Origin of the sequence: Streptomyces sp. KM273126, assembly GCF_004337435.2 — a bacterium.
Classification (GTDB): domain Bacteria; phylum Actinomycetota; class Actinomycetes; order Streptomycetales; family Streptomycetaceae; genus Streptomyces; species Streptomyces acidicola.
The window spans coordinates 5,628,609-5,743,951 of sequence record NZ_SJXB02000001.1 but is presented as its reverse complement, the minus strand read 5'-3'; the positions used below and the strand labels follow the sequence as shown (position 1 = coordinate 5,743,951).

94 protein-coding genes, 4 pseudogenes and 1 riboswitch (2 of these 99 cut by a window edge) are annotated in these 115,343 nt (G+C 70.8%); of the genes and pseudogenes, 39 read left to right on the top strand and 59 right to left on the bottom strand.

The features are described from left to right. The 5 genes from E0500_RS24495 to E0500_RS43135 form a co-directional block, all read right to left on the bottom strand. Positions 1-73: the beginning of a DMT family transporter gene (locus E0500_RS24495; protein WP_131564747.1), read on the bottom strand. It extends 899 nt beyond the left edge of the window; only the first 73 of its 972 coding nucleotides appear in the window; the start codon lies at positions 71-73; the stop codon falls past the left edge of the window. Between the two features lie 102 nt (positions 74-175). Continuing rightward, positions 176-643: a cupin domain-containing protein gene (locus tag E0500_RS24490; RefSeq protein WP_131564749.1), complete on the bottom strand. Its 468-nt coding sequence runs from the start codon at positions 641-643 to the stop codon at positions 176-178. After that, complete coding sequence (locus tag E0500_RS24485; RefSeq protein ID WP_131564751.1) at positions 640-1,617, bottom strand: PLP-dependent cysteine synthase family protein; 978 nt, start codon at positions 1,615-1,617, stop codon at positions 640-642. Before E0500_RS24485 ends, E0500_RS24490 begins: the two co-directional genes overlap by 4 nt. A 53-nt stretch (positions 1,618-1,670) precedes the next feature. Next, positions 1,671-2,252: a serine O-acetyltransferase EpsC gene (epsC, locus tag E0500_RS24480; RefSeq protein WP_131564790.1), complete on the bottom strand. Its 582-nt coding sequence runs from the start codon at positions 2,250-2,252 to the stop codon at positions 1,671-1,673. Positions 2,253-2,362: 110 nt separating this feature from the next. After that, a complete protein-coding gene (locus tag E0500_RS43135) occupies positions 2,363-2,623 on the bottom strand; it encodes a hypothetical protein (RefSeq protein WP_220140596.1) in 261 nt (86 codons plus the stop codon). Between the two features lie 406 nt (positions 2,624-3,029). On the opposite strand from E0500_RS43135, the gene E0500_RS24470 reads away from it, so the two are divergent. Then, positions 3,030-4,226, top strand: a complete 1,197-nt coding sequence (locus E0500_RS24470) for a hypothetical protein (RefSeq protein WP_131564755.1) — start codon at positions 3,030-3,032, stop codon at positions 4,224-4,226. Between the two features lie 208 nt (positions 4,227-4,434). After that, a complete protein-coding gene (locus E0500_RS24465; RefSeq protein ID WP_181587117.1) occupies positions 4,435-4,896 on the top strand; it encodes a hypothetical protein in 462 nt (153 codons plus the stop codon). A 118-nt stretch (positions 4,897-5,014) separates the two neighbouring features. Here E0500_RS24465 and E0500_RS24460 read toward each other — a convergent pair whose 3' ends face one another. After that, entirely contained in the window at positions 5,015-8,038 is a 3,024-nt protein-coding gene (locus tag E0500_RS24460; protein WP_131564759.1) for a BTAD domain-containing putative transcriptional regulator, read from the bottom strand. An 832-nt stretch (positions 8,039-8,870) separates the two neighbouring features. Beyond that, positions 8,871-9,122 carry a 4-oxalocrotonate tautomerase family protein gene (locus E0500_RS45040; RefSeq protein WP_131564761.1) on the bottom strand — a complete coding sequence of 84 codons (252 nt, stop codon included), beginning with the start codon at positions 9,120-9,122 and terminating at the stop codon, positions 8,871-8,873. A gap of 312 nt (positions 9,123-9,434) precedes the next feature. Here E0500_RS45040 and E0500_RS44120 point away from each other — a divergent pair. Beyond that, a pseudogene (locus E0500_RS44120) lies at positions 9,435-9,863 on the top strand (SMI1/KNR4 family protein); the annotation flags it as partial. Between the two features lie 345 nt (positions 9,864-10,208). Here the strand turns inward: E0500_RS44120 and E0500_RS24450 are convergent. Continuing rightward, entirely contained in the window at positions 10,209-10,427 is a 219-nt protein-coding gene (locus tag E0500_RS24450) for a hypothetical protein (protein WP_131564763.1), read from the bottom strand. 27 nt (positions 10,428-10,454) lie between these two features. Continuing rightward, a pseudogene (locus E0500_RS44115) lies at positions 10,455-10,986 on the bottom strand (penicillin acylase family protein); the annotation flags it as partial. Positions 10,987-11,420: 434 nt separating this feature from the next. Between E0500_RS44115 and E0500_RS44110 the strand changes: the two are divergent. Continuing rightward, complete coding sequence (locus tag E0500_RS44110; protein ID WP_258572919.1) at positions 11,421-11,810, top strand: hypothetical protein; 390 nt, start codon at positions 11,421-11,423, stop codon at positions 11,808-11,810. Between the two features lie 176 nt (positions 11,811-11,986). Beyond that, positions 11,987-12,904: an endo-beta-N-acetylglucosaminidase H gene (locus tag E0500_RS24435; RefSeq protein WP_131564767.1), complete on the top strand. Its 918-nt coding sequence runs from the start codon at positions 11,987-11,989 to the stop codon at positions 12,902-12,904. A gap of 927 nt (positions 12,905-13,831) precedes the next feature. Here the strand turns inward: E0500_RS24435 and E0500_RS24430 are convergent. Continuing rightward, positions 13,832-15,028 (bottom strand): MBL fold metallo-hydrolase, encoded by a 1,197-nt coding sequence (locus tag E0500_RS24430; protein ID WP_131564769.1) that lies wholly within the window; start codon positions 15,026-15,028, stop codon positions 13,832-13,834. A 152-nt stretch (positions 15,029-15,180) separates the two neighbouring features. Between E0500_RS24430 and E0500_RS24425 the strand changes: the two genes are divergently transcribed. Both E0500_RS24425 and E0500_RS24420 read left to right on the top strand, forming a co-directional pair. After that, positions 15,181-16,371 carry a glutamate dehydrogenase gene (locus E0500_RS24425; RefSeq protein ID WP_131564771.1) on the top strand — a complete coding sequence of 397 codons (1,191 nt, stop codon included), beginning with the start codon at positions 15,181-15,183 and terminating at the stop codon, positions 16,369-16,371. 74 nt (positions 16,372-16,445) lie between these two features. Further along, positions 16,446-17,066 carry a TetR family transcriptional regulator C-terminal domain-containing protein gene (locus E0500_RS24420; protein ID WP_309505129.1) on the top strand — a complete coding sequence of 207 codons (621 nt, stop codon included), beginning with the start codon at positions 16,446-16,448 and terminating at the stop codon, positions 17,064-17,066. A 111-nt stretch (positions 17,067-17,177) separates the two neighbouring features. Here E0500_RS24420 and E0500_RS24415 read toward each other — a convergent pair whose 3' ends face one another. The 4 genes from E0500_RS24415 to E0500_RS24400 all read right to left on the bottom strand — a co-directional run bounded on the left by E0500_RS24415 (position 17,178) and on the right by E0500_RS24400 (position 22,673). Continuing rightward, entirely contained in the window at positions 17,178-17,963 is a 786-nt protein-coding gene (locus E0500_RS24415; RefSeq protein ID WP_131564794.1) for an SGNH/GDSL hydrolase family protein, read from the bottom strand. Between the two features lie 145 nt (positions 17,964-18,108). Beyond that, complete coding sequence (locus E0500_RS24410) at positions 18,109-18,825, bottom strand: DUF6250 domain-containing protein (protein WP_131564774.1); 717 nt, start codon at positions 18,823-18,825, stop codon at positions 18,109-18,111. 306 nt (positions 18,826-19,131) lie between these two features. Continuing rightward, positions 19,132-20,136 carry a M23 family metallopeptidase gene (locus E0500_RS24405; protein WP_131564776.1) on the bottom strand — a complete coding sequence of 335 codons (1,005 nt, stop codon included), beginning with the start codon at positions 20,134-20,136 and terminating at the stop codon, positions 19,132-19,134. Positions 20,137-20,140: 4 nt separating this feature from the next. After that, positions 20,141-20,333, bottom strand: a riboswitch (cyclic di-AMP (ydaO/yuaA leader). Positions 20,334-20,600: 267 nt separating this feature from the next. Further along, positions 20,601-22,673 carry an alpha-galactosidase gene (locus E0500_RS24400; protein WP_131564778.1) on the bottom strand — a complete coding sequence of 691 codons (2,073 nt, stop codon included), beginning with the start codon at positions 22,671-22,673 and terminating at the stop codon, positions 20,601-20,603. 188 nt (positions 22,674-22,861) lie between these two features. Here E0500_RS24400 and E0500_RS24395 point away from each other — a divergent pair, with 188 nt between their 5' ends. Further along, positions 22,862-23,659 carry a tyrosine-protein phosphatase gene (locus E0500_RS24395; protein ID WP_131564780.1) on the top strand — a complete coding sequence of 266 codons (798 nt, stop codon included), beginning with the start codon at positions 22,862-22,864 and terminating at the stop codon, positions 23,657-23,659. Between the two features lie 30 nt (positions 23,660-23,689). On the opposite strand, the gene E0500_RS24390 is transcribed toward E0500_RS24395, so the two are convergent. The 20 genes from E0500_RS24390 to E0500_RS24300 form a co-directional block, all read right to left on the bottom strand. Further along, positions 23,690-23,812: a DUF6126 family protein gene (locus E0500_RS24390; protein ID WP_131564781.1), complete on the bottom strand. Its 123-nt coding sequence runs from the start codon at positions 23,810-23,812 to the stop codon at positions 23,690-23,692. Then, complete coding sequence (locus E0500_RS24385; RefSeq protein WP_131564783.1) at positions 23,809-24,441, bottom strand: helix-turn-helix domain-containing protein; 633 nt, start codon at positions 24,439-24,441, stop codon at positions 23,809-23,811. The genes E0500_RS24390 and E0500_RS24385 overlap by 4 nt, the downstream gene beginning before the upstream one ends. 74 nt (positions 24,442-24,515) lie before the next feature. Continuing rightward, positions 24,516-25,925 carry an aspartate aminotransferase family protein gene (locus E0500_RS24380; protein WP_131564785.1) on the bottom strand — a complete coding sequence of 470 codons (1,410 nt, stop codon included), beginning with the start codon at positions 25,923-25,925 and terminating at the stop codon, positions 24,516-24,518. Further along, entirely contained in the window at positions 25,922-27,820 is a 1,899-nt protein-coding gene (gene dxs, locus E0500_RS24375; RefSeq protein WP_131564787.1) for a 1-deoxy-D-xylulose-5-phosphate synthase, read from the bottom strand. Before dxs ends, E0500_RS24380 begins: the two co-directional genes overlap by 4 nt. A gap of 28 nt (positions 27,821-27,848) precedes the next feature. After that, on the bottom strand, positions 27,849-29,006 hold the full coding sequence (gene ispG, locus E0500_RS24370; protein ID WP_181587116.1) for a flavodoxin-dependent (E)-4-hydroxy-3-methylbut-2-enyl-diphosphate synthase: 1,158 nt from the start codon (positions 29,004-29,006) through the stop codon (positions 27,849-27,851). Between the two features lie 4 nt (positions 29,007-29,010). Beyond that, positions 29,011-30,033: an adenosyl-hopene transferase HpnH gene (hpnH, locus tag E0500_RS24365; RefSeq protein ID WP_131566704.1), complete on the bottom strand. Its 1,023-nt coding sequence runs from the start codon at positions 30,031-30,033 to the stop codon at positions 29,011-29,013. Positions 30,034-30,038: 5 nt separating this feature from the next. After that, positions 30,039-30,683 (bottom strand): 1-hydroxy-2-methyl-2-butenyl 4-diphosphate reductase, encoded by a 645-nt coding sequence (locus E0500_RS24360; RefSeq protein ID WP_131566701.1) that lies wholly within the window; start codon positions 30,681-30,683, stop codon positions 30,039-30,041. Position 30,684: 1 nt separating this feature from the next. After that, positions 30,685-32,715, bottom strand: coding sequence for a squalene--hopene cyclase (shc, locus tag E0500_RS24355; protein WP_131566698.1), 2,031 nt, complete (start codon positions 32,713-32,715; stop codon positions 30,685-30,687). A gap of 134 nt (positions 32,716-32,849) precedes the next feature. Then, positions 32,850-33,986 carry a polyprenyl synthetase family protein gene (locus E0500_RS24350; RefSeq protein WP_131566694.1) on the bottom strand — a complete coding sequence of 379 codons (1,137 nt, stop codon included), beginning with the start codon at positions 33,984-33,986 and terminating at the stop codon, positions 32,850-32,852. After that, a complete protein-coding gene (hpnE, locus tag E0500_RS24345; RefSeq protein ID WP_131566691.1) occupies positions 33,986-35,461 on the bottom strand; it encodes a hydroxysqualene dehydroxylase HpnE in 1,476 nt (491 codons plus the stop codon). Before hpnE ends, E0500_RS24350 begins: the two co-directional genes overlap by 1 nt. Beyond that, a complete protein-coding gene (locus E0500_RS45495; protein WP_399120252.1) occupies positions 35,458-35,598 on the bottom strand; it encodes a DUF6380 family protein in 141 nt (46 codons plus the stop codon). Before E0500_RS45495 ends, hpnE begins: the two co-directional genes overlap by 4 nt. Before the next feature lie 251 nt (positions 35,599-35,849). After that, a complete protein-coding gene (gene hpnD / locus E0500_RS24340) occupies positions 35,850-36,812 on the bottom strand; it encodes a presqualene diphosphate synthase HpnD (protein WP_131566688.1) in 963 nt (320 codons plus the stop codon). Continuing rightward, positions 36,809-37,711: a squalene synthase HpnC gene (hpnC, locus tag E0500_RS24335; protein ID WP_131566684.1), complete on the bottom strand. Its 903-nt coding sequence runs from the start codon at positions 37,709-37,711 to the stop codon at positions 36,809-36,811. The genes hpnD and hpnC overlap by 4 nt, the downstream gene beginning before the upstream one ends. Before the next feature lie 414 nt (positions 37,712-38,125). After that, positions 38,126-38,902 (bottom strand): ABC transporter ATP-binding protein, encoded by a 777-nt coding sequence (locus E0500_RS24330; RefSeq protein ID WP_165935096.1) that lies wholly within the window; start codon positions 38,900-38,902, stop codon positions 38,126-38,128. Further along, positions 38,895-39,824: an ABC transporter permease gene (locus E0500_RS24325; RefSeq protein WP_131566681.1), complete on the bottom strand. Its 930-nt coding sequence runs from the start codon at positions 39,822-39,824 to the stop codon at positions 38,895-38,897. Before E0500_RS24325 ends, E0500_RS24330 begins: the two co-directional genes overlap by 8 nt. Positions 39,825-39,921: 97 nt before the next feature. Continuing rightward, positions 39,922-40,806 (bottom strand): glycosyltransferase family 2 protein, encoded by an 885-nt coding sequence (locus tag E0500_RS24320; RefSeq protein WP_131566678.1) that lies wholly within the window; start codon positions 40,804-40,806, stop codon positions 39,922-39,924. Continuing rightward, a complete protein-coding gene (locus tag E0500_RS24315; RefSeq protein ID WP_131566675.1) occupies positions 40,803-41,582 on the bottom strand; it encodes a CDP-alcohol phosphatidyltransferase family protein in 780 nt (259 codons plus the stop codon). The genes E0500_RS24320 and E0500_RS24315 overlap by 4 nt, the downstream gene beginning before the upstream one ends. After that, entirely contained in the window at positions 41,560-42,624 is a 1,065-nt protein-coding gene (locus E0500_RS24310) for an iron-containing alcohol dehydrogenase family protein (RefSeq protein WP_131566672.1), read from the bottom strand. The genes E0500_RS24315 and E0500_RS24310 overlap by 23 nt, the downstream gene beginning before the upstream one ends. Next, positions 42,612-43,364, bottom strand: a complete 753-nt coding sequence (locus E0500_RS24305) for a sugar phosphate nucleotidyltransferase (protein ID WP_131566670.1) — start codon at positions 43,362-43,364, stop codon at positions 42,612-42,614. The genes E0500_RS24310 and E0500_RS24305 overlap by 13 nt, the downstream gene beginning before the upstream one ends. After that, positions 43,361-45,184: a DUF5941 domain-containing protein gene (locus E0500_RS24300; RefSeq protein ID WP_131566666.1), complete on the bottom strand. Its 1,824-nt coding sequence runs from the start codon at positions 45,182-45,184 to the stop codon at positions 43,361-43,363. The genes E0500_RS24305 and E0500_RS24300 overlap by 4 nt, the downstream gene beginning before the upstream one ends. Before the next feature lie 289 nt (positions 45,185-45,473). Here E0500_RS24300 and galE point away from each other — a divergent pair, with 289 nt between their 5' ends. The 4 genes from galE (at position 45,474) to idi (ending at position 49,005) form a co-directional block, all read left to right on the top strand. Beyond that, positions 45,474-46,442, top strand: coding sequence for a UDP-glucose 4-epimerase GalE (gene galE / locus E0500_RS24295; protein ID WP_131566662.1), 969 nt, complete (start codon positions 45,474-45,476; stop codon positions 46,440-46,442). A gap of 143 nt (positions 46,443-46,585) precedes the next feature. Next, on the top strand, positions 46,586-47,524 hold the full coding sequence (locus E0500_RS24290) for a cation diffusion facilitator family transporter (RefSeq protein WP_131566659.1): 939 nt from the start codon (positions 46,586-46,588) through the stop codon (positions 47,522-47,524). 212 nt (positions 47,525-47,736) lie between these two features. Beyond that, positions 47,737-48,285, top strand: coding sequence for a GNAT family N-acetyltransferase (locus E0500_RS24285; protein WP_181587115.1), 549 nt, complete (start codon positions 47,737-47,739; stop codon positions 48,283-48,285). 126 nt (positions 48,286-48,411) lie between these two features. Beyond that, complete coding sequence (idi, locus tag E0500_RS24280) at positions 48,412-49,005, top strand: isopentenyl-diphosphate Delta-isomerase (RefSeq protein ID WP_131566655.1); 594 nt, start codon at positions 48,412-48,414, stop codon at positions 49,003-49,005. A gap of 37 nt (positions 49,006-49,042) precedes the next feature. Here idi and E0500_RS24275 read toward each other — a convergent pair whose 3' ends face one another. Next, the gene (locus tag E0500_RS24275) at positions 49,043-49,552 is read right to left on the bottom strand and encodes an ATP-binding protein (protein WP_131566707.1); all 510 of its coding nucleotides are present in this window, start codon (positions 49,550-49,552) and stop codon (positions 49,043-49,045) included. A 173-nt stretch (positions 49,553-49,725) separates the two neighbouring features. Beyond that, a complete protein-coding gene (locus tag E0500_RS24270) occupies positions 49,726-50,343 on the bottom strand; it encodes an HdeD family acid-resistance protein (RefSeq protein WP_131566652.1) in 618 nt (205 codons plus the stop codon). Positions 50,344-50,408: 65 nt separating this feature from the next. On the opposite strand from E0500_RS24270, the gene E0500_RS24265 reads away from it, so the two are divergent. Further along, positions 50,409-51,146 carry an enoyl-CoA hydratase/isomerase family protein gene (locus E0500_RS24265; RefSeq protein ID WP_131566649.1) on the top strand — a complete coding sequence of 246 codons (738 nt, stop codon included), beginning with the start codon at positions 50,409-50,411 and terminating at the stop codon, positions 51,144-51,146. 86 nt (positions 51,147-51,232) lie between these two features. Here E0500_RS24265 and E0500_RS24260 read toward each other — a convergent pair whose 3' ends face one another. Continuing rightward, positions 51,233-51,808, bottom strand: a complete 576-nt coding sequence (locus E0500_RS24260; protein WP_131566644.1) for a DJ-1/PfpI family protein — start codon at positions 51,806-51,808, stop codon at positions 51,233-51,235. Positions 51,809-51,895: 87 nt separating this feature from the next. Next, positions 51,896-52,828 carry a GlxA family transcriptional regulator gene (locus tag E0500_RS24255; RefSeq protein WP_399119775.1) on the bottom strand — a complete coding sequence of 311 codons (933 nt, stop codon included), beginning with the start codon at positions 52,826-52,828 and terminating at the stop codon, positions 51,896-51,898. On the opposite strand from E0500_RS24255, the gene E0500_RS24250 reads away from it, so the two are divergent. Both E0500_RS24250 and E0500_RS24245 read left to right on the top strand, forming a co-directional pair. Next, the gene (locus tag E0500_RS24250) at positions 52,757-53,623 is read left to right on the top strand and encodes an SCO6745 family protein (RefSeq protein ID WP_131572167.1); all 867 of its coding nucleotides are present in this window, start codon (positions 52,757-52,759) and stop codon (positions 53,621-53,623) included. The genes E0500_RS24255 and E0500_RS24250 overlap by 72 nt on opposite strands. Positions 53,624-53,783: 160 nt before the next feature. Beyond that, on the top strand, positions 53,784-56,159 hold the full coding sequence (locus E0500_RS24245) for a Tex family protein (protein ID WP_181587114.1): 2,376 nt from the start codon (positions 53,784-53,786) through the stop codon (positions 56,157-56,159). A 477-nt stretch (positions 56,160-56,636) separates the two neighbouring features. Here E0500_RS24245 and E0500_RS24240 read toward each other — a convergent pair whose 3' ends face one another. From E0500_RS24240 to E0500_RS24220, 5 genes are all read right to left on the bottom strand, one after another. After that, the gene (locus tag E0500_RS24240) at positions 56,637-58,277 is read right to left on the bottom strand and encodes an ABC-F family ATP-binding cassette domain-containing protein (RefSeq protein ID WP_131568824.1); all 1,641 of its coding nucleotides are present in this window, start codon (positions 58,275-58,277) and stop codon (positions 56,637-56,639) included. A 74-nt stretch (positions 58,278-58,351) separates the two neighbouring features. Continuing rightward, entirely contained in the window at positions 58,352-59,374 is a 1,023-nt protein-coding gene (locus tag E0500_RS24235) for an oxidoreductase (RefSeq protein WP_131568828.1), read from the bottom strand. 381 nt (positions 59,375-59,755) lie between these two features. Then, complete coding sequence (locus tag E0500_RS24230) at positions 59,756-61,375, bottom strand: BCCT family transporter (RefSeq protein WP_399119772.1); 1,620 nt, start codon at positions 61,373-61,375, stop codon at positions 59,756-59,758. A gap of 188 nt (positions 61,376-61,563) precedes the next feature. Continuing rightward, positions 61,564-62,859, bottom strand: coding sequence for a M14 family metallocarboxypeptidase (locus E0500_RS24225; RefSeq protein WP_258572917.1), 1,296 nt, complete (start codon positions 62,857-62,859; stop codon positions 61,564-61,566). Next, positions 62,856-64,832, bottom strand: a complete 1,977-nt coding sequence (locus E0500_RS24220) for a Xaa-Pro dipeptidyl-peptidase (protein WP_131568820.1) — start codon at positions 64,830-64,832, stop codon at positions 62,856-62,858. Before E0500_RS24220 ends, E0500_RS24225 begins: the two co-directional genes overlap by 4 nt. Before the next feature lie 226 nt (positions 64,833-65,058). Between E0500_RS24220 and E0500_RS24215 the strand changes: the two genes are divergently transcribed. Both E0500_RS24215 and E0500_RS44105 read left to right on the top strand, forming a co-directional pair. Then, positions 65,059-66,549 (top strand): M1 family metallopeptidase, encoded by a 1,491-nt coding sequence (locus E0500_RS24215; protein ID WP_131568818.1) that lies wholly within the window; start codon positions 65,059-65,061, stop codon positions 66,547-66,549. Between the two features lie 256 nt (positions 66,550-66,805). Continuing rightward, a pseudogene (locus E0500_RS44105) lies at positions 66,806-66,886 on the top strand (transcriptional regulator); the annotation flags it as partial. A 38-nt stretch (positions 66,887-66,924) separates the two neighbouring features. On the opposite strand, the gene E0500_RS24210 reads toward E0500_RS44105, so the two are convergent. From E0500_RS24210 to E0500_RS24200, 3 genes are all read right to left on the bottom strand, one after another. Next, positions 66,925-69,135, bottom strand: coding sequence for a 3-hydroxyacyl-CoA dehydrogenase NAD-binding domain-containing protein (locus E0500_RS24210; RefSeq protein ID WP_131568816.1), 2,211 nt, complete (start codon positions 69,133-69,135; stop codon positions 66,925-66,927). Positions 69,136-69,175: 40 nt separating this feature from the next. Next, positions 69,176-70,390, bottom strand: a complete 1,215-nt coding sequence (locus E0500_RS24205) for an acetyl-CoA C-acetyltransferase (protein ID WP_131568814.1) — start codon at positions 70,388-70,390, stop codon at positions 69,176-69,178. 125 nt (positions 70,391-70,515) lie between these two features. Beyond that, complete coding sequence (locus E0500_RS24200; protein WP_131568812.1) at positions 70,516-71,652, bottom strand: CaiB/BaiF CoA-transferase family protein; 1,137 nt, start codon at positions 71,650-71,652, stop codon at positions 70,516-70,518. Positions 71,653-71,924: 272 nt separating this feature from the next. On the opposite strand from E0500_RS24200, the gene E0500_RS24195 reads away from it, so the two are divergent. Next, a complete protein-coding gene (locus E0500_RS24195; RefSeq protein WP_131568810.1) occupies positions 71,925-73,103 on the top strand; it encodes a trans-acting enoyl reductase family protein in 1,179 nt (392 codons plus the stop codon). Between the two features lie 30 nt (positions 73,104-73,133). Here the strand turns inward: E0500_RS24195 and mmpA are convergent, their stop codons facing one another. From mmpA to E0500_RS24175, 4 genes are all read right to left on the bottom strand, one after another. After that, positions 73,134-73,280, bottom strand: coding sequence for a morphogenic membrane protein MmpA (mmpA, locus tag E0500_RS24190; RefSeq protein WP_165935151.1), 147 nt, complete (start codon positions 73,278-73,280; stop codon positions 73,134-73,136). Between the two features lie 62 nt (positions 73,281-73,342). Next, positions 73,343-74,275: an endonuclease V gene (locus E0500_RS24185; protein ID WP_181587113.1), complete on the bottom strand. Its 933-nt coding sequence runs from the start codon at positions 74,273-74,275 to the stop codon at positions 73,343-73,345. Between the two features lie 54 nt (positions 74,276-74,329). Next, the gene (locus tag E0500_RS24180; RefSeq protein ID WP_131569026.1) at positions 74,330-74,656 is read right to left on the bottom strand and encodes a plasmid stabilization protein; all 327 of its coding nucleotides are present in this window, start codon (positions 74,654-74,656) and stop codon (positions 74,330-74,332) included. Positions 74,657-74,763: 107 nt separating this feature from the next. After that, on the bottom strand, positions 74,764-75,801 hold the full coding sequence (locus E0500_RS24175; protein WP_399120249.1) for a WD40/YVTN/BNR-like repeat-containing protein: 1,038 nt from the start codon (positions 75,799-75,801) through the stop codon (positions 74,764-74,766). Positions 75,802-76,201: 400 nt separating this feature from the next. Here E0500_RS24175 and E0500_RS24170 point away from each other — a divergent pair, with 400 nt between their 5' ends. Continuing rightward, on the top strand, positions 76,202-76,618 hold the full coding sequence (locus E0500_RS24170; protein ID WP_131569028.1) for an SsgA family sporulation/cell division regulator: 417 nt from the start codon (positions 76,202-76,204) through the stop codon (positions 76,616-76,618). An 11-nt stretch (positions 76,619-76,629) separates the two neighbouring features. Here E0500_RS24170 and E0500_RS24165 read toward each other — a convergent pair whose 3' ends face one another. Further along, a complete protein-coding gene (locus E0500_RS24165) occupies positions 76,630-77,307 on the bottom strand; it encodes a GPP34 family phosphoprotein (protein WP_131569029.1) in 678 nt (225 codons plus the stop codon). Positions 77,308-77,635: 328 nt separating this feature from the next. Between E0500_RS24165 and E0500_RS24160 the strand changes: the two genes are divergently transcribed. From E0500_RS24160 to E0500_RS24145, 4 genes are all read left to right on the top strand, one after another. Beyond that, positions 77,636-79,261, top strand: a complete 1,626-nt coding sequence (locus tag E0500_RS24160) for an ABC-F family ATP-binding cassette domain-containing protein (RefSeq protein WP_131569031.1) — start codon at positions 77,636-77,638, stop codon at positions 79,259-79,261. A 10-nt stretch (positions 79,262-79,271) separates the two neighbouring features. Next, entirely contained in the window at positions 79,272-81,575 is a 2,304-nt protein-coding gene (locus tag E0500_RS24155) for an excinuclease ABC subunit UvrA (protein ID WP_131569033.1), read from the top strand. A 140-nt stretch (positions 81,576-81,715) separates the two neighbouring features. Beyond that, positions 81,716-82,492, top strand: a complete 777-nt coding sequence (gene ddaH / locus E0500_RS24150; protein WP_131569035.1) for a dimethylargininase — start codon at positions 81,716-81,718, stop codon at positions 82,490-82,492. Between the two features lie 225 nt (positions 82,493-82,717). Next, positions 82,718-83,692: an acyl-ACP desaturase gene (locus tag E0500_RS24145; RefSeq protein WP_131569037.1), complete on the top strand. Its 975-nt coding sequence runs from the start codon at positions 82,718-82,720 to the stop codon at positions 83,690-83,692. Between the two features lie 93 nt (positions 83,693-83,785). Here E0500_RS24145 and E0500_RS24140 read toward each other — a convergent pair whose 3' ends face one another. Further along, a complete protein-coding gene (locus E0500_RS24140; protein WP_131569039.1) occupies positions 83,786-87,133 on the bottom strand; it encodes a hypothetical protein in 3,348 nt (1,115 codons plus the stop codon). A gap of 95 nt (positions 87,134-87,228) precedes the next feature. Continuing rightward, a complete protein-coding gene (locus E0500_RS24135; RefSeq protein WP_181587112.1) occupies positions 87,229-87,477 on the bottom strand; it encodes a WhiB family transcriptional regulator in 249 nt (82 codons plus the stop codon). A gap of 286 nt (positions 87,478-87,763) precedes the next feature. On the opposite strand from E0500_RS24135, the gene E0500_RS24130 reads away from it, so the two are divergent. Further along, positions 87,764-88,552: a VOC family protein gene (locus tag E0500_RS24130; RefSeq protein WP_131569043.1), complete on the top strand. Its 789-nt coding sequence runs from the start codon at positions 87,764-87,766 to the stop codon at positions 88,550-88,552. A 70-nt stretch (positions 88,553-88,622) separates the two neighbouring features. Here E0500_RS24130 and E0500_RS24125 read toward each other — a convergent pair whose 3' ends face one another. After that, positions 88,623-89,666 (bottom strand): LacI family DNA-binding transcriptional regulator, encoded by a 1,044-nt coding sequence (locus E0500_RS24125; RefSeq protein ID WP_131569045.1) that lies wholly within the window; start codon positions 89,664-89,666, stop codon positions 88,623-88,625. Positions 89,667-90,061: 395 nt separating this feature from the next. Further along, positions 90,062-91,003, bottom strand: coding sequence for a multicopper oxidase domain-containing protein (locus E0500_RS24120; RefSeq protein WP_131569047.1), 942 nt, complete (start codon positions 91,001-91,003; stop codon positions 90,062-90,064). A gap of 189 nt (positions 91,004-91,192) precedes the next feature. Here E0500_RS24120 and E0500_RS24115 point away from each other — a divergent pair, with 189 nt between their 5' ends. Further along, positions 91,193-93,670 (top strand): ThuA domain-containing protein, encoded by a 2,478-nt coding sequence (locus E0500_RS24115; RefSeq protein WP_181587111.1) that lies wholly within the window; start codon positions 91,193-91,195, stop codon positions 93,668-93,670. Between the two features lie 14 nt (positions 93,671-93,684). After that, a complete protein-coding gene (locus E0500_RS24110; RefSeq protein WP_131569049.1) occupies positions 93,685-95,907 on the top strand; it encodes an OmpL47-type beta-barrel domain-containing protein in 2,223 nt (740 codons plus the stop codon). 113 nt (positions 95,908-96,020) lie between these two features. Here E0500_RS24110 and ligD read toward each other — a convergent pair whose 3' ends face one another. Beyond that, complete coding sequence (gene ligD, locus E0500_RS24105; protein ID WP_131569051.1) at positions 96,021-97,037, bottom strand: non-homologous end-joining DNA ligase; 1,017 nt, start codon at positions 97,035-97,037, stop codon at positions 96,021-96,023. A 94-nt stretch (positions 97,038-97,131) separates the two neighbouring features. On the opposite strand from ligD, the gene E0500_RS24100 reads away from it, so the two are divergent. After that, positions 97,132-98,202: an ATP-dependent DNA ligase gene (locus E0500_RS24100; protein ID WP_131569053.1), complete on the top strand. Its 1,071-nt coding sequence runs from the start codon at positions 97,132-97,134 to the stop codon at positions 98,200-98,202. 324 nt (positions 98,203-98,526) lie between these two features. After that, on the top strand, positions 98,527-99,498 hold the full coding sequence (locus E0500_RS24095; RefSeq protein ID WP_258572915.1) for a DUF3048 domain-containing protein: 972 nt from the start codon (positions 98,527-98,529) through the stop codon (positions 99,496-99,498). A 58-nt stretch (positions 99,499-99,556) separates the two neighbouring features. On the opposite strand, the gene E0500_RS24090 is transcribed toward E0500_RS24095, so the two are convergent. Continuing rightward, a complete protein-coding gene (locus E0500_RS24090; RefSeq protein ID WP_131569057.1) occupies positions 99,557-100,021 on the bottom strand; it encodes a MarR family winged helix-turn-helix transcriptional regulator in 465 nt (154 codons plus the stop codon). 220 nt (positions 100,022-100,241) lie between these two features. Here E0500_RS24090 and E0500_RS24085 point away from each other — a divergent pair, with 220 nt between their 5' ends. The 7 genes and pseudogenes from E0500_RS24085 to pcaD form a co-directional block, all read left to right on the top strand. After that, the gene (locus tag E0500_RS24085) at positions 100,242-101,024 is read left to right on the top strand and encodes a CoA transferase subunit A (RefSeq protein WP_131569059.1); all 783 of its coding nucleotides are present in this window, start codon (positions 100,242-100,244) and stop codon (positions 101,022-101,024) included. After that, positions 101,024-101,683 carry a CoA transferase subunit B gene (locus E0500_RS24080; RefSeq protein ID WP_131569061.1) on the top strand — a complete coding sequence of 220 codons (660 nt, stop codon included), beginning with the start codon at positions 101,024-101,026 and terminating at the stop codon, positions 101,681-101,683. Before E0500_RS24085 ends, E0500_RS24080 begins: the two co-directional genes overlap by 1 nt. Next, a complete protein-coding gene (locus E0500_RS24075) occupies positions 101,680-102,882 on the top strand; it encodes a thiolase family protein (protein ID WP_131569063.1) in 1,203 nt (400 codons plus the stop codon). The genes E0500_RS24080 and E0500_RS24075 overlap by 4 nt, the downstream gene beginning before the upstream one ends. A 220-nt stretch (positions 102,883-103,102) precedes the next feature. Then, positions 103,103-103,876: a protocatechuate 3,4-dioxygenase subunit beta gene (gene pcaH / locus E0500_RS24070; RefSeq protein ID WP_131569065.1), complete on the top strand. Its 774-nt coding sequence runs from the start codon at positions 103,103-103,105 to the stop codon at positions 103,874-103,876. 5 nt (positions 103,877-103,881) lie between these two features. Continuing rightward, complete coding sequence (pcaG, locus tag E0500_RS24065) at positions 103,882-104,487, top strand: protocatechuate 3,4-dioxygenase subunit alpha (RefSeq protein ID WP_131569067.1); 606 nt, start codon at positions 103,882-103,884, stop codon at positions 104,485-104,487. 68 nt (positions 104,488-104,555) lie between these two features. After that, positions 104,556-105,866 carry a 3-carboxy-cis,cis-muconate cycloisomerase gene (pcaB, locus tag E0500_RS24060; protein ID WP_220141259.1) on the top strand — a complete coding sequence of 437 codons (1,311 nt, stop codon included), beginning with the start codon at positions 104,556-104,558 and terminating at the stop codon, positions 105,864-105,866. Next, positions 105,863-106,981: pseudogene (gene pcaD / locus E0500_RS24055) on the top strand (3-oxoadipate enol-lactonase); the annotation flags it as partial. The gene pcaB and the pseudogene pcaD, both read left to right, overlap by 4 nt. A gap of 382 nt (positions 106,982-107,363) precedes the next feature. On the opposite strand, the gene E0500_RS24050 reads toward pcaD, so the two are convergent. After that, positions 107,364-110,045, bottom strand: coding sequence for an AAA family ATPase (locus E0500_RS24050; protein WP_131569457.1), 2,682 nt, complete (start codon positions 110,043-110,045; stop codon positions 107,364-107,366). A gap of 233 nt (positions 110,046-110,278) precedes the next feature. Here E0500_RS24050 and E0500_RS24045 point away from each other — a divergent pair, with 233 nt between their 5' ends. The 3 genes from E0500_RS24045 to E0500_RS24035 are packed head-to-tail and all read left to right on the top strand — an operon-like array spanning position 110,279 to position 113,818. After that, positions 110,279-111,580, top strand: a complete 1,302-nt coding sequence (locus E0500_RS24045; RefSeq protein WP_131569455.1) for an MFS transporter — start codon at positions 110,279-110,281, stop codon at positions 111,578-111,580. Between the two features lie 3 nt (positions 111,581-111,583). After that, the gene (locus tag E0500_RS24040) at positions 111,584-112,768 is read left to right on the top strand and encodes an anhydro-N-acetylmuramic acid kinase (RefSeq protein ID WP_131569453.1); all 1,185 of its coding nucleotides are present in this window, start codon (positions 111,584-111,586) and stop codon (positions 112,766-112,768) included. 60 nt (positions 112,769-112,828) lie between these two features. Further along, on the top strand, positions 112,829-113,818 hold the full coding sequence (locus tag E0500_RS24035; RefSeq protein WP_131569451.1) for a DUF2510 domain-containing protein: 990 nt from the start codon (positions 112,829-112,831) through the stop codon (positions 113,816-113,818). Positions 113,819-114,037: 219 nt separating this feature from the next. On the opposite strand, the gene E0500_RS24030 is transcribed toward E0500_RS24035, so the two are convergent. After that, the gene (locus E0500_RS24030) at positions 114,038-114,679 is read right to left on the bottom strand and encodes a TetR/AcrR family transcriptional regulator (RefSeq protein WP_131569449.1); all 642 of its coding nucleotides are present in this window, start codon (positions 114,677-114,679) and stop codon (positions 114,038-114,040) included. 191 nt (positions 114,680-114,870) lie between these two features. Here E0500_RS24030 and E0500_RS24025 point away from each other — a divergent pair, with 191 nt between their 5' ends. Beyond that, positions 114,871-115,343: the 5' portion of a phosphatase PAP2 family protein gene (locus tag E0500_RS24025; protein WP_131569447.1), read on the top strand. 355 nt of this gene lie beyond the right edge of the window; the window shows 473 of its 828 coding nt (coding positions 1-473); the start codon lies at positions 114,871-114,873; its stop codon lies off the right edge, out of view.

Genomic DNA, 115,343 nt, shown 5'->3' with positions numbered 1-115,343 from the left:
CCTTGATGAAGGCGAAGCTGCACCCCCACAGGGCGGCCAGCAGCCCGAAGCGGGCCCAATTGACGGGATGCATGTCGGTGTACTCCCGGAAGTTGTCGAACAGGGGATGGGGCAGGAGCCGGTGGGTCGGACGGAATCGGATGGAATCGGACGGAAACCGGCGGGGATCTGGACGTCAGGGCTCGTCGACCTCGAACTGGTCGTACTTCTCCATGAGGGCCACCAGTTCGGCGCGGGTCGGGGTGTTGCCGTCGGCCAGAAGCTCGGCCAGGCCCTCGAAGTACTCTTCGCGGTTCTCCGCGGGAGTGAAGATGATCAGCATCTCCGCGGGTGCGTCACTGTCGTTGCGGAAGCCGTGCACGGCGTTTTCGGGCACGTGCAGGAAGTCACCGGCGTGGGCCGTGCGCCAGCGGGTGCCGTCGTGGAGGGTGACCTCGCCGGAGATGACGTAGAACGACTCCGAGATGCGGGTGTGGTAATGCGGGGCCGCACCGGCGGCGCCCGGGAGCATGTGATGGTGGAACAGGCCGAGGCGGCCGTCGGTAGTGTCGGCGAGGGCGATGAACCGCGTGGTCGTCGTCTTTCCGATGCGGACCGTGACGGCCTCGCCGAACGTGCGCAGGGTCGAGTGCAGCAGCGTCATGACGCGCCGTCCCACATGCTCAGGTAGCGCTCGCCCGTGTCCGGCAGGACGGTGACGACGGTCCGGTCCCGGTACTCGGGGCGTGCGGCCACCAGGCGCGCCGCGTGAACGGCCGCGCCGGCCGAGACACCGACGAACAGCCCTTGGCCGGCAGCGAGTTGGCGGGCCGTCCGCAGGGCGTCGTCGTCGGTGACGGCGATCGCCTCGTCGATCAGTGAGACGTCGGTGGTCGGGGCGACGAAGCCCCCGTTGAGACCGGGGATGCGGTGGCGGCCGGCGTAGCCGCGCGAGAGCAGCGGTGATCCCTCCGGCTCGACCGCGACGACCCGTACCGACGCGTCGTTCTCCCGCAGATGACGTGCTATGCCCGTGAGGGTCCCCCCGGTGCCCACCCCGCACACGAGGGTGTCGGCACGGCGCCCGGTCGCGTCGAGGGCGGCCGAGATCTCCGGGCCCGTGGTGGCGTAGTGCGCCTCGACGTTGTCCTGGTTCTCGTGCTGGCAGGGGAACCAGGAACCCTCGGTGGCCGCGTGGATCTCCTCGGCCTTCTCGATGGCTCCCGGGTACCCCAGGTCGGCGGGGGTCCGGACCACCTCGGCACCCAGCGCGACCAGCAGACGCACCCGTTCGGTCGTGGCGTTGTCCGGCAGCACGATGACGCAGCGGTAGCGGCGGGCGGCGGCCAGTGCGGCGAGCGAGATGCCGGTGTTGCCGGACGTGGCTTCGACGATCGTGCCGCCCGGGACCAGGTCGCCCCGTTCCTCGGCCGCCTTGAGCATGTACAGGGCTGCCCGGTCCTTGCTGCTGGACATGGGGTTGGCCGCCTCCAGCTTGGCCAGTACCTCGGCGCCCGGTGCGAGACCGTCGAGTCGCAGCCGGACCAGCGGAGTGGCGCCCACCAGGTCGTCGATGCCGTCGGCGACGGCCGGCCGGGCCAGGGGAAGTCGTGTCGTACGCGGTGGAAGGGTGCGCATGGCTTGATTCCTCGTCGTGAGCGGTGGAGGGGGAATGCCGGGTCGAGGGCGGGCTACCAGGAGCCTGCCGAGGCGATGCTCGCGATGACGTCGGCGGCCGGGCGGCCCGGCGGGCGCCCGGAAGCGGTCGCGGCCAGCATCCGCATCCCGTCGGGTACGTCCTTGTTGACCAGCGCCTGCGCGCCGATGATCGCGTCGTCGCCGACGGTCACGGGGCCCAGCACGGTGGCGTTGGTGCCGAGAATGACGTTGCGGCCCACCACCGGGTGCCGGCGTGCGCCCTCCGGCCTGTGGTTGTCGCTCCACCAGCCGACCGCGCCGAGCGTCACCTGGTGGTAGATCGTCACGTCGTCACCGATCGTGCATGTCTCGCCGATGACCACGGCGGCGCCGTGGTCGATGAACACGCGCCGGCCGAGCACCGCTCCGGGGTGGATCTCCACAGCGGTGACCCGCCGGGCCCAGCGGGCGAGGAGGCGGGCCGGCAGCCGCCGCCCTGCGGTGTGCAGACGGTGCGCCATCCGGTGCGTCCACAGGGCGGTGAGCGCGGGGTGCAGTACCGCCTCCCGACGGCCGCGCACGGAGGGATCCCGCTCGACGACGACGTCCAGGTCTTCGCGCATCAGGCGCAGCAGACCGATACCGGTGACGTCCGGTGGGGTGGCGGTCGGTGTCGCGGAGCGCGTACCGGCCCCGGCGGGTGGGCGGAAGGGCAGTACAGAGGCGGACTCCTTCGAAATGACGCTCATCGGGGCTCCAGTCGCGGGCGGAGAGGTGACGGCCGTCGGACGATGCCGTGCCGACGGTGGTGAAGGCTGCGTTCTTCCCGGTCTTCCTGGCCTTCCTGGCCTTCCTGGCCTTCCTGGCCTTCCTGGCCTTCCTGGCTTTCCGGGTCTTCCTGGTCTTCCTGGTCTTCCTGGCTTTCCGGGTCTTCCTGGTCTTCCTGGTCTTCCTGGCTTTCCGGGTCTTCCTGGTCTTCCGGGTCTTCCTGGAAGGGGTCTGGCATCCCTGTCCCCGCCAGGAAGGGGAGCCTGACGGCCGTCGGCCTGGTCCAGGTCTCGAAGAGAGCGTCGCGGAACCCGTTCCCGTTCCCTTCCCCCACCGTTCCCCGGCCACCGGTACGGGACCGCCGCCCTTCCCGCAGCACGGGGAACGGGCGGGTACACCGCGGGGAACGCACGGGGAGGAATTCGGGAACGGGCGGCGAGACGATCCCGGTGAGCACCGGTGCGACGCGCGCACGCACGGTCCGCGCGAGCGAATCCGCAGGAGCGAATCCTCTGGAGCGACCCGGTGACGCACGAGCAGACATCCACAGCAGGTACACATCACCAACTCCGGGCCGCGTGGGACAGCCGGCAGCGCGACGCATGCCGTACCCCACCCACCGCCGAAATGACGAGGAGCCACCCATGAGCGAGACAGACGAGCGCCGCCAAGAGCACCCTCCTCCGGACCGCGCTCCGCAGCGGCTGCTGCTGGTCTGTCCCTCGCCGCGTCTGGCACACGAGGCCGTCGCGGCGGGATTCGACGTACGGGTACTCGCCGACGCGCACCAACCCCACGACGGCACCCTGCCTCCCGTGCCGGTGGACCTCGTCGACTTCACGGACGACGCCGCGGTGACCCGGGCGATCGAGGCGTCGGTACGGCAGTACGGCAGTGAGCGGCTGCTGGCCTTCGCGGGCGCGGCCGAACTGCCCGCCGTCACGGAGTCCGCAGCCCGGCTGGGGGTGTGCCCCAACCCACCCGACGCGGCACGCCTGTTGGGTGAGCCCACGGCGATGCGTGCCCTGCTCAACGGCAGCCGGCACTCGTATGTGGCGGCCGCCCGGGCCCGCACCGCGCAGGAACTGCCCGACGCCGTCGAAGAGATCGGCGCCCCGGTCACCGTACGCCCGCTGGCGCCGCTCTCCCAGGACTCCGTCCTCCGTCCGGTGGGAACGCCCGGTGAGCACTCCTACCTGGTGGAGGAGTACCTGCAGGGGCCGGAGTTCGGCGTCGTCTCGCTCACGGTCGACGGAATGCACCGGGTGGTGGGCATCGTGGCACTGAGCGGTGCCTGGCCCGCGCGCAGCACTTGTCTGTTCCCGGCGTCCCTCGGGGAACGCGACGAGGCAGAGGCACGCGCGATCACGACGGAGTTGCTCGACCTCGCCGGGTACGAGTTCGGTTTCGCCTACACCGTGGTCGTGCTCACGGCGAACGGGCCGCGAGTGGTGCGTTCCCAGGCCCGGTACCCGGACGAACCCGTGGCCTCGCTGATCGGACTCGCGACGGGCTTCTGCGCGGAGGCGGAGCTCGTCCAGGCTCTGGCCGGGAAACCCGTGCAGCCGCCCTCGGCCGGCCGTTGTGCGGCCGTGGTCTTCTACAGGCTGCCGGCAGGACGGCTGTTGTCGGTGTGGGGGCTGGAAGCGGTGTCGGAGCTGCCCGGGGTGCACAGGGTGCACTTCCCGTACGCCTCAGGAGATGACATACCGCGTGCCGGGCACGGCCAGGAGGGCTACGTCATGCTGACCGCGGCGTCGGCCCACGAGGCCGCGCAGACCGTCGCCGCGGCGGAGCGACTGCTGCACGCCGAGGTGAGTCCGCGATCGGAGCCCCTCTGACAGCTCGCCCGCACCTGGGCCCACGCAGACCGCCCGCACGGACACCGCATGTCCCCGCGGGCGGTCTGCGTAGGCACCGATCGGGTTCCCGAGCCGTTCCCCGCCGCTCCCTGTCGGCCGGTAACGGAAGCGGAACAGTGCGGGAGCGCTCGGCGCGACCTTCTTCCTGTCAGCACCGCAGACCGACGACAGAAGGCAGGCAGGCATCATGAGCAGCAAGGTCATCGGCACGACGACGGGCTTCCTCGCTTCCGCCGCGCTCACCCTGGCGCTCGCAGCCGGCCTCGCCACCGGGACATCCAACGCGGTTCCCACCTCGGACGAGGGCCCGAACTACATCTCAAGCCTCACGCTCGCCTGGGACGAGGGCCCGAACGTCATCACGGCCGGGACGTACGGCGACGAAGGCCCCAACGTCATCACCACCGACACGTACGGCGACGAAGGACCCAACATCATCACCACCAACACGAACGGCGACGAAGGACCCAACATCATCACCACCAACACGAACGACGACGAAGGACCCAACATCATCACCACCAACACGAACGACGACGAAGGACCCAACATCATCACCACCAACACGAACGACGACGAAGGACCCAACATCATCACCACCAACACGAACGACGACGAAGGACCGAACAACGTCAGCGTCGCTGTCTGACCGGGGGCCCCGCACCGGCCCCTCACGGTCCACGGTCCCCCCTCCTGCCGATGCCCGCCGCCCATCACGGCGGGCATCGGCACGTGGCGTTGGTGCCGGTGCGCGGAGGCCGTCGGTCTCAGCGGCGGAAACGGCCGGGGATCCCCATGGCCAGGAAGGCGGCCTCCGCGGCGGCGCCCTGCTCGGCGGCCCTCTCTACGTCGTCCAGCGCGGTCAGGGCGGCCGCCATGCCGTCCAGGGCGTACGCCTCTTCCACACGGTGGCCCAGCCGTGCCGCCGAGCCATGGGCCTGCCGGTGCAGGCTCAGCGCACGCTGGTGGTCGCCGTTGCGGTGGAAGACACGCCCGGCGGTGTTCCAGACCGTGGCCTCCCGTACCGGAGCGTCCTCCAGGCCCTTGGTGGCGAGGGCCTCCTCCGCCCACTGGAGCGCCCGTTCCCGCCGTCCGTGCCGGCTCTCGACGTCTGCGGAGAGGATGAGCTGAAGCGCCCGCTCGGCCGGGGGGAGAACGCCGGGAGCCCGCTCGCGGGCCTGCGCGAGGGTCGTTGCGGCGGCCTCGACGTCGCCCATCGCCAACTGGATCTGAGCGAGATCGCTCAGCCCCACGAGTTCCTTCTCCACCGCGCCGAGTTCGCGGGCGAGTTCCACCGAGCGGGTCGCGGCCCGCACCGCCTCGTCGAAGTCGCCGCGCTCCATGTGGACGCCGCTGATGTTCGACAGCGACTCCGCCTCGGCTCGCTCGGCGCCGAGTTCGCGTTTGAGAGCGATCGACTGTTCCAGCCGGGGCAGTGCCTCGTCGAAACGGCCCGTCGTGGCGAGCAGCAGGCCGAGGACGCCGGTGTCCTTGGCCTGTCCGCGCCGGTCGCCGAGGTCGACGGCGAGCCCGTGGGCCTCCACCGCCGCCGCTATGCCGTCCTCGAACCGTCCGCGTTTCCAGCAGGCCACCGACAGGTTGGACAGGCTCAGCCGCAGCAGCACGGGCTCGTCCAGTCGGCGGGCCGCGGCGACAGCGGTGCGGCACAGCTCGAGGAATTCGTCGAGCCTGCCCCGCAGGTCCAGGTGGAACACGACGTTCGCCGCGAGCAGGGCGACCTCGCGGTCGAAACCCCGCCGGAAGGCCAGAGTGATCGCCGCGAGCAGGCCGTCCTGTTCGCGTTCGAACCAGTCGCGGGCGGCTTCCGCTCCCGCCAGCGGCGCCAGCTCCGGCCGGAAGGACGACTCCGGGCGCGCCATCCGTACCCTGCCCGGGAAGAGCAGGTCGCAGGCGGCGTCCGAGGCCGCCAGGGAGAACTCCAGCAGCCGGCACACCGCGCCCGCCGCCTCGTCGCTGAACTCACCGGTACCGCCGGAGCTCCGGGCCCGCGACAGCACGTGGGCGAAGCTGCGGACGAGGTCGTGGAAGGCGTAGCGGCCCGGCTCGTGCTGCTGTACGAGATGCATGTCCAGGAGGTACTCCAGCACCTCCTCCGAGTCCCGCACCCCCGTGTCCAGCAGGGCGGCAGCCGTGTAGACGTCGAGGTCGGCGCCCGGGTACTGGCCCAGAAGCCGGAACGCCTTGCGGTATCCGGCGTCCAGCCCCTCGTAGGAGAGCCGCAGTGTCACTTCCACGCTGCGTTCGCCGGCACTTAGTTCCGCGAGACGGTGGGTGTCGTCGCGCAGCCGGTCGACGAGGTAACGCACGGTCCAGCGGGGGCGTTTGCGCAGCCGGGCCGCGGCGATGCGCAGGGCGAGCGGCAGGTGCCCGCTGAGGTCGGCCAGTTCGGCGACGGCCTCCGTCTCCGCCTGGGCCCGGCGCTCCCCGATGACGCTGACGATCAGGGCGATGCTGTCCTGGGGTGCCATGGTGCCCAGGGAGACGGAGTGCGCCGCGTCGAGGTCCACCAGCAGGGCGCGGCTGGTGACCAGGACGACCGTGCCGGTCGGTGAGGCGAGCAGTGGTTTCACCTGTCCCTCGTCGACGACGTTGTCGAGGAGGAGGATCATCCGGTGCCGGGTCATGGTGGAGCGCCATAACGCGATGCGGCCCTCGGAGTCGTCGGGAATGCGCTCACCCGGCACCCCGAGCATCCGCAGCAACGCCTCGGCGGCGGCGGCCGGGCTGAGCGGTTCCTCGCCCGGGGTGTAGCCGCGCAGGTCGAGGTGGAGCTGGGCGTCGGGATACCGGTCGGCGAGGCGGTGCGCGGCACGGACGGCGAGGGAGGTCTTGCCGCTGCCGCCCATCCCGTCGATCGCGACGATGAGCGGTCCGGAGCCGGTGGAGTCCTCGACAAAGCCGATGAGTTTGTTCAGTTCCTCCTCACGGCCGGTGAAGTCGTGCAGGTCGTAGGGCAGGGTGGAGCGGCTGTCCGCCACCACCGGCGGTGCGGTCGGGGCCGTGGCGGGGACGGCCAGCGCGGGATCGTTGCACAGGATGGCCTGGTGCAGGTCGCGCAGGGCGTCGCCGGGCTCGATGCCGAGTTCCTCGTCGAGTACGGTGCGGATCGTGCCGTACTCGGCGAGTGCCTCGGCCTGGCGGCCCGAGCGGTACAGGGCAAGCATGAGCTGACCGCGCAGGGTTTCGCGCAGGGGACTCCTGCCGATGGCCTCGCGGATCTCGGCGACCAGTTCGGAGGCCTCTCCGGCCTCCAGCCTGAGGTCGAAGAGCTGCTCGACGGCGGTGAAGCGCCGTTCCTCCAGGGCGGCGGAGGCGGCCTCGACGACCGCGCCACCGTTTCCGGAGAGCACCGGTCCTCGCCACAGAGCGATGGCCTCACGCAGCAGCGCGGCGGCGTCCGCGGACTGGCCGGCGGCCGCGTGTTCCCGGGCCCTGCGCAACGCCTCGGTGAACTGCAGCAGGTCGAGCTGTTCGGATCCGACGGCGGCCCGGTAACCGGGCCCGTCGGTGACGATCAGGTCCCGTCCGCCGGGGATGCGCTGACGCAACTCGGCGACAGCCTTGCGCACCTGGTGGGCCGCGGTCGCGGGGGCGTCCACGTCCCAGACGGCCTCGACGAGCCGGTGCACCGGAAGGACGCGCTGTGGCTCAAGAAGCAGGGTCACAAGGACGCGTTCGCTGACGGGCCCGCCGAGTTGCACACGCTCGTCCCCGTCCCAACACTCGACGGAGCCGAGGATCCGAAGGCGTATCGGCGCGCCATGAGGCATTGGACATGTCCTCTCTCCGGTTCCGGGGGCGGCCGCCCCCGCAACCGCGCGCCTGCACGAGACGTCCGCACGGCGGAACCGGCTACGGCCGTCCAGGTGCTTCACCTCATGCAGGGCACGGCACGGGACGGCCGTCAGCGACGGTCACATTCTGACCCACGATGTGCACTGACCGTCGCGACTTGGCGGGTCTTCATAGGATGCGGGGCGGCGCGCGTCAGGTATCGGACACGTGTTCCTCGTGCCCCGCGCCGGTTCCGGCCCGTGCGGCGAGCGGAGGACCCGGGGGCGCGGACGACCTCCCGTCCGGCGTCTGCGAGGGCCCACCGGCGGTGGCCGGGTTCGGTGCCGGCACAGGGACCAGTCCCCCCGTAGGGCCCGACGCCGCTGGAGCAGCACTGGTCACTTTGCGTTGTCACTCACCCGCCCCGACAGGCCGTGCCGTCCCTCCGCGAAAGCAAACAGGCACGCCCTCTCGCGCACACACTGGCCGTTCGGGCACGGGGTGACTGCCTGATGACCGTGGGGAGCCCGATTGGCGCGAAGGCGCTGCTGCCGGGCGAAGGCCGTCCGGTGCCAGCGTCACCGACGCGGACGCCACGACCCAGGCCGTGGAGCGCGCCGGCGGCACCGACGCCTGGCATCGCGGTCGATGCCCGGCGCGGTTCCCGTCCCCGTGTCGTACCCGATCGGGCCTCCGGGTGTGGCCTCGGGCGCCCGGAGGGGAAGCCCCCGCACGGCCCGGCCCGCACCACGGGCTTCTCGCGCGGACACGGTCGGTGGCCGACAGCACCGTGCCGTCGGCCACCGACCGTGTCCGCCTGCGTTTGCGTCAGCGGCTCTCCGCGAGCACGGAACGAGCCCGCTCCGGCGGCTCCACGCCGTCCGCCGGCACCTCGCCGGGCTCGTCGGCGAGTGTTCCGCCGCGGCCCCAGTGGTCCTGCTCCACATCCCGCACGAGGACGGTCACAGCCTCCCTGGGGCACCCCGCGATGCGCACGAGAGTCGAAGTCAGCTCATGGACGAGATCGGCTCGTTTCTGTCGGTCGTTGCCTTTCCACCAGTCCACCGTCACCACCGGCACGGCTGTCTCCTCACTTTTCGGGGGAACGAGGCCCCGGTCACCGGGAACTGGTCGACTCGACACGCCAACTCCGCGGACCAGGACGTCTCGACTGTCCCGGAACCCGTTCCCGTTCCGTTCCCGTCCAGGTGTGAGGAGCATCCGCGCGCGACCGCGGAGTCGGTCAGGCCTCGCTCACCAGGTCGAGGCCGCCCTCGGAGGTCGACGTGGGAGCGATCTCCGGAACGGGCCACTTCCCGTCCTGCGGCAGAGGCAGGGACACGTCCCGCCACCACGGATGCGTCGGGAGCGGCCGGGTCGAGCCCGGCCGTCGACGACAGGGCTCTCATGGCGGTCGGCCTGGCCGGCACCGGCTGGAGCTTCGCCTTCGACGGCGACCCTGCCCCGTTCAACCGGCAGCGGTTCGTCTCCCCGGCCGCGGCCGCCAGCGCGGGCACCCGCGCGGTGGTGGTGTGGAGCCGTCTGAGGACGTGGCGCAGGGAGCCGTTGTTCCACCTTTCGGTGGCGCGAGACGGGGCCGAACAATACGGATTCACGTACGCGGACCAAGAGATCCGCCGGAACGGGGAGATACCACGGGTGCTGGACCCGAGCCGGTTCCTCGGTGAGCTGGAGGACGGCGCCGGGGCGGAACGGTCGCTACTGGAAGCGGCGACCGCGGAGTTCGGTGCCTCTCTGCCACGTCACGCAATCGTGAACGGGCGGCTGCACACGTTGGCCACCCGCCCCCGGCGGAGCCCCGTCGTCTCACGAAATGCCCCTATGACGAGGGTGTTCGGATGTGGTTCGGATGTGGTTCGGATCCCTGCACATGGGGGTGGGAGAGGGATGTGGAGTTCGAGACGTCCCAGGTCAAGCTGTGCTCTCGGCAGCATCCGGGCACAACGCGACGTGCCCGTAGCGTACGGCTCGGGCCTCGACATCAGGGCTGCCGTCAGGTGCTCGGTCAGTAACCTGTCCCGGCTGATTCCGACCGCAGCACGAAGCCGACCTGTTTCCGAAGGAACCGTTGCGGCAGGCTGAAGTCAGGTGTATGTCCTGGTCAACGGCTTGGGCGTGGGGATTGTAGCGTTGCCGGTCGCGGCGCTAATTCCGCTTTCGCCTGGGGATCTCCAGGTTGGCGAGGTACTTGCGACCGGTCCAGGCCGTGTTCGCCGAGCCCGCTGGATTGAGTGGGCGTGGCGAGGTCGCGTCGGCGGTCTCGTCGTTGCCGGCGTCGTCGTGCTCGACCAGGAAGTGGTGGTGGGCGGGGTAGTCGGCCGCCGGTACAGCGCGACCGCTCGGAGTGGGCCGGGGCCCCGCCACGGCGGCCCCGGCCCAAGGTTCGAATCGTCAGCGGCGCGACGGGAATTCCACCGCCTGCTGATACATCGGCCTGTTCTGCCGGCTGACCGACCCGTGGGTGATACCGCCGAGCGCCCGGTGGATGATCGCGTCCGCACGCCACTGGTTCCCGGCCGCGCAGTTGTCGTCGCCCGAGTAGACCTCGGCCGCCGGGGCGGCCGCCGCGCTCTTGAGGGTGGTGAGGAGGAGGTCACGGCAGGCGGTCAACTCGCCGTACCCGCAGTAGGTGTCGGAGGTCGGGGACGCCACCGGGTCACCGAGCAGTTGCCTGAGATCCTTGTCGACGTATCCGCACCAACCGTACTGGAACGCGGAGCCGCTGCCCGCCCGTCGGACCTCGACTCGCGGCCGGGGACTCGTCGATCGGGATCGAGGCGGTGAGCACCTCGCAGAGATCGGCACCGAGGGCCGGCCGGAACTCCGCCTCGACCAGCCGTGGCCACCAGGCATCCATGACGCGTATGGCCGCGGCCTCGGCGTAGGTGCACGATCCCCGCGCGGTCTCCACGCGCTTGTTGCCGGTGTTGTCACTCGTCCGAGCCCGCCCGCTTCAACTCGCCTATCGTGTCGTGCGATTGTCTCGTGCAGCTGTACGGCAACACGGCCGATCGTCCCGACCGGTGCGCCGGTAACCGTCGGATATGACGGACACGGAGTGGGCAGCCGTGCGGCCGTCGTTGCCGGTGCCGACGTGGCTTCAGGAGCGGAGCGGACGGCCCCGGGGGCTGCTGTCATCGGCAATTGCTGGACGCGATCCGTTACCTGGTCGCGGGCGGGATCTCGTGGCGGGGCGCCGCCTGCGGACTTCCCTGGCTTGGGCCGGGCTTACGCCTTCTTCCGGCGCCGGCGCGAGCATGGGCTGATCGCCGAGTTCCACGACCGGCTGTGCGGGAAGGTCCGTGAGCACGAGGCCGCGAGGCCGAGCCCACGGCGGGGACCATCGACGCACGGTCGGTGCGGGCCGCCGCGACGGCGCTGGCCGCCTCACGCGGCTACGACGGCGGGAAGAAGGTGCCGGGCCCCAAACGGCACATCATGACCGACACCCTGGGTCTGCTCCTGGACGCGACCAACCACCTGTGCATCCGCCACCAGTTGGGCGTCCTCGGCCTACGGCGCCGCCCGTCGGCGGCCTGCCTCCCCGCCCTGCACGAGTGCGAGATCGTGGCCTGCGGCGCACCCGAAGTCCTCCGGGCACGCGAGTGTCCTGCCCTCTCGCCGCCGAGCGTCAGGAGAGGGGAACCACGCCCACAGCGCTTGGTGGCGCTGACACCGTTGAGCCGCTGGAAGGCCCCGGACCCCCGAGGGTCCGCCGATCTCCCGCAGGACCATGCCGACCGTTGACCTGCATTCCCCAACTCGCGTGTAATGACTCGGAGTTGCGATGAGTCACGTGGGGAAGTCATGAAGAGTTCGCGCACGCTTCTCGGTATTCGGTCGCGGCGGCGGAAAGCTCGGAGAGCTCACTCGGCGCTTCCGAACAAGTCGGGCGCCAACCATGCGATGGGAGACGACCAACGATGTTCACTCTGGTACGGAGCAGAGTGCGGACCGCCGCGCTCGCGCTCTCGGCCGTCGCGGCCCTCGCCTTCGGCACGACCGCCACGACCGGCGCGGCGGCGGCTCCCGCTCCCGCCAAGCAGGGGCCGACCTCGGTGGCCTACATCGAGGTGAACAACAACAGCATGCTCAACGCAGGCAAGTACACGCTCGCCGACGGTGGCGGCAACGTCTTCGACGTCGCCGTGATCTTCGCGGCGAACATCAACTACGACACGAGCACGAAGGCGGCGTATCTGTACTTCAACGAGAACGTGCAGCGCGTCCTCGACAACGCCGCCACGGAGATACGGCCGTTGCAGCAGCAGGGCATCAAGGTCGTGCTCTCGGTGCTCGGCAACCACCAAGGCGCGGGGTTCGCCAACTTCACGTCTCAGCAGGCAGCTTCGGCATTCGCGAAGCAGATGTCGGACGCCGTGGACAAGTACGGGCTCGACGGCATCGACTTCGACGACGAATACGCCGAGTACGGCAACAACGGCACCGCCCAGCCCAACGACAGCTCGTTCGTGCACCTGGTGACGGCACTGCGCGCGAACATGCCGGACAAGATCATCAGCCTCTACAACATCGGCCCGGCCGCCTCGCGCCTGTCCTACGGCGGCGTCGACGTCTCCACCAAGTTCGACTACGCCTGGAACCCGTACTACGGCACCTGGCAGGTCCCCGGCATCGCACTGCCCAAGTCGAAGCTGTCACCGGCGGCCGTCGAGATCGGCCGGACCTCACAGAGCACGGCCGCCAATCTCGCCCGTCGCACCGTCAGCGAGGGATACGGCGTCTATCTGACGTACAACCTCGACGGCACCGATCGCAGCGCCGACGTCTCCGCGTTCACCAGGGAGCTGTACGGCCGTGACGCCGTCCACACGCCGTAAGGCACCCGCACGGACCGCGCCCTCGACAACGATGTCAGCGGCGCGGTCACCCGCGGGCGGTCCCCCCGGCACTCGAATACGCGCAGCTCAACGGGCCATTTCTCGGCTTCGAACTTGCCCTCGGCCCGGCGACCGAGGTTTCGCCCAACGCGCGGGATCGTGAGGGACGCCAGGTCGTGGAACGTTCCTCCAGTGCTCCCGGCGCCCTTCCTTCTCAGATCCTTGGCGTGAGCCGCCGCAGCACGACCACGCGCGATCCGTTCCTGTAAGAGCACCACCGGTCTCGACGACCGGTGCAGTGGCCGACTGGACGCGATCGTCGCCGCCTGCCTGGAGAGTGAAACCGTAGGGCAGGACAGCCGCCGCATACAGGCTGTCTGCTCGACCGGATGCATGAAGGGGCACAGGTCGAGCGGCCAGAAGAAATCAGAAAGCGGCAGGTCAGGCTCCCGTTACGACCGGTTCGAGGGTCGCCACGCACTCCACGTGATACGTCGTCGGAATCAGCTCGACCACCGCCACGCCACCCTGCACGACCACTCGCGACAGCACAACTGGCCATTGCCTTCACCGAGGAGGCCCCGGGCACTCCGACCCAGCTCCATCCATCGAGTGCCGGACAACGTCAGCTCTCATTCACCTCGTGCCGCAGGCGCCTTCCAGCCGTCTTGAATCCGTTGATGTCGCCGTGTCCCGTTGTACGTCCTGATCAAGAGCCGACGATCCGAGTCCGGACCACGGCACGCGAGGCACCTCGCGAAACAGGCAAGGGCGTGAACTGCTGCGGCAAAGTCCGACGCCCTTTCCGAGGCGGTCCGTCGATGCCCCTCATCACACGCTCCCGCTCCCGGCACGACATCTCGCTCAGCATCCCCACAATCTCAACAAGATCGTCCATCGGCCGCGTCACCGCACACCGCTCACCGCTCACCGCTCACCGGCAAGATCAACATCGGGATGACTGACCTCCGCGGACGTGATCTGCGACCCTACGGGGCGCTGCCACGGACGCGCGACAGGCGCCGAAACCGCCCGCCACCACGGATCGACAGGGAGGGCACCCGCAGGCTCGAAGGGCTCACCAGGACGGGGAAACGCAACCGCCTGCCCAACCTCCTCAGCAGCATCCCTCGTCCACTCCCCCGGCTCCGCCCACGCATGCGGCGCCAGATTGAAAGTGCCCCAGTGGATCGGCAGCAGCACACCATGCGGCTTGAGCCCCTGCAGGTCAAAGTGGGCTTCCACCCCCTCAGCGGGCGTCATGTGAATGTCCGGCCAGAACTCGCTGTACGCGCCGATCTGGATCATGGTGGCGTCGAAGGGGCCGTGCTCGGCGCCGATGTCCCTGAAGCCCTCGAAGTACCCGGTGTCACCGCTGTGGTAAATCCGGTGCGTCTCGCCCGCGACGGCCCAGGAGGCCCAGAGCGTGTGCTGGGCGTTGCGCAGGCCGCGGCCGCAGAAGTGGCGGGCCGGGGTGGCCGTCAGGGTGAGGCCGCCGATCTTCGTCGACTCGGTCCAGTCCAGCTCTCGTATCCGCGTCTCGGAGACGCCCCAGTGCTCCAGGTGGGCGCCGACGCCGAGGGGCACCGCGAACAGCGTGTCCGAGCCGACCAGGGCCTTGATGGTGGGCAGGTCGAGGTGGTCGTAGTGGTCATGGGAGATCACGACCACGTCGACCGGGCCGAGCGCGGCCAGCGGCAGCGGCACCGGGTGCAGCCGCTTGGGACCGGCGAAGGCGAACGGGGAGCAACGCTCACCCCAGACGGGATCGAAGAGCACGCGGTGACCGTCGATCTCGGCGAGCACGCTGGAGTGCCCCATCCAGGTCAGCCGCAGCCCGCTCGCCGGCGGCCGGGCCAGGTCGGCCAGGGTGGTGGCATGCACCGGCACAGAGCCGACGGGGGCACGGAGGGCGCGCTCCTCCTTGCGGAGATAGCGCTTCGCCATGTCGAGCACGGCGCCACCCGCCGGGCGCACACGCGTACCCTCCGGGTTCACGAACGCGCCGTTCGCGAAATTCGGCGACCTGCGGATCCGCTCCAGGCGCGCACCGCCTGGATCCGCGCCGAAGGCGGCGGGCCGCAGCCCGCGCAGCCCGGAACTCGTGGAACGGAAACCCGACACGGTCACCTCCTGGTGATGTCACTGAGGCATTCCATTATGGGCCGCCCCTCCGACAACGCCGGGCCCGCGGTGCCGCAGCGGGGATGCCACACTGCCCCGTACTGGCCCGTGATTCAGTAACTGCCGTCGGCTCACACCCCCGAGGAGACCCGATGCACGCCCCTCTCATGTCGCTCACCTGGACCGACCACATCACCGGCCGCCGCGGCTTCCTCGTCGTGGACCGGCTGGTGCGCGGAGTCGCCAGCGGCGGACTGCGGATGCGGCCGGGCTGCACGCCCGAGGAGGTCGAGGGGCTGGCCCGGGGCATGACCCTGAAGGAGGCACTGCACTACGACCCCGAGGGGCACCCGGAGAGCCGCTACATCCCGCTGGGCGGGGCGAAGGGCGGCATCGACTGCGACCCCCGCGACCCGGAGGCGTACGGCCTGCTGGTCCGCTACCTCCGTGCGATGCGCCCGTACGTCGAGAGTTTCTGGACCACGGGTGAGGACCTCGGCCTCACCCAGGACCTGGTGGACCGGGCCGCCGCCGAGGCGGGACTCGTTTCGTCGATCCAGGCCGTGTACCCGCTGCTCGACGACGAGACGGTGGCCCGGCGGCGGCTCGCGGACGCCTTCGCGCTGCGGGTCGACGGCATCGGGCTGGACGAGCTGGTCGGCGGCTGCGGGGTCGCCGAGTCGGTGCTGACCGCCCTCGACCGGGCGGGCGTGCCGTACGCCGGGACACGGGTCGCCCTGCAGGGGCTGGGCACCATGGGCGGGGCCACGGCGCGCTTCCTCACGCGCGCGGGACTCACGGTAGTGGCCGTCGCCGACATCAAGGGCACGATCAGCAACCCACAGGGGCTCGACGTGGAGGTGCTGCTCGCCGCCCGTGACGCGTACGGGACGGTCGACCGCGCGGTGCTGCGCCCCGACGACCGGGAGCTTCCGGGTGAGGCCTGGCTTTCGTCCGACGTGGAGGTACTGGTGCCCGCGGCGGTCTCGTACGCGATCGACAGCGCGAACCAGGCACGGATCACGGCGCACTGGATCGCCGAGGCCGCCAACATGCCGGTCCTGCCCGAGGCCGAGGAAGTGCTCTCCGCGCGCGGGGTCACCGTTCTGCCGGACGTCGTGGTCAACTCCGCGACGAACGCCTGGTGGTGGTGGACGCTGTTCGGGGACGTCGGGGCGGACGCGGAGGAGGCGTTCGCCCATGTCCGCCGCTCGATGCGCGCCCTCGTCGACCGGACGCTGGTGCGCGCCGAGGCCGACGGAACGACTCCGCGTACGGCCGCCCACGCCCTCGCCGCCGACCGGTTGCCGGTGATCGCGGAGCGGTTCGGCTGGTACCGGTGACGACCGGTGACGACCGGCGCACTCGTCTACGGGCGCGGATCAGGTACGTATCGCGTACGGATTAGGGTTGCCGCGTGAGCAGAGTGCGGTTGAGCGTGGCGGAGCGGCGTGAGGAGTTGCTGCGGGCCGCGGTCGGGCAGATCGAGGTGCGGGGCGTGACGGCGGTTCGGATCGCCGACGTGGCCTCGGCCCTCGGGGTGAGCAACGCGCTGGTGCTCTACCACTTCTCGACCAAGGAGAAGCTGGTGGCCGAGGCGTTCACGTACGCCGCCGAGGACGATCTCGCCCATCTGCGCAAGCTGCTGGGCCGTCGGACGACCGCGCTGCGGCGGCTGCGGGCGGCCGTGCGCTGGTATGCGCCGACCGGGCAGGCCAAGGGCTGGCGGCTGTGGATCGAGGGCTGGGCGGCGGCACTGCGCGAGCCCGTGCTGCGAGAGGTGACGCGCGGCCTCGACCGGCGGTGGAAGGCCGCGATCACCGAGGTCATCACGGAGGGCGTGGCGGCCGGCGAGTTCCAGTGCCCCGACCCGGCCACCGCCGCCCTCCGTCTCACCGCCCTGCTGGACGGTCTCGCCGTCCAGACCACCGCCTACGAGGGCGCCGTCTCCCGCACCCGCACCCTGGAGTGGGCCGACGAGGCCCTCGCCCGCGAACTGGGCCTCACGCGCGAGGCGTTGACGGCGTCGAGGGGCTGAGCCCCTGCAGCTGAGCCCGGGCACACGGAGCAAGCCGGGCCGTCGGGCCCAGAGACCACTTCCTCGCCCCCTCTCCCAGCCGTCCGCTCGCCGTCGCGGCCGGCCGTTCCCTCAGACCGCCGAATCGATCCGCGACTTGATGTCGTCCGGCGACAGGCTCCCCTTGGCCACCACGCGGTCCCCGGAGGACTCGCCGCGCAGCCGGCGTCCGATCCAGGGGACCAGGTACTCGCGGGCCCAGTGGATGTCGTCGCGGCGGACCTCGAAGGTGCCGCGCGGCGGGAGCGGAGGCCAGGGCTGGTCGGGGTCGGCGGGGATCTCGATGCCCAGGACCTGGCCCGCCCTCAGCGCCACGCGCGTGTGGCCCTCGGGCGACAGGTGCAGCCGGTCGTCGTCCCAGGCGCGCCGGTCCTGGACGGTCTTCAGGGACCAGAGGTCCAGCACGGGGCACCGGTACCGGTCGGCGATGGCGCGCACATGCCCGTTGTAGGTGGCGATCTTGCCGCGCAGATGCTTCAGCACGGGCACGCCACGGGTGTCGAAGCCGGTGGTCACCATGACGGCGCCGACGGCGGAGGTGAGGTCGGCGACGGCGCGCTCGAAGCGCTCGGCGACCTCGTCGGGGTCGGATCCGGGCCGGAGGATGTCGTTGCCGCCGGCACAGAGGGAGACCAGGTCCGGAGCGAGTTCCTTCGCCCTCGGGAGCTGGTCCGCGACGATCTGGTCGAGCAGTTTCCCGCGGACGGCGAGGTTGGTGTAGTCGAAGTCGCCCTCCGGGCGCCGGTCCGCGAGGAGTACCGCGAACCGGTCGGCCCAGCCGACGAACGCCCCGTCGGGGCCGGGGTCGCCGACGCCCTCGGTGAAGCTGTCCCCCACCGCCACGTACGACCCGATCACTGATCTCATGTCATTCTTCGAATCGTCTGCCACATCGGGTCATGATTCACCGTGGGATGTGAGCTACGCGACCGTAGGAAAAGGTTGACGAGCGGTGAGATAGGCCACTCGTCAAGTGTTGGTCAACTGCGGAATAAGCCTTGCGTCAGGGACGTTGAGCGAGCCGCCAGACCCGGAACCCCGTGATCCGGAAGTGGCTCCACACGGTACGGAACGCGAAGTGCCCGCTCGTGTACGGCTGCGGGTCGATGTAGTCGAAGACCAGCCGCCCGTTGTTCCACCACTGGACCGCGGAGCCGTCGGAGACGATCCGCACGTGGTGGGGCTCGTTGGCGACGAGCAGTGGTTCCGTGTAGTCGTAGACCAACGGCCGCACTCCGGCCTCGCCGACGTAACGGCGCAGCCGTGTCGTGGTGTTGGTGTTGGCGCCGTAGCCCGCGTAATAGGTCTTGAGGCGGTCGTACTCCGCGAGCGCTCCGCCCCGCTCGGTGGCGAAGATGTCGTCGGGCGACCGTACGTCGACGGCGTTCCAGAAGTTGTTGAGGTCGGACACCCGGTCGTTGGCGCCGCCCGCGGAGACGGGCGTGGCTGTGTACTCGATGACGTACGGGCCCTCGAACCGCTTCCGGAACCAGACCGTGGCACCGCTCGACACGTCGATCTCCAGGACGCCGCCCGCGGCCGTGACGGTGCCGCCGTCCTGCAGCTCGGTGGCCCACTGGCGGAGTCCGTGCCGGAAGTCGTCCGCCGCGATCAGCCGTCCGCGACGGCCGTGGGGCGTGGCGCTCGCCGTCGGCACCGGTGCCAGCGCCGCGAGAGCGGCACCGGCGGCGAGGGCTCCGAAGGCTCTGCGAGTGATCATGACGCTCCTTCGTGGCGGTGTACGGGCGCAGTGTGGCGTGGTGTGGTCTACAGCTGTGGAAAGCGCTTGCTGAAGACCACTGTGTCGTCACTTCCGCCCCACTGTCGATACGACGACCGGCCATGCCACATGACCGCACTGTGCTGACCACGAAGATCACGAAGCACTTCCGAACGACGTCGCCCCACCGCTCACGGCCGACTCGCTCGCACCCCACCACTCACAGCCGCCCGGACACGCCGAAGGCCGGACCCCGGGGATCATGAGGTCCGGCCTTCGGATGCGGTCGGCGGAGCTGCGGACGGGTCAGAGACTGACGCCCTTCGAGCGCAGGTACGCGACCGGGTCGATGTCCGAGCCGTAGTCCGGACCCGTGCGGATCTCGAAGTGCAGGTGCGGACCGGTGACGTTACCGGTCGCGCCGGAGAGGCCGATCTCCTGGCCCTCGCTCACGCTCTGGCCCGCCGAGACGGAGAGCGAGGAGAGGTGGCCGTACTGCGCGTAGTGGCCGTCGTCGAGCTGGATGACGACCTGGTTGCCGTACGCGCCGCCCCAGCCCGCGGTGACGACCGTGCCCGCACCCACGGCCTTGAGGCTGGTGCCGGTCGGGACCACGAAGTCGACGCCGGTGTGGTACCCGCTGGACCACATACTGCCCGCGGTCTTGTAAGCGGTGCCGACGGAGGCGCCCTCGACGGGGAGCATGAAGCCGGAGCCACTGGTCTCCGCGCTCGGCGTGACCGACGTGGAGGTCGGCTCGTTCCCAGGCGTCTCGGTCTGCTTCGACTCGGCCTTCGGCTCAGTTTTCTCCGGCCCGGTCTGCTCCAAGGATGCGGTCTTGTCCGGGGAAGCTGTCTCGTCCGTCGCCTTGCCGCCGCCGCCCGACGTGCTGTCGCCCGACGGGGCCTTTCCGCCGAGCGTGAGCTTCAGGCCCGGATGGATGAGCGACGGGTCGGAGCCGACGGCCTCGCGGTTGTCCGCGTAGATCTTCTTCCAGCCACCGGCGACGTGGTGCTGCTCGGCGATCCTGGATAGGTAGTCTCCGGGCCGCACCGAATAGACCCGCTTCGCGGTCTTCTTGGTGGCGGCCGACTTCTCGCCCTGCTCCGCGGCGGCCTTTTCGCTCTTCTCGGTGACGGCCTTCGGGGAAACCGACGTCGCCTTCTGGGAAACGGAGCCCGCGGTCGCGGCATGGGCTCCAGTGGCGCCGATCAGCGGAAGCGCGAGTGCGGCGCCACCGGTTCCGGCGACGGCTATCGAGCGGGTGAAACGCAGGGACTTCGGGCGACGGTGTTTACCCCTCGCGGGCATGACGAATTCCTCTCCGGCGCCTACGAGGTGAGCTGTCGGGTGCGGGCTGGAGATGCCCGGCCGTACTCGTGCACGGCTTGACCCCAAGCCTGTTCCGGAGACCGGAACAGGCGGTACTGCCTGTGGGTCCCCCGCTCCTGCCATGCACGGGTGAGTTCGCGGTTCCGGGCGGCGGCAGGATTCGGCGTCCGTCCGGATTGAGGGGAACGTAAGCGACTTACAGGCATCTGGACAACCATCGGGAGTTTCCGTGCGTCTCCCTAATGATCCCTTTCAAGAATTCGCCGTCACGCTCCGTCAATTAGCGATCTCCAACCTTCCCTAACGGCCCTGAAAACGCACCAGCATTACATGAGCATGACGGCGACGCAGCGTCACACATATGACGCTGGTCACGCATCTTCGACTCACCGCGCTTTATTCCAGGGCCACTTGGACTCAACGCTGCATTTCGGACATAGCTCTCAGATGCGGCGCAGCCGGATAACCTTCGCATCGAAGTCACCGCGCAGCCCCGTGGACAGCCCGTGATGCAGCAGCACCGCACCTCGGTGAACTTCGCCCGATTCGCGGCATTCATACGCTTGTGTCGGGTCGAGGCCCCGCAGCCGGAGCGGGACCGGGGGCTCACCGTGATGCTGAGCCTGAAGCCAGGCGAGGACGACCACCTCGTCACCGAGGGCGTACTGCACCGCGCTCAGCCCGCCGACCGGCGGCCGCAGCCGGTAGAGGTCGCCGCGCTGCACGACGGGACGGATCTCCTTGTAGAGCTCGACCCACTCGCGCGCCTCGACGAGCTCCCCTTCGCTCCACTTCGTAAGGTCGCCGCCGACGCCGAGCACACCCGCCATGGCGCTCACGAACCGGAAGCCCATGGAGCTGACCCGCCCATTGAGCTGGGTGTTCGGGCTGTCCGTGACCCAGGCGGCCATCACCCGCGCCGGGTGGATCTGGCTGAAGCCGTGCTGGATGGCGAGCCGGTCCAGCGGGTCGGTGTTGTCGGAGGTCCACACCTGGTCCGTCCGCGCCATGACTCCGAGGTCGATCCGTCCGCCACCGCCCGAGCAGGACTCGAAGGCGACGCCCGGGTGCGCGGCCCGCAGCCGGTCGAGCAGGTTGTAGAAGGCGTGCACGTGCTCGACCCACAGCTTCTGCGGGTAGGGCTCACCGGGCCAGCCGGCGTCGGTGAAGCAGCGGTTGAAGTCCCACTTCACATAGTCGATGGGCGCGCTGGAGAGCAGGTCGTCCAGTTTCTCCCAGAGGTACTCCTGGACATCCTCGCGAGCGAGGTTCAGTACGAGCTGATTGCGGAACTCCGTCCGCTTTCGGCCCGGCTGGAACTGCACCCATTCCGGGTGTGCCCGGTACAGATCACTGTCCGCGTTGACCATCTCGGGCTCGACCCAGATGCCGAACTGCATGCCGAGCGCGCGCACGTCCTCGGCGAGCGGCTTCAGCCCGGCCGGGAAGCGGTCTGGGTTGGGCGTCCAGTCGCCGAGCCCCGCCCGGTCGCTGGTCCGCTTCCCGAACCAGCCGTCGTCGACCACGAACAGCTCGACCCCCATGCCCGCAGCCCGCCGCGCCAGCTCGCGCTGCTGGTCCTCGGTGATGTCGAACTCCGTCGCCTCCCAGGAGTTGTAGAGCACCGGCCGGTCCTGCTCCGCACCCGGGATGACGTACGCGCGCTGGTAAGCGTGCCAGGCCCGGCTCGCCCCACCGAAGCCGCCGTCGCTCCACAGCCCCGCGAAGACGGGGGTCGTGTACGACTCGCCCGCCTCCAGGCGCATCAGGCCCGAGTCGTCGTAGCCGATGCCGCCGGTGATCTGCACGCGCGCGTCGGGGAGTTGGGCCACGCAGATGCGCCAGGTGCCCGACCAGGCGAGCGCGCATCCGTAGACCTCGCCGCGCTCCTCGGTCGTCCCCTCGGCGTCGAGCGCGACCCACGGCAGGTGCTGGTGCCCGGTGTGGCCGCGCCGGCTGCCGATGACGTGCTCACCGTAGGTGAGGTCCGTGCTGACGAGCCGGGACTCGGCGGCCCACCGTCCGTGCACCTGGGACAGCCGCCACCCCTCGCGCAACGGCAGCGTCCAGGTCGCTGAGTCGGCGCGCAGCACCTCCAGGGCGGGGCCTTCGTTGGTGAGGGTCACCCAGCGCTCGACGACATCGTGGCGCATCCGGTAGTGCAGCGTGATGCCGAGCCCGTTGTCGGTGAAGCGCAGCCGCAGCTCGTCGTCCTCGATCTCGTACACGTGGAAGGTCCACTCGGTGCCGCGGACCTCGTCGGTGCGGACGGACAGGGCGGGCCGTACGAAGCGGGGCCCGCCCTCGACCGGATACTCCTCAAGTCCGTCGAGCTGGGACTCGAAGCCCCGGTACGGGGGCAGCGGCCGGGCCGCGAGGTCCTCGGCGTCGGCGAGCCCGATCCTCGGACCCCAGTGGAGGTGCAGGAGGGTGTCGTCCTCGGTGAGCGACAGCGCGTAGCTGCTCGTGGGTCCTGAGAGCAGCCACGTACGACCGTCTCCGCCGATCTCCAGCATCAAGCCTCCAACATATTCGAACAGGTGCGATCAGGCCCCGACATCATCAAGTCCGCCGGGGCTCATGGCAAACGCCCGTGGACACCTGTGGACAACTCCGTGGCCCACGAAGCCATGTCGTATCGTCGAGGGCGCAACGTCGGTGTGCGGAACCGGGCATCGCCGACGGCCGGATGGGAGGAGCCCCCGTGACGCAGCAGGTCCCGTCGACCGAGCCGGAGCTGACCGGAGTACGGAATTTCCGTGACGTGGGGGGCCTGCCCACCGTGGACGGCCGGCGTGTGACCCACGGGCGGCTGTTCCGCAGCGGCCACCTCGCGCACGCGACCGACGAGGACGCAGCGTTTCTGTCCTCCCTGGAGCTGCACACGATCTTCGACTTCCGCAACGCGGCCGACCAGAAGCTGGAGGGCCCGGACATCGACCTGCCGGGCGTGCGGAACGTCAACCTGCCGCTGACGGACCCGGCGGACGGCGCCGAGTTCTGGACGATGGTCCGCGACGGCGACCTGGACCAGCTGCGTGACCTGCTCGCGGACGGCAAGGCGGAAGGCCGCATGATCGGCTCGTACCGCACGATCATCCGGCACCGCACGGCCGAGCACTCCCAGGTGCTGCACGCGCTGGCCGAGGACAGCGTGCCCGCCCTGATGCACTGCGCGGCCGGCAAGGACCGCGCGGGTCTGTCGATAGCGGTGACACTCCTCGCGCTCGGCGTGGAGCGCGACGCCATCGTGGCGGACTACCTGGAGTCGGCCGCCACCCACCGCCGTTACAAGGTGCACCGCAGCGAGAAGTCGGCCAGTGCCTACTCCCCCGAGGTCATGGAGCTGCTCAACCCGCTGTTCGACGCGCGGGCCGAGTACCTTCAGGCGGCGTTCGAGACGATCGAGCAGGCCTGGGGCGGCGTGGACACGTATCTGGAGCAGGGCCTGAAGGTCACGCCGCGGATCCGGGAGCGGCTGCGCGAGCGGCTGCTGGACTGAGCCGGGGGCCGTGCCGCCCGTTCACGCCGCTCACTGCTTCGCGCCCACCTCGAAGAGCAGATAGATGAAGGCCGCGAAGATGTGGCCTACGGCGATGTAGATGATCAGGCGCACCCACAGGGCACGGGGGAACTTCTCTTCCAGGTCGCTCACGGGGCTTCTCCGGTGGTCGTCGGCCCGAGGCACAGCGTGGCGGTCGGGCTCTGCAGCAGGGTGTGGACGAAGAGCAGGTCGGCGCCGTCGTGGTCGGCGGCCGCGAGTCGGTGCGGGGTCAGCGAGTCGAAATGGGCGCTGTCACCGGGCGCGAGCAGGTGCGTGGCGTCCCCGAGGCGCAGCCGCAGCCGGCCCTTCAGCACGTACAGCCACTCCTCACCGGGGTGGACACGCACGATGTCGCCCTGCGAGCCGTACGGGACGTGCACGCGCAGGGCCTGCATACCGCGCCCGGCGGCGCCCGCCTGCCAGTACGTCCAGCCGCCCGCCCGCGTCGGCTCCATGTCGGCGGCGCGGACGACCGCGTCCCGTTCGGCGACCGTCTCGCCGAGCAGTTCCGACACCGTCGTACCGTAGACGCGGGCCAGCGCGAGCAGCATCGGCAGCGAGGGCTGGCGGCGGCCGGTCTCCAGCCGGGAGAGATGCGCGGGCGACAGCCCGGCGGCCCGCGCCGCGGCCTCCAGGGTGAGGGAGGCACGGCGGCGCAGGATGCGCAGTTGCGGAGCGACGGCCGGAAGGTCGGCGGCGGGTTCGGCCCCGGCGGACGGCTCCGGCTCGGTGAGGCTCATGCCTCCATTCAGCCCGAGGATTGCCTGTGAGGCAAATCTGTTGCCCCACAGGCAAAAAACGCGCGGGCGGAGGCTCAGCGGTTGGCCACCGCCTGCTTCACGAGTGTCTTCCCGAAGTCCCACAGCAGCCCGCTGCCGCTGTGCGCGTCATCCATCACGTCGGTGAAGGCGTCGACGAAGCGGTCGACGTCCCGCTCCCCGACGACCAGTGGCGGGATCAGCTTGATGACCTCCACATGGTCGCCGGAGACCTGGGTCAGGATGCGGTGCCGCTGGAGCAGCGGTGCGACGACCATCTGCGCGAACAGGCCCTTGCGTGCGGCCTGCAGCATGGCCCACCGGCTGCGCAACCCCAGTGACTTCGGCTTCCCGAACTCGATACCGATCATCAGTCCCCGGCCGCGTACGTCGCTGAGCAGCTCGTACTTGTCGACCAGCGCCGCGAGCCGGGACTTCAGCAGCTCACCGGTCGCGCGAGCGCGCACGACGATCTGCTCGTCGTCCATGACCGACAGCACGGCGAGGCCCGCCGCCATGGCCTGGGCGTTGGAGCCGAAGCTCGCCGAGTGGACGAGGACGCGGTCGATCGACGAGTAGACCTTCTTGAAGATCCAGTCCTTGCCGAGGGTCGCCCCGACGGGCACGTAGCCTCCGGAGAGCGCCTTCGCCACACACACCAGGTCCGGCTCCACCCCGTCCTCGTGCTGGTAGGCGTAGAAGTCGCCGGTCCGCCCGAGACCGGTCTGCACCTCGTCGGCGATGAGCAGCGCCCTGTGCTGGTGCAGCAGTTCCTGGGCGGCGCGAAGGTAACCGGGCGGGGCCTCGTGCACACCCTTGCCCTGGATCGGTTCGACGATGAGGGCGGCGACGTCGCCCTTCTTCACCTCCCGTGCCAGGGCGTCGAGATCGCCGAGCGGGACCGCCGTGTCGGGCAGCAGCGGCGCGAACCCGTCCCGGAAGCCCGACTCGCCGTTCACGGACAGCGCTCCGGTCGTCAGCCCGTGGAAGGCATGCGCGCAGTACAGGACACGCGGCCTGCCGGTCACGTACCGGGCGAACTTCAGCGCGGTCTCCACGGCCTCCGTGCCGCTGTTGCCGAAGAACACCCGGTCCAGGTGCGGGCTGTGGGTGAGGAGCTTCTCGGCGAGGAGCCCGGGCAGCGGCTGGCAGTCGAAGCGGGTGAGGTCGGCGAGGGAGGCGTCGAGGACGTCGTGCAGCGCCTTGCGGACGACGGGGTGGTGGCGGCCGAGGCCCATCACCCCGAACCCGGCGAGCATGTCCAGGTAGTCGTTACCGTCCGCGTCCCAGAAGTGCGCGCCCTCGGCCCGCTCGTAGACCTTGTCGAAGCCGATGGTGTGCAGCATGCGCGGGAGCTGGTGGTTGAGGTGCCGGGCGTGGAGCTCGTAGCGCTCGGCCCCGCGCTCGGCCAGGAGTCTGCCGAGGTCGAACTCCTTGGCCCCGGCTGCGGGTTCCGCGGTGGTCATTCCTGGTTCTCCTTGGCGAGTTCGTCCCTGGCCGCCAGGCAGGCGCTGATCCGTCCGGCGATCTCGACCGGCGTGAGGCCGATGTCGGCCAGCACCTCGCCCCGCTTGGCGTGCGCGAGGAACTGCTCCGGGATGCCGAACCGCCGTACGGGCACATCCACTTCGGCGTCCCCGAGGGCCAGCGCGACGGCCGCGCCGACGCCGGACGCCCGGCTGTTGTCCTCCACGACGGCCACCACCTGATGCTCGGCCGCGAGTGAGGGCAGCGCGGGGTCGACCGGCTTGACCCAGCGCGGGTCCACGACGGTGCAGCCGACACCGCGGGCCCCCAGCAGTTCGGCGGCCTGGAGGCAGACCGGGGCCATGACGCCGACGGCCACCAGCAGCACCTCCGGGCGGCCCGTGGAGCGTTGCAGTACGTCCATGCCGCCCACGTGGTCCACCGCCGGGATGTCGGGCCCGACCGACTCCTTGGGGAAGCGGAGAAGCGTCGGCGCGTCGTCGACGGCAACCGCCTCGCGCAGTTGCGCGCGCAGTTGGCCGGCGTCGCGGGGCGCGGCGATCCTGAGGCCGGGCACGACCTGGAGGATCGACATGTCCCACATGCCGTTGTGCGACGGCCCGTCGACGCCGGTGACCCCGGCCCGGTCCAGTACGAACGTCACCCCGCAGCGGTGCAGCGCGACATCCATCAGGAGCTGGTCGAAGGCACGGTTGAGGAAGGTGGCGTAGACGGCGACGACCGGATGCAGGCCACCCGTCGCGAGTCCGGCCGCCGACACCGCGGCGTGCTGCTCGGCTATCCCGACGTCCCACACACGGTCCGGGAACCGCTCCGCGAACGCGCCCAGGCCCACCGGGTGCAGCATGGCCGCCGTGATCGCCACGACGTCGTCGCGTTCCTCGCCGATCCGGACGATCTCGTCGCCGAACACCGAGGTCCAGGAGGGGCCGCCCGCGGGGGCGAGGGGCTCGCAGGTGAGCGGGTCCATCACGCCGACGGTGTGGAAGTGGTCCTCCTCGTGGGAGAGCGCGGGCTCGTACCCGCGTCCCTTCTCGGTCAGGCAGTGGACGAGCACGGGCCCGTGGAAGCGTTTCGCACGCCTGAGCGCGGACTCCACGGCCCCCACGTCGTGTCCGTCGATCGGCCCGACGTACTTCAGCCCCAGGTCCTCGAACATGCCCTGCGGCGCGAAGGCGTCCTTGAAGCCCTTCTTCGCGCCGTGCAGCGACTCGTACAGGGTCGTACCGATGACCGGGGTCCGGAGCAGGACGTCCTTGCCCCAGGCCAGGACCTGCTCGTAGCTGTCGGTCGTGCGCAGGGTCGCGAGGTGGTTCGCGAGGCCGCCGATGGTCGGGGCGTACGACCGTTCGTTGTCGTTGACGACGATGATCAGTGGCCGGTCCTTTGCGGCCGCGATGTTGTTGAGCGCCTCCCATGCCATGCCGCCGGTGAGGGCGCCGTCACCGATGACCGCGACGACGTGCCCCTTCTCCTGTCGCACCTGCCGGGCCTTGGCGAGCCCGTCCGCCCAGCCGAGGGCGGTGGAGGCGTGGCTGTTCTCGATGACGTCGTGCTCGGACTCCTCGCGGGACGGGTAGCCGGACAGGCCGCCCTTGCTGCGCAGCTTGGAGAAGTCCTGACGGCCGGTCAGCAGTTTGTGCACATAACTCTGGTGACCGGTGTCCCACAGGATGCTGTCGACGGGCGACTCGAAGACCCGGTGGAGTGCGATGGAGAGTTCCACCACCCCCAGGTTGGGCCCCAGGTGTCCGCCGGTCCTGGCAACCGCTTGAACCAGGAACTCCCGTATTTCTCCCGCCAGTTCACCGAGTTCCGCCTTGGACAGCGCCTTCAGTTCCCGTGGTCCCCGGATGCTCTCCAGAATCGTCACGCTCGGGCCCCCTCTCGGTCAGTGCTGTTCAACTCACGGTGACGGCCGGCTCCCCCGCCGCGACACCGTCCTGCTGCATCTGCTCCGCGATCTTCATCGCCTCGTCGATGAGGGTCTCCACGATCTTCGACTCGGGTACGGTCCTGATGACCTCGCCCCTTACGAAGATCTGGCCCTTGCCGTTGCCGGAGGCGACCCCCAGATCTGCCTCCCTGGCCTCTCCAGGACCGTTGACGACACACCCCATGACGGCGACGCGCAGGGGCACCTCCATCCCCTCCAGACCGGCCGTGACCTCCTCGGCCAACCGGTACACGTCGACCTGTGCCCGCCCGCACGACGGACACGACACGATCTCCAGCCGCCGCTGCCGCAGCCCCAGCGCCTGAAGGATCTGGATGCCCACCTTGACCTCCTCGACAGGCGGGGCACTCAAGGACACCCGGATCGTGTCGCCGATGCCCTCGGCGAGCAGCGCCCCGAAGGCCACGGCGGACTTGATGGTGCCCTGGAACGCCGGACCGGCCTCGGTTACCCCCAGGTGCAGCGGATAGTCGCACTGGGCGGCCAGCTGCCGGTAGGCGTTGACCATCACCACCGGGTCGTTGTGCTTGACCGAGATCTTGATGTCCCGGAAGTCGTGCTCCTCGAAGAGCGACGCCTCCCAGAGAGCCGACTCGACCAGGGCCTCCGGGGTCGCCTTGCCGTACTTCTGCAGCAGCCGCCGGTCCAGCGAGCCCGCGTTGACACCGATACGGATCGGCGTGCCGTGCTCCTTCGCGGCCCGCGCGATCTCCTTGACCTTGTCGTCGAACTGCTTGATGTTGCCCGGGTTGACCCGGACCGCCGCACAGCCCGCCTCGATCGCCGCGAACACGTACTTCGGCTGGAAGTGGATGTCCGCGATCACCGGGATCTGCGACTTCCGCGCGATCGTGGCGAGCGCGTCCGCGTCGTCCTGAGTCGGGCAGGCCACCCGCACGATCTGGCAGCCGGACGCGGTGAGCTCCGCGATCTGCTGCAGCGTGGCGCCGATGTCCGACGTACGCGTCGTCGTCATCGACTGCACCGACACCGGGGCTCCGCCCCCCACGGCCACCGGCCCGACCTGGATCTGCCGCGAGACGCGGCGCTGAGCCATCGGCCGGACGGGTACGTCGGGAACGCCGAGGGATACGGCGGTCATGGCATCACCCGTGGTTTCCGGTGACGGTCTCGCGCATGGCGCGCAGCGACTCCTTCAGGGATCCCATGGTGGCGAGGACGGCGGTCGGCTCGTAGCCGCAGTGGGCCATGCAGTTGGAGCAGCGGGGGTCCTTGCCGCGGCCGTACTTGTCCCAGTCCGTCTCCTCGATGAGCTCCCGGTACGTCGGCACGTACCCGTCGCTCATCAGATAGCAGGGCCGCTGCCAGCCGAACAGCGAGTAGTTGGGGATCGCCCACGCGGTGCACGGGAAGTCGACCTTGCCCTCGAGGAAGTCCAGGAACAGCGGCGAGTGGTTGAGCCGCCAGCGGCTCCGGTTGCCGCCCGCGAAGGCCTTCCTGAACAGGTCGCGGGTCTGCTCCACGCCCAGGAAGTGTTCCTGGTCGGGCGCCTTCTCGTAGGCGTAGGCGGGCGAGATCATCATCTCGTCGACCTTGAGGTCGTCGTTGAGGTAGTTGAGCACCTCGATGATGGTCTGCGGGGTGTCGGTGTTGAAGAAGGTCGAGTTGGTGGTGACCCGGAAGCCCCGCTTCTTGGCCTCCTTGATGGCCTCCACGGCCTCGTCGAACACCCCCTCCTTCGCCACGGACTCGTCGTGCCGCTCGCGCAGTCCGTCGATGTGCACGGCGAACGCGAAGTACGGCGAGGGCTTGAAGTTGTCCATCTTCTTGCGCATCAGCATGGCGTTGGTGCACAGGAAGACGTATTTCCGCCGGGCGACCAGCTGCCGTACGATCTCGTCGATCTGAGGGTGCATCAGGGGTTCGCCCCCGGCGATGGACACCATCGGCGCCCCCGACTCCAGGACGGCGCCCACGGCCTGCGCCACCGGCATGCGCTGCTTGAGTACTCCGGCCGGGTGCTGGATCTTGCCACAGCCCTCGCACTTCAGGTTGCAGGCGAAGAGCGGTTCCAGTTCGACGATGAGCGGAAACTTGTCCCGTCGGCGAAGCTTCTGTTCAAAGAGATACGTCGCCACCTTGATGGACTGGCGGAGCGGCATGGCCATCTGGCTCACCTCCTGGGAAGCAACAAAGAACGGTGCCATTCGAAGAAAGCGGGAACGACGGCACGAAGAACACGGAAAGCCGATATTCCACCGCGCACCGTGCCGATCCGGACGAGTTCATGTTCTGGAGCGTCCACGACCACCCGGACGGCCGCAACCGGGCGCGCTCCCCGGCGCACGGCGCTCTGGAGCGTGGCCGCGGACTCCATGTCGACCGCGATTGCGCCGGTCGCGAGCAGTTCCGATCTTTCGTGCCCGCGTACGACGTGGTCCGAGCCGGTGAGCGTGCCGGTGTGCACGGTGCGCCCGGGCACGGCGCGCACCAGCTCCTTGACCAGCAGATCGGTGCCCTCGCACAGCGTCGTGGCACCGGCCGGGCCCCGGGTCTCCTCGGCGACGACGAGGTCGCCGGGGTGCATGCCCGGCGCGAGCCCGGCGCAGAAGCCGGTGGCCATGACGGCGGCCCCGCGCAGCGCCGGCTCGCCGAGCGCCCGGGTGACCGAGCGCACGGCGGCTCTGGGCCCCATGCCGGTCCGCAATACGGTGACCGGGCCCTGGGCGCCCCGGGGGACGCCTCCTCGCAGGGCGAGCCGTTCGATGCCTAGCGCGCAGGCGATCAGCAGCGGGGCCGGGGCGGGAGAGTCGCTCACTTCAGCTCCCCTTGACGGGCGCGGCCGTCGTGTCGGTCGAATCACTCCTGTCCGTGAAGGGCTCCCCGTGGACGTACCTGCCGAGCGCGGTCAGCGGGAAGACCTGCCGGTAGAGGTGGTAGTTGATCGAGAAGTCCCACGGGAAGCCGGTCCCGGTGAAGTACGGCTCGTCCCAGGAGCCGTCCTCGCGCTGGGTGCCCGCGAGCCACTCGATGCCGCGCTCGACGGTCTTCGACTCCCGCTCCCCCGCCCCCAGCAGCGCGAGCAGGGCCCACGCGGTCTGGGAGGCCGTGGAGGCGCCCTTGCCGCTCCACCCGGCGACATCGTGGTAGGAGCGCAGGTCCTCGCCCCAGCCGCCGTCGTCGTTCTGCACGGCCTCCAGCCAGGCGACGGCCCGGCGGATCGCGGGGTGCGAGGCGGGCAGCCCTGCGGCCACCAGTGCCGGGACCACCGACCCCGTGCCGTAGACGTAGTTGACGCCCCAGCGCCCGAACCACGAGCCGTTCGGCTCCTGTTCGGCGAGCAGCCACTCGATGCCGCGGCGGGTGCGTTCGTCGTGGGCGAGTCCTTCGACGGCCAGCATCTCCACGACATGCGCGGTGACGTCGGCGGACGGCGGGTCGATGACCTCACCGAAGTCGCAGAAGGGCAGCTTGTTGGGGAACGGACTGGTGTTGTCGACATCGAAGGCGCCCCACGCGCCGTTCCTCGACTGCATGCCGAGGTTCCAGCGGACCCCACGCGCGATCGCCTTGTTGACGCGCTCGGGGTCGGGGTGCTTGACGCGGCGCAGCGCGAGGGCGACCTCGGCGGTGTCGTCGATGTCGGGGTAGTTGTCGTTGTGGAACTCGAACGCCCAGCCGCCCGGCGGGAGTCCTGGTCGCCGTACGGCCCAGTCTCCTGGCCGGACGATCTCCTCGCCGAGCATCCAGTCCGCGGCCTTCACCAACTGCGGGTGGTCGGCGGGCAGTCCGGCGTCGACGAGGGCGGTAGTCGCGAGGCAGGTGTCCCACACCGGCGACTGGCAGGCCTCGATCATCCGAGCCCCGTCCTCGCGCCACACGGCGAACCGGTCGAGGGACTCCAACCCGGCGCGCATGACCGGGTGTTGGAGGTCATAGCCGAGCAGGTGCAGCGCGATGACCGAGTACACCGCCGGAGGCTGGATGCCGCCCCAGCAGCCGTCGTTCTCCTGCCGCTCGATGATCCAGCGGGCCGCGCTGTTCATGGCCGCCCTGCGCAGGGGCTTCAGGGCCACCTTGTGGTAGCCGTGCAGGACCTTGTCGAGCCGCTGGAAGACGCCGTCCCAGCTCGCCGCGGGAGCGAGGGGCACGGACGGGTTCGGATCGCGGGGGTCGGTGTGCAGCTCGTCGAGCGGGAAGGGCGCGGGCCGCACCGGCCGCTTCGCCGAGACGATGGTCAGGGGGACGATGGTCTGCCGTGCCCAGCACCCGAAGTCGTAGATGTTCAGCGGCATCCACTTCGGGAAGTAGATGAGCTCCGGCGGGAGTTCGGGCAGGTCCTCCCACTTCCACCAGCCGAACAGGGCGAGCCAGATCCGGGTGAAGACGCGGGAGGCGGCGATACCGCCCCGGGCGCGGATCCACTCCGACGCCTTCGCCATATGCGGGGCGTCCGGGGCGTCTCCGGACAGGCGCAGGGCGACATACGCCTCGATGGTGGTGGAGAGTTCCCCGGGTCCGCCGTAGAAGGTCGCCCAGGTGCCGTCCTCGCGTTGCTCGCCGCGGATGAAGAGGGCGGCGGCCTTCGTGGTCCTGTCGTCGCGGATGCCCAGGAACTGACGGAGGAGAAGGTCCTCGGCGTCCATAGTGACGTTGGTCTCCAGGTCGCCCTTCCACCAGCCCTGGGCGTCCTGGCGCGAGAGCAGGAAGTCGGTGGCGCGCGCTGTCGCGCGCACGGCGGCATCCGGGACCCCCGCCACCCCGAGGGTGTCGATGTCGGTTTCGGTTTCGCTGGCCGAGGCAGCTCGGGGTGGTGGTGCCCCGGTGCTTCCGTCGGTCGTCGCTGTCATGGCTTCCCCTTCGTGCAGTGGCATGTCTCTGCTGTGGGTCCGCCGTCGGCCGGTGCTCACCGTGCCCGAGGCACCGGCCGGCGACTACGCGAGGGATATTCGACCGATAGGGATCATCTCTTTCCCTGTAGTGATCATCTCTTTCGTACGACGACGAAGTCGGCGAGCGCCACGAACTGATCGCGCACCCGGTCGGGCATCCGGATCTCGTCCAGGGCGTCAAGGGCGATCTGGTGCTGGCGGCGCGCTTCCTCGGCGGTCCAGTCGCGGCCGCCGGCCTCCTCGATGAGGGCGGCGCGGGCGGCGAACTCCTCCTCGGAGAAGTTCTCGATGTCGCTGCTCTTGGCGTCGGCCGCGAGGATCTCGCCGAGCCGCTCGGAGGCCCGGCCGCCTGCCGCGAGCGCTGCCACCACCGGCAGGGACTTCTTGCGCTGACGCAGGTCGCTCCAGGTCTGCTTGCCGGTGGCCTCCGGGTCGCCCCAGATGCCCAGCAGGTCGTCGACGGCCTGGAAGGCGAGGCCGAGGTGGTAGCCGTACTTCTCCAGCGTGTCGGCCGTGTGGTCGTCGGCGCCGCCGAGGACCGCGCCGATCGAGCAGGCGCACGCGAGCAGCGCGCCCGTCTTGTTGCCCTCCATCTCCAGGCACTCCTCGACGCTGACGCGGTCCCGGTGCTCGTAGGAGATGTCCTGGGCCTGGCCGTCGATGAGGGCGCGGGTGGCCCTGGTCAGCCGACGGGTGGCACGGCCGGCCTCGGCGGTGCCGAGTTCCAGGAGGATTTCGTTGGCGAGGGCCATGAGGGCGTCGCCGACGAGGATGGCCTGGGCCGGGCCGTGCACCTTCCAGACGGTGCCGCGGTGGCGGCGCTGCTCGTCGCCGTCCATCAGGTCGTCGTGCAGGAGCGAGAAGTTGTGCACCAGCTCGACCGCGACCGCGCCGGGGATGCCGGTCTCGGGGGCCGCCTCGGTGACCTCGGCGGACAGCACGGCGAGGGCGGGCCGCACGGCCTTGCCGCCGTCGCCGTCGGCGGGCCTGCCCTCGGCGTCGATCCAGCCGAAGTGGTAGGCGGCGACTGTGCCCATGGGCGGCGCCAGTCGGTCGATGGCCGCCCGCAGCACCGGGGTGGCCAGGGTCCGGCCGCGCTCCAGGAGCGCGGTCACGTCCACCGCGGGCTCTCGCGCGGCCGTCGAGGCCGGGGGCACAGTGGGCACAGTCTCTCCTCTTGTTGCGGTGCGGGAGGTGCGGGGGTCTGCCTCGCGTCGCTCGTTGAGCATCAGGCCGCCTCCTCGAAGTCGAAGAGATGGTCGCGGGGTCTGCCCAGGGCGCCCAGTGCGGCGTCCGCCGCGCTGATGCCGCTGCGGACCGCACTCTCCATGGTCGCGGGCCACCCTGTGGCGGTCCACGCACCGGCCAGGTACAGGCCGGGGGCCTTGGTGCGGGCGCCGGGCCGGAGCCGCCCGACGCCAGGGGTGGGAGCGAACGTCGCCGTGCGCTCCCGGGTCACGAAGAAGTCGCGCACGCCCGCACCGCGCGTGCCCGGAAGCAGCCGTTCCAGCTCCGGCAGGTACCGCTCACGCAGGACGGACACCGGTGTGTCGATCTCGTCCTGAGCCGCCGACTGCGACACCGCCAGGTACTGGCCCTCGCTCAGCCCGGATGCCTCGGTCCGGTCGAAGACCCACTGCACCGGGGTGCCGAGCGCCGTGAAGAACGGCTTGTCGAGCACCTTCCGGTCGTACACCACATGGACGTTGAGGATCGGGGCGGTGCCGATCTCCAGCAGCCGCCCGGGGTGGTCGAGCGCGTCCGCGGGCAGCAGATCGTGCGCCTCGCGCTGTGGTACGGCGAGGACGACGGCGTCCGCGTCGAGGGTCTCACCGGGAACCTGAACCGTCCAACGCCCGTTTCCGTAAGGGGAGATGGAGGTGACGCGTGTACGGAGTACGGTACGGACGCCCGCCGAGTCGAGCGCCTTGCGGGCCAGCCGGTCGTGCAGTTCGCCCAGCGGGACGCGTGCCCAGCCGATGTCGGCCGCGCCCGGGTCGGACAGCAGACCCGTCTTGAACACCATCGCGGCGAGCCCGAGAGAGGCGTCTTTGGCCACCGCGTTGAGGGTGGCGACCCCCACGAGGTCCCACAGTGCCTCGACGGCACGCGCCGACTGACCGTGCGCGGCCAGCCAGCTGCCGAAGTCCTGGTTGTCCAGCGCGGGATCCGCGAGGTCGAGCGCCTTGAGCGCCAGTGCGGCACGCCCCACTTTGGCGCGCTCACCGAGCGAGAGGTGCGGATACGTGGCGAGGCTGCGCCCCAGATGCAGCGGTACGGGCAGTGCGTCGCGCCGCAGTCTGCCGAGCCGTCGGCCGGCACGGGCCTCGACGTCGAGTACGGGCACGTCGAGACGGTCCTGCACGGGGGCGAGCGCGGTCCCGTCGACGCGGTCGAGGAACCAGCGGTACGCGGTGCAGCAGCGCAGGTACACGTGCTGTCCGTTGTCGACGGTCAGGTTGCCGCGCTGGAAGGAGAAGGCGAGTCCGCCGAGCCGGGGCCGTCCTTCCAGCAGGGTGACGCGCACTCCGGCGTCGGCCAGCGACAGCGCGGCGGTGATCCCGGCGAGCCCGCCGCCGACCACGACGGCCGACCGTCCGTCTCCCGCCGCCCCTTCGCGGAGGTGCTCCGCACCCTTCCGGGGAGCCGGGCGGCCGGGCCTGTCACCGTCGAACAGTCCCTCGGGGTGTGTGCCGTAGGTCATCGTGCGCCCTCCCCCGCGCCATGGCCGTGGTGCTTCAGCGAGCCACGGCAGGCCGTTGCAGTCTGGGACGCGGCCGTGCGGCGGAGGGTTGCGTGCCGCCTTTCACCGATGGAGCCGCCTTGGTCGGGACCGGCCATCAGAAGCGCCCTGATGCCTGTTCTGAGTTCCCCGTCGTCCGCGCGAAGATCGGGCGCAGCGCCCGCGGCGGAGCCGCTGACGTCCGCAGTCGGTGCGTGCCCTCGGCGTGCGGCGTCGCAGGTCATGTGGCGGAGCCACCTGTCCTGTGGCGCCGTGCGCCGAGTGGGGGTACCTCCCACGCCCTCAAGGCAGTGGGGGAGCGTGCCGGGCGTCGGGGCGCAGGCGAGGAACTCAGAACAGGCCCTGGCCATCAGGAGCGCCTCCTGACGGGCCGGCTGACGGTCCGCCGGGAGACATGGCGGGCATCGAGACCGGACAGCCCACGCACGGCGACGTACGCCTTCTCCCGCCCCGGCAGCGAGACGCGGCCGCGCAGCACTGCCTCCGGCTCGCGCTCGATGCGGTCGAGGAGGCGGCGGTAGATGCCGGCCATGGCGGCGACACAGGCGCCGCTGCGCCGGTCGAGCATGGGCAGCAGCCGGTAGCCCTCGGCGAAAAGGGTGCGGGCCCGGCGCACTTCGAAGTGGATGAGGCCCGCGAAGTCGGAGTCGGGCGGTGGGACCGGCTGGCCGAACCCGGCCGAGCAGCCGAACTTGGCGAGGTCGTCGGCGGGCAGATAGGTGCGCCCGCCCAGGGCGTCCTCACGAACGTCCCTGAGGATGTTGGTGAGTTGCAGCGCGAGCCCCAGCGTGTCGGCGTACTCGGAGGCGCGCTCGACACCGCGCGCTCCCGGTTCCGTACCGAACACGCCCAGTGAGACGCGCCCGATGGCGCCCGCCACGCAGCGGCAGTAGACCTTGAGGTCGTCCCAGGTCTCGTAGACCTCGCCGCGGACGTCCATCAGGACGCCGTCGATGAGTTCGTCGAGGCCGCCGAGCGGGATCGGGAACTGCTCGCTCGCATGCGCGAGGGCGACCGCGACCGGGTCGGTCTCGTCCTCGTCGACGTCGCCTTCACGGACCCGGGTGAGCAGGGCCCGGGTGTCCTCAAGTCTGGCCACCTTGACGTCGGGTGAGAGCGCGCCGTCGCCGATGTCGTCGACGCGCCGCGCGAACGCGTAGACCGCGGACAGCGCACGACGCTTGGGCGTCGGCAGCAGTCTGATGCCGTACGCGAAGTTTCGGGCCTGCTGTCCGGTGACGGCCTCGCAGTAGCTGTAGGCGGCGAGTACCGGTGCGGACACGTGTGGCTCAGACTCCACGGTCCGGATCACCCCTCTCCTCGCAGGGTCACGCCCGCCTCACGCAGCAGTTGGAGCCTGCCGGGCTTGGGCGGGCCGGGAAGTACGTCATAGTCGGCGGCGGCGATCGCGCGGATCGCCGCCCTTCCCCCCGCCACGAACCCGGCAAGGAGCAGCCTCAGCCTGCCGTGAACGCTACCCACCAGGGCGTTGCCCTCATTCAGCAGGTCACGGGCGCGTTCTGCTTCGTACGCAACCAGCGCGCGCACCGATGCGCCTGCCGTGGTCGCCGCGAGATCCGCCTCCTGGACATGAAAGCGCTTCATGTCCGCGGCGGGCAGATAGATGCGGTCGTGGCCGAGGTCCTCGGCCACGTCCTGGAGGTGTTCGACGATCTGCAGGGCCGTACAGACGGCGTCGGAGCGGCGCACACGCTCGGGCGTGGACGTGCCGGTGACGGCGAGGACGAGACGGCCGACGGGGTTGGCGGACAGTTCGCAGTAGGCGAGGAGGTCGTCGTACGTCTCGTACCGCCGGACGACCTGGTCCTGACGGTTGGCCGCGATCAGGCCGAGGAAGGGCTCGGGCGTCAGGGACCGGCGGCGGACGGTGAGCTGGAGCCGGCGCAGCAGCGGGTGACGGGGGCTCGCGTCGAACACCCTCCGCAGGTCGGCCTCGAAGGCGTCCAGCAGGACCGACCGGTCCCCGGCCTCCTCGGGCGACACGCCGAGCAGGCGGGCGTCGGCGCCGCCGGGCGCGAGGTCGCCGTCACCGATGTCGTCGACCAGGCGGGCGAAGCCGTAGACGGCCATGAGGTCCGTGCGCCATGCCCTGGGCAGGAAGAACGGTGCCACGGGAAAGTTCTCGGCCGCAGCCTTGTCAAGGGTGTCGCGCTCCGGGTCGCCGGTGCGCGCCGTCCCGGCTTCGGTCACCGCTCGTCACCCGGCGCGGGGACGGCCCGAGCGTCGCGGAGGTGGGGAGTTTCCGTAGCCATTGCCGTCACATCTCCCGTTCTACACTGCCGACGCAATACACACTATTTCGGACACGCCGCCCGGCGGACGGCTCAATACGGCGGGTGCCGGGTGTCGCGCATTATGGCCCTACTTGCCGCGATTCGGCACTCGTACAGCTTACGTTGTACAACGCGCCCTGCTCCGTCGGGGTGTCCCGCACATCACAACAACACACCAATTGGCCCCAAGATTCCTAAGTGGAACCGGAGTTGGTCCCTTCTTTGCCGAACGGGACCGTCCTTGCCGAGTTCGTTGACCGCCCTTTGCATCCGGACCCCGCCGGAGGCGTTCCGGCGGGGTCCGGTGCGTGCTGGTGACGAGGGGTTCGGGCTACTTTCCGGTGAACTTCTCGTACTCCTTGAGGACGTCCTCGGTGCGCCCGTCCATCCGCAGCTCGCCGCGCTCCAGCCACAGGACGCGGTCGCAGGTGTCACGGATCGACTTGTTGTTGTGGCTCACCAGGAACACCGTGCCGGCCTCCTTGCGCAGCTCGCGGATGCGGGCCTCGGAGCGCTTCTGGAACTTGCGGTCACCGGTGGCGAGAGCCTCGTCGATCATGAGGACGTCGTGGTCCTTGGCGGCCGCGATGGAGAAGCGCAGGCGCGCCGCCATACCGGAGGAGTAGGTGCGCATCGGCAGGGTGATGAAGTCGCCCTTCTCGTTGATGCCCGAGAAGTCGACGATCCCCTGGTAGCGCTCCTTGATCTGCTCGCGGGACATGCCCATCGCGAGCCCGCCCAGGATGACGTTCCGTTCGCCCGTCAGATCGTTCATCAGGGCCGCGTTGACGCCGAGGAGCGAGGGCTGGCCGTCGGTGTAGACCTTGCCGCTCTCCGCGGGGAGCAGGCCGGCGATGGCGCGCAGCAGGGTGGACTTGCCGGAGCCGTTGGAGCCGATCAGGCCGATGGCCTCACCGCGGTAGGCGGTGAAGGAGACGCCCCGGACCGCGTGCACCTTGCGCACGCCGCGCGCTGAGTCGTCGGAGCCCCTCTTGAGGATGCGGCTGAGAGCGGCGGTGGCGCTGCCCTTGCCGGTCTTGGCGCCGTTGACGCGGTAGACGATGTGCAGCTCGTCCGCGATGACGGTGGGAATGCGTGCCTCAGCCACGGCCGTACCGCTCCTCCGCCTTCCAGAAGTACACGAAGCCGCCGAGCGCGACGAGCGCGGCCCAGCCGCCCGCGACCGCCCACACGTGCGGGGGCAGGTTCTCGGAACCGTAGCCGTCGATCAGCGCGAAGCGCATCAGGTCCATGTAGATGGCGGCGGGGTTCCACTGGAGGACGTCGCCGATCCACTCCGGGTGGTCGGCGAGCATCACGGGGATCGAGAACATGACGCCGGAGGCGTACATCCAGGTCCGCATGACGAACGGCATCAGCTGCGCGAGGTCGGGGGTCTTGGAGCCCATCCGGGCCATGATCATCGCCAGGCCGGTGTTGAAGAGGAACTGCAGGGCGAGGATCGGGAGGATCAGCAACCAGGACAGGCGCGGATAGCTGCCGAAGGCAACCGCCACGGTGAACAGCACGACCATCGAGAAGAGCAGCTGCTGGAGCTGCTGGAGCGAGAACGAGATCGGCAGCGAGGCGCGCGGGAAGTGCAGCGCCCGCACCAGGCCGAGGTTGCCGGAGACCGCGCGGACGCCCGCCATCACCGAACTCTGCGTGAAGGTGAAGACAAAGACACCCGTGACCAGGAACGGGATGTAGACCTCACGGCCCATACCCCTGTCCGCTTTGAGGATCAGCCCGAAGATCAGGAAGTACACCAGCGCGTTGAGCAGCGGAGTCGCCACCTGCCAGAGCTGGCCGAGCTTGGCCTGGCTGTACTGGGCGGTGAGCTTCGCCTGGGAGAAGGCGAGGATGAAGTGGCGCCGCCCCCAGAGCTGGGCGATGTACTCGCCGAGTCCGGGCCGGGCCCCGCTGACCGCGAGGCCGTACTTGGCGGCCAGCTCGGCGGGGGAGAGTCCCTCGTCGGGCGACGGCCGGTCGCTCACGGCGACTGAGCCGTCATGCGTTGTCTCACTCACAAGTGGAAACTTTCGTCCTCAAAAGTGCGCAGGCTGGTCGGGCCTAGGCAGAAACCTGGGACCGGGTACCGCCGAATGCTCTCAGATATCGAGCTTGTCAGATGACGGGAGGTCGGCCCAATCGGGTAAGACGCCACACCGTACGCCACTTCATGGCCCGTCGGGGACCGCACGCGGTCGTCCAGCCCTCCTTGAAGCCGCCGAACCAGGCTCTCAGGGCGGCCCGCGAGGGTCTCCGAACCAGCGTCAGGAGCACCCAGACGCCGAGGTATACCGGCACCAGGAGCGCGGGGAGATTGCGGCGCGCGAGCCAGACCCGGTTGCGGGCGACCATGCGGTGGTAGACCGCGTGCCGGGAGGGCGCGGTCGTGGGGTGGTACAGCACCATGTCGGACCGGTAGTCGATCATCCAGCCCGCGTCGAGGGCCCGCCATGCCAGGTCGGTTTCCTCGTGTGCGTAGAAGAATTCGTCCGGAAGTCCGCCTACTTCGGCGAGAACCTTCGTACGGACGGCGTTGGCGCCACCGAGGAACGTGGTCACCCGGGAGGAGCGCATCGGGTCGGCGGCCCGCAAGCGGGGCACGTGCCGCCGCTGGGTGACGCCGGTGTCCGGGTCGGCGATGCGGAAGCTGACGATCCCGAGCTTCGGGTCGGCCTCGAAGGCCGTACGGCACAACTCGGCGGTGTCGTTGCGCGCCAGCAGGCCGTCGTCGTCAAGGAACAGCAGGATGTCGACGTCGGTGCCGCCGGGGCCGAAGGCCTCGATGCCGATGTTGCGGCCGCCGGGAATGCCGAGGTTCTCGGGCAGTTCGACGGTGCGTACGCCCTCGGGGACCTCCGGCACCGGGGAGCCGTTGCCGACGACGACCACCTCGACCCGGTCGCCGTCCTGCTTGGCGACCGAGTCGAGGAGGGCGCGCAGCTCGTCGGGGCGGTTGCCCATGGTGATGATGACCGCGCCGACCTTCATGCCGCTGCTCACTTCAGCCTGCTGGAGGCGAGGATGGACACCAGGTGCAGCAGGGTCTGAAGGAGTGCGATGCCGGCCAGTACGGCGACGCCGAGCCGCGAGAAGAACAGGTCGCCGCGGACCGTGTCCAGGACCGCGAGGACCAGGATCAGCAGGGACGCCTCGACGCCGAGGACGAGCCGGTGGAACTTCAGCGCGGCGGCGGCCCTGCGGGCCAGCGCCATGCCGGAGGAGCGCGGCTCGGAGGCCGACTCCTGGACCGGCGGCTTCCCGGCCTGGTGGCGGGCGACCCCGACGAGGTCCGTCTCGGCCTTGATCAGGATGGCACCGAGCGCGGCAAGCGTGCCGAGGAAGGCCCACAGCCAGTCGATCCGGCCGGAGCCCCACAGGTCGGCGGCGCGCAGGCCGAAGCCGACCAGTACGGCGGCGTCGCACAGGTAGGCGCCGACACGGTCCAGGTACACCCCGGCGAGCGAGTACTGCTTCTTCCAGCGCGCTATCTCACCGTCGACGCAGTCCAGCAGCAGATAGAGCTGGACCATCAGCACGCCGAGCACCGCGCCCGGGATCCCCGGCACCAGCAGGGCCGGGGCGGCGAGGACGCCGAAGAGGGTCATCAGGTAGGTCAGCTGGTTGGGCGTGACCCGGGTGTTCACCAGGTGCCGGTCGATGCGCAGCGAGATCTCGCGCATGTACAGCCGCCCGGCCCAGTGCTCGCCGCTCCGCCGGTCCTTGACACCCGGCGGGTGGACGACCGGGCGGAGTTCAGCTACCGATGGCTTTTGCATAGTCGGCGTATGCGTCCCTGATCTGGTCGGTGGACAGGTCGAGGTGTTCGAGGATCGTGTAGCGGCCGGGCCGGGTCTGCGGGGCGAACTCGACGACCTGGACGAACTCCTCGGCGGTGAAGCCGATCTCGTCCGGGAGGACGGGCAGGCCGTGGTGCCGGAGGACTTCGGTCATCTGACCCGCGATCTCGTGGTGGCCCCGCAGGAACGTGGCGAACGCACCGCCGAGGCCGCACTGCTCGCCGTGGAGGGCGTTGCGCCGCGGAAAGCTCAGGTCGAACGCGTGGCTGATCTCGTGGCAGGCGCCCGACGCGGGACGGCTGTCACCGGCGACGGACATGGAGATCCCGCACAGCACGAGGGACTCGGACAGGGTCGTCAGGAAGTCGTCGTCGCCGATGCCACCAGGGTGACGCAGCACCGCTTCGGCGGCCTGCCGTGCCATGGCGGCAGCCAGCCCGTCGACCTTCTCGCCCGTCTCCCGGCTCGACAGCTCCCAGTCGGCCACGGCGGAGATCTTGCAGATCACATCGCCGATCCCGGCCCGCACGAAGCGCACCGGTGCCTCACGGATGACATCGAGGTCGATGACGATCCCGATCGGGTTCGGCACACCGTACGAGCCGCGGCCCGCGTCGTTGTCGAGCGTGGCCACCGGGGAGCACAGACCGTCGTTGGCGAGGTTCGTGGCCACAGCGACCAGCGGCAGGCCGACGCGGGCGGCGGCGTACTTGGCGCAGTCGATGACCTTGCCGCCGCCGAGCCCGATCACGGCGTCGTAGTGCCCGCCCTTCTTGATCGAGTCGGCGAGCCGCACCGCGCCGTCGATGGTGCCGTCGGCGTCGCAGAACCAGTCCGCCTCCGGCAGTGCGGGGGCGAACCGCTCGCGCAGCGCACGGCCGGAGCCGCCGCTGATCGCGAAGGCCATCCGGCCCGACGGCGCGATGCGCTGGTCCGACAGGATCGTCGCCAGGTCATCGAGCGCGCCGGGACGGATGTCGACGACGACCGGCGAGGGAATGAGCCTCGTCAGTACTGGCACGCGATCTCACGTCCCTTGGCGAGGTCGTCGTGGTTGTCGATCTCCACCCACTTGACGTCGCCGATGGGCGCGACGTCGATCCGGAAGCCGCGGTTCACGAGCTCCTGGTAGCCGTGCTCGTAGAACTGCTGCGGGTCGGTCTCGAAGACCGTCTTCAGCGCGTCGGCCAGCTCGTCGGCGGCCTCGCCCTCGATGAGGGTGACGCCGATGTACTCGCCGGAGGCCTCCGCCGGGTCCATCAGCTTGGTGATCTTCGTCATGCCCTTCTCGGCGTCGACGACGACCTTCATCTCCTCGTCGGCGAGGGACTTCACCGTGTCGACGGCGAGGATGATCCTCTTGCCGTCGCCGCGGGCGGCGAGCAGGGTCTTCTCGACGGAGACCGGGTGCACGGTGTCGCCGTTGGTGAGGATCACCGAGTGCTTGATGGCGTCACGGCCGCACCACAGGGAGTAGGCGTTGTTCCACTCCTCGGCCTTGTCGTTGTCGATGAGGGTGATCTTGAGGCCGTACTTCTGCTCCAGGGCCTCGCGCCGCTCGTACACGGCCTCCTTGCGGTAGCCGACGATGATCGCGACCTCGGTCAGACCGATCTCGGCGAAGTTGCCGAGGGTCAGGTCCAGGACGGTGAGGCTCTCCTCGTTGCCCTCCGGTCCCACCGGCACCAGCGCCTTGGGCAGGGTGTCGGTGTAGGGGCGCAGACGCCGTCCGGCGCCGGCCGCCAGCACGAGGCCGATCATGCGGGTTCTCCTTCATCGTGTACGGCGGGTGCTTGGGAGGACACCCAGAAACGGATGCTCTCGGCGAGCACCACCAGCGCCACGGCCACAGCGGCAGCCGTGAGCGCGACCTTGAACTCTGTGGACGCGAGCAGCGCGGCCAGGACGGTGACCAGCAGCGTCCTGCCTTCGTGCCCGCCGATCGCCCGCACCAGCCAGTGCGGCGGCGCGCCGGCGTTGCCGCGGATGCGGTACACCGTGTCGTAGTGATGGTAGGCGACGGCCGCCACCAGCCCGAAAGCTGCCGGTAGGGCCCCGTTCACATTGGCTTTGGCCGCCAGCACCAGGACCGTGCAGTATTCGGCGGCGCGGAAGACGGGCGGAACGAGCCAGTCCAGGCGGCCCTTCAGGGGCAGTGACACCGCGGCGGCCGACGTGAGGGCGTACAGCGCTGCGGCGCCCACGGGCAGCCAACTGCCGTACGGCTCGAGCCAGGCGGCCGCGACGAGGAGCACGGCGCCCGGCAGCGCGACGGAGACCCGCGCACTGGACGGGGGCTTGGCGGGCAGCTTGCTCAACAGCCGCGCCAGCGCCTCCGCGACGGGGCCGCTGTCCGCGAGGTCCGCCAGCGCACGCGCGGCCCGGTCCGTCCTGCGCGCCTTGCGCGTCAGCGATCGCAGCACCCGGCCCGCTGTGGTGTAGGTCGCAGCGAACGCGCAGCCGACGAGCAGCGCGTAGAAGGTGATACGAGGAGTGGTGACCGCGGTCAACACGGCGATCATCGCCCAGCGTTCACCGATGGGCAGCACGATCATCCGGCGTACCCACACCGTCCAGCCGACACTGTCGAGCCTGTCCGAAAGGGCCGCGGTGGGGCTGGTGTTGGCAGTCGCGAGGCCCTGCTCGTTGACGTTCGCCTCGTTGAAGGAGAAGTCGACGACATGGCGGCAGGTCTGCAGGACCATCGCGCCGAGGGCGAGCGCCCACACGTCGTCACCACCGCGGGCGGCACCGAGGGCGAGGCCCGCGTAGTAGGCGTACTCCTTGGCGCGGTCGAAGGTGGCGTCGAGCCAGGCGCCGAGCGTCGAGTACTGCAGGGAGTAGCGGGCGAGCTGTCCGTCGGTGCAGTCGAGGACGAAGGAGAAGAGGAGCAGCACACCGGCCGCGACGAAGCCTCCGCGGGTGCCGGTGGCCGCGCAGCCCGCCGCGATCAGGGCGGTGACCAGGGACGCGGTGGTGACCTGGTTCGGGGTCAGGCCGCGGCGGGCGCACCAGCGCGCGATGTAGCGGGAGTACGGGCTGATGAAGTGCGTGGTGAAGAAGCCGTCGCGGGACTTCACGGCCGTACGCAGCCGGACGGCCTCGTCGTCGACGGCGGCCAGGGCCTCGCGGGCCTCGTCCAGGGCCTGGGGGTCGGCGGGGACCGCGGCGACGAGGGTGCCGAGTTCGGGGCGGTGGACGGTGACGCCGTCCGCGTCGAGGGCGGTGGTGAGGCGGTCGGCGAGGTCGTCCACGGCGAGGGCCGTACCACCCGTGGGCGTGGAGCCCTCGCGGGCCACCGCGCGGGTCAGGGCCTGCCGGGCGGCGGGCTGGACGGTCACGGCGCCGGGCAGTGCGGCGGCCGGGAAGCGGGGGTCGGTGAGGCCGAGGCGCAGCGCGTGGACGTGGCCCACGAAGCGGGCGTCGACGAGGGCGACCCGCTGCCCGGCGGGGACCTGGGCCAGGAGCGTCTCGGCGTCACCGGCGTCGGAGGCGACCCGCACGTCGAAGCCGAGCGACCGCAGATCGCCCTCCAGTGACGATCCGGGGACCGGCTGACCGGTGAGGATGGCGGTCGACAGACGAACTCACTCCCTGGGTACCGACGCGGTGGCGCCGGGCGTGTACGTATTGGGGACACCCCTGGCCGACGGCGGCCGGGCGGCGTGTCGGCAGAGGGTATCGGATGATGGGAACGGAGCGTTCACCGGCCGTTCATGGCCTGCTCAACCCGGTCTGCTGGGCCTCTGCCTCGATCATCATCATGGATTCCGGTGCCGCGCCACAAACCGCCACCGCGCGTTGGTCTCCATATCGGCGCATTCCTGTCATTGCGCTCGGCGCGCGGGCCGCGGCATAGGGTGGTGAGCCATGACGTGGCTGATCACAGGTGGGGCCGGGTACATCGGGGCGCACGTGGCGCGGGCCATGACCGGCGCCGGGGAACGCGTGGTGGTGCTCGACGATCTCTCGGCCGGGGTACCGGCCCGGCTCCCCGAGGACATCCCGCTGGTGCGGGGTTCGGCGCAGGACGGCGAGCTGCTGAAGCGGGTGCTGGCCGAGCACTCCGTGACGGGTGTGGTGCATCTCGCGGCCCGCAAGCAGGTGGGCGAGTCCGTGGCGCAGCCGACGCGCTACTACCAGGAGAACCTGGGCGCTCTCGCCACGCTCCTGGAGGCGGTGGCCGAGGCGGGGATCAGGCGGTTCCTGTTCTCCTCGTCCGCGGCGGTGTACGGCAACCCGGACGTGGAACTCATCACAGAGGACACCCCGTGCGCGCCGGTGAACCCTTACGGCGAGACGAAACTCACCGGGGAGTGGCTGGTACGGGCGGCGGGCCGGGCCCACGGCATCGCGACTGTCTGCCTGCGCTACTTCAACGTGGCGGGCACGGCTGCGCCGGAGCTGGCCGACACCGGTGTCTTCAACATAATCCCGATGGTCTTCGACCGGCTGACCCGTGACGAGGCCCCGCGCGTCTTCGGCGACGACTACCCGACGCCGGACGGCACCTGTGTCCGCGATTACATCCACGTCGCCGACCTCGCCGACGCGCACCTCGCGGCGGCCCGGCGGCTGACCCAGGGCGCCACGGGCGACCTGACGGTCAACATCGGCCGCGGCGAGGGTGTCTCGGTCCGTGAACTCATCACCCTGATCGGCGAGGTGAGCGGCGACCGGCGGCCCCCGCTCGTCGAGCCGCGCCGCCCCGGGGACGCTCCCCGCGCGGTCGCCTCGGCCGAACTCGCCGCCCGGGAACTGGGCTGGACGGCCCGGCGCGGCGTACGCGAGATGGTCGAATCGGCCTGGGCCGGGTGGCGGATGCACCACGACGGATGATCTCTCCGGGCCCCTGACCTGCGGTTCGTTTCCGCAGGTCAGGGCACATGACAACGGTGTTCAGTGCCGCGTTGCCACATACCCCCCACCCGTAGTTCACTGGTGCTCCCGAGCACATCTGCAAGAGGCCGAAGGGTGGAGTCATGGGGGCTGGGCACGATCACGGGCACGCGCACGGAGCGCCGACCGGGGGGACAGCGACGGCGGCGTACCGCGGAAGGCTGCGGATCGCGCTGTCGATCACCGCCACGGTGATGGTGGTGGAGATCGTCGGCGGTATCGTCGCGAATTCGCTCGCGCTCATCGTCGACGCGGCCCACATGGCGACCGACGCGCTGGGGCTGGCCATGGCACTGCTCGCGATCCACTTCGCGGGGCGGCCGGCGAGCGAACAGCGCACGTTCGGTTACGCGCGGGCCGAGATCCTCGCAGCGCTCGCCAACTGTCTGCTGCTGTTCGGCGTCGGCGTTTACGTCGTGTACGAGGCGGTTCAGCGCTTCGTCACACCGTCGGAGACCGAGGGCGGGCTCACCATCGTGTTCGCGTTGATCGGTCTGGTGGCGAACATGATCTCGCTCACGCTGCTGATGCGGGGACAGAAGGAGAGCCTGAACGTGCGGGGCGCGTTCCTGGAAGTGGTGGCGGACGCGCTGGGCTCGGTGGCGGTGCTGGTCTCCGCGGTGATCATCCTGACGACGGGCTGGCAGGCCGCCGACCTGATCGCCTCGCTCGTCATCGGGCTGATGATCGTCCCCCGTACGGTGAAGCTGCTGCGCGAGACCCTCGACGTGCTGCTGGAGTCGGCTCCCAAGAACGTCGACATGGCGAAGGTGCGTGAGCACATCCTCGCGCTGCCGGGCGTCGAGGACGTTCACGACCTGCACGCCTGGACCATCACCTCCGGCATGCCGGTCCTCTCCGCGCATGTGGTCGTCAGCTCCGAGAGGCTCAGCGCCATGGGCCACGAGGAGATGCTGCATGAGCTCCAGGGCTGCCTCGGTGACCACTTCGACGTCGAGCACTGCACCTTCCAGCTGGAGCCGAGCGGTCACGCGGAGCACGAGGCGAAGCTGTGCCACTGAAGGTCGTGCCCGGTCCCCGCTCGATCCCCTCGCGGGACCGCTGGACCGGGTGCCAGCGTGGCCGCTGAATTCAAGGAGGTGGGTTGATGACTGTCGCGTTCGGCGCTGCCCTGCGCAGCGACTCGTGTGTCCCCACTTCCCGGGCCGACGGCTGACCGGTCTCGTCCTCTCGTCGAGAGGTCGGCCAGGCCCTTTCACTCAAGGGTTCTCACTTGACCGACACCATCGACAACTCCGAAAACTCCGAACCGACCACGTCGTGGCGTACCCGGCCGGAGGTCCCCGCCGACCGTGCCGAGGTGTACGAGCTGACCGCCGCCGCCTTCGGAAGGGCGGAGGAGGCTGACCTGGTGGAGGCGCTGCGCGCCGATCCCGGGGCCTGGCTGCCGGACCTCTCGTACGTCGCCGAAGGGCCGGACGGTGCCGTCGCGGCGTACGCGCTGCTCACCCGGTGCCATGTCGACGAGGTGCCCGCGCTCGCGCTGGCACCCGTCGCCGTACGGCCCGAGTGGCAGCGGCAGGGAGCGGGAGCGGCTGCCGTACGCGCGGTGCTGGAGGCGGCACGGGGGCGTGAAGAGCGGCTCGTGCTCGTACTCGGGCATCCGGAGTACTACCCGCGCTTCGGTTTCGTACCGGCTTCCGCGTACGGCATCCGGCCCGGGTTCGACGCACCGGACGAGGCGATGATGGCCCTCGTACTGAACGGTTCCGCGTCCGTGGCACCTGGCACAATCAGGTATCCCGCCGCATTCGGCGTCTGATCCGCGTCCGCTCCCATGTCCCGCCTCCGGGGTGCCGGGGCGGGACATGCGGAGCGGGGCGAACCGCCGTGAGCGCCGGCTTCGTACGGCAGACTTGAGGCCGGACGAACGAGGTTAAGGATGGGTATGCCGATCACACCTGCCACCGCGATGCGCAGTTCATCAAACGGCACTACGGAAGCGATTCTGCTGGAACTGGTCGACGAGGACGGCAACACCATCGGCACGGCGGAGAAGCTCGCCGCCCATCAGCCGCCCGGGCAACTGCACCGGGCGTTCTCCGTGTTCCTCTTCGACGAGCGCGGGCGGCTTCTGCTCCAGCAGCGCGCCCTCGGCAAGTACCACTCCCCCGGTGTGTGGTCGAACACCTGCTGCAGCCACCCGTACCCGGGCGAGGCACCCTTCGCGGCGGCGGCCCGGCGGACGTACGAGGAGCTGGGAGTCTCCCCGTCGCTGCTCGCCGAGGCGGGCACCGTCCGGTACAACCACCCCGACCCGCGCTCGGGCCTGGTGGAGCAGGAGTTCAACCACCTCTTCGTGGGACTCGTGCAGTCCCCGCCGCGTCCCGACCCCGAGGAGGTCGGGACAACGGCCTTCGTGACACCAGCGGAACTGGCGGAGCGGCATGAGAAGGACCCCTTCTCCACCTGGTTCATGACGGTGCTGGACGCGGCCCGTCCGGCGATCAGGGAGCTGACGGGCGCCGCCGCGGGCTGGTGAGCCGGGGCCGGGTCCCCGGCCTCTCCGGGCCATACACCTAGACGAGGCGTACGGGATGCAGCGGCAGGACGGCCCAGATCACCTTGCCGCCGCTCGCGGTGTGCTCCACGTCGCACGCGCCGCCCGCCTCGCGGGCGATCTCCCGGACGAGCAGCAGCCCCCGGCCGCCGGTCCGGGCGTGGTCGGTCTCCAGGGCGGTCGGACGGTAGGGGTGGTTGTCCTCCACCGCGATGCGCACCCATTCGGCCCCGACGGCGACCTCCACGGCGATCGTCGGCGACAGCAGCGCCGCGTGTTTGACCGCGTTGGTCACCAGCTCGGAGACGATCAGCAGCAGCCCGTGACCCAGGTCGTCCGTGACGGGCACGCCCTGGCGGGCGAGCAGGTCACGGACGGCGCGCCGCGCCTGCGGCACCGAGGCGTCGACGGCCGGAGTGGTGAACCGCCACACCCCTTCGTACGGCAGTGGTCCCGGCGGTCGTCGGTCGGTGGATACGTCCTCGCCGCCCTCAGGGCGTGGGCCCGGCCCTCGCCCTTGGTCGTCCATCGTCCGGTCGCCGCCCTTGCGCTCGATTGTCACCACACGTCGAGTGTTGGTAACGCACGGGCGCGGACCGAAGCACTGAACAGAAGTCAGCGCGTATCGACGGCTTCCGTCTGTCTTTGAGCGGCACGGTCGGCGGCACGACCAGCCCTGTCCGCGTCGTGCCGCCTTTGGAATTATTCGGGTTGTACGGGCTTGACGCCGGGCCCGCCCGGTTTCTTCCCGGAGGTCATCCGGTCCGAGACCATGCCGACGATGCGCCGCCCGCTGTACCCGGCCGCGATCAGCCCAAGGCCGTCGAACAGCAGCGCGAGTGAGAAGAACGCGCCCATGACGTATTTGCTGCTCGGCCAGGAGGCCAGCACGACGATGCCCAGGAACAGTCCGAAGGCGCCCTGCACGAGAGTCCAGCCGAACTGCGGTCCGCGCACCACCAGGCTGCCGATCACACGGAACACCCCGCCGCTCAGGAACAGCAGCGCGCCGAACATGGCGAGGGCCTCGGCCCCCGCCTCGGGCCTGCGGATGATGACCACGCCGGCCGCGATGTTCAGGGCGGCGACCGCCACACCGAGCCAGAAGAAGTTGGTGCCGCGGGCCTGGACCGCGTGCATGAGGCCGACCACGCCGCCGATCAGCAGCAGCCAGCCGAACAGGAGCATCGAGGTCAGGGTGGCGAACGCGGTGTAGAGGAGACCGACGAGCCCCGCGAGCACGAGGATCACGCCGAGTGCGCCGACCCAGGTGTATCCGCGGCGGAGCCCGGCGGTCCGGTCGTGCTTCGTTCGTGCCATCGGGCCCTCCTCGCCCCGGGCCCCTTCTTGATCGTACGTGCGCGGGTCACGGATAGCATCCGCGTATGGAGCTGCTGCACAGCGTCACTGACGGGGTCGCCACCGTCGTCATCCACCACCCGGCCAAGCGCAACGCCATGACGGTCGGGATGTGGCGTGCGCTGCCGCCGCTGCTCGACGACTTGGTCGCCGATCCCGCCGTACGGGCGCTCGTGCTCACCGGTGAGGGCGACACCTTCTGTGCCGGCGCCGACATATCGACACTGCGGGAATCGCCGGACGAGGCGCAGGCGCCGGCCGGGCTCGCCGAGGAGGCGCTCGCGGCCTTCCCGAAGCCTTCGCTCGCGGCGGTCCGCGGGTACTGCGTGGGCGGCGGGTCACAGCTCGCGGCGGCCTGCGACCTGCGGTTCGCGGAGGAGGGCGCGCTGTTCGGGGTGACGCCGGCGAAGCTGGGGATCGTCTATCCGGCCTCCTCCACACGGCGGCTGGTGTCGCTGGTGGGGCCCGGGACCGCCAAGTACCTGCTGTTCTCGGGCGAGTTGATCGACGCGGAACGTGCACTGCGTACGGGGCTGGTGGACGAGGTGCTGCCGCAGGGTGAACTGGGCAAGCGCGTCGGGGAGTTCACCCGGGTGCTGGTCTCCCGCTCGCAGTTGACGCAGGCAGCGGCCAAGGAGTTCGCGAACGGCCGGACGGACCGGGACGCCCACTGGGCGGAACAGGCGCGCGGAAGCGGCGACACCGCGGAGGGCGTCGCCGCGTTCCTGGAGCGCCGGGCACCTCGCTTCACATGGAGTGTGTGAACTCCCGCTCTGTGCGAACTCCCGCCCTACTCCAGGATGAAGCGGCTCCTCGCGCGCAGGGCGTCGACGATGTGCGTGGGCGCCTTCTACGGGGACCCGGCGTCGTAGGGCGGTTGCGGGTCGTACTCCGTCACCAGCTGGATGGCCTGGGCGTGCTCGTCGCCCGCGATCCGGCCCATCAGGGCGAGGCCCATGTCGATGCCGGAGGAGACGCCGGCCGCGGTGACGTACTTGTCGTCGAAGACCACCCGCTCTCTCGTGGGCTCGGCGCCGAACCGGCCGAGCTCTTCCAGGGCCAGCCAGTGCGAGGTCGCCCGGCGGCCCGCCAGGAGTCCGGCGGCGGCGAGCAGCAGGGAGCCGGTGCACACCGAGGTCGTCCAGACGCTGGATTCGTCCGCGGCGCGGAGCCAGCGCAGGAGGGCCTCGTTCTCCATCTGGCCGCTCTGTCCGGGCCCGCCGGGGACCAGCACGATGTCGGGGTGCGGCACGTCTGCGAGCGTCCTGTCGGCGGTGATCGCCAGGGAGCCGGTGTCGTTGCGGACGGGACCGGCGGCCTCGGCGACGAAGGCCGTCTCCGCGTCGGGGAGACGGCTCAGGATCTCGTACGGGCCCACCGCGTCCAGGGCGGTGAAGCGGTCGTAGAGGACGATCGCGATCTGCATGGGGGATCCCTTCCATGAGCGCCGGGGCATCGGGGCATCGGGGCATCGGGGCATCGGGGCTTCGGGGCTTCGGGGCTTCGGGGAGGCTCAGCGAGTGGGGGCGGGTGCCGGGCGGAAGCGGCGCCGGTACTCCGCCGGGGCCGCGCCGAGCGTCCTGAGGAAGGCGCGCCGCATGGCCTCGGGCGTGCCGTAGCCGCAGGACCGGGAGATCTCCTCGACGCCGTCGGCGGTGTCCTCCAGGAGCCGGCGGGCGTGTTCGAGGCGGACGCGGTCGACGTACCGGCCGGGTGTCATGCCGGTCTCGGCCTGGAACGCGCGGGCGAAGTGGCGGGGCGAGAGACGGGCGCGGGCGGCGAGTGAGTCGACGGTCAGGTCGTCGCCCGGGTGCTCGGTGATCCACTGCTGGACCTCGCGCAGCGGCTCCCGTCGGGCCGTCTGCGCGGCGAGTTGGGCGCTGAACTGGGCCTGGTTGCCGGGCCGTCGGAGGAAGACGACCAGGTGGCGGGCGATGGAGAGCGCGGTGTCGCGGCCGAGGTCCTCCTCGACGAGCGCGAGGGCGAGGTCGATGCCCGACGTGACGCCGGCGGAGGTGGCGACGTTTCCGTCGCGTACGTAGATGGGGTCCGGGTCGACCTCGGTCTCCGGGTGGTCCCGGGCGAGCTTGTCGCAGTACGCCCAGTGCGTCGTGGCCCGGCGGCCGTCCAGGAGGCCCGCCTCGGCAAGCAGGATCGCGCCGGTGCAGACCAGGACGGTTCGCATGTCTCGATTCTTGGCGGGCCGGGCGGTGGCCGCAATGACGGATTCCCCACCTTTTCCGCCATGGGTCTTCTGCCACGGTTCTTCTGTCATGACTCTTTCTGCTGTGACTTTTCTGCCGTGGCCGGGTGGGGGGAGAGTGCGACACCCCCGGCCTTTCATGCATACCAACCAGTCAGTAACCTCTACGCCATGACCACACCTCTCCCCGAGCGGGCCGGCCGGCGCTGTCACAACGTCCTCAACCCCCTCCACTCGACGCACTACTTCTCACCGGATCTCGGGCGCGAGCTGGCCGCTGTGGGGGTCGAGGACCCCGGTGCGGCGTACTTGGCGGTGCGGGCCGCCGCGCTGGGACCGGTGGGCGCGGGCGTGGTGACGGCCACGTTCTACAACTTCCGGCACGAGCTGGTGGCGCGGCACGTGCCCGCTGTGTGGGAGAGCGCGTCCCCGTCGGTCGTACTCGCCGCACGCGCGCGTGCCGTGGACGCCACGTTGCGGCGGCTGCTCGGCGAGGAGGTGCTCGCCACCGAGGAGTTGGCCGAGGCTGCGGGGCTGGCGCTGCGCGCGGTCGAGGCGTGCGTCAGGACCGCACGCCCCCTGTACGCCGCGCACGCCGACCTGCCGGTGCCGGACGAACCGCACCTCGCGCTGTGGCATGCTGCGACGCTGCTGCGCGAGCACCGGGGCGACGGCCATCTGACAGTACTGCTCGACGCGGGGCTCGACCCGGTGGAGGCCCTGGTGAGCCACACCGCGACGGGCAAGGGCATGGCGCCGAAGTGGGCGTTGCGGACGCGCGGCTGGACGCGGCACGACTGGGATGCCGCAGAGGAACGGCTGCGGGAGCGGGGCGTGCTGGATTCCGACGGCGAGCTGACGGAGGCGGGCGTCGCCCTGCGCCAGGAGATCGAGAACGAGACGGACCGGCTCGACTTGGCGCCGTACGAGCACCTCGGCGCCGCGGGCGTCGAACGGCTCACCGAACTGGGAGGCGCGCTGCTGGCGACGCTTCTCGCGGCGGGCGCGTTCCCGGAGGGCATGCTCGGCAAGGGCTGAGGCGGCGGGAATTCCGCGCCTTGGGCGATACCTCGGGGGCGGCGCGGCGCGGTGGACGGGGGCGCCGGCGCTGACCGTATAACCACGCCCTGCTCCGCCGTTGTCGGTGTCGCCTGCCACAATTGCCGCGCAACCTCAGTGAAGAAGGCGGTACGGGATCGTGACGACACCCCTCGTAGGGTCCATCGAAGGCAGGATCGCCGAGGAGCTCGGCGTACGGGAGCGGCAGGTCAAGGCCGCGGTGGAGCTGCTCGACGGCGGTTCGACCGTGCCCTTCATCGCCCGCTACCGCAAGGAAGCGACCGAGATGCTCGACGACGCGCAGCTGCGCACGATCGAGGAGCGGCTGCGCTATCTGCGGGAGCTGGAGGAGCGGCGTACGGCGATCCTCGACTCGGTGCGCGAGCAGGGCAAGCTGACGCCCGAGGTCGAGGCGCAGATCCGCGGTGCCGAGACCAAGGCGCGGCTGGAGGACATCTACCTGCCGTTCAAGCCGAAGCGGCGGACCAAGGCGCAGATCGCCCGCGAGGCGGGGCTCGAACCTCTGGCCGAGGGGCTGCTGGGCGACCCGGCCGTCGAGCCTCTCGCGGCGGCAGCGGCGTTCGTGGACGCCGACAAGGGCGTCGCCGACCCGCAGGCCGCGCTGGACGGCGCGCGGGCGATCCTCACCGAGCGGTTCTCGGAGGACGCCGACCTGATCGGCGAGCTGCGCGAGCGCATGTGGGTGCGCGGGCGGCTGTCCGCCAAGGTGCGAGAGGGCAAGGAGGAGGCGGGCGCGAAGTTCTCCGACTACTTCGACTTCGCCGAGCCCTTCACGGAGCTGCCCTCGCACCGCATCCTCGCCATGCTGCGCGGCGAGAAGGAGGAGGCCCTCGACCTCGTCCTGGAGCCCGAGGAGCCCACGGACGGCCCGTCGTCGTACGAGGGCATCGTGGCCAACCGCTTCGAGATCGTCGACCGAGGGCGCCCTGCCGACAAGTGGCTGAAGGACACGGTCCGCTGGGCCTGGCGCACCCGGATCCTCGTGCACCTCGGCATCGACCTGAGGCTGCGGCTGCGGACGGCCGCCGAGGACGAGGCGGTCGACGTGTTCGCGGCGAACCTGCGGGACCTGCTCCTCGCCGCCCCCGCGGGCACGCGTTCGACGTTGGGGCTCGATCCGGGTTTCCGTACGGGCGTGAAGGTCGCCGTGGTCGACGCGACCGGCAAGGTCGTCGCCACCGACGTCATCTACCCGCACGTCCCGGCCAACAAGTGGGACGAGGCCCTCGCCAAGCTCGCGCGGCTCGCCAAGGAGCACGCGGTCGAGCTGATCGCGATCGGTAACGGCACCGCGTCGCGCGAGACGGACAAGCTCGCCGGTGAACTCATCATCAAGCACCCGGAGTTGAAGCTCACCAAGGTGATGGTGTCCGAGGCGGGCGCGTCCGTGTACTCGGCGTCGGCGTTCGCCTCGCAGGAGCTGCCCGACATGGACGTCTCGCTGCGCGGTGCCGTCTCGATCGCGCGCCGGCTCCAGGACCCGCTCGCCGAGCTGGTGAAGATCGACCCGAAGTCGATCGGTGTCGGGCAGTACCAGCACGACCTGTCGGAGGTGAAGCTGTCGCGGTCGCTGGACGCGGTGGTCGAGGACTGTGTGAACGGCGTGGGCGTCGACGTCAACACCGCCTCCGCGCCACTGCTCGCCCGGGTCTCCGGCATCTCGTCCGGCCTCGCGGAGAACATCGTGGCCCATCGCGACGCGAACGGCCCGTTCCGGTCCCGCCCCGACCTGAAGGGCGTGGCGCGGCTCGGCCCGAAGGCGTACGAGCAGTGCGCGGGCTTCCTCCGGATCCGGGGCGACGACCCGCTGGACTCGTCGAGCGTGCACCCCGAGGCGTACCCGGTGGTCCGGCGGATGGTGAAGCAGTCGGGCGCCGAGGTCGCGTCGCTGATCGGCAACACGTCGGTGCTGCGGTCGCTGAAGCCGGGTGACTTCGTGGACGAGACGTTCGGTCTGCCGACGGTGACCGACATCCTGAAGGAGCTGGAGAAGCCGGGGCGCGACCCGCGGCCGGCCTTCAAGACGGCCACCTTCAAGGAGGGCGTCGAGAAGATCTCCGACCTGTCGTCCGGGATGGTGCTGGAGGGTGTCGTCACGAACGTCGCGGCCTTCGGTGCGTTCGTGGACGTCGGTGTCCACCAGGACGGGCTCGTGCACGTCTCCGCGATGTCGAAGACGTTCGTCAAGGACCCGCGGGACGTGGTGAAGCCCGGTGACATCGTCAAGGTGAAGGTGCTGGACGTCGACATCCCGCGCAAGCGGATCTCGCTGACGCTGCGGCTGGACGACGAGGCGGCCGGGCAGGGGGCGGCCTCCTCCTCCGGCGGTGGGCGGCAGCAGCAGCGTGGGGGGCGGGCGCCTCAGCAGCGGCAGCGGCAGGGGCGTGGTGGTGGCGGTGGGGGTGGCGGGGCGCGTCAGGCGCCTTCGCCGGCCAACAGTGCGATGGCGGATGCCTTGCGGCGGGCGGGGTTGGTGGATCCCAAGCGGCGGTGAGGTTTCGGCGGGGGTTCTTTTCGCCCCCGCCGCCCCTACCCGTCCCATCACCAGGGGCTCCGCCCCTGCGACCCCGTCCAAGGGGGCTGCGACCCCTTGGACCCCGGGTTTCGGGGCTCCGCCCCGGACCCCGTTCGGGGGCCAGCCCCCGGGCCCCCGCTCCTCAAACGCCGGAGGGGCTGGATTTGCCGACCGGAGCTCGAACCTTCCGGCTGACGCCGAGGTCCTCCGGCTGAGGCTGGGAACTTCCGCTGACGCCGGGATCCTCCGGCTGAGGCTGGGAAAACTTCCGCTGGGAGTGGAAACTTCCTGCTGGGACTGGGAACTTCCCGCTGGGGCCGGGATCTTTCGGCTGAGGATTTTCAGCCAACGCCAGGCACCCCCAGCCCGTCCGGCGTTTGAGGACGAGGCCGTTCAGGCCGAACAAGCGGGGGTCTGGGGGCGGCAGCCCCCCAGGGGACGGGACGACGGCGCGTCCTAGCGTTCCGTCACCTTCCCCGACGTCACCTCGAAGCGCCTCGTCACCCGTACCGCGTCCAGCATTCGCCGGTCGTGCGTCACCAGGAGCAGCGTGCCCTCGTACGAGTCCAGTGCCGACTCCAGCTGTTCGATGGCGGGGAGGTCGAGGTGGTTGGTCGGCTCGTCGAGGACCAGGAGGTTGACGCCCCTGCCCTGGAGCAGTGCGAGCGCGGCCCTCGTACGCTCGCCCGGGGACAGGCTCGCCGCCGCGCGCATCACGTGGTCCGGCTTCAGTCCGAACTTGGCCAGGAGGGTGCGGACCTCGACCGGCTCGGTCTCCGGTACGGCCGCGCAGAACGCGTCCAGCAATGACTCGGAGCCGTGGAACAGCCTACGGGCCTGGTCGACCTCGCCGACCAGGACTCCGGAGCCCAGGGAGCCGTGGCCCGCGTCCAGGGGGACACGGCCCAGCAACGCCCCGAGCAGCGTCGACTTGCCCGCACCGTTCGCGCCCGTGACGGCCACCCGGTCCGCCCAGTCGAGCTGGAGGGACACAGGGCCGAGCACGAAGTCGCCGCGGCGCGCCTCGGCGTCCCGCAGGGTCCCGACGACCGCGCCCGAGCGCGGGGCGGCCGCGATGGTCATCCGCAGTTCCCACTCCTTGCGCGGCTCATCCACGACGTCCAGCCGCTCGATCATGCGCTGGGTCTGCCGGGCCTTGGCCGCCTGCTTCTCGCTCGCCTCGCTGCGGAACTTGCGGCCGATCTTGTCGTTGTCGTTGCTCGCCTTGCGGCGCGCGTTCTTCACACCCTTGTCCATCCAGGAACGCTGCATCTGGGCGCGGTCCTGGAGTGCCGCCTTCTTGTCGGCGTACTCCTCGTAGTCGTCGCGCGCATGCCGACGGGCGGTCTCGCGCTCCTCCAGGTAGGCCTCGTAGCCGCCGCCGTAGAGGTTGATCTGGCCTTGCGCCAGGTCGAGTTCGAGGACCTTGGTGACCGTGCGGGTCAGGAACTCGCGGTCGTGGCTGACGACGACGGTGCCCGCGCGCAGGCCGCTCACGAATCGTTCGAGTCGCTCCAGGCCGTCCAGATCCAGGTCGTTGGTGGGCTCGTCGAGGAGGAAGACGTCGTAGCGGGACAGCAGCAGGGAGGCCAGGCCGGCCCGCGCCGCCTGGCCGCCCGAGAGGCCCGTCATCAGCTGGTCCAGGCTCACCCCCAGGCCCAGTGCGTCGGCGACTTCCTCCGCGCGCTCGTCGAGGTCGGCGCCGCCCAGGGCCAGCCAGCGCTCCAGGCTCGTCGCGTACGCGTCGTCCGCGCCGGGCGCTCCGTCGACGAGCGCCTGCGTCGCCTCGTCCATCGCACTCTGGGCCGCGGCGACGCCCGTACGGCGCGCCAGGAACTCCCGTACCGTCTCGCCCTCCCGCCGTTCCGGCTCCTGGGGCAGATGGCCCACGGTCGCGGTGGGCGGGGAGAGCCGCAGCTCCCCCTGTTCCGGCGCGAGCAGCCCGGCGAGCATGCGCAGCAGGGTGGACTTGCCCGCACCGTTGGCACCGACGAGCCCGATCACGTCGCCGGGCGCCACGACGAGGTCGAGCCCGGAGAAGAGGGAGCGGTCGCCGTGTCCGGCGGAGAGGTTCTTGACGACGAGGGTGGCGGTCACAGGGGGCGATCCTAACGACCACGGGACATGCGGTCCCAACCGAAAGCGAACCGGGCCCTCGACCGCCCGCCCCCTCAGCGCACCATCGGCTCCACCAACACGCTCCCCGATGACCGCGCCACGACGAAGGACTCGCCCTTCAGGGCCTTCCCACTCAGTGCGATGCGATGGCGGCCCGCCGGGAGGATGCCGTCGAAGACCTCGTACGTGTGGGTGCGGTAGAGACGGTCCAGACGGTACACGGTCACCTGTACCCGGCAGGTGGACGTGACCTCGACGCCCGCCTCGCCGTCGGCGGCGACCAGCCGGGTCAGGCGCCGCTGGGCCGACGGGCTGCGGTCCAGCGCGTTCTCGATCTGGGCCACGAGCAGCGGGATGATCGGGGCGAGCCCGTCGACGTACGCGACCTCGACCCCGGCTCTCTCGAACGCTTCCCGTACGGCGGCGCGTTCCTCCTCACCCACGGCCCGGCCGAAGGCCACCGCGCCGTAGGTGCGCAGTTCGTCGGCGGGCACTTCGGTGGGGTCGTGGGTGATGTCCGCACCGATGCCGATGGTGCGCAGGGCCGCCGCGAGCTTGGCGAGGACCGCGACACGGGCGCCGATGAGGAGCACGCGGCGGCGGGCGGAGGCGTCGTCTCCGCTCAGGAGGGACCGCAGCGCGCTGCGGTACTCGGAGCCCTGGAAGCGGAACGGTCCGATGCCGTGGTAGCCGTTCTGTTCCAGATCGGCGGTCTCCTGGGTCTGCCAGGCGAAGTCGCGCCACACGTAGTCGTCGCCGTCCTGCTCTATGACGGCCGTGACGGCCCCGCAGGCGAGGTCCTCGCACTCGGGGCAGCCGTAGATGACGTACCGGCCGTCGGTCAGCGGGGCGTCGGCCTCCAGGAGCAGGCTGCGCACCTGGGCGGTGAAGATCGCGGGCGGGATGTCGGAGGCGAGCGGGGAGACGGCGTCGAGGTCGGAGAGCTGGAACAGCAGCGGGCGTCCGTCGACTATGAAGTCGACGAAGTCCCGGTGGACTTGGAAGTCACCGTTGGCGAGGACGCCACCGGCACGCATCGCCGGTGCCAGGCCGAAGGTCGCGTACTCGGCGGACATGGCAGACATGGTGTGAGTATCCCCAGAGCGGGAGCAATGTGAGCACGGCATGACACATTCCGTCGATGTCATCGCGTCACGGAGCCAGGAGGCGGCGCACCGGCCCGAGGAGAGGGGCGTACGTAAGGTCGGGGGCGTGCGCGTCGAGACGTGACTGGACCCGGCCCTGAAGCGGTGCCGGGCCACGTCGGCATGCGGCTCCGCCGCGTGGGCCGCCACGTGGGCCGCCACGTGGGCGGACCACCCGCGACGCGCCGGCGGGCCGCCGCCCACCGGCCCGCACGACGCACCCGCGCCCGCCCCCGGGCCGCGGGTGGCTGCGGGCCACCCGCCGGCCCGCAGTTCTCCCCTGCCCTCGGCGAAGCTGCGACGCTGCGAAACTCAGGGCTTGCCGATCGGGTCCCCTTCCGTCTCCGACCCCTGGCCGGGACCGACCTTGATCTCGAAGTCGCCGTCGTACCTCGACTGACCCACGATGACGGCGCTCTCGACGGCCTCGGAGGCCATCTCCTCGCGCACGATGACCGGATCCCGGCGCAGGTCACGCATCAGGGCGACGCACATGCCGATCATCACGAGGACGAAGGGCGCGGCGGCGAGGATCGTGAGGTTCTGGAGGCCGGTGAGCGCGTCCCCCTGTCCGCTGCCGACGAGCAGCATGATCGCGGCGACGGCTCCCGTGACGATGCCCCAGAACACGACGACGAACCGGCCGGGTTCGAGCGCGCCCTTCTGTGAGAGCGTTCCCATCACGATGGAGGCGGCGTCGGCGCCGGACACGAAGAAGATGCCGACCAGGATCATCACGAGCAGGCTGGTGACGGTGGCGATGGGGTAGTTCTGGAGCACGGCGAAGAGCTGGCCCTCGGGGGTGGACTCCTCACCGAGTTGTCCGCGCTCCTGCTGCTTCATGGCCGTACCGCCGAAGACCGCGAACCAGACGAGGCTGACCGTGCTGGGGACCAGGATCACGCCGCCCACGAACTGGCGGATCGTACGGCCTCGGCTGATGCGTGCGATGAACATGCCGACGAACGGCGTCCAGGAGATCCACCAGGCCCAGTAGAAGACGGTCCAGCTGCCCAGCCAGTCCGCGACGCCCTCGCCGCCGGACGCCTCGGTGCGGCCCGCGAGTTGGGGCAGGTCGCCGAGGAAGGAGAAGACCGAGGTCGGCAGCAGGTCGAGGATCAGGATGGTCGGGCCGGCGACGAACACGAAGGAGGCGAGCACCAGTGCGAGCACCATGTTGGCGTTGGACAGCCACTGGATGCCCTTCTCCACGCCGGACACCGCGGAGGCGACGAAGGCCACGGTCAGGACGGCGATGATGGCGACCAGAAGTCCGGTGCTCACCTTGTCCATCCAGTCCAGTTCCTGGACGCCGGAGCCGATCTGGAGCGCGCCGAGGCCGAGAGAGGCCGCGGAGCCGAAGATGGTGGCGACGATCGCGAGAATGTCGATGATTCGGCCCGCGGTACCGTTCGCGTGTTTGGCGCCGATCAGCGGGGTGAAGACGGCGCTGATGGTCTGGCGGCGGCGCTTGCGGAACGTGCTGTACGCGATGCCGAGGCCGACCACCGCGTAGATCGCCCACGGATGCAGCGTCCAGTGGAAGAGGGTGGTCGCCATCGCCGTCTCCATGCGCTCACCGGAGCTCTCGGGACTGGTCCCGGGCGGGGGCGTGGTGTAGTGCGAGAGGGGCTCGCTGACACCGTAGAACATCAGGCCGATACCCATGCCCGCGCTGAACATCATCGCGACCCAGGACACCGTGCGGAACTCGGGCTTCTCCCCCTCCGCGCCCAGGTGGATGCGGCCGTAGCGGCTGACCGCGAGCCAGAGGGCGAACACCACGAAGCAGGAGGCGGCCAGCATGAAGGCCCAGCCACCGTTGCGTATGAGCCCGCCGAGCATGCCGGCCGAGGCGTCCTCGAGCGAGTCGGTCCAGATGGCGCCCCAGAGGACGAAGGCCAGGGTGAGGCCGGCGGTCACACCGAACACGATGCGGTCCGTCTGCGGCCGTTCGCCGCCCGGGAGGCGCGCTTCCGGGACCGGAAGCGCGCCTCTCTCATGCTGGCCGTGCGTGCGATGTTGTTCTTGCGTCACAGGCGGAACCTTTCGCCGAGCGGCTGGAACTGAGCTTCTCCTGCCCGGAACCGGCTTCCGCATGTGACGCGGTTCTCATCTTTTCAGCAGTCCGTCTCGGGCTCCCCGACCGTCAGCCGGTACGGCGCCCGCTCGTCGAGCAGCAGCGGGACGAGTGCGCGCAGCGACTGCCGCAGAGGTACGAGGGTGCCGTCGCCGTCGTGGCGCACCCGCACGCCGTGCAGGGCGAGTTCGTCCTTCACCTCCGTGTACTGGGCGTCGGTGAGCCGGTAGCCGCAGGGCGGGTTCTGGATCACCTCGGCCGGCTCGGCCGGGTCGTTGTCGGCGCCGCCGACGTAGACCGGGCCGGTGTCCCGGTAGCCGGCGACACGGGCCGCCGCGGTCGCCGCGTCGACCTGCCCGCCGCGCTCCCCCGCGAAGCCGAACAGGCCCTTCAGCGCCGACAGTTGGGAGTTCACCCGGCGCCGGTTGTTGGCCGGCTCCGCGGTCCCGTCCGTCAGGGGTTCCACGCGGCTCTCGATGAGCAGTCCGACCGAATGCTTGACGCCGGACATGTTGCGCAGGATGCGTTCCTGTCCGTCCCCGGCGACCTGCCTGACCGGGTCACCGGTGACGGGGTCGGTCCAGATGCCGTACGTGCCGGTCGTGTACCCGCCGGCCTGTGCGGCGGGCCGTACGTACGCCTGTGACAGTGTCTCGGCCTCCTCGTGCACGGCCGCGTCGGTGTTGAGGTTGCGCGGCCAGAGGTCGAAGAGGTCCTTGTCGTAGAACCCGGGTGTGGCGCCGTACTCGTGCAGGTCGTAGACGATATCCGGTTTGCGGTCGCGGATGACGGCGGCCATCGCCCGCGCCTCGGCCGTCTTCAGCGACAGGTGGTCGCGGTTGATGTCGACGCCGTCGCTGTTGCCGCGCGTGTCGGCGGCCCGTCCGTCCGGGTTGGCGGTGGGCACGACGAGCACGGTGGTGCGTTTCAGGAAGTCCTTGGTCGCCTTGTCCTTCGCGTACGCGAAGTCGCGGACCGTGGAGAGGCATGCCTCGCGCCCGGAGGGCTCGTCGCCGTGCTGGCTGCAGATCAGGAGCACGGTGCGGGTCGTGGGACGCGTCCCGATGCGGACGAGTTGCAGCGGGCGGTCCTGCTTGGTGGTGCCGATGCGGGTGATCGAGACGCGGTCGCTCGCCCCGTCGACGGCGGCCAGGAAGTCCTGCTCCTCCGGCTGGCTGGTCCAGCGCTCGCCGCCCGTCTGCTCGAACCCGGTGCGCGGTGGGGCGTCCGTGGCCGGTGCCGCCTGCGCCGGGGTCGACAGCAGGGGTGCGGCCAGGGCGGTGGTCAGGGCCGCGGCGATCATCGCGGCGGTGCGGGGGTGCGGACGGGCTTTCATTCGGCTCCCGGGATGCGGTGGGCGGTATGCGGGTCGCGGACACCGTCCAGGACGGATGTGTCCGGAGTGGCGAGGTCCGAGGCTGTGGCACCCTTCGTCGCGTCCGCGAACGCGTCGGCGCCACCGAGCAGCGGCAGGCGCGCGGACGTGCGCGACAGGTCGAGCGTCAGCGTGGGCGTGGACGACGGCGGGTCGATCAGACCCCTGTCGGTGCCCGCGACGATGAGCGCGAGGCGGTGGCCCTTCGGGACCACGTGGTCGCTGGCGTGCAGGTCGAGCGTGATCTTGTACGGCTTGCCCGGAGTCAGCGGGGTGCCCGTCTGATCCGAGGCGTGGTTGCCGAGGTCGGCCCAGCCGCGGCTGAAGACCGTGTAGTCGACGTCGGCCGACTTGGCCCGCGTCTCCCTGAAGCAGGAACTGTCTCCGGTCGTACTCGGACCCCAGCAGGTGCGCTCGGTGAGCGTGGTGATGCCCTCGGCGGGGTCGGCGTAGTCGCGGATGGTGTCCGTGCCCAGGTCCACGAGGACCGCCGAGAGATGGGCGGTGGAGGTCGTGGGCGTGGCGGTGACGGTCACCTTGGAGGAGCCTGACAGACGCAGCGCCTTGGTGAGCGGCTTGGTCACGAAGCCGGCCTTGTCGGGGGTCGGCTGGTCGGTCCTGGCCGCCCAGTCGGTCTCGCTCTGCCGCGGGTCGTCGGTGAAGGTCTCGGTGCCCGATCCACGGCTCAGGCCGAGGGTGCCGACACCGGCCTGGGTGCCCTTGTCCGGGCGCAGGTTCACGGCCTCGGTGTTCCGCGGCGGCCACACACTCGACGTCACCCAGGTGTCGGGGTGCCGCTCGATGTCGGCCATGGGCTCGTCGTCGATGCCGTTGTCGTAGCCGAGGAGTTCGTGGTCGAACCACCGGTGCAGCGTGTCCACCCACGCGGCCCGCCGGAAGTCGAACGGGTCGACGTGCCCGGTCCCCGAGATCCAGATCTTGCGCTCGACGCCGTTCTTCGCGAGGGCGTCCCACCACTGGCCGAAGTGCCCCGGCCGGACGTTGAGGTCCTGCTGGCCGTGCACGACGAAGACGCTGGCCTTCACCTTCTTGGCGTCCTTGACGTAGTCGCGCTCGGTCCACAGCGGGGTCCAGTCCCCGGTGCGCGGCGCTCCGTCGACGAGCTTCTGCTGGACGGCTCCGCACCTGGCGCGGGCGTCGGGGCTCTCGACGTAGCCGGACAGCCAGTCGGGGCCGGAGTCGTAGAGCGGGGCGCCCTTGGCGAAGTAGTAGTCGTACCAGGAGGAGATGGCGGCGATCGGGACGATGGTCCTGAGGCCCTCGACACCGGTGGCGGCTACTCCGTTGGCGATGGTGCCGTCGTAGCTCTTGCCGATCATGCCGGTCCTGCCATTGGTCCAGGTGGCCTCGGCGCGGGCGGTGCCGGTGCGGGTCGTGTAGCCCTTGGCGCGGCCGTTCAGCCAGTCGATGACGGCCTTCGCGGACTGGATGTCGGAAGGGCCGCCGACGTCGACGCAGCCGTCTGAGCGGTTGGTGCCGGCGAGGTCGACGCCGACGAAGGCGTAGCCGCGCGGCACGAAGTAGTTGTCGTAGAAGAGCGGCATCTGGACGACGTTGCCGTTCGCGTCGTACGTCTTGCGCTGGCTCTCGTTGCCGCGTCCGCAGCAGGAGTAGTACGGACTGGCGTCCATGATCACGGGAATCTTGCGGCCCTGCCGGGCGAGCTCCCGGGGCCGGACGATGTCGACGGCGACGCGGTCCGGCCTGCCGTCGCTGTCGCCGTCGAGTCCGATGTCCACCCATACGGACTCACGGATGGCGTTCTCGTACGAGTAGACGGGCTCACTCACCTTCGGTGCCGGTGCGCTGGTCGCCACCGCCGGGGTCAGGAAGGTGGCGATCAGGGCGGCCGTGGCCGCTGTCGCGAGCGATCTCCATATCGTGAAGCGCCTCCGGCGCGCAGGTGGGGACATGGGCGGACGGTACTGCGGTCAACTCCCGTGCAAAAGATGGCCTAATCGGGCTTATGAGGATTCAGATGGGTTTCGGTCAGCGGTGGCTTGAAAGGTGGGTCGCAGGAGGTCACTCATGTCAGGCGGATGGCGATCGAGTGACAGCCGTGGCGGTGGACACCTCCTGGCCCACCGGGGATGCATAGGCTCCCGACAGACTTCGTGACCCTACGACTTGGAGTCCCACGTGCACCGCAGACTGATCGCACCGGGTGCGCTCGCCGTCTCCCTGCTGCTGACGGTCCCGGCATCGGCCGCCGACTACAAGCCCGGTGCGCCCGGCATCGGCGACCCCTACTACCCGGCCTACGGCAACGGCGGATACGACGTCTCGCACTACGACCTCCGGCTCAAGTACCAGCCGGTCACGGACACCCTGGAGGGCACGGCGACTCTCCTCGCCCGGACCACGCAGGACCTGTCCCGCTTCAATCTCGACTTCCTGCTGGACGTCAGCGAAGTGCGCGTCGGCGGCGCCAAGGCCTCGTTCGCCAGGTCCGGCGAGCACGAGCTGGAGATCACCCCGAAGACGCCCCTGGCCAAGGGCACGCCCGTCACGATCGTGGTGCGCTACCGCGGGGTGCCGTCGTCGAAGCAGGCGTACGGCTTCACCAACTGGCACCGCACTCCGGACGGCGGGGTCGCCGCGAACGAGCCCGAGGCGGCCTGGTGGTGGTTCCCCAGCAACGACCACCCGCTGGACAAGGCCACCTACGACGTGTCGGTGGCCGTGCCCGACGGCACCCAGGCGATCTCCAACGGCACGCTCCAGTCGACGAGTTCACGCGCGGGCTGGACCCGCTACAACTGGCGGTCCGCCAAGCCGCAGGCCACGTATCTCGCCACGCTCGCGGTCGGAAGGTTCGACATCACGACCGGGCGCACCGAGAGCGGGATTCCGGTCATCAACGCGTACAGCAAGGACCTGGGCGACAACGCCGGGGCGGCCCGCGCGAGCGTCGAGCGCACGGGTGAGGTCACCGACTGGCTCACCGGGTACTTCGGGCCGTACCCCTACAACGCGCTCGGCGGCTATGTGCCCAACGTGACCACCGGGTACGCGCTGGAGACGCAGACCCGGCCGTTCTACAGCCCGCGGCAGTTCGCGGGCGGCTCGAACGTCTCCGTGGTCGTCCATGAGCTGGCCCACCAGTGGTACGGCGACCTCGTGTCCGTCGCCGGCTGGAGGGACATCTGGATCAACGAGGGCTTCGCCCGCTACGCACAGTGGCTGTGGTCCGAGCACGAGGGCGAGGGAACCGCACAGGAGCTCGCGGACCACGTGTACGCGTCACACGCGGTCGAGGATCCCTTCTGGAAGGTCAAGCCCGGTGACCCTGGGCCGGAGCACCAGTTCGACATCGCCGTGTACGACCGGGGCGCGCTGGCTCTCCAGGTCCTGCGGAACGAGATCGGTGACAGGGCGTTCTTCACGATCCTCAAGGGGTGGCCGGCGAAGTACGCCTACGGCAACGCGACGGTCGGGGACTTCCAGGCGTATGCCGAGCAGGTGTCCGGGCGGTCGCTGGCGGGTCTGTTCGACACATGGCTGTTCAGGCCGTCGAAGCCGGGGGCGCCTGCGGCGCGCAGTGCGGGGGTCGCCCTGCGGAGCTCGGGGGTCACGGCGCCGAAGTCCTGGACGAAGATCACGGCGACGAATTCTGTGCACGATCACTGAGCGCCGGGGGGCTAGGGGGCTTCCGTCCGTCCTGGAACCGCGGGCCGGTCGTGGCTTGTCGCGCCGTTCCCCGCGCCCCTTTCGGGGCGCGCCTGGGGCCAAGGGCCTGTTGCCGCCGGACCTGACCCCGCACGAGCCGGCCCTCCAGCGTGCGGCTGGACTGAGCAGAAGTTGGCCTGATCAGCCGCACGCCCCGAACCGACTTGGGCGCTCCCCCGCTGCCTCAAGGGCGCTGGAGGTACCCCCAGGTCCTCCACCCCTGGTCGTGCAGGCACTGCTGACGACGTTCCAGCGGTCGTTGAAGGAGGAGCTCCAGGAGTGGCTCAAGGGGTCCTGAGCCGGGCTGCCGGACCGCGCCCCGCGCGCCCCCACGCGTCACCTGTCGGCGAACCGCTCCCCCCTCTCCGCCTTCTCCACCAGCAACGCAGGCGGCGTGAACCGCTCCCCGTAGCGCTCGGCGAGCTCCCGCGCACGGGCGACGAATCCGGGCAGTCCCCCGTCGTAGCCGTTGATGTACTGGAGGACGCCACCGGTCCAGCCGGGGAAGCCGATGCCGAGGACGGAGCCGATGTTGGCGTCGGCGACGGAGGTCAGCACGCCCTCTTCCAGGAGCCGGACGGTGTCCAGCGCCTCGGAGAAGAGCATGCGCTCCTGCATGTCCTCGAAGGGGATCGCGTACCCCGGCTTGGTGCTGTGCCTGCCCGGGGGACGACCCCCGGAACCCCCGAAATGCTCGCGCAGGCCCGGCCACAGCTTGCCGCGCCCGCCGTCCGGGCCGTAGTCGTAGAAGCCCGCGCCGCCGCCGCGCCCGGTGCGCCCGAACTCGTCGACCATGCGGTCGATCACCGCCTCGGCGGGATGGGCGGTCCAGGTGCCGCCCGCTTCCTCCACGGCCCGCTTCGTCTCGTTGCGGATCTTGCGCGGGAGGGTGAGGGTCAGCTCGTCCATCAGTGAGAGGACTTTCGCCGGATAGCCCGCCTGACCGGCCGCCTGCTCGATCGACGCGGGCTCGATGCCCTCCCCGACCATCGCGACGCCCTCGTTGATGAAGTGGCCGATCACCCGGGAGGTGAAGAAGCCGCGCGAGTCGTTGACGACGATCGGGGTCTTGTTGATCTGCCGGACGAGGTCGAAGGCGCGGGCCAGTGCCTCGTCGCCGGTCCGCTTCCCCCTGATGATCTCGACGAGGGCCATCTTGTCGACCGGGGAGAAGAAGTGCAGTCCGATGAAGTCGTGTTGCCGCTCCACGCCCTCGGCGAGCGCGGTGATCGGCAGGGTGGAGGTGTTGGAGCAGAGCAGGGCGTCCGGTGCGACGATGTGCTCGATCTCCTGGAACACCTTGCGCTTGAGGGCCGGGTCCTCGAAGACCGCCTCGATGACGGCGTCACAGCCCGCGAGGTCGGCCGGATCCGCGGTGGGCGTGATGCGGGCGAGAGTTGCGTCGGCCTTCTCCTGGGTCGTACGGCCCCTGGAGACCGCCTTGGCGCAGAGCCTCTCGGAATAGCTCCGGCCCTTCTCCGCGGCCTGAACCGACACGTCCTTGAGGACGACCTCGATGCCCGCGCGGGCGCACGAGTACGCGATGCCGGCGCCCATCATCCCGGCACCGAGCACGGCGACCCTGCGCACCTGGCGCGGCTCGATGCCCCGCGGGCGGTTTCTGCCTGCGTTCACCGCCTGGAGGTCGAAGAAGAACGCCTGGATCATGTTCTTCGCGGTCTGCCCGGTGACCAGCTCGGTGAAGTAGCGGGCCTCGATGGTCAGCGCCGTCTCGAAGTCGACCTGGGAACCCTCGACGGCGGCCGCGAGGATGTTGCGCGGTGCCGGGTAGGGCGCGCCGTTCAGCTGCTTCTTGAGGTTGGCGGGGAACGCGGGCAGGTTCGCCGCGAACTTCGGGTGGGCCGGGGTGCCGCCGGGGATCTTGTAGCCGGCCTTGTCCCAGGGCTGCTGCGACTCGGGGTTCGCGTCGATGAAGGCGCGGGCCCTGGCGAGCATCTCCTCGGGGGTGGCGGCCACTTCGTGGACGAGACCGCCCGCGAGGGCACGCCCCGGGCTGTACTGGGTGCCCTGGAGAAGCACTTTGAGGAGGGCGTCCGCGATGCCCATCAGCCGTACGGTGCGGGTGACGCCGCCGCCCGCCGGGAGGAGGCCGAGGGTGACCTCGGGGAGGCCGATCCTGGAGCCGGGGGCGTCGAGGGCGACGCGGTGGTGGCTGGCCAGCGCGATCTCGTAGCCGCCGCCCAGGGCCGCGCCGTTGATGGCCGCGACGACCGGCTTGCCGAGCGTCTCGATGCGGCGCAGGGAGTTCTTGATCTCCATACCGGTGTCGAACGCCTGCTGGGCGTTCTCCGGGCCCACCTGGATCATGTCCTTCAGGTCGCCGCCCGCGAAGAACGTCTTCTTCGCGGACGTGTAGATGATCCCGCGGATGGAGTCCTTCTCCGCCTCCGCGCGGTCGGCGATCGCTTTGATGGAGGCCCTGAAGGCCTGGTTCATGGTGTTGGCGGACTGGTTGGGGTCGTCGAGGACGAGGGTGACGACACCGGTGTCGTCCTGTTCCCAGCGGATGGTGGTGCTCTCGGTCATGGCAGGTTCTCCGTTGCAGTCGGGTCGGTCCGCTGGTGGGTTACAGGCGCTCGATGATCGTGGCGATGCCCATGCCGCCGCCGACGCACAGCGTGGCCAGGCCGTAGCGCTTGTCCTGCCGCTCCAGTTCGTCCGTCAGGGTGCCCAGGATCATCGCCCCCGTCGCTCCCAGCGGATGCCCCAGCGCGATGGCGCCCCCGTTGACGTTGACCTTGTCCAGTGAGATCCCCATGTCCTTCACGAAGCGGAGCACCACGGCCGCGAAGGCCTCGTTGATCTCGACGAGGTCGATGTCGTCGATGGTCAGTCCGGCCCTCGCGAGGGCCTTGCGGGTCGCGGGGGCGGGACCGGTGAGCATGATCGTGGGCTCGGAGCCGGAGACGGCCGCGGACACGATCCGCGCGCGCGGTGTCAGCCCGTAGCGCTCGCCGACCTCCCGGGAGCCGATCGCGACGAGCGCCGCGCCGTCCACGATGCCGGACGAGTTGCCCGCGTGGTGGACGTGGTCGATCTCCTCGACCCAGTGGTACTTCTGCAGCGCCACCGCGTCGAAGCCGCCGAGGTCCCCGATGTCCGCGAAGGACGGCTTCAGCTTGGCGAGCGAGTCGGCGGTGGTGCCGGGCCGCATGTGCTCGTCGTGATCGAGGATCGTGAGCCCGCTGCGGTCCTCGACCGGGACCACGGACCTGTCGAACCGGCCGTCCTTCCAGGCGGCCGCAGCCCGCTCCTGCGACAGCGCCGCGTACTCGTCGACGTCCCGTCGTGAGAAGCCCTCGATCGTGGCGATGAGGTCCGCGCCGATGCCCTGCGGTACGAAGTTGACGGCCATGTTGGTCATCGGGTCGTTGAACCAGGCGCCGCCGTCGGAGGCCATCGGCACCCGCGACATCGACTCGACACCGCCCGCGAGCACCAGGTCCTCCCAGCCCGAACGGACCTTCGCGGCGGCCATGTTGACGGCTTCGAGACCCGAGGCACAGAAGCGGTTCTCCTGGACGCCGGCCACCGTGTCCGGCAGCCCGGCGGCGACCGCGGCGATGCGGGCGATGTCGGAGCCCTGGTCGCCGACGGGTCCTACGACACCGAGCACGATGTCGTCGATCGCGGCCGGGTCGAGCCCCGGGAAGCGCCGCCGGACCTCATGGATCAACCCGGTCACCAGGTCGATGGGTTTGGTGCCGTGCAGGGCGCCGTTCGCCTTGCCGCGGCCGCGCGGGGTGCGGATCGCTTCGTACACGTACGCTTCGGTGCTCACGAGTCAGGCCTTTCGGATGGCAAGGGGGTCGGAAAGCCGGGGCGGCGTGAAGGTCGGTGGAACAGGCCGGTGGAACAGGTGTCAGCCGTCGTCCACATGGGTGTCAGCCGTCGTGCGAGCGGGTGTCAGCCGTCGTCCTTCAGCAGACCGGGTATGTCCCAGTCCCGGGCCACGGCCTCGGTGTCGGCGCCCGGCTGGGCGGGGCCGCTGCGCAGGGACGTGGGGGTCGTGGAGAACCGGGGTGCGGGGGCGGGCTGGGTGATGCCGCCGAAGTCGGTGAAGGTGCCGCGTGCGGCGAGGTGCGGGTGGTGTGGCGCCTCACGCAGCGACAGGACCGGGGCCACGCAGGCGTCGGAGCCCTCGAAGACGGCCGTCCACTCGTCGCGCGTACGGGCCTTGAAGCGGGCCGCGACCGTCTCGCGCAGTTCGCCCCAGCGCGCCACGTCCTTGCGGGCGGGAGCCTGGTCCCCGATGCCCAGCAGGTCCACGAACTCCTCGTAGAACTGCTGCTCCAGCGCGCCCACGGCCATGTACTTGCCGTCGGCCGTCTCGTACGTCCCGTAGTAGGGGCAGCCTCCGTCGAGGAGGTTGGCCGCGCGCCGGTCCTGCCAGCGGCCGGCGGCGAGCATGCCGTGGATCATCGTGGCCAGGTGCGCGGTGCCGTCGACGATCGCCGCGTCCACGACCTGTCCGGTGCCGGTGGCACGCGCGTGGTGGAGGGCGGCGAGAACGCCGACGACGAGGTAGAGCGAGCCGCCCGCGTAGTCGCCGACGAGGTTGGCCGGGACTGCGGGCGGCTCGTCCGGGCTGCCGATCATGCCGAGGGTGCCGGTCGGCGCGATGTACGCGATGTCGTGCCCCGCCCGCCCGGCGAGCGGCCCTTGCTGGCCCCAGCCGGTCATGCGGCCGTAGACGAGCCGCGGGTTGCGGGCGTGGCAGGTCTCGGGGCCGACGCCGAGGCGCTCGGCGACGCCGGGGCGGTAGCCCTCGATGAGGATGTCCGCGCGGTCGACCAGGTCGAGGACGAGGTCCGGGCCGTCCTCGCTCTTGAGGTCGACGATCACGGACCGCTTGTTGCGGTTGGTGACGTCGTACTCGGGGTCGATGGCGAGTCCGGTGCCGTCGGGACGGTCCACGCGGACCACGTCGGCTCCGAGGTCGGCGAGGAGCATGGCGGCGAAGGGGCCGGGCCCGATGCCGGCGAGCTCGACCACGCGCACACCGACGAGCGGGCCCTGCCCGAGCGTCCCTGTGTCTGCCATCCGGCCCCCTGAGCGTGACACTGCTGATGTAACGCCTGTGATGCTAAGAACGTGTTCCAGTGGGCACAAGCCCTGGGCGAGCAAGCGCTTAGTCGTATGACCTGGAGTCGAGTTGTCCGAAGTCGGGTTACCCGGAGCCAGGGGTTCGTCCAGCGTTCCTGGACATGGGCATGATCACACCTCCGGCTCCCGATCTTTCGGCTGCGGCTGCTCGTACCTCACGCTAGCCTCAGCCACCGACAACGGCGCGGGGGCGAGGGCTGAGGGGTGCCATGGGCAGGCGGGGCAGGGTGGATCGCGCGTACGACGTCGTGCTCTTCGGGGCGACGGGATTCGTCGGGGAGCTCACGGCGGAGTACCTCGCCGCCCATGCGCCGCAGGGCGTGCGGTGGGCGCTCGCGGGGCGCGACGCCGGGAAGCTGGAGCGGCTGCGTGAGCGCCTGCCCGGCGGCTCCACGGTCGGAGTGCTGCGGGCGGACGCCGGGGACCCGCAGTCGATGCGCGAACTCGCCGGGCACGCGCGCGTGGTGGCCACGACGGTCGGCCCCTACCTGACGTACGGCGAGGAACTGGTGGCAGCCTGCGCCGACACCGGCACGGACTGTGTGGACCTCACCGGGGAGCCCGAGTTCGTGGACCTGATGTACGTGCGGCACGACGCACGCGCGCGGGAGACCGGTGCACGGATCGTGCACGGCTGCGGTTTCGACTCGGTACCGCACGACCTGGGGGCGTACTTCACCGTGGCGCAGCTCCCGGAGGGCGTGCCGATCACGGTGGACGGGTTCGTGCGCTTCGATGCCATGGTCTCGGGCGGTACGCTCGCCTCCGCACTGAACCAGTTCTCGCGCGGGCGCCGGCTGCTGACTGCGGCGCGGGACCGGCGGCGGCACGAGCCGCGCACACCCGGACGGCGGGCGCACGCGCCGCTGGGTGCGCCGCGGTTCGCCACGGAGGTCGGAGCGTGGGCGGTACCGCTGCCCACGATCGACGGACAGGTGGTGCAGCGCTCGGCGCGGGCGCTGCGGCGGTACGGGCCCGACTTCCGCTACCGCAACTACGCGGCCGTCCGGAGCCTGCCGTATGCCGTGGGGGGTGCCGCCGCCGTCGGCGCGGTGGTCGCGGCCGCCCAGCTGCCGCCCGCGCGGCGCTGGTTGTCGGAGCGGCTCAGGCCCGGCGAGGGGCCGAGCGCCGAGAAGCGGGCGAAGAGCTGGTTCTCGGTGCGGTTCGTGGGCGAGGGCGGCGGGCGCCGGGTGTTCACGGAGGTCGCGGGCGGTGACCCGGGCTACGACGAGACGGCGAAGATCCTCGGCGAGTCGGCGCTGAGCCTCGCGCTCGACGATCTGCCGGACACGGCCGGACAAGTCACCCCGGCGGTCGCGATGGGCGACGCGCTGATCGGGCGGCTGCGCCGGGCAGGGATCACCTTCCGGGTGGCGGCCAGCCGGTAGCGGCCGGGAGGCCGGCCCCGCCCGGCCGGTTCAGGAGGACCAGCCGGTGACCGTGTAGAGCATGCCGCCGATCCAGGCGAGTGCGGCAATCACGGCAAGGACCAGGCCGGCCATCACGGCGCGCTCGATGGGCTGGGTGGGGCTGGCGGCGGGCTTGGAGGTGTGGTGCGTCGTCATGGGTCACAGCCTGCCGATCATGACGGCGCCCCGACATCCGTACAGATACTCAGATCGGATACTCAGACACCCCGGCCTCCCCCTGGGACAGTGGCCTCCTTCAGGGCCCGTCGGCACAGGGAGTCCGCCCGCCTGGTGGACTCCGGGATGCGGTACTCAGGGGTGAGCGCGAGTGTGTGCGCGCACGCGGTGTCGAGGCTCACCCGGTGGCCGACCGAGACGAACACCGGCTTGACGCCGTCACGGGTACGCAGGGCGCGGCCCACCTCCTCGGTGCCCGCCAGGGCCTGTGCCGGAAGTGGCGTCGTCCGCCCGAAGGGCGGGCCGGGCGGCGGCGATGGGGGTGCCCCCGCGCGAGCTCGGGTTCGAGCGTGGGGGAGCGTGCTCTCGGCGTGCCGGGCGGAAGACCCCGTTGATGGACCGGACGTACTCGGGCTTTCGCCCGGTGCGGCGAGAGGGCGTGCCAGGCGTCGCCCGGCAGGCGCCACTTCCGACACAGGCCCTAGGAGCGGGGCGGCGCTGCCGCGCGCGGGGCCGGGGTCGTCGTACGTGAAGGTGAACGGATTCTTGGCCACGCCGATCGTGGGGTGCCCGGAGAGGACGCCGAGGTGGCTGGCGAGGCCGAAGCGGCGTGGGTGGGCGAGCCCGTACCCGTCGCACACGACGAGCCCCGGAGCGCAGGGCAGCGCGTCCAGGGCGGCGAGGACGGTGGGGATCTCCCGGAAGGCGAGCAGGCCGGGCACGTACGGGAAGGAAACCTGTCCGACGGCGGTTGCCTCCGCGACCACGTCGAGGGTCGCGGCGTCCAGCACCACGGCCGCCGCCACGACCACGTCCCGCTCGTCGTCGTAGGCGACGTCGACACCGGTCACATGGCCGGTTCCGGGCTCCGGCCCGTCCTCGTCGAGCACCACCCTGTTCCGCAACTCGTCCTGCACGGCCCGGGCCTGCTCTTCGGTGGCGGGCCAGCCCGCCGGAATGCGTACCGTCGTCATGGTGCTGCCGAGCCTACGGCGCCCGGCCCTACGGGTATGGCCGGGGCCTTCCGGTCACTTCTTGCCCAGGGCCTGCCGCAGCTCGGTCTTGTTCATGTCGGAACGGCCCCGTATGTTGCGGCGCTTGGCCTCCTCGTACAGCTGGTCGTAGGTGGGCCCCTGCGAGCCCCGGCCCGAACGCCGGCCGCCGCGCCTGCCGGAGGACATGTCCCGGGTGGAGATGCGACTCGCGGTTTTGGACTCACCGGCCCGTGCCCGCTCTTTGTTCACGGTCCGCGCGGCGATCTCCTCGGCGCGCTGCCTGCTCTCGCCCCGGTCCTGGGCGCTCTCCTTGATGTGCTCGTACTGTCGTTCTCTCTTGGGGCTCGAACCGCGTGGCATGATCGCTCCTTCCTTCGCGGACGGACCGAGTACCCCTTTTCTGAACACCGACTTCTTCAGGACACCGATGGATCAGGATGCAGGCGGTCACCGTGCCCCGGTTCGGGTCAGCGTTCCAGGCGTGCCACGCGGCCCTGTTCGCCCGCGGCCCAGCAGGCCGCGTCGGGGGCGCAGTCCACGGTGTCGTACGAACCGGTGTCCACCGTCCGCCAGGTGCGTCCGCCGTTCGTGGTCAGGTCGGTACCCGTGGGGCCGACGGCGAGCGCCGCGCTGCCGCTGCGCGGGAGCCAGGTGACGCCCGAGCGGTAGGCGGGCGGCGGCTGGGCGGCGGGGGTCCAGCCGCGACCGCCGTCGCCGGTGCGGGCCGCCGCTCGGGGTGACGTCTGGTCGGGGCGGTAGTCGCCGCCGACCGCGATGCCGTGCCCACGGCCCTGGAAGGCGAGCGCGAAGACACCGCGGGCCGGATCGCCCGCCGGGATCGGGGTGTCGGTGGCCGTCCAGGTGAGCCCCCGGTCGGAGGAGTGCAGCACGCGCGCGCGTGCGGCCCCGCCCGTGGCCAGCCACACGTCCCGCGCCCCGGAGCTGACGAGGCACTGGCCGCTCGCCGCGAAGCCGGCCTCGCCCTCCAGGGCCGCGGGCATGCCGGCGCTGGGCAGTACCGTCCAGGTGCGACCGCCGTCGCGTGTCGAGAGGATGCGGAACTTGCCGTCCACCGGGTCGCTCATGGCCAGCCCGTGCTGCCGGTCGAAGAAGGTGAGGCAGTCGTAGAAGGCTCTCGGGTCGGTGTTGCGGAAGGACTCCGTCCAGGTAACGCCGCCGTCCTCGGTGTGCAGCACTCTGGACGCCTCGCCCTCGCCGATGGCCAGCACCACGGCCCGGCGCGTGTCGAACGCCTCGATGTCGCGGAACTGCAACTCCCCCGCTCCGGGCGGCGAGACGTTCCGCCAGCTCGCGCCGCCGTCGGTGGTGCGCAGTACGGTGCCCTTGGTCCCGGCCAGCCATGCGGCGCCCCGGCTGACGGCCGCGAGGCCGCGGAACCGGACGTCGGCCGCACCCGTGTCCTTGACCTCCCAGTGCGGGGGCCGCGGCGTGGCGTGGGCCTGCCCGGGGGCCGTCAGAGCGGCGGCGAGTCCCGCCGCGCACAGCCCCACGAGTGCTCGCCGACTCGCCCGCGAGGACGCCGATTTCACCGCCTGGCTCAAGCACCCCGACGTCCCCGAAGCCCTCATGTTCCCCACGAGTCCCATGGCGGGCGAAGCTAGCCCACCGTCCCAGTGGCGTCCAGATGCCCTCCGTCGGGAACCGCGCGGCGAGTTCGCGTGTCCTCTCCGATATCCCGGGAGCGCGGGATGAGAAATGGATCATCAAGAGACGTCACAGAAACTCCACAGAGACACCACGGAGACCACAGTCACCACTAGGAATTTCCTCGGTGACAGAGGTCACTCGAATTTCATGTGCACGGATTGGCTCATTCCATCGTCTCTTCAAGTGCCCGGCCCTACACACCCGGATTCCGTCCAGCCGTCACAAGGGAGCAAGGCGATGTCCACCGTCATCGAGCAGCCCGTTGAGGCCCGTCTCGTCGCCGCCGCGCCGCGGATGCCGAGCATTCCCGCCATGCTCCACTACGACCAGCGCGACCCGTTCGCCGTCAGCATGACCTTCCCTGCCCCCTCCACCCTGGAGGGCGTGGAGGTCTGCTGGACCTTCGCCCGCGAACTGCTCGTGTCCGGCATGGACGAGCCGGTCGGCCACGGCGACGTCCGGGTGCGGCCGTACGGCTACGAGCGGCTGGTCATGGAGTTCCACGCCCCCGAGGGCACGGCCGTGGTGCACCTCCGGGCGGCCGAGGTGCGGCGTTTCCTGGACCGTTCGACCGAGCTGGTGCCCCTCGGTCTCGAGCACCTCCAGATCGACCTGGACCACGACCTCGCGGAGCTGATGCGGGACGCCTGCTGAGCTCAACGGCTTCAGGTGACGGCGCCGGCTGCCGTGAGCAGGGCGGTGCGCATCTCCTGGACGACCTTCCGCAGGGCCGGGGCCGCCGCTCCGCCGCGCTCCGTCAGGGCCTCGATCCGCTCCCTGCGGCGGTCGGGGTCCTTGCCGGCGGACCCGGGGGCCGTGCCGGTGGACAGGGTGCGCAGTCCGGCCGAGGCGGCGAGCGCGACGAGGGCCGCGTCCCGCTCGGGCACCTGAGCCACCGGGAGCGGCCCCTCCAGCATCCGCCGGGCCTCCTCCTGCAGGGCGTCCACCAGGGACACGCGCTCCAGTTCGTACTCCACGGTCGAGAAGACACCCAGCGCCCGCCGCTTCACCACGCGCAGACAGCCGTCCGCGGCGAGCTGGGCGCGTACGGCGTCGAGGGTGACGCGGGCCCGCAGGGTGACCCAGGTCTGCCAGGTGCGCGGCCGGGACTCCTCGACGAGTTCCAGGAGCCCGTCGAGGACCAGGTCTCCGGTGCGGGCGTCCGGGTCCACGGGGGTGGCGATGCCGTCCTCGTCGGTGAGCAGTCCGCGCTGGGCCAGTTCGGTGAGGGCACCGGCGCGGACCAGGTGGTGGAGGCGGGACTCGCCGGTGAGTTCCGTCCTCGTGGTGTCCCAGGCCAGCAGGTAGAGCCGGGCGGGCAGCGACAGCGAGCCGTTCGGCACGGGGTGTCCTCCTCCGGGGTGGGCCGGGGGCCACGTTAATTCGTTGACAGCCTCCGGGCCCCTCCGTACCGTCGTACGCGGTCCTGTTGCCGTCGATTGGAGAAGGACGTTGCTCGTCTGAGGTCCTGAGACACCGCGTCACACACCGTCACGTGTGTGCGTTTGCGTGCGACCTCGGCGTACGAGCCGTCCTCCGGCACGGGGCTTTTCTGATGCACCTCATGCCTCTCATGCCTCCCCGGCTGCCGTGCCTCCCTCCGCCCGCTCCCGCCCCGCGGTGTCTCTCACGCGTTCGCCCTCGACCACTCCCAGCAACCGTGAGGCCACCATGTCCGCTTCCATCACCTGCACCTCTCTCTCCTTCGCCTGGCCCGACGGCACCCCCGTGTTCGACGACCTGCAGATCGCCTTCGGTCCCGGCCGGAGCGGGCTTGTCGGCGTCAACGGATCGGGGAAATCAACCCTGTTGAAGCTGATCGCCGGGGATCTCACCCCGGCCGACGGCACCGTTCGTGTGGCCGGCGAGGTCGGCTACCTGCCGCAGAACGTCACGCTCGACACCGGCCTGCGGGTCGACGAGGCGCTCGGCATCGCCGCCGTCCGCGCCGCGCTGCACGCCATCGAGGCGGGCGACGTGGCCGAGACGCACTTCGCGGCGGTCGGCGACGACTGGGACGTGGAGGAGCGCGCGCTCGCCACCCTCGGCGAACTCGGGCTCGGCCACATCGACCTGGACCGCACGATCGGCGAGGTCTCGGGCGGCGAGTCGGTGCTCCTGCGCCTGGCCGCGCTGCTGCTGCGCCGGCCGGACGTGCTCCTGCTGGACGAGCCGACCAACAACCTGGACGTGTACGCGCGCCGCCGCCTGTACGACGCCGTGGCGTCCTGGTCCGGGGTCATGGTCGTGGTCAGCCACGACCGCGAACTCCTCGAACTCGTCGACCAGATCGCCGACCTGCGCTCGGGTGAGGTCAACTGGTACGGCGGCAACTACTCCGCTTACGAGGAGGCACTGGCCACCGAACAGGACGCGGCGGAACGCATGATGCGGGTCGCCGAGGCCGATCTGAAGAAGCAGAAACGGGAACTGGTCGAGGCACACTCGAAGTTGGCCAAGCGGACGCGCTACGCCAACAAGATGTACGAGAACAAGCGCGAGCCCCGGGCCGTGATGAAGCTGAAGAAGCGCTCGGCCCAGGTCTCCGCCGGCAAGCACCGCCTCCTGCACGAGGAACGGCTCGCCGACGCCAAGGAGCGGCTCGACGAGGCGGTGGAGGCCGTACGCGACGACGACGAGATCCGCGTCGACCTGCCGTACACGGCCGTGCCCCCGGGCCGTACCGTCCTCACGCTCCTGGACCTGGAGTTGAGGTACGGCGCGCGCGTGCGCGGCGGCCTCGATCTGCGCGGGCCCGAGCGGATCGCGCTGATCGGGCGCAACGGCGCGGGCAAGACCACGCTGCTGCGCACGATCGCGGGCGAGCTGGAGCCGGTGGCGGGCGAGACGACGGCACACGTCCCGTTGCGCTTCCTGCCGCAGCGGCTCGACGTGCTCGACGACGGCCGGACGGTCGCGGAGAACGTGGCCCGGTTCGCCCCGGGCGCCACCAACAACCGCATCCGGGCGCGCCTGGCCCGCTTCCTGTTCAAGGGGGCACGGGCCGACCAGCCGGCGGCGACGCTCTCCGGCGGCGAACGCTTCAGGGCGGCGCTGGCCGCGCTGATGCTGGCGGAGCCCGCGCCTCAGCTGCTGATGCTCGACGAGCCGACGAACAACCTGGACATGGCGAGCGTGCGGCAGCTCACCACGGCCCTGGAGTCGTACGAGGGCGCGCTGATCGTGGCCAGTCACGACCTGCCGTTCCTGGAGTCGATCGGGATCACCCGCTGGCTGCTGATGGAGGAGGGAGAGCTGACGGAAATCACGCCAGAAGCTGTCGGGTATCCCGCCTAGCTTCGGGTGCATGCCCGAATTCATCACCGTCACCGGAGCCCGCGAGAACAACCTCAAGGACGTCACCCTCCACATCCCGAAAGGCCGGCTGACCGTGTTCACCGGCCTGTCGGGATCGGGAAAGTCGTCCGTCGTCTTCGACACGATCGCGGTGGAGTCGCAGCGTCAGCTGAACGAGACGTTCACGTGGTTCGTGCGCAACCGGCTGCCCAAGTACGAACGGCCGCACGCCGACGCCATCGAGGACCTCTCCCCCGCGATCGTCGTCGACCAGCGGCCGGTCGGGGGCCATTCCCGGTCCACGGTCGGCACCATGACCGACATCCACTCGGTGCTCCGGGTGCTGTTCTCCCGGCACGGCACGCCCAGCGCCGGCTCGGCGACCGCGTACTCGTTCAACGACCCGTCGGGCATGTGCCCCGGGTGCGACGGGCTCGGGCGGGCAGTCGCTCCCGACTGGGACCGCGTACTCGACCCCGCCCGGTCCCTGGCGGACGGCGCGATCCTCTTCCCTCCGTTCGCCGCGGGCACCTGGCAGGGGCAGGCCTACACCAACACCCCCGAGCTCGACCCGCACAAGCCGGTGGGTGAATTCACCGACGCCGAGCGGGAGTTCCTGATGCGCGGCGCGCCCGGGAGCAAGGTCGAGGTCACCAGCTCGGGTGGTACCTGGAGCACCGGCTACGAAGGGCTCGCCGACCGTTTCGAGCGGCTGTACCTCAAGCGGGACCTGTCGGGCATGAGCCAGAAGACCCGCGACCTCGTGCGGCGCTTCCTGGTCGAGGACACCTGCCCCGTGTGCCACGGCGCCCGCCTCAACGCGGCGGCGCTCGCCACGCGTGTGGGCGGCCTGTCCATCGCCGACTGCGCCCGTATGCAGGTCACCGACCTCATCGGCGTCCTCAAGGAGATCGACGACCCGCTGGCCGGTCCGATCGCCTCGGCCGCCGTCATCGCGCTGGAGCGGATCGACGCGATCGGCCTCGGCTACCTCAGTCTCGACCGCGAGACGTCCACGCTGTCCGGCGGCGAGGGACAGCGGCTGAAGACGGTACGGCACCTGGGGTCGAGTCTGACGGGGATGACGTACATCTTCGACGAGCCGAGCGTCGGTCTGCACCCGCGGGACGTGGGCCGTCTCGGCGATCTGCTGCTGCGGCTGCGGGACAAGGGGAACACCGTGCTGGTCGTCGAGCACGACCGGGACGTCATCGCGCTCGCCGACCACGTCGTGGACATGGGTCCGGGCGCGGGCGCCGACGGCGGGCTGGTCGTCTTCGCGGGGACTCCGGAGGAGCTGGCCACCGCGGACACACCGACCGGACGGTGCCTGCGCCGCCGGACGAAGGTCAAGGCGCAGCCCCGGCGTCCGACCGGCGGGCTGTGGGTGAAGGGCGCGGATCTGCACAACCTGCGGGATGTGACCGTGGAGTTCCCGGCCGGGGTGCTCACGGTGGTCACCGGAGTCGCCGGGTCCGGGAAGAGCTCTCTGGTGTCCGGCGCGTTCGTGGCGGCCCATCCGCGGGCCGTGGTCGTGGACCAGTCGGCGGTCGGCATCTCGGGGCGGTCGACTCCGGCGACGTACCTCGGCGTCATGGACACCGTGCGGAAGGTCTTCGCCCGGGAGACCGGCGCCGACGCGGGACTGTTCAGCTTCAACTCGTCGGGCGCGTGCGGGACGTGCCAGGGGCGCGGGATCATCCACACCGACCTCGCGTTCATGGACCCGGTGACCATGACCTGCCACGACTGCGAGGGACGGCGCTTCCGGGAGGAGGTGCTGCGGCTGACCGTGGACGGCCGCTCCATCGCCGACGTCCTGGACATGACGGCCGATCAGGCGTTGGGCTTCCTCACCGACCCGGTCGCACGGCGACGCCTGCGCGCCCTGCGGGACGTGGGGCTGACGTACCTCACGCTCGGGCAGCCGCTGTCCACGCTGTCCGGAGGCGAGCGTCAGCGCATCAAGCTCGCGACCCGGCTGCCCGAGCCGGAGGGGCGCGCCGGTACCGCGAGGCGGCAGAACAAGCACGGCACGGGTGCGGTGTACGTCCTCGACGAACCGACGACCGGGCTGCACATGGCGGATGTCGAAGGTCTGCTCGCGCTGCTGGACCGGCTGGTCGACGGGGGCGACACGGTCGTGGTCGTCGAGCACAACCTGGAGGTGGTGGCGCACGCCGACTGGATCGTCGATCTGGGTCCGGACGGAGGCAGGGACGGCGGCCGGGTGATCTTCGAAGGGACGCCGGAACGGCTGCTGGACGCACGGGACTCGTACACGGCTGAGCACCTGCGGCGGGCCGCGGGCTGAGTGCGGGTCACCTCGGCGGACACCCGCTTGTTACTCAAGGGTTTTGTCCAGGTGGGCAAGGGCTGCATCATGGTCCGGCATCCCGATGGGCCCCACCCCGAGAACGCCCTGCCCGAGAACGCCCGAGACGGAGATCCGCCGTGCCCAGCAAGAAGGCCCTCATCCGCCGCCCCAGCCCGAAACTGGCCGAGGGACTGGTCACCCACATCGACCGCGCGAAGGTCGACGTCGAACTCGCGGTCGAACAGTGGGAGGCGTACGCCGAGGCACTGCGCGCGCACGGCTGGGAGACCGTCGAGGTGGACCCCGTCGACGACTGCCCGGACTCGGTGTTCGTCGAGGACACGGTCGTGATGTTCCGCAACGTCGCGCTCATCGCCCGGTCCGGAGCCGAGTCGCGGCGCGGCGAGACCGACGGCGTCGAGGAGGCGGTGGCCGCGCTCGGCTGCTCGGTGAACTGGATCTGGGCGCCGGGCACCCTCGACGGGGGTGACGTCCTGAAGATCGGCGACACGGTTTTCGTGGGCCGCGGCGGACGCACCAACGCGGCCGGGGTGCAGCAGCTCAGGGCCGCGTTCGAGCCGCTCGGGGCACGGGTGGTGGCCGTGCCCGTGAACAAGGTGCTGCACCTGAAGTCCGCGGTGACCGCGCTGCCCGACGGCACGGTCGTCGGACACATCCCGAAGATGGACTCGCTCACGCTGTTCCCGAGCTTCCTGCACGTGCCGGAGGAGTCCGGCGCCCATGTGGTACTGCTCGGCGGCGACAAGCTGCTGATGGCGACGAGCGCGCCCAAGACCGCCGCCCTGTATGAGGACCTCGGGTACGAGCCCGTCCTCGTGGACATCAGCGAGTTCGAGAAGCTCGAAGGCTGTGTGACATGCCTCTCGGTGCGGCTGCGGGAGCTGTACGCCTGACCAGGTCGGGCACTTCGCCTCCCGGCCCCTGGACCTGCGGGTCTGCTGGGGCCTCAGCAGACCCGGTGAACACCCTGGGACACTGCGGGAACACCCGCTGAACAGGGGTCTTTACAGCACACTTAACCTACGGCATCGTAACCTACGGACTCGTAGCCTACGATTCCGTAGGTTCGGTCACTCGCTCGTGACCACGCACGATCTTCTCGTCCCCCTGGAGTTACCGTGTCGATCACTTCCCCCCACCTTGGCAGCCCGTCCACCTGGACCGACGCACGACTGCTGTACGCCCTGGAGGAAGTGGTCGAGAAGGAGCTCAACCGGCATCTGAAGGTCACCAAGGACTGGATGCCGCACGAGTACGTGCCGTGGAGCGACGCGCGTAACTTCCCGGGCTTCTTCGAGGACGGCGAGGCCTGGGAGAAGGGGCAGTCCAAGGTCACGGAGATCGGCCGTATCGCGCTGGTGGTGAACCTGCTCACCGAGGACAACCTGCCCAGCTACCACCACGAGATCGCCTCGCTGTTCGGCCGTGACGGCGCCTGGGGCACCTGGGTGCACCGCTGGACCGCCGAGGAGGGACGGCACGGCATCGTGATGCGCGACTACCTGCTCGCGTCGCGCGCGGTCGACCCGGACAAGCTCGAAGAGTTCCGCATGGCCCACATGAGCGAGGGCTTCGAGTCGGACAACAAGCACTCGATGCTGCACTCGATCGCGTACGTCGCGTTCCAGGAGCTCGCCACCCGCATCTCGCACCGCAACACCGGTCACCAGTCCGGCGACCCGATCTGCGACCGCATGCTTGCGCGCATCGCCACGGACGAGAACCTGCACATGGTGTTCTACCGGAACCTGCTGAAAGCGGCGTTCGAGCTCGCGCCCGACCTGACGATGCAGGCGGTCCGCGATGTCGTCGTCAACTTCCGCATGCCCGGCCACGGCATGCCCGGCTTCGAGCGCGCCGCCGCCCAGATGGCCATCGGCGAGGTCTACAACATGCGGATCCACCACGACGACGTGCTCCAGCCGGTGCTGCGCTTCCTGAAGGTCATGGAGATCGACGGGCTCGGCCCGGAGGGCCACAAGGCGCAGGAGGAGCTGGGACTCTACATGGGCGGACTGGACGCGGAGGCCCTGAAGTTCGACGAGAAGCTCGCGGCGCGCAAGGCCCGGATGGCGGCACGCGCCGGGGCTTAACGACAGTTCACGCACGACGCCCGCGGATGCCCCGCCTCGGTCGAGGCGGGGCATCCGCGTTCCGTGAGGCGGCTGCCGGGCACCCGGGTCCGCTCATTCGTACGCCGTCACCTCGGCCAGTGCCGCGTCCCGCACATCGGGCACCGGGTGGCGGCGCAGCGCCCTGAGCTGGTCGCGCCAGGGGCCGGGCCAGCCCGTGCGGGCGCCGAGAGCGCCGGTGAGGGCCACGGCGAGCAGTCCCCGGGCGTGACCACCGTGGGCGGCCAGGCCACGGGCGACGGGCAGGAGGGTCCCGGGGTCGCCCTCGTGGGCCCTGCCCCGCAGCCGTTCGCCGACGGCGCGGGCCGTACGGTCGGCGAGTGCCGGGCGGCCCTCCGTGAGCGCGGCCAGGCGGTGCAGATGCTCCGGGCCGGTGTCCAGGTCCAGGTGGAACGCGGCGATGGCGGCTGCCTGCGGTACGAAGTCGTCGTACGCGGCGAGGAGTTCGCTCGCGGCGAGGGCCGCCGGGCGGACCGGGTGCGGCGCCGGCCGGGCATAGTGGGCGAGTTGGCGGACGAGGTGCTCGACGCGTCGGCGGGCGGGACGGTCGCGGCGTTCCTCGGCGTCGGCCCCGATGTCGGACTCGGCCAGCGTCCGCAGCGCTCTCCGCAGTCCCTCGGCACCTCGCGCCGACCCCACGGCGGCCGTCACCAGGCCGCTCGCCGCGGCACGCCAGGACACGCGTTCGAACAGGTCGGCGGTGGCGTCCGCCAGGACCGTCGGGGCGTCCGGCGACCACGGTGCCCAGCGGGCCAGCGCGTCGAAGGCCAGTGACGCCGTCTCCGGATCGTCGGTGTCGCAGACGTCGCGCACGAGGCGTGCGTACCGCTCCCGGTGCGGTGCGGGAAGGTCCAGCGGCGCGACATGCAGCACGGCCGCGCGCAGGACGGGCCCGGCGCCCGCGGCGTCGGCCAGCATCGCCCACACCGTCTCCTCGGCGAGCAGGGGTTCCGCGAAGGCCACGCAGGCGGAGCGCACGTCGGCGTGAGTGGCGGGCCACGCGTACGCCTCGGTGAGCAGTTCCGCCGCCCGGGGCACCGGCAGCCGTACGGCGGCCAGGCGTGCCGCCTCCTTGCGGCTGGTGACCTTGGCGTCCGGGGTGAGCAGCAACGCGCGCAGCTGCTCGGCGAGGAGGGACGGCGCCGCGTACCGGGATGCCTGCGCGGCCGCGTACACCGCGACCCGTGCCCGGTCGTCGCCCGCGTGGGCCAGCAGCTCGGGCAGCGCGTCGGCGGGACGGTCGGTGCCGGCGAGCGCGGCGAGGGCCGCCTCGGCGAGGACGACCTCGGGGGAACCGGTCCAGCGGCGTACGAGGCCGGCGCCGATGCCCGGCACGAGCGCGCTCTGCCCGACGGCCACGGCCCGTTGGTAGGGAGTGAGCCCGGTGTCCTCGGCGGACGCCGTCAACTGCCGTGCCACGGCCTGCTGTTGACGGGACACCCAGCGCCGCACGTTCCGGTCCACGCGGAGGGTCCACCACGCCTCCTTGGTCAGGAAGCGCCCGTAGGGCGGGGTGACGGCCAGCAGCGGGTCGAGCAGGTCGGTGCGGCATCGGACGACGGCCCGCCGCACGGGCGGCAGCACACCGGCGGACGGCTCCAGCGACAGGACGCGGGCCACCCGCTCGTCCCGGGTCTCGGGCGGCTCCAGCCACAGCACGATGGCCTCGCGCGCGGTCGTGTCGCTGCCGTAGCGGATGGCCTGCCACAGGAGTTCCTGCAGTTCGGGCATGCCGGCGGCGCGTCGGCCCACGGCGCGGGCGAGCGCGAACGCGAGTCCGTAGTCGGCCTTCTCGGCGCCCGCCTCGATCCAGGGGCGCAGCGCCTCGTACACCTGGTGTTCCTGGCCGTGCCGGAGGGTCTGGTCGAGCCGGCCGAGGAGATCACGGCCCGTGCCGCCGGTGTTGCCGGAGATGCGGACGAGGGTGCGCAGCGCCCAGTTGACCAGATCGCGCCGCCCGTTCGCGGCGTGCTCGCGCAGTACGGAGACGGCGAGCCGGCTGAGGTGCCGCCGGGTGTCCGGCGAGGAGTCCGGGGCCTGAACGGCGTCGACGGCGATGCGGTCGAGGTGCGGTTCGGCGTCCTCGGTGAACAACGCGGGCCGGGCGCGGGCCAGTTCGTCGAGCGCGGCCGACCGCACCGGGTCCTGTTCGCCCCGCAGCCGTCCCATCTCCGCCAGGGCCGAGGCGACGGCGGCGGGATCGCCGGAGCGGACCGCGTTGCGGATCAGCAGCTGCCAGGCCTCGGCCCGTTCCTCGGCGGCCGGCCGCCGGGTGGCCTCGACGAGGCGGCCTTGGACCTCGGCGACGGGCAGATGGCATTCGACGCGGAGCAGGGCGTTCCATCGTCCGCCCTTCTCCCGCAGCACGTCGGCCATCACGCGGGCCTCGTGGGCGGCGGCACCGCGGGGCAGCGCTTCGAGCAGGGCCGCGTCCATATTCCCGGGGCCCCGGCCTTCGTGGACCTCCGAGCAGAAGGAGTGCCGTCGGGCGGGGGGCATCGCCCTGAGCAGCGGCGGCAGACCGCCGTTCGGTGCCAGCGTCCTGCCGTACGCGACGAGTTCGGGCGCGCCGGAGCGGGCCAGCGCGCGCAGCACGGTCCCGCTCATCGAGTGGGCGCCCAGCGCTCCGGACCAGGCCGGGGTCAGCAGCAGCCGCACCACCCGCGCCGGATCGGCGGACGCGAACGCGCTCACGTGGTCCCGGAGTTCGTGCGGCAGCACCGCGGGCCCGAGCCATTCGAGGAGGTCGAGCACGCGCAGGGGTTCGGCGGGTGTCACGGCGGCCAGGGCCACCGCGTACCGGGACCACCAGGTGTCGCGCAGTGCCTCGGGCAGCGCGGCCACCTCCCGTTCCGCCACGTCGAGCAGTGTCCCCGGGTGCCGTTTGGCGAGGGTGCGCCAGCCGGTCACCGCGTGGAACAGCTCGGGCAGCAGCCGGGCGGCCGCCTCCGGGGAGCAGGCGGGCAGCAGGCGAGCCGCCTCGGTGTCGCCCCACTCGCGCCGCAGACGGTCGGCCATCCGGTCGGCGAGCGCGGTGCGCCGCCCGGCGACGACGGCGCGCAGCAGCTCGCGGCGGACGACTTCGGGCGCGTCGGCCAGCGCCGACTCGTAGGAGGAGTCCGGGATCTGGAGGCTGTCGGCGACGCGCAGCGCGTGTCCACGCACATACGGGTCGGGGTCGGCGATCCGTACGGCGATCCACTCGGCGTCCCGCGCGACGGACGCGGCCACGACTGCGATGCCACGCTCGTAGGGCCCTCGCCCGTCCAGTTCTTCCAGCAGGGGACGCAGCGGCCGCTCCATGTCCCTCACGCGCCGGGCGAGTTCACGCATGCGTTGCGGGTGCGGGAGCGGGTCGAGGACGTTCAGCAGGCCGTCGACCGTCTGCGGGGTGCTGGGCATGCGCTGGATTGTGCCTGCGGGACGGGGCGCGTGCGCGGGAAATACGGCAGTTCACGGTGACGTGCGGGTGACAGTGGGGGTGTCGGTGACGGTCGTCAGCGTGGATCCGTGCGCTTGAGGTGCAGTCGTTCCCGCTCGGAGAGGCCGCCCCAGACGCCGAAGCGCTCGTCGTTGGCCAGCGCGAACTCCAGGCAGGCGGCGCGCGTCTCGCACATGCCGCAGATGAGCTTCGCCTCCCGTACCGAGCTGCCCGGCTCGGGAAAGAAGAAGTCGGCCCCCAGCTGTGCGCACAGCGCCTGCTCCTGCCAGGCCAGGTCCGGCGGGGTGGGTGTGTCGGTGTGCATGGTCGAGATGGTGTCGCGCGGCGAAAAACGTTCGATCAACGCAGGATCAACGACACCGTCCATCGTGCGCGGCAGATCCCGTGTCGCCGCTGCGGACACCCGATGATGGACCCGCGGGCCAGACGGACGCACGGCGGCGCGCGGGTCGCTCGCACACGGGCCCCTCCTCGCCTGATTACCGAACGTCACCGGGTGCAGTCGCAGCGGCAGCGTCCCGGCGGCGATCGTCAGTGGGCGGTGCGAGACTCGGCAGTGCAGGCAATGGGCCCCTCGAAGGAGTGCGCACATGCTCACCACGCGCTATGTCACCGGCGCCCCGAACTGGCTCGATCTCGGCACTCCCGACCTCGACGGCGCCTCGGCCTTCTACGGCGGACTCTTCGGCTGGCAGTTCCGGCCGGGCCCGCCCGAGACCGGCGGCTACGGCTTCTTCCAGCTCGCCGGGAAGACCGTGGCGGGCGGTATGGGGACCACCCCGGAGCAGGGGCCACCTTCCTGGACGGTGTACTTCCGGACGCCGGACGCGGACGCCACGGCGAAGGCGGTCGAGCAGGCGCACGGGAGGGTGCTCGCGCAGCCCATGGACGTGCTGGACCAGGGCCGCATGGCCATCCTCGCCGACCGGGCGGGCGTGCCCTTCGGTGTCTGGCAGCCCGCGGCCACCAAGGGCCTCGATGTAGTGCGGGACCAGGGCTCGCTGTGCTGGGTGGAGCTGTACACGCCGGACCTTCCGGCGGCCGCCGGGTTCTACAACGCCGTGCTCGGCTGGGAGACCTCGGCCGTCGCGTTCCCCGGAGGCATGTACACCACGGTCCACCCGGCGGGCACCGAGATGGACGCCATGTTCGGCGGCATCGTCCCGCTGGAGGACGCCCCGGCCAGGACGGAGGCCGCAGCCTGGCTGCCGTACTTCGAGGTCCCGGACACGGACGCCACGGTCGCCAGGGCGCAGGAGCTGGGCGGCACGGTCCGCCTCCCCGCGACCGACCTGCAGGGCGTCGGCCGCATCGCCGAGTTCGCCGACCCGTACGGAGCGCGGTTCGCGGTGATCAGGAGCGTGCCGCAGCAGAGCTGAGACCAGAAGGCTCGCGGGTTCACCGCCGTGAAGCCCGTCCGGGCGACCACCGTGCGGTTGCGGCGCAGGCTCAGGCGGAGGCGCGGCGCACCAGTGTGGTCGGCAGGACGACGCTGGAGGGCGCGCTCGTGGCCTCCCGCCCGGCCCCCGCTCCTCGGGGCTCCAGCCCGCCCAGCAGCAGGCGTGCCATCAGCCGGCCCATCTCCTCGATGTCCTGACGAATCGTCGTGAGGGGAGGGTCGGTCTGTTCGGCGACCGGCAGCATGTCGTCGAAGCCGACGACGGCGACGTCGTCGGGGACCCTGCGTCCGCGCTCCCGCAGGGCACGCAGGGCGCCCGAGGCGGAAAGGTCGTTGGCGGCGAAGACGGCGTCCAGGTCCGGGCAGCGGTCCAGGAGCTCCCGCATGGCGCTCTCGCCGCCCGCGGGCGTGAAGTCGCCCTCGACGACCATCCGCGGACCGGCGTCCACCATGACGTCCCGGAACCCCTGGAGCCGGTCGACGGCGGAGGTCTGGTCGAGGGGACCGGTGATGTGTCCGATACGGGTGCGGCCGAGCCCGACGAGATGCCGGACGGCGTCCCGCGCGCCACCGCGGTTGTCGCTGTCCACGTACACGACGTCGGGCACGGCGTCGCCCCAGCCGGGCCGCCCGCCGAACACGGTCGGTACGCCCGCCCCGTGGATCAGTCCGGGCAGCGGGTCGTCGAGGTGCAGCGAGAAGACGAGCGCGCCGTCGACGTGTCCGCCGGCGAGGTACCGTCCGACGCGTACGTGATCGTCGCGCCCTTCGGTGAGCAGCAGCACGAGCTGGGAGTCGTGCGCGGTCAGCTCCTTGCCGATGCCGCGCAGCTGGAGGGCGAAGAAGGGGTCGGCGAAGACCCTGGTCTCGGGCTCGGCGATCACGACGGCGACGGCGTCGTGCCGCCGGGTGACCAGGCTCCGGGCCGCCTGGTTCGGCACGTAGCCGAGTTCTTCGACGGCTCTGCGTACCCGCTCGACAAGCGGTTCCCGCACTCCCTCGCCCCCGTTGACGACCCGTGACACGGTCGCCCGCGACACCCCCGCCCGCGCTGCCACGGCCTCCAGCGTGGGGCGCGACGTTACCTCGGTCACTTCGGGACTCTCCTCCAGAGCGGCTGCCGGTCAGGATAGCCCTGGAGGGGGCGTCACTTGAGAGCGCTCTCTGGAGTCTGATGCCGGAGTCCCCGATGCGGGGGTGCCGCGATCGCCCTTCAAGAGGGCGGCGCTATGACATCTGCGGCTCCGCCGCGTGGGGACGGCCCGGCCCAGCGGACCATACTGGGGCCCTAGGGCCCTTCTGATGGATCTCCGCGGCGTCGCGACGCCCGGCACGCACTCCCCCACTCTCGGCTTCGCTCGAGCGGGGGAACCCCCATGCCGCACGCCGCGAAGGGACAGGTGGCTCCGCCACATGACCCTCCACGCCGCACGCCGATCGCACGCACCGGACGCCGCTCCTTCCTCCACGGAGATCCATCAGAAGGGCCCTAGTGGTGCGGCTCGTACCCAGGAATCGTGCCGTCCGGCTTCTTCACCAGGAACAGGCCGACCATGCCCATGTCGGAGTGGCTCTGGACATGGCAGTGGTACATCCAGGCGCCCGCGCCGACGCCCTCGCCGGCGATCACCTGGAAGCCGAAGGAGTCGGCCGGGCCCACGATCTTGTTGTCGATGACCTGGCTGGGATCCTCGGGGCCGGTCAGCAGACCCGTGCGGTTGTCCGCCCAGCGGTGACCGTGCAGATGGAACGTGTGGTAGTACTCTCCGTGGGTGATCATCACCCACTCGACCCGATCGCCCACCGTCGCCTCGAAGTCGGGGCCGGAGTGGGGCGCCTGGTTGTTGATCTTCATGTCGTTGAAGACGACCGTGACGGTCTTGTCGGGCAGGATGTCGCCCTTCCTGCGGACGATCACCGGTCCGTAAAGGCCGTTGCGGATACCGCCCGTTCCGTGTTCCGTACCCACCACGTGGTCGTGGTAGTTCCAGTAACCCGCGCTGCCCGCACGCCAGGTGCCGTCCTGTCGGCGCCCGGGGGCGTGCGTGCGCCAGGTGTAGGTGCGGGTGCCGCCCGGCTCGACGTCGCTCTTGTTCATCCTGGTGCCGTCGCTGGTGATCTCGTAGTCCAGCCCGTGGACGTGCAGACTCGCCGCCACGTCCATGGTGTTCTCGAACTCGATGTGCAGCGTGTCGCCCTCGTTGAGCTCGATCAGCGGGCCGGGGATCGAAGCCTTGCCCTTCTCCAGGCCGTAGCCCATCTGCCCGCCGGGGAGCCTCTCGGCGTACATCTTGATGCGTTTCACCTCGCCGCCGGCCGGCGCGGTCTTCACCGGTTCCTCGGCGCTCACGGCTTCCGGGGCCAGAGACAACGATGTCGCGACGGCCGCGCCGCCCAGCAGCACCCGCCGGTTGAACCCGCGTCTGTCCATGCGGAACTCCCCATCCTGGTGCGGAACTTACGGAGACGTACCTGTGATGAACTGATCGAACGGTACCGGCCACACTCGCGTTTATCCACACTCAGGACAAAGTTCGTGGTATCGCGGTCATAGGTATTGGCGGACCATGCAAAAGGGTCTAACTTCCATGGCGCTGTTGCTGTAACCGTGGAGGTGCCCATGCACTTGCGAAGGTTGAGCACGAGGAGACGGGCCTGTGTGGCGGGCGTGACCGCCACACTCGTCGCCGCCGGGCTGCTGTCGGGTCCGGCCGCCAGCGCGCGCCCCGCTCCCGAACCACCCCTGACAACGATGTCCATCAAGTCGCCACCGGGCGGCGCGAACGCAAGAGTGCTGATCTTCTACGGGTCCGCCGCGGCCGGGGAGGAATCGCCCGTCGTCAACGCGGGCATCGAGACCATCGAGAAGATCGGCCTGACCGGACCGACCGACCAGCAATTCGACGTCGTTGCCACGGACGATGCCTCCGTGTTCACCAACGACACCCGGATGAGCCGCTTCAACGCGGTCGTGTTCCTGACCGGTGGCGGGGACGTTCTCGATCCGGAGCAGGAGGCGGGCCTGGAGGCCTACATGGAGGCGGGCGGCGGCTTCGTCGGCATCCATGACGCGGCCCGCGCCGAGCCCTACTCGGACTGGTTCACCGGTCTCGTCGGCGCCCGTCCGGCCGCGTCGAGCCCGACCGCCGTGCAGCGGGCGACCGTTGAGGTGGGCGACCGCGTCCACCCGGCGACCAAGGACCTGCCGGTGCAGTGGAAGCGGCCCGACCAGTGGCTCAACTGGGTCAAGAACCCGTCCGGCGACGTGCACACAGTGGCACGCGTACGCGAGTCGACGTACCAGCCGGGAGAGAGCAAGAACGGCGCGGACCACCCGGTGAGCTGGTGCCGCGACTACGACGGCGGCCGCTCCTTCTACACGGGCATGGGCGGCACGGTCTCCTCGTACGACGAGACCGAGTTCCGTACGCATCTGCGCGGCGCCCTGCTCTGGACGAGCCGTCTGTCCCAGGCGGACTGCAAGGCGACGATCAACGCCAACTACAAGGCGGAACGCCTCACTCAGCCCAACCAGCCGGGGCAGAACGACCAGATCGGCGAGCCGCACGGCCTGGTGACCGCGCCCGACGGACGCGTCCTCTACATCGGCCGCGGCGGCGCCGACTCCTCCCAGCCGGTGATCACCGACTGGAACAACCCGGACATCGGCAAGGGCAAGGGCCAGATCCACGTCTACGACCCGAAGACCAAGAAGGTGACCCTGGCGGGCGCGTTGACGGTCTTCGGCAACAAGGGCGGCGGCGACGAGCTCACCAAGGTCGAGGAGGGCCTGCTCGGCATCGAGCTCGATCCGCGCTTCGAGGACAACGGCTGGGTGTACCTGCACTACACGCCGCACTCACGGATCAACCGCGACACGCGGATGGCCGAGCGCTACGTCTCCCGCTTCACACTGGACCTCGCCACGAACAAGCTGGACCTGAGCAGCGAGAAGGTGCTGCTGAAGTGGCCGGTGCAGATCAACAGCTGCTGCCACGCGGGCGGCGGGATGGCCTGGGACTCCAAGGGCAACCTGTACATCGCGACCGGTGACACCAACTCCAGCGGCTTCACCAACGGTTACTCCGGCAACAACCCCCAGCCCAACTACAAGGGCGTCTCGTTCGCGGACGCGCGCCGCACCGCCGGAAACACCAACAACCTCAACGGCAAGATCCTGCGCATCCACCCGGAGCCCGACGGCACGTACACCCTCCCCGAGGGGAACCTCTTCACGGGCAAGGAGACCGCTGAGGGCGGCGGCAAGACACGGGGTGAGATCTATGTGATGGGGGTGCGGAACCCCGCCCGCATCTTCGTCGACAAGTCGACCGACATCCTGTACGCGGGCTGGGTCGGCCCGGACGCGAGCCAGCCGTCCACGACCTGGGGCCCGGCGAAGTACGACACGTTCGCCGTCATCACCAAGGCGAGCAACCGGGGCTGGCCGTACTGCATGGGCAACAAGCAGCCCTACCGCGACCGCAACCTGCCCGACCCGACGCAGCCGCTCGGCTGGTACGACTGCGACGCCCCGAAGAACGAGTCCCCGAACAACGACGGCCTGGTCAACCTGCCCCCGGTGACCGGCAACAACATCTGGTACTCACCCCAGGGCGGCGCCCCGGACTTCCCGCGCGACGCGAACGGGATCCCCTCCTACAAGAACGAGGAGGCCACGTACAAGCTGCCGTGGCTGAAGGGCGGCGGGCAGGCCGCGATGAACGGGCCGGTCTACCGGTACGACGCGTCCGTGACCGAGAGCGGTCAGTGGCCCGCCTACTGGGACGGCAAGTGGTTCGTGGGTGACTTCTACGACGCCGACCAGCCGCGCAACGCGGTCGTCACCGATCCCAAGACGCACGGCGACGGCGGACTGCCCGTCCACTCGGAGTCGCTGAAGAAGATCGTGCCGATCGGCAACGACGGCATCAAGAACCTCATGGACTGGAAGTTCGGGCCCGACGGATCGCTGTACGTCCTCGACTACGGCCGTGGCTTCTTCACCTCGGACGCCAAGTCGGCGCTGTGGCGGGTGACGTACACGGGCGGTGGCCCGACCCCGGCCGTCAACCAGCTGGCCAGGAAGGCGGGATGATGCGCGAGAGACGTATGAGACATCTGACACGTCAAGGACGGTGGCTGACCGCGCTGTTGGCGGCCCTGCTGATGGTGCTCGGGCTCACCTCGGCGTCGGCGGCGGGCCGGCCCCAGGCCCAGGGCGCCAAGGCCGCCGCCCAGACGCTGACCTGGACCGCCGGCAACGACATCACCAAGTACATGTCCGTGCCCCAGACAGCGGTCGCGGGGCCGACCACCATCGTCTTCGAGAACAGTGTGGCGACCGGCAACACCACGGGCATGCCGCACACGCTGACGTTCGACGTCTCGGACCCGGAGTACAACAACGACGTCCCGCTGAACATCCTGGCCAACCCGAACGACGCCCAGGGCGGCAAGTACAGCGTCGAGGTCAACCTCACGCCGGGCCGTTACCGCTTCTACTGCACGATCCCGGGCCACGGCCAGATGCAGGGCATCCTCGTCGTCACCGAGGGCACCGGCGAGGACACCACCCCGCCCGAGACCTCGGCCAAGGTGACCGGGACGCAGAACGCGCAGGGCCAGTACGTGGGTTCGGCAACGGTGGCGGTGAGCGCGACCGACGAGGAAGGCGGCTCGGGCGTCGATCGCGTGGAGTACGCGCTGGGACACTCGGGCGACTGGCAGCCGTACACCACACCCGTCGTGGTCAACCAGGTCGGCGATCACCACGTCCGCTACCGGGCGTTCGACAAGGCGGGCAACGTCTCGGCCGACAAGTCCGTCGAGTTCTCCGTCGTCGCCCCGCCGACCGACGACACCACACCACCGGAAACCTCGGCGACAGTGACCGGTGAGCAGAACCCGCAGGGCGAGTACCTCTCCATGGCGACGGTCACCGTGTCCGCGTCCGACACCGGCTCCGGCGTCAACACCATCGAGTACGCGCTCGGCGACTCGGGCGCCTGGCAGCCGTACACGGCCCCGGTGATGGTGCACGAGGTCGGTACGCACAAGGTGCGGTACCGCGCCACCGACAAGGCGGGGAACGTGTCCGCCGAGAAGAACGTCACGTTCACGGTGGTCACGCCGCCCGTCGAGGACACGACACCGCCGGTGACCGGGGTGACGGTCGAGGGCGATCGCAACTCCGACGGCGCCTACCTCAAGAGCGCCAAGGTGACGGTGAGCGCGACCGACGAGCACGGCGGCTCGGGCGTCGCGGCGATCGAGTACTCGCTCGACGGCGGGCCCTACCTCGCGTACACCGCACCGGTCGTGGTGGACCGCGCGGGCACGCACACGCTCGCGTACCGGGCCAGCGACAAGGCGGGCAACACCTCCCCGGCGCGCACCGTGACCTTCACGGTGGTCTCCGGCGGCGGCGTCCCCGCGCCCAACTGCGCCGAGTGGGACGAGCGGCTGACCGTCATCGTCGGCACGGTCGACTCGGGCGTGCCGAACCGGCTCACCAACAACCGGTGCCGCATCAACGAGCTGATCGAGGACGAGAAGGAGTGGACGTCCAACGCGCTGTTCCTCAAGCACGTGAAGACGGTCCTGGACAAGCTCCTCAAGGAAGGCGTCATCGACCAGCGCGAGTACAACGCCATCCAGAAGGCGGCCCGTGAGTCCGGCATCGGCAAGCCCGGGCAGACGGACGGCTACCGGACGATCCTGGACGGTACGGCGGAGTCCTTCGCCAAGTGGCAGCAAGTGGGCGGCGGTTCGTTCGCGCAGAACTCCGACGGCTCGATCACGTCGGGGACGACGAAGGCCGGGCTCGGCATGCTGATGTTCGCCGAGCGGAAGTACGGCGACTTCTCGCTGCGCCTGCAGTGGCGTGACGACGCGCCCGGCACGGGCAACGCCAACTCCGGTGTCTTCGTACGGTTCCCATGGGTGTACGACCACCCCGAGGAGTCCCGTCCGGAGTGGGTCGCCATCAAGTACGGGCACGAGGTGCAGGTGTTCGACCGGCCCGACGGCGACATGTACAAGACCGGTTCTGTCTACGGCTTCGACCGCGTGGGCCTCGCCGGTGCGGGCGTCACCCAGAAGGGCACCTGGAACGACTACGAGATCCGCGTGGTCGACCAGCACTACTCGGTGTACCGCAACGGCGTGCTGATCAACGAGTTCGACAACACCGGCGGGCAGGAGTTCACCCCGCCGCGTTCGGACGACCCGGGCACGGACGGCCGGCGGTTCGCCTCCGGCTACGTCGGTCTCCAGGTGCACGGCACGACGGACGTGGTGTCGTACCGCGACATCCGGATCAAGGAGCTCTAGTACCGCGACGGTGGTACTGACCTCCGCTTCCGCACCACCCGTTGTCAGCGGCGGCCGTACGCCACCGCGCAACGGCTGAGGGGCTGGTCCAGAGGCCTGCGCAGGTCTCTGGATCAGTCCCTCTCCTTCTTCGCCCGGCTCGGCTGCACCCGCTTGGGTTCCCCCGGCATCTTCGGATACTCGGGCGGGTACGGCAGGTCGCCGAGCCCGTGGTCGTGTTCGTCGCGGGAGGCCAGCTCCAGCAGGGCCTCCAGCGAGTAGGCGTGATCGTCCATGTCCGCGTGCACATCGCCGTGTTCGGTGAAGCGCACGGGCATGGTCGCGAGGTCGAAGTCCCGGGGGTGCGCGTCGTCGACCTCCTCCCAGCGCAGGGGCGCCGAGACCGGGGCGTGCGGGCGGGGGCGCACGGAGTAGGCGGAGGCGATGGTGCGGTCGCGGGCGGTCTGGTTGTAGTCGACGAAGATCTTCTCGCCGCGCTCCTCCTTCCACCAGGCCGTGGTGACGTGCTCCGGCATCCGTCGCTCCAGTTCCCGGGCGACGGCGATGGCCGCCCGGCGTACCTGGGTGAAGGTCCAGTTGGGCTGGATCGGCACGAAGACGTGCAGGCCACGGCCGCCGGACGTCTTGGGCCAGCCCTTCAGGTCGCCGTACTCGTGGAGGACCTCGCGGAGTTCGTGGGCGGCGCGGACGGCGTCGGCGTAGTCGGTGCCGGGCTGCGGGTCGAGGTCGATACGGAGCTCGTCGGGGCGGTCGACGTCGGTGCAGCGCACCGGCCACGGGTGGAAGGTGAGGGTGCCGAACTGGGCCGCCCACAGCACGGCGGCGACCTCGGTGGGGCACATCTCGTCGGCGCTGCGGCCGCTGGGGAAGGTGATGTGGGCGGTGGGGATCCAGTCGGGCATGTTCTTGGGCGCCCGCTTCTGGAAGAACGACTCGCCGGTCACACCCTCCGGGTAGCGCTCCAGGGTCGTCGGGCGGTTCCGCAGGGCGCGCAGGATGCCCGGGCCGACGGCGAGGTAGTAGCGGGCGAGGTCCAGCTTGGTGAAGCCGCGCTCCGGGAAGAAGACCTTGTCGGGGCTGGACAGCCGTACCGTCCGGCCCGCTGCCTCCAGCTCCACCGCATCGCCCATGCGAGCCACGGTAGGCGTAGCGCGCACACCTCGCACACCGGGCAGTACACCCGCACACCGGGCGGAAAGCGGTCGGTGCTCGCAGAATCGGAGCATGGACCTCCCTGTCATGCCACCCGTGATGCCGATGCTCGCCAAATCCGTGGCGAAGATCCCGCCGGGCATGCACTACGAGGCGAAGTGGGACGGCTTCCGGGCGATCGCGTTCCGCGACGGGGACGAGGTGGAACTCGGCAGCCGCACCGGCAAGCCGCTGACCAGGTACTTCCCCGAGCTGGTGGAGGCTCTGAAGGCGCGGGTGCCCGAGCGGTGCGTGCTGGACGGCGAGATCGTGATCGCCCGGGAGGGGCGGCTCGACTTCGACGCGCTGACCGAGCGCATCCACCCCGCTCAGTCACGGGTGCGCATGCTGGCCGAGAAGACCCCCGCGTCGTTCGTGGCCTTCGACCTGCTCGCGCTCGCGGACGAGTCACTGCTCGACGTGGCCCTCGCCGACCGGCGCGCCCTGCTGGTCGCGGCCCTCACCGGGGCCTCGGCACCGGTCCACGTCGCCCCGGCGACCACGGACATCGAGGTGGCCGAGCGCTGGTTCGAGCAGTACGAGGGCGCGGGCCTCGACGGAGTGATCGCCAAGCCGCTCACGCTGGTCTACCGGCAGGACGAGCGGGCGATGTTCAAGATCAAGCACGAGCGCACGGCGGACGTGGTGGTCGCGGGCTACCGCCTCCACAAGAGCGGGCCGGTCGTCGGCTCGCTGCTGCTCGGCCTGTACGACGACGGGGGCACCCTCCAGCACGTCGGGGTCTCCGCCGCGTTCCCCATGAAGCGGCGCGCCGAACTGGTGGAGGAGCTGGAGCCGCTGCGGATGGACGATGCCGCCGAGCACCCGTGGGCGGCCTGGTCCGACGAGGCCGCCCACGAGACGGCGCGGCTGCCGGGTGCGCCGAGCCGGTGGTCGGCGAAGAAGGACCTCTCGTGGATTCCGCTGCGGCCCGAGCGGGTGGCGGAGGTGGCGTACGACCACATGGAGAACGGGGTGCGCTTCAGGCACACGGCCCGCTTCCGGCGGTGGCGGCCGGACCGGACGGCTGAGAGCTGTACGTACGGCCAGCTGGAGGAGCCGCTGCGGTATGACTTGGCGGAGATTCTCGGGGAGCGGGGCTGAGCCCTTGCTGCCGGGTGCGGAGCGGGTGCTGTTCGAGCGTCTGCCTGGCTGATGCCGTTGTTCCGGTGCGGGCTCGTCTGTTCCGGTGCGGGTGTCGTGGCTTGTCGCGCCCACGCGGCGGAGCCGCTCATGGACACAGCCCAGCGCCCCTGAGGGCGGGCCCTGTGGCCCCTTCCATCGTCAGGGCGGGCCGGTGGGCCAACTGGCCTACCGACCCACCCCCAGACAAAAGCATGCGGGTATGGCCATCCATGAACATATAAGCGCACAATCGGCGACAAACGGACAGGGGTGGCCATGGTGGGCGTGAGACAGGGAACAAGGATGCGGCGCGGCAGGATGACGGCGGCGCTGCTGGCCGTCGCGATGGGGAGCTCTCTCATGGCGGGCTGCGGCAACGGCTCGGGGAACGTCGACGGACGGGGAAAGGGGCAGAGTCAGGAACAGGGACGCGGGGAAGACCGGGTCACCACGGCTCCCACGGGCTCCGCACTCGCCGTCAAGGTCGACAACACCCCGACGGCCCGTCCGCAGACAGGGCTCGACGCGGCGGACGTCGTGTACGCGGAGCAGGTGGAAGGCGGTCTGAGCCGGCTGATGGCCGTGTACGCGACCAGGCTGCCGGACGCCGTCGGCCCGGTGCGCAGCGCACGGGAGTCCGACCTGGAGCTGCTACGCCAGTTCGACAAGCCCACGCTCGCCTTCTCGGGCGCCCAGAGCAAGCTGCTGCCACTGATCGACAAGGCGCCGCTGCACCCGAAGTCCCCCGGGGACGCGGCCGGCGCGTACTACCGCAGCTCCGGCAAGCCCGCGCCGCACAACCTCTATCTGCGCCCCAAGCGGCTGCTGGGATCCGCACCGGGCGCCGACGCCCTCACGACGGGGTACCACTACGGCGCGGCCCCCTCCGGCGGCACTCCGGAGAACTCGCGCACGGTCAGCTACCCGGCGGCCCGCTTCACTTTCACCTGGTCCGGGAGTCAGAAGCGCTGGCTGGTGACCATGGACGGCACACCGACGGTGACGACCGACGGCAAGCGGGTGTCCGCCGGAACCGTGGTCGTGCAGTACGTGAAGGTGCGGCAGTCCAGGTTCCAGGACTTCCTCGGCAACAACACGCCGTACACGGAGACCGTGGGATCGGGGAGGGCCCAGGTGCTGCGCGACGGACGGGCGTACGACGTGAGTTGGAAGCGGGAGAAGCCCACCGACGGGACGGACTTCACCACGGCCGACGGCAGGCCGGTGAACCTCGCGAAGGGCCCGGTGTGGGTGGTGTTCGCGAAGGCTTCCTGAATGCGTGAAGGCTTCCCGAATGCGTGAAGATTTCCTGAACCAGGCCGGGGCTTCCCGGTCAGGCTTGGGTGGCGAGAGATTCCGCCGGGTTGCGGAGCCCTTCGGCGGCGTCCGCGACCCGGCGGATGAGGTCGAAGAAGACGGTCTGCTCCTCGGCGGAGAGCGGGGCCAGGAAGACCTGGTTCATCCGGGCCGTCCGCACGGTCAGCTTGCGGTGCGTACGGACACCGTCGTCCGTGAGGCGCAGCAGGAACCGGCGGCCGTCCTGCGGATCGCGGACCTTGTCGAGGAGCCCGCGCCGCGTCAGGCGGCTGATCACCTCGGCGACGGTGGACCGGTCGAGTCCGACCCGCTCCCCCACCGTGCGCTGGTCCAGTCCCGACTCGGCGACGAGCGCGTTGAGCACCGCGAACTGCGGCGAGGTGATCTCCTCCGAGACCATCGTGTTCCACAGCAGGTAGTGCGCCTGCTGGAGCCTGCGGGCCAGGTGCCCGGGGTGGGTGGTCAGGTCCACCGCGGCCATGTGCGCTCCCGAGGTCGTATTCGTTGGTGCACTGAACAATACCCGGAGGCGCCTCACCTGTCTCCAAGGAGGCACATACCGTGACCTCGACCTTCTCCGAGGCCTTGACGGCTCACTCCGCCAATGGCAGCGTGAAGGACACCTCGCTGAAATAATCAGTGCCCTGATTAATAGCCAGTGATGGCTGACCTGGGTGCTCGGACGGGATGGGGCTTCACGGATGGACAAGGTGGTCGCCACGGCCCTGGAGGCCGTGGCCGATGTGCCGGACGGCGCGTCGCTCGCGGTGGGCGGGTTCGGGCTGAGTGGTGTGCCGAACGTGCTGATCAAGGCGTTGTACGAGCGAAGCGTCGGCGGCCTGGGTGTGGTCTCCAACAACTGCGGGGCGATGGAGTCGGGGCTGGCGGTGTTGCTGTCGGCCGGGCGGATCACCCGGGTGACGGGCTCCTACATCGGGGCGAACAAGGAGTTCGCGCGGCAGTATCTGGCGGGTGAGCTGGAGGTGGAGCTGATCCCGCAGGGGACGCTGGCGGAGCGGCTGCGGGCGGGCGGGGCCGGGATTCCGGCCTTCTACACCCCGGCGGGCGTGGGTACCCAGGTGGCCGAGGGCGGGCTGCCCTGGCGCTACGACGGTTCCGGCGGGGTGGCGTTGGCCTCGCCCCCGAAGGAGGTGCGGGAGTTCGACGGCACCGAGTACGTGCTGGAGCGTGGAATCCGGACCGACTTCGCGCTGGTGCGGGCCGCGAAGGGCGACCGGCACGGGAACCTGGTGTTCAACAAGTCCTCCCGCAACTTCAACCCGCTGGCGGCCATGGCCGGCCGCGTGACGATCGCCGAGGTGGAGGAGCTGGTCGAGCCCGGCGAGATCGGCCCGGACGCCGTGCACCTGCCGGGGATCTTCGTGCAGCGGGTGGTGGCCCTCACTCCCGAGCAGGCCACCGACAAGGGCATCGAACAGCGCACGATTTCCGCGCTTCCGGCACAAGGGACGGTGAGCAACTGATGGCCTGGACACGCGAGGAGATGGCGGCCCGTGCGGCGCGTGAGCTTCAGGACGGCCAGTACGTCAATCTCGGCATCGGCCTGCCCACCCTGATCCCCAACTACCTGCCCGAGGACGTCGAGGTGATCCTCGAATCCGAGAACGGCATCCTGGGCACCGGGCCCTACCCCACCGAGGACCAGGTCGACCCGGACCTGATCAACGCGGGCAAGGAGACCGTCACGGTCCTGCCGGGCGCGTCCTTCTTCGACTCGGCGTTGTCGTTCTCGATGATCCGGGGCGGGCACATCGATGTGGCCGTCCTGGGTGCCATGCAGGTGTCGCAGAACGGCGACCTGGCCAACTGGGCGATACCGGGGAAGATGATCACCGGGATCGGCGGGGCGATGGACCTGGTGCACGGTGCCCGCACCGTCATCGTGGTGATGACCCACACCGCGAAGGACGGCTCGCCGAAGATCCTTCAGGAGTGCGCGCTGCCCCTGACCGGCAGGGCGTGCGTGAACCGCGTCATCACCGACCTCGGTGTGCTGGATGTGACCGGCGACGGACTGGTGCTGGTGGAGACCGCGCCGGGTGTCGGGGTCGAGGAGATCGTCGCGAAGACCGCCGCCAAGGTGAATGTCGCGGAAGAACTCGCCGAGGGGGTCCAGTCATGAAGGACGTCTACATCGTCGACGCGGTCCGCACGCCGATCGGCCGCTACAACGGCGCTCTCGCCACCGTGCGCCCGGACGACCTGGCCGCCCACGCCGTGCGGGAACTCCTCGCCCGCTCCCCGCAGCTGGATCCCTCCCGGATCGAGGACGTGTACTTCGGCAATGCCAACGGCGCGGGCGAGGAGAACCGCAACGTCGCCCGTATGGCCGCCCTGCTGGCGGGCCTGCCCACGTCGGTGCCCGGGGTGACGGTCAACCGGCTGTGCGCCTCGGGGCTGGAGGCCGTGATCCAGGCGGCCCGCGCCATCGCCTGCGGTGACGCCTCCATCGCGCTCGCCGGCGGGGTGGAGTCGATGACCCGCGCCCCCTACGTACTGCCCAAGAACGACCGGCCCTTCCCGGCCGGGCACACCGAGCTGTACTCGACCACGCTGGGCTGGCGCATGGTCAACCCGAAGATGGACCCGCAGTGGACCATCCCGCTCGGCGAGTCCGCCGAACTCATCGCCGACAAGCACGGGATCAGCCGCGAGCAGCAGGACGAGTTCGCCCTCGCCTCCCACCAGAAGGCGGCCAAGGCCCAGGCCGAAGGACTGTTCGACGCGGAACTGACCCCGGTCAGCATCCCGCAGCGCAAGGGCGACCCGCTCGTTGTCGGCGCCGACGAATGCGTCCGCCCGGACGCCTCCCTGGCGGCGATGGCCGGACTCAAGCCGTCATTCCGCACCGAGGGCGGGACCGTCACCGCCGGCAACGCCTCGCCCCTGAACGACGGCGCCGCCGCCCTGCTGCTGACCGACGAGGAGGGCCTGAAGGCCACCGGCCGCGCGCCCCTGGCCCGCGTCCGCGCGACCGGTGTGTCCGCGATCGACCCGCACTTCTTCGGGCTCGCGCCGGTCGAGGCCGTGGGCCGCGCCCTGACCCGGGCGGGCAGGACGTTCGCCGATCTCGACGTCCTCGAACTCAACGAAGCCTTCGCCGCCCAGGTCCTGGGCTGTGTGGCCGAGTGGCCCGAGTTCGACCCCGCCGTCCTCAACCCCCAGGGCGGCGCCATCGCCCTCGGCCACCCGCTCGGCGCCTCCGGTGCCCGCCTCGCCGGGACCGTCGCCCACCAGCTCGCCCGCAAGGGCTCCGGTGTCGGCGTCGCCACCCTCTGCATCGGCGTCGGCCAGGGCCTCGCCCTCGTCCTCGAACGCTAGGGCCCTTCTGATGGATCTCTGTGGAGGAAGGAGCGGCGTCCGGTGCGTGCGATCGGCGTGCGGCGTGGAGGGTCATGTGGCGGAGCCACCTGTCCCTTCGCGGCGTGCGTCATGGGGGTCCTCCCGCTCGAGCGAAGCCGAGAGTGGGGGAGTGCGTGCCGGACGTCGCGACGCCGCGGAGATCCATCAGAAGGGCCCTAAGACTCCCCCGAGGAACCCCATGACTCTCACCCAGCACGACATCGACCAGGAGATCGCGGCCCAGCATGCCGCGTACGAGAAGCGGATCGCCGACGGCGCCCCCGTCGAGCACCAGCCGCGCCGCGACTACGCGCCGTACCGCTCCTCGGTGCTCCGCCACCCGAAGCAGCCGCCGGTCACCATCGACGTCACCCAGGATCCGGAGCTGGTGGAGCTGTCCTCCCCCGCCTTCGGCGACCGGGACATCACCGAGATCGACAACGACCTCACCCGGCAGCACAACGGCGAGCCGATCGGCGAGCGCATCACCGTCTCCGGGCGACTCCTTGACCGGGACGGGCGCCCGGTCCGCGGCCAGCTGGTCGAGATCTGGCAGGCGAACTCGGCGGGCCGGTACGCCCACCAGCGCGAGCAGCACGACGCCCCGCTGGACCCGAACTTCACCGGAGTCGGCCGCACGCTGACGGACGGCAGCGGCTGCTACACCTTCACCACCATCCAGCCGGGCCCGTACCCCTGGCGCCAGCACCTCAACGCCTGGCGGCCGGCCCACATCCACTTCTCGGTCTTCGGCACGGCGTTCACCCAGCGGCTCGTGACGCAGATGTACTTCCCGAGCGACCCGTTGTTCCCGTACGACCCGATCATCCAGTCGGTGACGGACGACGCGGCGCGGCAGCGCCTGGTCGCGACGTACGACCACAGCCTGTCGGTCCCGGAGTTCTCGATGGGCTACCACTGGGACATCGTGCTCGACGGGCCGAACGCCACCTGGATCGAAGAAGGGCGCTGACCGCCATGACGAAGATCGACACGAGCCGTCCGGAGACCGTGCTCCCGACCCCGTCGCACACGGTCGGCCCGTTCTACGGCCACGCTCTGCCGTTCACCGGCGGCGGCGACATCGCGCCCCTCGGCCACCCGGACACGATCGTCCTTCAGGGGCACGTGTACGACGGCGAGGGCAACCCGCTGCCGGACGCCGTGGTGGAGTTGTGGGGTGCGGACCCGGACGGCAACGTGCCCCGGGTCGACGGCTCGATGCTGCGCGACCCGGCGAGCGGCGGCTTCCTGGGGCGCAACGGCGTGGAGTTCACCGGCTGGGGCCGCGTCCAGACCGACGCGTCCGGGCACTGGACCGCGCGTACGCTGCGGCCCGGGGCGCGCGGGCGGAACGCGCCGTACATCAGTGTGTGCGTCTTCGCGCGCGGGCTCCTCCTGCACCTGTACACCCGGCTCTACCTGCCGGGCGACGAGGCGGCGCTCGCCGCGGACCCTTTGCTCGGGCAGGTGGACGAGGCACGGCGCGGCACGCTGGTCGCCGTGGACGAGGGCAACGGCACGTACCGCTTCGACATCCGCCTTCAGGGCGAGGGCGAGACGGTCTTCCTGGAGTTCCGGTGACTCCCTCGTCCTTCGGGAGGGAGTCACCTCCAGCCGGTTCCGACGGCTACGACGGTCCCGACGCCGGTCTGCTCGCGCCCGGGTCGGCCGGCTCCCCCGCGTCTTCGACGACGAGCGATGCCGCGTATCTGCGGGCGCTGCTCGACGCGGAGGTCGCGCTGACCCGTGCCCAGGCCGCACTCGGGCTCGCTCCGGAGGCGGCGGCGACGGCGGTGAGCACGGCGGCCGTGACCGGGAGCCTCGACCTCCGGGACATCGCGGAGCGTGCGCGCGCCGGCGGAAATCCGGTCATGCCCCTCGTCGCGGATCTCACGAAGGCGGTCGGCGCGGAGTACGGCCCGTACGTCCACCGGGGCGCCACCAGTCAGGACATCATGGACACGGCGACGATGCTGGTCGCCGTACGCACCCTCGACCCGGTGCTGGCGGATTTGGAGCGCACACAGCGGGCCCTGGCCCGGCTGGCCGCCGAGCACCGTGACACGGCGATGCCCGGGCGGACGCTCACCCAGCACGCGGTGCCGACGACGTTCGGGCTGAAGGCGGCGGGCTGGCGGTCGCTGGTACTGGACGCCAGGGACCGTCTGGGGGCCGTACGGAACGGGCTGCCCGCGCAACTCGGCGGCGCGGCGGGCACGTTGGCGGCGTTCGGCGTGTTCGGCGCCTCCGACAGCGAGGCGCTGGTCGCCGCGTACGCGCGCGAACTCGGGCTGGCCGAGCCGCTGTTGCCCTGGCACACCCTGCGCACCCCGGTCGCGGACCTCGCCGGTGCCCTCGCCTTCACCGCGGGTGCCCTGGGCAAATCGGCCGTCGATGTGCTCACCCTCTCCCGCACGGAGATCGCGGAGGTCTCCGAGGGCAGCGGAGGGGGTTCGTCCGCCATGCCGCACAAGGCGAACCCCGTACGGTCCACGCTGATCGCCGCGGCCTCCCGGCGTGCCCCGCAGCTCGCGGCCACGCTGTACGGCTCGCTGGTCGCGGAGGACGAACGGCCCGCCGGGGCCTGGCACGCCGAGTGGGAGCCGTTGCGCGATCTGCTGCGGCTGGTCGCGGGCGCGGCCGGGAACGCGGTGGAGCTGACGGAGGGACTCCGGGTGCACGCCGGCACGATGCGACGGCATCTCGACCTCACCCACGGGCTGATCGTCTCCGAGCGGCTGGCCGCCGAGCTGGCACCGGTGCTCGGCCGTGCCCGCGCCAAGGAGCTGCTGTCCGAGACGGCGAAGCGCGTGTGGGCCGAGGACCGATCCCTTGTCGAACTCCTCGCCGAAGAGCCGGAGTTGAAGGGCCTCGACGTCGACCTCGCGGACTGGACCGACCCCACCCGTTACACGGGCTCCGCCGGAGCCCTCACCGACCGTGCCCTGGAGCGACGTTGACCGACAAGCTGCTGAACCACCGCGCCGAGGGCTCCACCACCGCTCCCCCGCTGCTGCTGGGCCCCTCGCTCGGCACGTCCACCGCGCTGTGGGACAAGGTCGCGCCCGAACTGTCCGCCACGCACCGGGTCGTGCGCTGGGACCTGCCGGGGCACGGCGGTTCGGCGGCGGACCTCATCGGCCCGGGGGCAACGGTCGGCGATCTGGCGGGCCTGGTGCTCGCGCTCGCCGACGCACTCGGCATCGAGCGGTTCGCGTACGCGGGCGTGTCCCTGGGCGGCGCCGTGGGCCTTCATCTGGCGGTCCACCACCCGGAGCGGGTGTCGGCGCTCGCCGTGATCTGTTCCTCCGCCCACTTCGGCGGTTCCCAGCCGTGGGAGGAGCGGGCCGCGCTGGTGCGCCGCGAGGGGCTGGCGGGGCTCGCGGAGTCGGCGAACTCCCGTTGGTTCACGGCCGGTTTCACGGTGCCCGAACTGGTGGCCGACCACCGCGCCGCGGACCCGGGGGCGTACGCCGCGTGTTGTGACGCGCTGGCCGCGTTCGACCTCCGGGACCGTCTCCCCGACGTCACCGTGCCCACGCTGCTCGTCGCCGGCCGCGAGGACCCCGCGACACCGCCCGCGCACCTGCGGGAGATCGCGGACGCGGTACCGGGATCGGCCCTGGTCGAGATCCCCGGCGCCTCTCACCTGGCGCCCGCGCAGTGCCCGCAGGCGGTCCTGACCGCGCTGCGCGCCCATTTCTCGGGCGGCGCGAAGCGTGGCATGGAGGTGCGCCGCCAGGTCCTCGGCGACGCGCACGTGGACCGCGCGCAGGCCCGGCAGACGCCGTTCACCGCCCGCTTCCAGGACTTCATCTCCCGCTACGCCTGGGGCGAGATCTGGACGGACCCCACGCTCACGCGCCGCGAACGCAGCATGATCACGCTGACGGCGCTGGTGGCACACGGCCACTACGACGAACTGGCGATGCATGTGCGCGCGGCGCGGCGGGGCGGGCTCACGCCCGAGGAGATCGGGGCGGTGCTGCTGCAGACAGCCGTGTACTGCGGTGTCCCGGCGGCGAACTCGGCGTTCGCCACGGCTCAACGGGTACTCGCGGAGGAGGCCGAGGGTACGGGGGCTGACCCTCTGGGTCGCATCGCCCCCGCCGCCCCTACCCGTCCCATCCCCAGGGGCTCCGCCCCTTCAACCCCCGCCAGGGGGCGCCCCTGGACCCCCGGGTTTCGGGGCTCCGCCCCGGACCCCGTTTCGGGGCCGGCCCCCGCACCCCGCTCCTCAAACGCCGGAGGGGCTGGAAGGTGCGGGCGGGGCTGGATTGTGCGGCCGGGGCTGGGGTGTGCGGGCGGGGCCGGGATCTTCCGCCGGGGGATTTTCAGCCGAGGCCAGGCACCACCCAGCCCGTCCGGCGTTTGAGGACGAGGCCGTTCAGGCCGACAGCGGGGGTCTGGGGGCGGGCCCCCAGGGGACGGGAATGGGTAGGGGCGGCGGGGGCGATTCACCCCGGCCCCAACCCTTCGTCCAGCGCCCTCCGCGCCCGGGCCACCAGCCCGTCCGCCCCGCAGGAAGTCGCCAACGTCAGCCCCTCATGGAGTTCCGTCACGGAGCGGAGGGCGATGGCGTAGTCGATGCGGGCCGCGGCGTGTTCGTACGCGCAGGGGGATGCGGACAGATAGGAGACGGCCTGGGCGTGCAGTGAGGTGGCTCGCTGGCCGGTCTCCAGGGCCGCGGCGAGGCGAAGGGCCTCGCCGATGGCCGTGTCGGTGCCGAAGCGTTCGGCCTGGCGGCGGACGGCGGCCGAGAGTTCGGCCGCACGGCGCGGGTCCTCGCTCGCGAGCGCGCGGGCGAGGTCGCTGCTCCAGGGCGCCACCACGGTGTTGTGGTGGCCGCTGGCGACCGCGGCCTTCTCGGCGGCCTCCAGTTCGTTGATGCCCTCCTCCCGGCGGCCTGTGGCGAGCAGCAGCCGACCGCGTATGGAGCGGGGCTCGGGCAGCACGATGGTGGAGGGGTACGGCGGCGCGAAGCCGTACCCCTCCGCGATCTTCCACGCCTCGTCGACATGGCCGCGGGCGAGCAGCGTCTCGACGAGGTTGCAGGTCACCGTCCAGTACAGCGGCAGCCGACGGCCGACCCGCTCGGCGATGCGCAGCGACGCGCGCAGGGATGCCTCCGCGTCCCGGAGGCGGCCCCGCCGGCGATGGCCGAGGCCGACGTAGGCGTGGGCCAGGGCGAGATGGCCGCCGCTCCAGCCGGCGGACTCGTAGGCGCGCAGGGCTTCCGCGTACAGGCTCTCCGCCCGGTCGAGCCGGTCCGCGTAGGCGTACGCGGTCGCCAGCATCAGCAGCGGTTCGATGCCCCACTCGGTGTCCGTCCAGCCGAGTCCGGGCGCGAGCTGACCGCCCACGAGGGCGCGGTCGCAGTACTCGACGACCTCCTCGGCGTTGTCGCCGCGCGTCAGCAGGTCGAAGCCGCGGAGGATGAGCAGCGCGCGCTCCGAGTTGTTCCGGCCCGTGCAGGTGGCCGCGAGGACCGCGAGTTCCTCGGAGCACTCCGGTAAGTGATCCTCACCCGGGTGGAGGCCCTCCCACATGTAGTGCACGGCCCTCAGCCGCAACTGGGCGGGGCCGGGGCCGAGCCGGGCGGCCTCCTCGTCGATCGTGCGGACGGCGTCCTCCAACTGGTCGTTGTGGACGAGGGCCTGCGAGAGCCGGACCACGGCGTCCACGCGGGTGTCGCCGCCGAGGCCCGGCATCGCGAGCGCCGACTGGAGGTACTCGATGGTGGTGGCCGGCGAGGTCAGCAGCGTGGCACAGCCCAGTTCGTAGAGCACCTCCGCGTGGATGTCCGGTTCGGGCGGTTCGAGCAGGGCGCGCTCCAGACAGCGGCGGGCGGCGTCCGGTGCGCCGATGACGAGATGCTCGCGCGCCGCCGCGCGCATCTGCTCGACCACTTCCCGGTCGCCGTCCGGCTGCACCTGCAGGAGGTGGCGGGAGGCCGCGGCGGCTCCGAGCCCGGAGGCGGTGACGATCGCCGCGGCCACGCCGTGCATCGCGGTGCGCATGGTGGGCGGGATCGAGTTGTACACGGCGGTGGCGATCAGCGGATGCACGAACTCCAGGTCCCCGTCGCCCACCTGGCGGGTCGCCGGGTCCGTCTCGGTGAGGATGCGGGCCGCGCCGAGCAGCCGCACACAGTGCACGGCCTCGTCGGGGCTCAGGGTGGCCAGCGTGGCCACGAGCTCCACGGTGATGCCGGTGCCCAGAATGGCGGCGGCCCACGCGAAGCGGGTGGCGTCGAGGCCGAGCCCTTCGAGGCGGGCGACCAGGCCGCGGCCCCGGGCCGAGTGGTTCAGCGCGCGCAGTTCGGCGGCCGACGGCTCGACCGGTTCCAGTTGGCTGTCCTGGACCTTGGCGAGGAGTTCCACGGCCTCGTACGGGTTGCCGCCGGTGACCGCCCAGACCTCGCGGCAGAACGGCGCGTCGGCGTGCTCGCCGACCGTGTCGCGGGTGAGCCCGGCCGTCGCCTCGGGGGTCAGCGCGCTCAGCGGCGCGGTGAGGCGGGCCGAGGCCGCGACCTCGTCGAGGAGGTCGGCGCGCTCCCCGGTGACATCGGCCGGGCGGCGGGCGACCACGACGAGGACGGACAGTTCGTCGAGGCGCTCGGCGAACGCGGCCAGCCAGTGCAGGGTCTCCCTGTCGGCCCAGTGCGCGTCGTCGATCAGCAGGACCAGGGGCCAGTCGCGCCGGGCGAGCCGGCTGACGACCGCGATCAGGCCGTCGCACACGCCCTGCGGATCGGCCAACCGGTCACCCGGGGCCGCTACCCCGAGCGCGGGGCCGGCGATGTCGTACCAGTCGCCGAGGTACTCCCGCGCCTCGTCCGGCATCAGTGACAGCAGGGCGGGCTGCATCAACTGCCGTACGACGTTGAAGGGGACGGAGGTGACGGTCTCGCCGCCGCGCGCCGACCACACGGTGCAGCCTCGCTTCTCCGCCAGGCGACGTGCCTCGGCGAGGAGCGCGGTCTTGCCGATGCCCGCCTCGCCCTTGAACACGAGGAGGCCTCCCCGGGACGCCCGGTCCTGGCGCAGGGCGTCGATCGCCTCCTTGATGGCGGCGAGTTCCGCGTCGCGCTCCCACAGGGAGGCCGAGGCGCCCCCACCCGGCCGCGCCTCCGTCATCCCAGTACCTCCCCAGATCGCCCAAACGACGTAAGGGGATCGAGCGTAGCCCTCCACAAGCCCCTGTGGAGGGCGGTCGGGGCACGTGGTGCCGACACGAGTGACACCCGGTGTACGGGAGTGACGCGGCGCCCCCTTCACCAGCCCCGGTGAAAGTTATTGACAGTCGACGACCGCCGCGCTGAAGCTAATTTTCCAACATCGTTCGGTCTCCCGCCCCGGAAGGAACCGGCATGACGGCCGCCCCCGAGCACGGCCCGGACCAGCAGACCGCCACCCGGCCAGCACAGTCCCGCAGGGCGCTGTTCGCGGGGTCGGTGGGCAACCTCATCGAGTGGTACGAGTTCGGCGTCTACGGCTACTTCGCCACGATCATCGCGGCCCGCTTCTTCACACCGGAGGGCGGCAGCGAGATCGAGGGCCTGGTCAAGACGTACGCGTCGTTCGCGCTCGCGTTCTTCTTCCGGCCGGTGGGCGCGGCGCTGTTCGGCCGTCTCGGTGACCGGATCGGACGCCGTCCGGTGCTGATCATGGTCGTCCTGCTGATGACGGGCGCGACGACGCTGATCGGCGCGCTGCCCACGTACGCCACGGCCGGCGCCCTCGCCCCGTGGCTGCTCACCTTCCTGCGGGTGCTCCAAGGGTTGTCCGCGGGCGGGGAGTTCGGAGGCGCAGTGTCGGTGATGACGGAGTTCGCGCCACCGGGCAAGCGGGGGCTGTACGGGTCGTGGCAGTCGTTCACGGTGGCGCTGGGACTGCTCGGCGGGGCCGGGGCGGCGGCCCTGCTGGCGACGCTCCTCACCGCGGAGGAGCTGGGCTCCTGGGGCTGGCGGCTGCCGTTCCTGCTGACGCTGCCGCTGGGCCTCGGCGCGCTGTGGCTCCGCCTGCGGCTGGACGAGACGCCGGCCTTCCGGGAGGAAGGTTCGGCCGAGCGCCCGCCGGCGCGGGAGGTCGCGCGGGCCATCGCGCTCGGCGCCGGACGGATCATGGGCTGGGCGGCGGCCGGTTACACCTTCCTCGTGGTGCTGCCGTCATATCTGCAGAGCAGTCTGAACGCGACCTTCCAGCAGGCCCTCGTGGCCACGGTGCTGGCGAACCTCGGCTTCGCGGTGACGATCGTCCCCGCCGGGTGGCTCAGCGACCGAGTCGGGCGCCGGCCGGTGATGCTGACGGGCGCGCTGTTGGTGACGGTCCTGGCGTTGCCGCTCCTCAATCTCCTCCAGGACGCGGGGACGTCGAACACGGTGAAGGGCGTGGCCGTGTTCGTGGCGGGGGCGGTCGTCGGGCTGATGGCGGGGCCCGGCCCGGCGATGCTCTCCGAGTTGTTCCCCACGAACGTCCGCTACACGGGCCTGGGGCTCGCCTACGCCCTGTCAAACGCCGTGTTCTCGGGCTGTGCGGGGCTCGTCATCACGGAGACGATCGAGCGCACGGGGAGCGTGGACATCCCGGGGTACTACGCGGCGGTGACGTGCGCGGTGAGCGCGCTGGCGCTGCTGATGCCGCGCAGAGACCGCTACGGGCAGAGGAGTTGAGGGATGCGGGTGATCGGTCTGATGTCGGGCACGTCGTACGACGCGATCGACGCGGCGGCCGCGGACCTGTGCCTCGACGGGGACACCCTCACGCTGAAGCCGCTCGGGCTGGTCAGCGATCCGTACGACGACGCGCTGCGGGAGTCGCTCGCCGCGGCGCTCCCCCCGGCGACCACCACCCTGGCCGAGGTGTGCCGCCTGGACACCCGGATCGGGCAGGCCTTCGCGGCGGCCGCGCTGCACGCGAACGGTCAGCTCTGCGACGGGCGGGCCGAGTTGGTCGCCTCGCACGGGCAGACCGTGTACCACTGGGCCGAGCGGGGCACCGTGCACGGCACCCTCCAGATCGGTCAGCCCGCCTGGATCGCGGAGGCGACGGGGCTGCCCGTGGTCGCCGACTTCCGGCCACGCGACATCGCCGCGGGCGGCCAGGGCGCGCCCCTGGTGAGCCTGGTCGACCTGCTGTTGCTGCGGGGCCGTCCGGGCACACCGGTCGCGCTGAACCTCGGCGGCATCGCCAACCTCACCGCACCGGACGGCACCGCCTTCGACACCGGCCCGGCGAGCGCCCTCATCGACGCGGCCGTCCGTGACTTCACCGGCGGGCGCCTGCCGTACGACGTGGACGGCACCCTGGCCGCCCGGGGCACCGTCCACGAGCCGCTGCTGGCGCGGCTCCTGGACGAGCCGTACTACGCGCTGCCCGCACCCAGGACAACGGGCAAGGAGCTGTTCCACGCGGGTTATCTGCGCGACGCGCTCGCCGGTTTCCCGGTGCTGCGGCCGGAGGACGTCGTCGCGACGCTCACCCGGCTCACCGCGCGCACCGTCGCCGGCGCCGCCCGGACCGTTCACGCCACGGAGGTGATCGCCTCCGGTGGCGGCACCCTCAATCCGGTGCTGATGGGCATGCTGGGCGACGAGTTGGGCGGTGTCCCGGTGCGCACCTCCGACGTGCTGGGGCTGCCGTCCGCCGCCAAGGAGGCGTACGCCTTCGCGGTGCTGGGCTTTCTGACCGTGCACGGGCTGCCGGGCACCTGTCCGACGAGCACCGGGGCCCGGCACGCGAGCCTCCTGGGGTCGGTGACCCCGGGGCGTCGGGGGTTTCCCGGAGGGTTGCCGTCGGAGGGTGGCGTCGGGCGCGGGCCGGTGCGGATGGTGTGCGAGCCGGGGGAGTTGCGCGGGTGACCGGTCGCGGAGGTGGGCCCTTCTCATCCATCTTTCACGCTCACCTCATACCGTGACCCCATGACGCAGGAGACTCCCCCCGGCTGGTACCCCGACCCCGGGCAGACAAGTGACGGCCCCGCCACCGAGCGCTGGTGGGACGGCAAGGCATGGACGGACCGGATCCGGCCCGCGGAGCCGTCCGCCACATGGGGGCCCCCGACGCAGGTGCCGCCCGCGGAGGCGTACCCGGCGGCCATGGGACCGTACCCGGCGTATCCACCCGCCCCTCCGCGGCGCGGGCTGCGCATGGGCATAGCCGTCGCCGTGGCCGCGGCCGTCCTGGCGAGCATCGGCGTGGGCGTGTACGCCCTCACCAGGGACGAGGGGAACGGGAACGCGGCCAGCTCGCAGGGTCCCGGAGAGCCGAACGGCCAGGACGGCCCGGGCGACGGGCAGGGTGGTCCCGGCGGCGGCTCCGGGGGCCCGGACGGTCAGGGCCCGGGGCCCGGTGAGTCCGCGCAGCCGCGGATCGTGGACGGGTACGCCGTCGACCCGGTCAACGGCATCGGCATCCCCGTGCCCGACGACTGGACCGCCGTGTCGCTCGGGGTGGGCGTGCAGGTCACGACCAAGGACTCGTACAAATGCCCCGGCGACACCTCGAAGACCTGCACGCGCGGCGGCGCGTACTCCGCGCCCGCCGAGGCGCTGGAGCTGGACGCCAGCACGGCCGAGGCCGCCGCGAAGGCGGACATCGAGAAGAACGCCGAGGAGGCTTACGGCGGCACGGCGTACGGGAAGATCACCTCGCGCGACGAGCTGGCCTCCGAGGCGGTGACCGTGGCCGGCGAGAAGGGCTATCTGGTCCGCTGGAAGGTCGCCACGAGCGAGGGCGACGACGGCTACGTCGAGTCGCTCGCGTTCCCGGCGCCCGCCAACCCCGAACGGCTCGTCGTGATCCGCTTCGGCATCGACGTCGGGTCCAAGGCACCGGAGCAGTCCGTCATCGACGAGATCACCAAGGGCATCAAGGAGATGTCGGGCGGCGGCAACGGGCAGGACGTCTGACCTGCGGACGCTTTCCCGGGTCTACGAGGGTCTCGTTCTCCGGGCGCTTCGGCCAGGGCACTCCGGAGATCCAGGGCACTCCGGAGATCCAGTCAGCCGGGTGGAGTCCCCCTCCGCTCAAGAGGGACCCCACCCGGCCGGGGAGTGCGCCGCCCCCGTCCCCACGGTGCGGCGCGGTCGGGCCGACGTCCGGTCATCCCTCGGACGACGGCCCGCGCTCTATGGCGGGCCGCCGGGAGGCCCGCCGCCCAGCCCGAGCGCCGGGAGGACCGCGGCCTCGATGAAGCGGGTCAGATAGGCCTCGTCGGCGTCCCGGCCCTCCAGGAGCGGGCGGGACCGCAGCACACCGAGGATCTGCGCGGGCACGTATTCCGTCGCGGGATTGTCCGGGGCGATCTCGCCCCGGGCGACCGCGCGGTCGAGAAGCTCGCGGAGGCCGGCGATCTCCGGCTCGACGAACGCGTCACGCATCGCCCGCCGCAGGCACTCGTCCTGTGTGATGGCGTGGGTGAGCCCGTGGAGCAGCCGGGCGTCACGGCCGAACCCGCGGGCCCCGGCGCGCGCCGCCACCTCACGCAGGTCCCCGGCGAGCGAGCCGGTGTCGATGTCGGCGAACCGCGGACGGCTGTGGGCCCGCAGCGCGGCCGCCACGAACTGCGGCTTCGTCTTCCACTGCCGGTACAGCGTGGACTTGCTGCACCGCGTGCTCGCGGCCACGCCCTCCATGCTCACGGCGTCGTAACCGCACTCGCGGATCTGGTCGAGCACGGCGTCGAAGAACTCCTGCTCACGCTCGGGCGTGATCTTGGAGCGGCGCGAGCCGGCGACCGTCTCCGGTCCGTCCGCTGCCTGCGACGTCATGCTCTCTCCCTCTTCCCGCTCGGGGCCTGATCCGTGGTCCTGATCGGTGCTCCGTCTCACACAGTGTATAGCGATACGCCACTGTACCGAAACGCCTTCGTATCGGTACAGTGGCGTTTCGGTACACCACCGTATCGGTACGTTCGCGTATCGGTGATCCAGTACGACGACGTCAGCAAAGGGGCCGGGGGATGGAAGCCCGAACCGAGCCTGCAGGATCCGGGTCCGAGGCGGCCATACGGCGCCGGGCCTCGCCCGACGACACCGCCCGGCCACCCCTCGTCCGCGAGCTCCTGCTCGTCGCGGGACTCTTCCTCGTCTACAAGTTCGGCCGTCTGCTGGCGAACGGCCACACCGGCGAGGCCTTCCGCAACGCCGGGCGCGTATGGGACTGGGAGCGGGCCCTGCGCCTGCCCGACGAGGCCACCGTGCAGTCCGTACTCCTGCACGGCGACGGTCTCGCACAGCTGGCGAACAGCTACTACGCGGTCGTTCACTTCCCGGCCACCGCGGCCTTCCTGGTCTGGCTCTATCTGCGGCGGCCGACGCACTACGTGTGGGCCCGCCGGGTCCTGGCCGCCGTCACCGCCGCCGCCCTGCTGCTGCACCTGGTGTTCCCGCTGGCTCCGCCGCGCCTGCTCGACGGCACGGGCCTCGTCGACAC

Excerpts from the sequence above, each read along its gene's own strand:
- E0500_RS24140 (WP_131569039.1), bottom strand. The coding sequence starts at position 87,133 with ATGCCCAGCACCCCGCAGACGGTCGACGGCCTGCTGAACGTCCTCGAC.
- E0500_RS24260 (WP_131566644.1), bottom strand. The coding sequence starts at position 51,808 with ATGCAGATCGCGATCGTCCTCTACGACCGCTTCACCGCCCTGGACGCG.
- E0500_RS24100 (WP_131569053.1), top strand. The coding sequence starts at position 97,132 with ATGGACCTCCCTGTCATGCCACCCGTGATGCCGATGCTCGCCAAATCC.
- E0500_RS24410 (WP_131564774.1), bottom strand. The coding sequence starts at position 18,825 with ATGATCACTCGCAGAGCCTTCGGAGCCCTCGCCGCCGGTGCCGCTCTC.
- E0500_RS24235 (WP_131568828.1), bottom strand. The coding sequence starts at position 59,374 with ATGTCCGCCGAGTACGCGACCTTCGGCCTGGCACCGGCGATGCGTGCC.
- E0500_RS24465 (WP_181587117.1), top strand. The coding sequence starts at position 4,435 with ATGAGCAGCAAGGTCATCGGCACGACGACGGGCTTCCTCGCTTCCGCC.
- ispG (WP_181587116.1), bottom strand. The coding sequence starts at position 29,006 with ATGACCGCCGTATCCCTCGGCGTTCCCGACGTACCCGTCCGGCCGATG.
- E0500_RS24080 (WP_131569061.1), top strand. The coding sequence starts at position 101,024 with ATGGCCTGGACACGCGAGGAGATGGCGGCCCGTGCGGCGCGTGAGCTT.
- E0500_RS24085 (WP_131569059.1), top strand. The coding sequence starts at position 100,242 with ATGGACAAGGTGGTCGCCACGGCCCTGGAGGCCGTGGCCGATGTGCCG.
- E0500_RS24135 (WP_181587112.1), bottom strand. The coding sequence starts at position 87,477 with ATGCACACCGACACACCCACCCCGCCGGACCTGGCCTGGCAGGAGCAG.
- E0500_RS24305 (WP_131566670.1), bottom strand. The coding sequence starts at position 43,364 with ATGATCGGCCTCGTGCTGGCGGCCGGCGCCGGACGGCGTCTGCGCCCC.
- E0500_RS24315 (WP_131566675.1), bottom strand. The coding sequence starts at position 41,582 with ATGCAAAAGCCATCGGTAGCTGAACTCCGCCCGGTCGTCCACCCGCCG.
- E0500_RS24225 (WP_258572917.1), bottom strand. The coding sequence starts at position 62,859 with ATGAAAGCCCGTCCGCACCCCCGCACCGCCGCGATGATCGCCGCGGCC.
- mmpA (WP_165935151.1), bottom strand. The coding sequence starts at position 73,280 with ATGACGACGCACCACACCTCCAAGCCCGCCGCCAGCCCCACCCAGCCC.
- E0500_RS24250 (WP_131572167.1), top strand. The coding sequence starts at position 52,757 with ATGACCACACCTCTCCCCGAGCGGGCCGGCCGGCGCTGTCACAACGTC.
- E0500_RS24040 (WP_131569453.1), top strand. The coding sequence starts at position 111,584 with ATGCGGGTGATCGGTCTGATGTCGGGCACGTCGTACGACGCGATCGAC.
- E0500_RS24210 (WP_131568816.1), bottom strand. The coding sequence starts at position 69,135 with ATGACCGAGAGCACCACCATCCGCTGGGAACAGGACGACACCGGTGTC.
- ligD (WP_131569051.1), bottom strand. The coding sequence starts at position 97,037 with ATGGGCGATGCGGTGGAGCTGGAGGCAGCGGGCCGGACGGTACGGCTG.
- hpnH (WP_131566704.1), bottom strand. The coding sequence starts at position 30,033 with ATGGCCATGCCGCTCCGCCAGTCCATCAAGGTGGCGACGTATCTCTTT.
- E0500_RS24485 (WP_131564751.1), bottom strand. The coding sequence starts at position 1,617 with ATGCGCACCCTTCCACCGCGTACGACACGACTTCCCCTGGCCCGGCCG.
- E0500_RS24110 (WP_131569049.1), top strand. The coding sequence starts at position 93,685 with ATGAGACATCTGACACGTCAAGGACGGTGGCTGACCGCGCTGTTGGCG.
- E0500_RS24220 (WP_131568820.1), bottom strand. The coding sequence starts at position 64,832 with ATGTCCCCACCTGCGCGCCGGAGGCGCTTCACGATATGGAGATCGCTC.
- E0500_RS24160 (WP_131569031.1), top strand. The coding sequence starts at position 77,636 with ATGTCCGCTTCCATCACCTGCACCTCTCTCTCCTTCGCCTGGCCCGAC.
- E0500_RS24075 (WP_131569063.1), top strand. The coding sequence starts at position 101,680 with ATGAAGGACGTCTACATCGTCGACGCGGTCCGCACGCCGATCGGCCGC.
- E0500_RS24460 (WP_131564759.1), bottom strand. The coding sequence starts at position 8,038 with ATGCCTCATGGCGCGCCGATACGCCTTCGGATCCTCGGCTCCGTCGAG.
- E0500_RS24470 (WP_131564755.1), top strand. The coding sequence starts at position 3,030 with ATGAGCGAGACAGACGAGCGCCGCCAAGAGCACCCTCCTCCGGACCGC.
- pcaG (WP_131569067.1), top strand. The coding sequence starts at position 103,882 with ATGACGAAGATCGACACGAGCCGTCCGGAGACCGTGCTCCCGACCCCG.
- E0500_RS24405 (WP_131564776.1), bottom strand. The coding sequence starts at position 20,136 with ATGCCCGCGAGGGGTAAACACCGTCGCCCGAAGTCCCTGCGTTTCACC.
- galE (WP_131566662.1), top strand. The coding sequence starts at position 45,474 with ATGACGTGGCTGATCACAGGTGGGGCCGGGTACATCGGGGCGCACGTG.
- E0500_RS24195 (WP_131568810.1), top strand. The coding sequence starts at position 71,925 with ATGGGCAGGCGGGGCAGGGTGGATCGCGCGTACGACGTCGTGCTCTTC.
- shc (WP_131566698.1), bottom strand. The coding sequence starts at position 32,715 with ATGACAGCGACGACCGACGGAAGCACCGGGGCACCACCACCCCGAGCT.
- E0500_RS24265 (WP_131566649.1), top strand. The coding sequence starts at position 50,409 with ATGGAGCTGCTGCACAGCGTCACTGACGGGGTCGCCACCGTCGTCATC.
- E0500_RS24115 (WP_181587111.1), top strand. The coding sequence starts at position 91,193 with ATGCACTTGCGAAGGTTGAGCACGAGGAGACGGGCCTGTGTGGCGGGC.
- E0500_RS24270 (WP_131566652.1), bottom strand. The coding sequence starts at position 50,343 with ATGGCACGAACGAAGCACGACCGGACCGCCGGGCTCCGCCGCGGATAC.
- E0500_RS24435 (WP_131564767.1), top strand. The coding sequence starts at position 11,987 with ATGTTCACTCTGGTACGGAGCAGAGTGCGGACCGCCGCGCTCGCGCTC.
- E0500_RS24090 (WP_131569057.1), bottom strand. The coding sequence starts at position 100,021 with ATGGCCGCGGTGGACCTGACCACCCACCCCGGGCACCTGGCCCGCAGG.
- E0500_RS24350 (WP_131566694.1), bottom strand. The coding sequence starts at position 33,986 with ATGCTCAACGAGCGACGCGAGGCAGACCCCCGCACCTCCCGCACCGCA.
- E0500_RS24030 (WP_131569449.1), bottom strand. The coding sequence starts at position 114,679 with ATGACGTCGCAGGCAGCGGACGGACCGGAGACGGTCGCCGGCTCGCGC.
- E0500_RS24035 (WP_131569451.1), top strand. The coding sequence starts at position 112,829 with ATGACGCAGGAGACTCCCCCCGGCTGGTACCCCGACCCCGGGCAGACA.
- E0500_RS24425 (WP_131564771.1), top strand. The coding sequence starts at position 15,181 with ATGCACGCCCCTCTCATGTCGCTCACCTGGACCGACCACATCACCGGC.
- idi (WP_131566655.1), top strand. The coding sequence starts at position 48,412 with ATGCCGATCACACCTGCCACCGCGATGCGCAGTTCATCAAACGGCACT.
- hpnE (WP_131566691.1), bottom strand. The coding sequence starts at position 35,461 with ATGACCTACGGCACACACCCCGAGGGACTGTTCGACGGTGACAGGCCC.
- E0500_RS24380 (WP_131564785.1), bottom strand. The coding sequence starts at position 25,925 with ATGACCACCGCGGAACCCGCAGCCGGGGCCAAGGAGTTCGACCTCGGC.
- E0500_RS24290 (WP_131566659.1), top strand. The coding sequence starts at position 46,586 with ATGGGGGCTGGGCACGATCACGGGCACGCGCACGGAGCGCCGACCGGG.
- E0500_RS24200 (WP_131568812.1), bottom strand. The coding sequence starts at position 71,652 with ATGGCAGACACAGGGACGCTCGGGCAGGGCCCGCTCGTCGGTGTGCGC.
- E0500_RS24185 (WP_181587113.1), bottom strand. The coding sequence starts at position 74,275 with ATGACGACGGTACGCATTCCGGCGGGCTGGCCCGCCACCGAAGAGCAG.
- E0500_RS45495 (WP_399120252.1), bottom strand. The coding sequence starts at position 35,598 with ATGGCCGGTCCCGACCAAGGCGGCTCCATCGGTGAAAGGCGGCACGCA.
- E0500_RS24050 (WP_131569457.1), bottom strand. The coding sequence starts at position 110,045 with ATGACGGAGGCGCGGCCGGGTGGGGGCGCCTCGGCCTCCCTGTGGGAG.
- E0500_RS43135 (WP_220140596.1), bottom strand. The coding sequence starts at position 2,623 with ATGCCAGACCCCTTCCAGGAAGACCCGGAAGACCAGGAAGACCCGGAA.
- E0500_RS24155 (WP_131569033.1), top strand. The coding sequence starts at position 79,272 with ATGCCCGAATTCATCACCGTCACCGGAGCCCGCGAGAACAACCTCAAG.
- E0500_RS24400 (WP_131564778.1), bottom strand. The coding sequence starts at position 22,673 with ATGCTGGAGATCGGCGGAGACGGTCGTACGTGGCTGCTCTCAGGACCC.
- E0500_RS24385 (WP_131564783.1), bottom strand. The coding sequence starts at position 24,441 with ATGAGCCTCACCGAGCCGGAGCCGTCCGCCGGGGCCGAACCCGCCGCC.
- E0500_RS24120 (WP_131569047.1), bottom strand. The coding sequence starts at position 91,003 with ATGGACAGACGCGGGTTCAACCGGCGGGTGCTGCTGGGCGGCGCGGCC.
- E0500_RS24170 (WP_131569028.1), top strand. The coding sequence starts at position 76,202 with ATGTCCACCGTCATCGAGCAGCCCGTTGAGGCCCGTCTCGTCGCCGCC.
- E0500_RS24045 (WP_131569455.1), top strand. The coding sequence starts at position 110,279 with ATGACGGCCGCCCCCGAGCACGGCCCGGACCAGCAGACCGCCACCCGG.
- E0500_RS24180 (WP_131569026.1), bottom strand. The coding sequence starts at position 74,656 with ATGCCACGCGGTTCGAGCCCCAAGAGAGAACGACAGTACGAGCACATC.
- E0500_RS24095 (WP_258572915.1), top strand. The coding sequence starts at position 98,527 with ATGCGGCGCGGCAGGATGACGGCGGCGCTGCTGGCCGTCGCGATGGGG.
- E0500_RS24490 (WP_131564749.1), bottom strand. The coding sequence starts at position 643 with ATGACGCTGCTGCACTCGACCCTGCGCACGTTCGGCGAGGCCGTCACG.
- E0500_RS24275 (WP_131566707.1), bottom strand. The coding sequence starts at position 49,552 with ATGGACGACCAAGGGCGAGGGCCGGGCCCACGCCCTGAGGGCGGCGAG.
- pcaH (WP_131569065.1), top strand. The coding sequence starts at position 103,103 with ATGACTCTCACCCAGCACGACATCGACCAGGAGATCGCGGCCCAGCAT.
- E0500_RS24130 (WP_131569043.1), top strand. The coding sequence starts at position 87,764 with ATGCTCACCACGCGCTATGTCACCGGCGCCCCGAACTGGCTCGATCTC.